The organism is Sediminibacterium sp. (assembly GCF_051860225.1).
In the GTDB taxonomy this organism is placed as follows: Bacteria; Bacteroidota; Bacteroidia; order Chitinophagales; family Chitinophagaceae; genus Sediminibacterium.
The window spans coordinates 57,672-173,014 of record NZ_JBHYEI010000004.1 but is presented as its reverse complement, the minus strand read 5'-3'; the positions used below and the strand labels follow the sequence as shown (position 1 = coordinate 173,014).

Annotated in this window: 99 protein-coding genes and 1 pseudogene (2 of these 100 cut by a window edge); 69 read left to right on the top strand and 31 right to left on the bottom strand. The window is 36.5% G+C overall.

Annotation, left to right across the window (positions count from 1 at the left end):
* The 5 genes in view from ACTIEI_RS13685 to ACTIEI_RS13665 are tightly spaced (at most 18 nt apart) and all read left to right on the top strand, a layout consistent with a single transcriptional unit that may run on beyond the window.
* A protein-coding gene (locus ACTIEI_RS13685; RefSeq protein ID WP_439506857.1) for an O-antigen ligase family protein crosses the window boundary here: on the top strand, positions 1-627 show its 3' portion. The gene continues 657 nt to the left of window position 1, outside the view; only the last 627 of its 1,284 coding nucleotides appear in the window; the start codon falls outside the window, past its left edge; its stop codon occupies positions 625-627.
* Positions 628-629: 2 nt separating this feature from the next.
* Positions 630-1,850, top strand: coding sequence for a glycosyltransferase family 4 protein (locus tag ACTIEI_RS13680; RefSeq protein WP_439506856.1), 1,221 nt, complete (start codon positions 630-632; stop codon positions 1,848-1,850).
* Positions 1,847-2,635 carry a glycosyltransferase family 25 protein gene (locus tag ACTIEI_RS13675; RefSeq protein WP_439506855.1) on the top strand — a complete coding sequence of 263 codons (789 nt, stop codon included), beginning with the start codon at positions 1,847-1,849 and terminating at the stop codon, positions 2,633-2,635. Before ACTIEI_RS13680 ends, ACTIEI_RS13675 begins: the two co-directional genes overlap by 4 nt.
* Positions 2,636-2,653: 18 nt before the next feature.
* Entirely contained in the window at positions 2,654-3,922 is a 1,269-nt protein-coding gene (locus ACTIEI_RS13670) for a lipopolysaccharide biosynthesis protein (protein WP_439506854.1), read from the top strand.
* A gap of 6 nt (positions 3,923-3,928) precedes the next feature.
* Positions 3,929-4,720 (top strand): WecB/TagA/CpsF family glycosyltransferase, encoded by a 792-nt coding sequence (locus ACTIEI_RS13665; RefSeq protein ID WP_439506853.1) that lies wholly within the window; start codon positions 3,929-3,931, stop codon positions 4,718-4,720.
* 221 nt (positions 4,721-4,941) lie between these two features.
* Here the strand turns inward: ACTIEI_RS13665 and ACTIEI_RS13660 are convergent, their stop codons facing one another.
* The 4 genes from ACTIEI_RS13660 to ACTIEI_RS13645 form a co-directional block, all read right to left on the bottom strand.
* Positions 4,942-5,277, bottom strand: a complete 336-nt coding sequence (locus tag ACTIEI_RS13660) for a hypothetical protein (protein ID WP_439506852.1) — start codon at positions 5,275-5,277, stop codon at positions 4,942-4,944.
* A gap of 137 nt (positions 5,278-5,414) precedes the next feature.
* Positions 5,415-7,055 carry a hypothetical protein gene (locus ACTIEI_RS13655; protein ID WP_439506851.1) on the bottom strand — a complete coding sequence of 547 codons (1,641 nt, stop codon included), beginning with the start codon at positions 7,053-7,055 and terminating at the stop codon, positions 5,415-5,417.
* Positions 7,045-8,439 carry an undecaprenyl-phosphate glucose phosphotransferase gene (locus ACTIEI_RS13650; protein WP_439506850.1) on the bottom strand — a complete coding sequence of 465 codons (1,395 nt, stop codon included), beginning with the start codon at positions 8,437-8,439 and terminating at the stop codon, positions 7,045-7,047. The genes ACTIEI_RS13655 and ACTIEI_RS13650 overlap by 11 nt, the downstream gene beginning before the upstream one ends.
* Before the next feature lie 44 nt (positions 8,440-8,483).
* Positions 8,484-9,152 carry a methyltransferase domain-containing protein gene (locus ACTIEI_RS13645; protein ID WP_439506849.1) on the bottom strand — a complete coding sequence of 223 codons (669 nt, stop codon included), beginning with the start codon at positions 9,150-9,152 and terminating at the stop codon, positions 8,484-8,486.
* A gap of 73 nt (positions 9,153-9,225) precedes the next feature.
* Between ACTIEI_RS13645 and dut the strand changes: the two genes are divergently transcribed.
* Positions 9,226-9,675, top strand: coding sequence for a dUTP diphosphatase (gene dut, locus ACTIEI_RS13640; protein WP_439506848.1), 450 nt, complete (start codon positions 9,226-9,228; stop codon positions 9,673-9,675).
* Positions 9,676-9,969: 294 nt separating this feature from the next.
* Positions 9,970-10,215, top strand: a complete 246-nt coding sequence (locus ACTIEI_RS13635; protein ID WP_439506847.1) for a DUF6364 family protein — start codon at positions 9,970-9,972, stop codon at positions 10,213-10,215.
* 18 nt (positions 10,216-10,233) lie between these two features.
* Here the strand turns inward: ACTIEI_RS13635 and ACTIEI_RS13630 are convergent, their stop codons facing one another.
* Positions 10,234-11,163, bottom strand: coding sequence for a hypothetical protein (locus tag ACTIEI_RS13630; protein WP_439506846.1), 930 nt, complete (start codon positions 11,161-11,163; stop codon positions 10,234-10,236).
* Positions 11,164-11,227: 64 nt separating this feature from the next.
* Between ACTIEI_RS13630 and ACTIEI_RS13625 the strand changes: the two genes are divergently transcribed.
* The 10 genes from ACTIEI_RS13625 (at position 11,228) to ACTIEI_RS13580 (ending at position 20,284) form a co-directional block, all read left to right on the top strand.
* Positions 11,228-11,578, top strand: coding sequence for a type II toxin-antitoxin system RelE/ParE family toxin (locus ACTIEI_RS13625; protein WP_439506845.1), 351 nt, complete (start codon positions 11,228-11,230; stop codon positions 11,576-11,578).
* Entirely contained in the window at positions 11,562-11,864 is a 303-nt protein-coding gene (locus ACTIEI_RS13620; RefSeq protein ID WP_439506844.1) for a helix-turn-helix domain-containing protein, read from the top strand. The genes ACTIEI_RS13625 and ACTIEI_RS13620 overlap by 17 nt, the downstream gene beginning before the upstream one ends.
* Before the next feature lie 436 nt (positions 11,865-12,300).
* Positions 12,301-13,128, top strand: coding sequence for a DUF4292 domain-containing protein (locus ACTIEI_RS13615; protein WP_439506843.1), 828 nt, complete (start codon positions 12,301-12,303; stop codon positions 13,126-13,128).
* 96 nt (positions 13,129-13,224) lie between these two features.
* Positions 13,225-14,688 carry a murein hydrolase activator EnvC family protein gene (locus tag ACTIEI_RS13610; protein ID WP_439506842.1) on the top strand — a complete coding sequence of 488 codons (1,464 nt, stop codon included), beginning with the start codon at positions 13,225-13,227 and terminating at the stop codon, positions 14,686-14,688.
* Between the two features lie 40 nt (positions 14,689-14,728).
* Positions 14,729-16,213: a glycerol kinase GlpK gene (gene glpK, locus ACTIEI_RS13605; RefSeq protein ID WP_439506841.1), complete on the top strand. Its 1,485-nt coding sequence runs from the start codon at positions 14,729-14,731 to the stop codon at positions 16,211-16,213.
* A gap of 109 nt (positions 16,214-16,322) precedes the next feature.
* Positions 16,323-16,520 (top strand): helix-turn-helix domain-containing protein, encoded by a 198-nt coding sequence (locus ACTIEI_RS13600; protein ID WP_439506840.1) that lies wholly within the window; start codon positions 16,323-16,325, stop codon positions 16,518-16,520.
* A 4-nt stretch (positions 16,521-16,524) separates the two neighbouring features.
* A complete protein-coding gene (locus tag ACTIEI_RS13595; protein WP_439506839.1) occupies positions 16,525-16,860 on the top strand; it encodes a HipA N-terminal domain-containing protein in 336 nt (111 codons plus the stop codon).
* Entirely contained in the window at positions 16,853-17,794 is a 942-nt protein-coding gene (locus ACTIEI_RS13590; protein WP_439506838.1) for a HipA domain-containing protein, read from the top strand. Before ACTIEI_RS13595 ends, ACTIEI_RS13590 begins: the two co-directional genes overlap by 8 nt.
* Before the next feature lie 210 nt (positions 17,795-18,004).
* Entirely contained in the window at positions 18,005-19,567 is a 1,563-nt protein-coding gene (locus ACTIEI_RS13585) for an FAD-dependent oxidoreductase (protein ID WP_439506837.1), read from the top strand.
* Positions 19,568-19,576: 9 nt separating this feature from the next.
* Positions 19,577-20,284, top strand: coding sequence for an MIP/aquaporin family protein (locus ACTIEI_RS13580; protein WP_439506836.1), 708 nt, complete (start codon positions 19,577-19,579; stop codon positions 20,282-20,284).
* A 39-nt stretch (positions 20,285-20,323) separates the two neighbouring features.
* Here ACTIEI_RS13580 and ACTIEI_RS13575 read toward each other — a convergent pair whose 3' ends face one another.
* On the bottom strand, positions 20,324-21,388 hold the full coding sequence (locus ACTIEI_RS13575) for an AI-2E family transporter (protein ID WP_439506835.1): 1,065 nt from the start codon (positions 21,386-21,388) through the stop codon (positions 20,324-20,326).
* A 30-nt stretch (positions 21,389-21,418) separates the two neighbouring features.
* Here ACTIEI_RS13575 and ACTIEI_RS13570 point away from each other — a divergent pair, with 30 nt between their 5' ends.
* The 10 genes from ACTIEI_RS13570 to ACTIEI_RS13525 all read left to right on the top strand — a co-directional run bounded on the left by ACTIEI_RS13570 (position 21,419) and on the right by ACTIEI_RS13525 (position 35,511).
* Positions 21,419-21,661: a YtxH domain-containing protein gene (locus ACTIEI_RS13570; RefSeq protein WP_439506834.1), complete on the top strand. Its 243-nt coding sequence runs from the start codon at positions 21,419-21,421 to the stop codon at positions 21,659-21,661.
* Between the two features lie 22 nt (positions 21,662-21,683).
* On the top strand, positions 21,684-22,022 hold the full coding sequence (locus ACTIEI_RS13565) for a hypothetical protein (protein WP_439506833.1): 339 nt from the start codon (positions 21,684-21,686) through the stop codon (positions 22,020-22,022).
* Complete coding sequence (locus ACTIEI_RS13560) at positions 22,022-22,285, top strand: hypothetical protein (protein WP_439506832.1); 264 nt, start codon at positions 22,022-22,024, stop codon at positions 22,283-22,285. The genes ACTIEI_RS13565 and ACTIEI_RS13560 overlap by 1 nt, the downstream gene beginning before the upstream one ends.
* Positions 22,286-22,339: 54 nt before the next feature.
* The gene (atpD, locus tag ACTIEI_RS13555; RefSeq protein WP_439506831.1) at positions 22,340-23,842 is read left to right on the top strand and encodes a F0F1 ATP synthase subunit beta; all 1,503 of its coding nucleotides are present in this window, start codon (positions 22,340-22,342) and stop codon (positions 23,840-23,842) included.
* Positions 23,843-23,845: 3 nt separating this feature from the next.
* Positions 23,846-24,097: an ATP synthase F1 subunit epsilon gene (atpC, locus tag ACTIEI_RS13550; protein ID WP_439506830.1), complete on the top strand. Its 252-nt coding sequence runs from the start codon at positions 23,846-23,848 to the stop codon at positions 24,095-24,097.
* A gap of 239 nt (positions 24,098-24,336) precedes the next feature.
* Complete coding sequence (locus ACTIEI_RS13545) at positions 24,337-25,764, top strand: AAA family ATPase (protein WP_439506829.1); 1,428 nt, start codon at positions 24,337-24,339, stop codon at positions 25,762-25,764.
* Between the two features lie 132 nt (positions 25,765-25,896).
* Positions 25,897-30,714: a hypothetical protein gene (locus ACTIEI_RS13540; RefSeq protein ID WP_439506828.1), complete on the top strand. Its 4,818-nt coding sequence runs from the start codon at positions 25,897-25,899 to the stop codon at positions 30,712-30,714.
* 10 nt (positions 30,715-30,724) lie between these two features.
* On the top strand, positions 30,725-32,869 hold the full coding sequence (locus ACTIEI_RS13535) for a hypothetical protein (protein ID WP_439506827.1): 2,145 nt from the start codon (positions 30,725-30,727) through the stop codon (positions 32,867-32,869).
* Entirely contained in the window at positions 32,869-34,614 is a 1,746-nt protein-coding gene (locus ACTIEI_RS13530; RefSeq protein WP_439506826.1) for a hypothetical protein, read from the top strand. The genes ACTIEI_RS13535 and ACTIEI_RS13530 overlap by 1 nt, the downstream gene beginning before the upstream one ends.
* Before the next feature lie 33 nt (positions 34,615-34,647).
* Entirely contained in the window at positions 34,648-35,511 is an 864-nt protein-coding gene (locus tag ACTIEI_RS13525; RefSeq protein WP_439506825.1) for a hypothetical protein, read from the top strand.
* Here the strand turns inward: ACTIEI_RS13525 and ACTIEI_RS13520 are convergent, their stop codons facing one another.
* Both ACTIEI_RS13520 and ACTIEI_RS13515 read right to left on the bottom strand, forming a co-directional pair.
* A complete protein-coding gene (locus ACTIEI_RS13520; protein WP_439506824.1) occupies positions 35,512-38,499 on the bottom strand; it encodes a histidine kinase in 2,988 nt (995 codons plus the stop codon). It lies immediately after the preceding gene.
* 3 nt (positions 38,500-38,502) lie between these two features.
* On the bottom strand, positions 38,503-39,255 hold the full coding sequence (locus ACTIEI_RS13515) for a LytR/AlgR family response regulator transcription factor (protein ID WP_439506823.1): 753 nt from the start codon (positions 39,253-39,255) through the stop codon (positions 38,503-38,505).
* A gap of 390 nt (positions 39,256-39,645) precedes the next feature.
* Between ACTIEI_RS13515 and ACTIEI_RS13510 the strand changes: the two genes are divergently transcribed.
* From ACTIEI_RS13510 to ACTIEI_RS13485, 6 genes are all read left to right on the top strand, one after another.
* Complete coding sequence (locus ACTIEI_RS13510) at positions 39,646-39,831, top strand: hypothetical protein (RefSeq protein ID WP_439506822.1); 186 nt, start codon at positions 39,646-39,648, stop codon at positions 39,829-39,831.
* A gap of 19 nt (positions 39,832-39,850) precedes the next feature.
* Positions 39,851-40,051 (top strand): hypothetical protein, encoded by a 201-nt coding sequence (locus tag ACTIEI_RS13505; RefSeq protein ID WP_439506821.1) that lies wholly within the window; start codon positions 39,851-39,853, stop codon positions 40,049-40,051.
* A 156-nt stretch (positions 40,052-40,207) separates the two neighbouring features.
* Positions 40,208-40,633 (top strand): CPBP family glutamic-type intramembrane protease, encoded by a 426-nt coding sequence (locus tag ACTIEI_RS13500; RefSeq protein WP_439506820.1) that lies wholly within the window; start codon positions 40,208-40,210, stop codon positions 40,631-40,633.
* A 10-nt stretch (positions 40,634-40,643) separates the two neighbouring features.
* Complete coding sequence (locus ACTIEI_RS13495) at positions 40,644-41,768, top strand: HlyD family secretion protein (RefSeq protein WP_439506819.1); 1,125 nt, start codon at positions 40,644-40,646, stop codon at positions 41,766-41,768.
* The gene (locus ACTIEI_RS13490; RefSeq protein WP_439506818.1) at positions 41,765-43,924 is read left to right on the top strand and encodes a peptidase domain-containing ABC transporter; all 2,160 of its coding nucleotides are present in this window, start codon (positions 41,765-41,767) and stop codon (positions 43,922-43,924) included. Before ACTIEI_RS13495 ends, ACTIEI_RS13490 begins: the two co-directional genes overlap by 4 nt.
* A 34-nt stretch (positions 43,925-43,958) precedes the next feature.
* Positions 43,959-44,519, top strand: coding sequence for a hypothetical protein (locus tag ACTIEI_RS13485; RefSeq protein ID WP_439506817.1), 561 nt, complete (start codon positions 43,959-43,961; stop codon positions 44,517-44,519).
* On the opposite strand, the gene ACTIEI_RS13480 is transcribed toward ACTIEI_RS13485, so the two are convergent.
* On the bottom strand, positions 44,516-45,064 hold the full coding sequence (locus tag ACTIEI_RS13480) for a YqgE/AlgH family protein (protein WP_439506816.1): 549 nt from the start codon (positions 45,062-45,064) through the stop codon (positions 44,516-44,518). The two genes, ACTIEI_RS13485 and ACTIEI_RS13480, sit on opposite strands and share 4 nt — an antisense overlap.
* A gap of 123 nt (positions 45,065-45,187) precedes the next feature.
* Between ACTIEI_RS13480 and ACTIEI_RS13475 the strand changes: the two genes are divergently transcribed.
* Complete coding sequence (locus ACTIEI_RS13475) at positions 45,188-46,513, top strand: sensor histidine kinase (RefSeq protein WP_439506815.1); 1,326 nt, start codon at positions 45,188-45,190, stop codon at positions 46,511-46,513.
* On the opposite strand, the gene ACTIEI_RS13470 is transcribed toward ACTIEI_RS13475, so the two are convergent.
* Positions 46,499-47,800, bottom strand: coding sequence for an S-adenosylmethionine:tRNA ribosyltransferase-isomerase (locus ACTIEI_RS13470; protein ID WP_439506814.1), 1,302 nt, complete (start codon positions 47,798-47,800; stop codon positions 46,499-46,501). The two genes, ACTIEI_RS13475 and ACTIEI_RS13470, sit on opposite strands and share 15 nt — an antisense overlap.
* A gap of 210 nt (positions 47,801-48,010) precedes the next feature.
* Between ACTIEI_RS13470 and mraZ the strand changes: the two genes are divergently transcribed.
* The 13 genes from mraZ to ftsZ are packed head-to-tail and all read left to right on the top strand — an operon-like array spanning position 48,011 to position 63,886.
* The gene (gene mraZ, locus ACTIEI_RS13465; protein ID WP_439506813.1) at positions 48,011-48,475 is read left to right on the top strand and encodes a division/cell wall cluster transcriptional repressor MraZ; all 465 of its coding nucleotides are present in this window, start codon (positions 48,011-48,013) and stop codon (positions 48,473-48,475) included.
* A gap of 5 nt (positions 48,476-48,480) precedes the next feature.
* Positions 48,481-49,398, top strand: coding sequence for a 16S rRNA (cytosine(1402)-N(4))-methyltransferase RsmH (gene rsmH, locus ACTIEI_RS13460; RefSeq protein WP_439506812.1), 918 nt, complete (start codon positions 48,481-48,483; stop codon positions 49,396-49,398).
* A gap of 10 nt (positions 49,399-49,408) precedes the next feature.
* Positions 49,409-49,720 (top strand): FtsL-like putative cell division protein, encoded by a 312-nt coding sequence (locus ACTIEI_RS13455; RefSeq protein WP_439506811.1) that lies wholly within the window; start codon positions 49,409-49,411, stop codon positions 49,718-49,720.
* A complete protein-coding gene (locus ACTIEI_RS13450; RefSeq protein WP_439506810.1) occupies positions 49,720-51,831 on the top strand; it encodes a penicillin-binding protein in 2,112 nt (703 codons plus the stop codon). Before ACTIEI_RS13455 ends, ACTIEI_RS13450 begins: the two co-directional genes overlap by 1 nt.
* Before the next feature lie 9 nt (positions 51,832-51,840).
* Positions 51,841-53,304, top strand: coding sequence for a UDP-N-acetylmuramoyl-L-alanyl-D-glutamate--2,6-diaminopimelate ligase (locus ACTIEI_RS13445; RefSeq protein ID WP_439506809.1), 1,464 nt, complete (start codon positions 51,841-51,843; stop codon positions 53,302-53,304).
* Positions 53,305-53,313: 9 nt separating this feature from the next.
* Entirely contained in the window at positions 53,314-54,630 is a 1,317-nt protein-coding gene (mraY, locus tag ACTIEI_RS13440) for a phospho-N-acetylmuramoyl-pentapeptide-transferase (protein ID WP_439506808.1), read from the top strand.
* Positions 54,631-54,634: 4 nt separating this feature from the next.
* Positions 54,635-55,975, top strand: coding sequence for a UDP-N-acetylmuramoyl-L-alanine--D-glutamate ligase (gene murD / locus ACTIEI_RS13435; protein WP_439506807.1), 1,341 nt, complete (start codon positions 54,635-54,637; stop codon positions 55,973-55,975).
* Positions 55,975-57,333, top strand: coding sequence for an FtsW/RodA/SpoVE family cell cycle protein (locus ACTIEI_RS13430; protein WP_439506806.1), 1,359 nt, complete (start codon positions 55,975-55,977; stop codon positions 57,331-57,333). Before murD ends, ACTIEI_RS13430 begins: the two co-directional genes overlap by 1 nt.
* Positions 57,326-58,417: an undecaprenyldiphospho-muramoylpentapeptide beta-N-acetylglucosaminyltransferase gene (murG, locus tag ACTIEI_RS13425; RefSeq protein ID WP_439506805.1), complete on the top strand. Its 1,092-nt coding sequence runs from the start codon at positions 57,326-57,328 to the stop codon at positions 58,415-58,417. Before ACTIEI_RS13430 ends, murG begins: the two co-directional genes overlap by 8 nt.
* Positions 58,414-59,784: a UDP-N-acetylmuramate--L-alanine ligase gene (gene murC, locus ACTIEI_RS13420; RefSeq protein ID WP_439506804.1), complete on the top strand. Its 1,371-nt coding sequence runs from the start codon at positions 58,414-58,416 to the stop codon at positions 59,782-59,784. The genes murG and murC overlap by 4 nt, the downstream gene beginning before the upstream one ends.
* A gap of 5 nt (positions 59,785-59,789) precedes the next feature.
* Positions 59,790-60,617, top strand: coding sequence for a cell division protein FtsQ/DivIB (locus ACTIEI_RS13415; RefSeq protein WP_439506803.1), 828 nt, complete (start codon positions 59,790-59,792; stop codon positions 60,615-60,617).
* Positions 60,614-62,014: a cell division protein FtsA gene (gene ftsA, locus ACTIEI_RS13410; protein WP_439506802.1), complete on the top strand. Its 1,401-nt coding sequence runs from the start codon at positions 60,614-60,616 to the stop codon at positions 62,012-62,014. Before ACTIEI_RS13415 ends, ftsA begins: the two co-directional genes overlap by 4 nt.
* A gap of 33 nt (positions 62,015-62,047) precedes the next feature.
* Positions 62,048-63,886: a cell division protein FtsZ gene (gene ftsZ / locus ACTIEI_RS13405; RefSeq protein WP_439506801.1), complete on the top strand. Its 1,839-nt coding sequence runs from the start codon at positions 62,048-62,050 to the stop codon at positions 63,884-63,886.
* Positions 63,887-63,929: 43 nt separating this feature from the next.
* Here the strand turns inward: ftsZ and ACTIEI_RS13400 are convergent.
* Positions 63,930-65,657 (bottom strand): annotated as a pseudogene (locus ACTIEI_RS13400) (aminotransferase class I/II-fold pyridoxal phosphate-dependent enzyme).
* A 90-nt stretch (positions 65,658-65,747) separates the two neighbouring features.
* On the opposite strand from ACTIEI_RS13400, the gene ACTIEI_RS13395 reads away from it, so the two are divergent.
* Complete coding sequence (locus tag ACTIEI_RS13395; protein WP_439506800.1) at positions 65,748-66,689, top strand: TIGR01777 family oxidoreductase; 942 nt, start codon at positions 65,748-65,750, stop codon at positions 66,687-66,689.
* Here ACTIEI_RS13395 and ACTIEI_RS13390 read toward each other — a convergent pair.
* The 3 genes from ACTIEI_RS13390 to ACTIEI_RS13380 are packed head-to-tail and all read right to left on the bottom strand — an operon-like array spanning position 66,681 to position 69,512.
* Positions 66,681-67,508, bottom strand: coding sequence for an ABC transporter permease (locus ACTIEI_RS13390; RefSeq protein WP_439506799.1), 828 nt, complete (start codon positions 67,506-67,508; stop codon positions 66,681-66,683). The genes ACTIEI_RS13395 and ACTIEI_RS13390 overlap by 9 nt on opposite strands.
* 10 nt (positions 67,509-67,518) lie before the next feature.
* Complete coding sequence (locus ACTIEI_RS13385) at positions 67,519-68,415, bottom strand: ABC transporter ATP-binding protein (protein ID WP_439506798.1); 897 nt, start codon at positions 68,413-68,415, stop codon at positions 67,519-67,521.
* 14 nt (positions 68,416-68,429) lie between these two features.
* Positions 68,430-69,512, bottom strand: a complete 1,083-nt coding sequence (locus tag ACTIEI_RS13380) for a glycoside hydrolase family 5 protein (protein WP_439506797.1) — start codon at positions 69,510-69,512, stop codon at positions 68,430-68,432.
* Positions 69,513-69,563: 51 nt separating this feature from the next.
* Between ACTIEI_RS13380 and ACTIEI_RS13375 the strand changes: the two genes are divergently transcribed.
* From ACTIEI_RS13375 to ACTIEI_RS13360, 4 genes are read left to right on the top strand one after another with little or no spacing between them, the layout of a single operon-like run.
* Positions 69,564-70,934, top strand: coding sequence for a sensor histidine kinase (locus ACTIEI_RS13375; protein WP_439506796.1), 1,371 nt, complete (start codon positions 69,564-69,566; stop codon positions 70,932-70,934).
* Positions 70,935-70,951: 17 nt separating this feature from the next.
* Positions 70,952-72,973 (top strand): cellulose biosynthesis cyclic di-GMP-binding regulatory protein BcsB, encoded by a 2,022-nt coding sequence (locus ACTIEI_RS13370; RefSeq protein ID WP_439506795.1) that lies wholly within the window; start codon positions 70,952-70,954, stop codon positions 72,971-72,973.
* Between the two features lie 27 nt (positions 72,974-73,000).
* On the top strand, positions 73,001-74,875 hold the full coding sequence (locus ACTIEI_RS13365) for a glycosyltransferase family 2 protein (RefSeq protein WP_439506794.1): 1,875 nt from the start codon (positions 73,001-73,003) through the stop codon (positions 74,873-74,875).
* Positions 74,872-76,440, top strand: coding sequence for a hypothetical protein (locus ACTIEI_RS13360; protein ID WP_439506793.1), 1,569 nt, complete (start codon positions 74,872-74,874; stop codon positions 76,438-76,440). Before ACTIEI_RS13365 ends, ACTIEI_RS13360 begins: the two co-directional genes overlap by 4 nt.
* Here the strand turns inward: ACTIEI_RS13360 and ACTIEI_RS13355 are convergent.
* A complete protein-coding gene (locus ACTIEI_RS13355; protein ID WP_439506792.1) occupies positions 76,437-78,812 on the bottom strand; it encodes a 3-hydroxyacyl-CoA dehydrogenase/enoyl-CoA hydratase family protein in 2,376 nt (791 codons plus the stop codon). The genes ACTIEI_RS13360 and ACTIEI_RS13355 overlap by 4 nt on opposite strands.
* 493 nt (positions 78,813-79,305) lie before the next feature.
* On the opposite strand from ACTIEI_RS13355, the gene gatC reads away from it, so the two are divergent.
* The 3 genes from gatC to ACTIEI_RS13340 are packed head-to-tail and all read left to right on the top strand — an operon-like array spanning position 79,306 to position 80,910.
* On the top strand, positions 79,306-79,596 hold the full coding sequence (gatC, locus tag ACTIEI_RS13350) for an Asp-tRNA(Asn)/Glu-tRNA(Gln) amidotransferase subunit GatC (protein ID WP_439506791.1): 291 nt from the start codon (positions 79,306-79,308) through the stop codon (positions 79,594-79,596).
* A gap of 6 nt (positions 79,597-79,602) precedes the next feature.
* On the top strand, positions 79,603-80,295 hold the full coding sequence (locus ACTIEI_RS13345) for an ABC transporter ATP-binding protein (RefSeq protein ID WP_439506790.1): 693 nt from the start codon (positions 79,603-79,605) through the stop codon (positions 80,293-80,295).
* A 51-nt stretch (positions 80,296-80,346) separates the two neighbouring features.
* Positions 80,347-80,910, top strand: coding sequence for a cob(I)yrinic acid a,c-diamide adenosyltransferase (locus ACTIEI_RS13340; protein WP_439506789.1), 564 nt, complete (start codon positions 80,347-80,349; stop codon positions 80,908-80,910).
* 5 nt (positions 80,911-80,915) lie between these two features.
* On the opposite strand, the gene ACTIEI_RS13335 is transcribed toward ACTIEI_RS13340, so the two are convergent.
* On the bottom strand, positions 80,916-81,566 hold the full coding sequence (locus tag ACTIEI_RS13335; RefSeq protein WP_439506788.1) for an ABC transporter ATP-binding protein: 651 nt from the start codon (positions 81,564-81,566) through the stop codon (positions 80,916-80,918).
* Positions 81,567-81,673: 107 nt separating this feature from the next.
* Here ACTIEI_RS13335 and ACTIEI_RS13330 point away from each other — a divergent pair, with 107 nt between their 5' ends.
* The gene (locus tag ACTIEI_RS13330) at positions 81,674-81,895 is read left to right on the top strand and encodes a DUF2795 domain-containing protein (RefSeq protein ID WP_026751298.1); all 222 of its coding nucleotides are present in this window, start codon (positions 81,674-81,676) and stop codon (positions 81,893-81,895) included.
* A 92-nt stretch (positions 81,896-81,987) separates the two neighbouring features.
* On the opposite strand, the gene ACTIEI_RS13325 is transcribed toward ACTIEI_RS13330, so the two are convergent.
* The 6 genes from ACTIEI_RS13325 to ACTIEI_RS13300 form a co-directional block, all read right to left on the bottom strand.
* Positions 81,988-82,251, bottom strand: a complete 264-nt coding sequence (locus ACTIEI_RS13325) for a SemiSWEET family sugar transporter (protein WP_439506787.1) — start codon at positions 82,249-82,251, stop codon at positions 81,988-81,990.
* 25 nt (positions 82,252-82,276) lie between these two features.
* A complete protein-coding gene (locus ACTIEI_RS13320; RefSeq protein ID WP_295186693.1) occupies positions 82,277-83,101 on the bottom strand; it encodes an enoyl-ACP reductase FabI in 825 nt (274 codons plus the stop codon).
* Positions 83,102-83,112: 11 nt separating this feature from the next.
* Entirely contained in the window at positions 83,113-84,789 is a 1,677-nt protein-coding gene (recN, locus tag ACTIEI_RS13315; RefSeq protein WP_439506786.1) for a DNA repair protein RecN, read from the bottom strand.
* 78 nt (positions 84,790-84,867) lie between these two features.
* Positions 84,868-86,358: a tetratricopeptide repeat protein gene (locus tag ACTIEI_RS13310; protein ID WP_439506785.1), complete on the bottom strand. Its 1,491-nt coding sequence runs from the start codon at positions 86,356-86,358 to the stop codon at positions 84,868-84,870.
* A 61-nt stretch (positions 86,359-86,419) separates the two neighbouring features.
* Positions 86,420-87,175: a zinc ribbon domain-containing protein gene (locus ACTIEI_RS13305; protein ID WP_439506784.1), complete on the bottom strand. Its 756-nt coding sequence runs from the start codon at positions 87,173-87,175 to the stop codon at positions 86,420-86,422.
* A gap of 22 nt (positions 87,176-87,197) precedes the next feature.
* Positions 87,198-88,298 (bottom strand): Nif3-like dinuclear metal center hexameric protein, encoded by a 1,101-nt coding sequence (locus tag ACTIEI_RS13300; RefSeq protein WP_439506783.1) that lies wholly within the window; start codon positions 88,296-88,298, stop codon positions 87,198-87,200.
* A gap of 33 nt (positions 88,299-88,331) precedes the next feature.
* On the opposite strand from ACTIEI_RS13300, the gene ACTIEI_RS13295 reads away from it, so the two are divergent.
* From ACTIEI_RS13295 to ACTIEI_RS13275, 5 genes are all read left to right on the top strand, one after another.
* Entirely contained in the window at positions 88,332-89,180 is an 849-nt protein-coding gene (locus ACTIEI_RS13295) for an aminotransferase class IV (RefSeq protein WP_439506782.1), read from the top strand.
* 67 nt (positions 89,181-89,247) lie between these two features.
* Positions 89,248-90,453, top strand: coding sequence for a GTP-binding protein (locus ACTIEI_RS13290; RefSeq protein WP_439506781.1), 1,206 nt, complete (start codon positions 89,248-89,250; stop codon positions 90,451-90,453).
* Between the two features lie 89 nt (positions 90,454-90,542).
* A complete protein-coding gene (locus ACTIEI_RS13285) occupies positions 90,543-91,856 on the top strand; it encodes a cryptochrome/photolyase family protein (RefSeq protein WP_439506780.1) in 1,314 nt (437 codons plus the stop codon).
* 240 nt (positions 91,857-92,096) lie between these two features.
* The gene (locus tag ACTIEI_RS13280; RefSeq protein ID WP_439506779.1) at positions 92,097-92,651 is read left to right on the top strand and encodes a DUF2911 domain-containing protein; all 555 of its coding nucleotides are present in this window, start codon (positions 92,097-92,099) and stop codon (positions 92,649-92,651) included.
* A gap of 109 nt (positions 92,652-92,760) precedes the next feature.
* On the top strand, positions 92,761-93,156 hold the full coding sequence (locus tag ACTIEI_RS13275; RefSeq protein ID WP_439506778.1) for a hypothetical protein: 396 nt from the start codon (positions 92,761-92,763) through the stop codon (positions 93,154-93,156).
* Positions 93,157-93,343: 187 nt separating this feature from the next.
* On the opposite strand, the gene ACTIEI_RS13270 is transcribed toward ACTIEI_RS13275, so the two are convergent.
* Positions 93,344-94,120: a 1,4-dihydroxy-6-naphthoate synthase gene (locus ACTIEI_RS13270; protein ID WP_439506777.1), complete on the bottom strand. Its 777-nt coding sequence runs from the start codon at positions 94,118-94,120 to the stop codon at positions 93,344-93,346.
* A 36-nt stretch (positions 94,121-94,156) separates the two neighbouring features.
* Positions 94,157-94,825: a futalosine hydrolase gene (mqnB, locus tag ACTIEI_RS13265; RefSeq protein ID WP_439506776.1), complete on the bottom strand. Its 669-nt coding sequence runs from the start codon at positions 94,823-94,825 to the stop codon at positions 94,157-94,159.
* Between the two features lie 67 nt (positions 94,826-94,892).
* On the opposite strand from mqnB, the gene ACTIEI_RS13260 reads away from it, so the two are divergent.
* The 4 genes from ACTIEI_RS13260 (at position 94,893) to fabD (ending at position 97,522) form a co-directional block, all read left to right on the top strand.
* Positions 94,893-95,309 (top strand): 6-pyruvoyl trahydropterin synthase family protein, encoded by a 417-nt coding sequence (locus ACTIEI_RS13260; RefSeq protein ID WP_439506775.1) that lies wholly within the window; start codon positions 94,893-94,895, stop codon positions 95,307-95,309.
* 181 nt (positions 95,310-95,490) lie between these two features.
* Positions 95,491-95,913, top strand: a complete 423-nt coding sequence (locus ACTIEI_RS13255; protein WP_439506774.1) for a 6-pyruvoyl trahydropterin synthase family protein — start codon at positions 95,491-95,493, stop codon at positions 95,911-95,913.
* Positions 95,870-96,592 (top strand): GTP cyclohydrolase I FolE, encoded by a 723-nt coding sequence (folE, locus tag ACTIEI_RS13250; protein WP_439506773.1) that lies wholly within the window; start codon positions 95,870-95,872, stop codon positions 96,590-96,592. Before ACTIEI_RS13255 ends, folE begins: the two co-directional genes overlap by 44 nt.
* A gap of 33 nt (positions 96,593-96,625) precedes the next feature.
* Positions 96,626-97,522 (top strand): ACP S-malonyltransferase, encoded by an 897-nt coding sequence (gene fabD, locus ACTIEI_RS13245; RefSeq protein WP_439506772.1) that lies wholly within the window; start codon positions 96,626-96,628, stop codon positions 97,520-97,522.
* Here the strand turns inward: fabD and ACTIEI_RS13240 are convergent.
* Genes ACTIEI_RS13240 through ACTIEI_RS13230 form a run of 3 tightly spaced genes read right to left on the bottom strand, consistent with a single transcriptional unit; the run spans position 97,519 to position 100,236 of the window.
* A complete protein-coding gene (locus ACTIEI_RS13240) occupies positions 97,519-97,983 on the bottom strand; it encodes a GNAT family N-acetyltransferase (protein ID WP_439506771.1) in 465 nt (154 codons plus the stop codon). The two genes, fabD and ACTIEI_RS13240, sit on opposite strands and share 4 nt — an antisense overlap.
* The gene (locus tag ACTIEI_RS13235) at positions 97,980-99,203 is read right to left on the bottom strand and encodes a trans-sulfuration enzyme family protein (protein WP_439506770.1); all 1,224 of its coding nucleotides are present in this window, start codon (positions 99,201-99,203) and stop codon (positions 97,980-97,982) included. Before ACTIEI_RS13235 ends, ACTIEI_RS13240 begins: the two co-directional genes overlap by 4 nt.
* 34 nt (positions 99,204-99,237) lie before the next feature.
* Positions 99,238-100,236: a beta-ketoacyl-ACP synthase III gene (locus tag ACTIEI_RS13230; RefSeq protein WP_439506769.1), complete on the bottom strand. Its 999-nt coding sequence runs from the start codon at positions 100,234-100,236 to the stop codon at positions 99,238-99,240.
* A gap of 71 nt (positions 100,237-100,307) precedes the next feature.
* Between ACTIEI_RS13230 and ruvA the strand changes: the two genes are divergently transcribed.
* Entirely contained in the window at positions 100,308-100,892 is a 585-nt protein-coding gene (gene ruvA, locus ACTIEI_RS13225) for a Holliday junction branch migration protein RuvA (RefSeq protein WP_439506768.1), read from the top strand.
* A 39-nt stretch (positions 100,893-100,931) separates the two neighbouring features.
* Positions 100,932-108,191 (top strand): cell surface protein SprA, encoded by a 7,260-nt coding sequence (gene sprA / locus ACTIEI_RS13220; protein WP_439506767.1) that lies wholly within the window; start codon positions 100,932-100,934, stop codon positions 108,189-108,191.
* An 18-nt stretch (positions 108,192-108,209) separates the two neighbouring features.
* On the opposite strand, the gene ACTIEI_RS13215 is transcribed toward sprA, so the two are convergent.
* A complete protein-coding gene (locus tag ACTIEI_RS13215; protein WP_439506766.1) occupies positions 108,210-109,103 on the bottom strand; it encodes a winged helix-turn-helix domain-containing protein in 894 nt (297 codons plus the stop codon).
* A gap of 117 nt (positions 109,104-109,220) precedes the next feature.
* On the opposite strand from ACTIEI_RS13215, the gene ACTIEI_RS13210 reads away from it, so the two are divergent.
* Positions 109,221-110,999, top strand: a complete 1,779-nt coding sequence (locus ACTIEI_RS13210; RefSeq protein ID WP_439506765.1) for a S41 family peptidase — start codon at positions 109,221-109,223, stop codon at positions 110,997-110,999.
* 63 nt (positions 111,000-111,062) lie between these two features.
* Here ACTIEI_RS13210 and ACTIEI_RS13205 read toward each other — a convergent pair whose 3' ends face one another.
* A complete protein-coding gene (locus ACTIEI_RS13205) occupies positions 111,063-112,406 on the bottom strand; it encodes an ABC transporter permease (RefSeq protein WP_439506764.1) in 1,344 nt (447 codons plus the stop codon).
* A gap of 4 nt (positions 112,407-112,410) precedes the next feature.
* Complete coding sequence (locus ACTIEI_RS13200; RefSeq protein ID WP_439506763.1) at positions 112,411-113,349, bottom strand: ABC transporter ATP-binding protein; 939 nt, start codon at positions 113,347-113,349, stop codon at positions 112,411-112,413.
* 113 nt (positions 113,350-113,462) lie between these two features.
* Here ACTIEI_RS13200 and ACTIEI_RS13195 point away from each other — a divergent pair, with 113 nt between their 5' ends.
* Entirely contained in the window at positions 113,463-114,446 is a 984-nt protein-coding gene (locus ACTIEI_RS13195; protein WP_439506762.1) for a zinc dependent phospholipase C family protein, read from the top strand.
* Positions 114,447-114,458: 12 nt separating this feature from the next.
* On the opposite strand, the gene ACTIEI_RS13190 is transcribed toward ACTIEI_RS13195, so the two are convergent.
* A protein-coding gene (locus tag ACTIEI_RS13190) for a serine hydrolase domain-containing protein (RefSeq protein ID WP_439506761.1) crosses the window boundary here: on the bottom strand, positions 114,459-115,343 show its 3' portion. Its footprint extends 261 nt past the window's final position; 885 of the gene's 1,146 nt are visible here — the last part of the coding sequence; its start codon lies off the right edge, out of view — the gene reads right to left on this strand; its stop codon occupies positions 114,459-114,461.

Here is a 115,343-nt window from a genome sequence, read left to right as displayed (position 1 = left end):
GAATGGTTCGATAAAATCAAAACCTATTTCAAGTATATCCCTTTAGTCATTGCGCTTGCGATTCCTTTGTATTTGTCTACTAAAATAAAAGTAGAAGACAAAGAATACGGCAGGCAAATTGGGCTTTCTCAGTTAAGGGATAATATCGTGAGTATTGTGGCCAAAGATGCTGCCAAATCGAATGCTGGCTTAGAGGGCAATGTCACTTGGCGTTTGCTCTGGTGGGGCAATATTATAGACTATACTTTTGCTGGTCCTTATTTTTGGCAAGGCAAGGGCTTGGGCGTGAACTTATCCGTAGACGATGATATCAAAGTGGAAGGAGAGGAACTGCGTTCTCCGCATAATTTTTCGATGACCATTTTAGCAAGGTATGGAGTGCCGATCTTTTTTGTCTGGCTGCTTTTTTTGTTTTTTGTTTTTCAACCCCTCCTGAAAAAAAACTTGCAGGCCAATCAACTCTTATTGGGGTGTGCATTAGCTGCCATTTTTATCAATGCCAGTTTTGATGTGTCTTTAGAAGGCCCCATGATGGCTTTTCCTTTTTGGTCCTTGATGGGCATATACTTAATGGAGCAAGCCGAAGAGCCCCAAGCCGAGGTGTTGCAAGCCGAATCAATTTCTTGACCATGAAAATTCTATTAGTTCATAATCAATATTCAACCACGGGCGGCGAGGATCAAGCCTTAGCTCGTGAAAAAGCAATGTTGATACAGTGGTTGGGAGAAGAGAATGTTTTTGAATACTCGGTGTCGGTAAATGATTATTCTAAATGGCAAATATTGCGTTCCATTTTTTATTCCCGCACACAATACTGCAATGTGTATGATTTAGTGAAGCAGCACCAAATTGATATCGTTCACGTACACAATTATTTTCCCGTACTAACTGCCAGTGTGTTTAAAGCAGCTAAAGCTGCAGGAGCCAAACTGGTGCATACGGTTCACAATTATCGCTGGTGGTGCATTTCAGGTAATTTCTATAGACCAACAGTGGGTATTTGTACATTATGTGTAGACCAAAAAAATTTCTGGAACGGCATCAAACACCGTTGTTATCGAAATTCATTCTTACAAAGTTTAGTAGCCAAATTGGCTTATGCCTATTATAAAAAAATAGGAGTCTTTGAATGGATTGATCAGTTTTGGGTGCTCACGCAGTTTCAATATCAACAGTTAATCAAATTGGGGGTGCCTGCCAACAAATTGCAGCTCAAGCCCAATATGCTTGACCCTGCTACTTTTGACGCGGCTAATTTTGACGTTGCGAATTTTGCCTCACTAGCTACAGGCGCTGCGGCGGAATATCACGCTACGCAGTCCGCAGACCAGCGCAACGGCTTCCTCTATATCGGCCGCCTTGATCCCGAAAAGGGCATTGAATATATTTTATCCGAATGGGTTAAACTATCCGAACAATACCAGTTGACCGTAATTGGTTCGGGCAGTTTAGAAGCCGCTTTAAAAAGGCAATACAATCAACCCAATATAATTTTCACAGGGGCATTGCCTTTTGAGCAAGTGAATCAATACTTGCAAAAAGCGCAATACACATTGCAACCCTCCTTATGGTACGAAACCATGGGGCTTACCATTATAGAATCGATGCAACAGGGAACACCGGTTATTGGCTTCAATATTGGTACCCGCCCAGAATTAATTGAACATGGTAAAACAGGATTTATTTGTACTCCTAATCAATTCATCAGAACCATTCAATTGGCAGCTCATTATCCCGATGAGGATTATGATGCAATGGTCATGAATGCAAGGGCTTTTGCACAAAATTTTGCGCCTGATTTAATCATGGCACAACAATTACATTTGTATGAAAATTTGCTTTCGCAATGACCCTGCAACCCACCAATGAAATTACTTCCGAACAACCAATGATTCGTGCTTGGGTGATTGCAGCAGCACACGAAACGGAAAGGGCTGCACATATTCAATTATTAGCAGCACAATTGCCTGGCCTAGAACAAATGGAAGCCATTTATCCCACTCGCCAAAAAGTTCCCTTTTTATCGCGTTTAATTGCATTAACCCAACAAAGAACAGGAACTGCTTTAAACAAAGGAGAGATTGGCGTGCTATTATCTAATCGAGCCATTTGGAAACGCATTGTAAGAGAAGCCCGCAATGAATCAGAGCATTTTTTAATTCTAGAATCGGACAGTGTGGTCAATGATCTGGTCATGCTCCATCAACAATACTCTTCAGTAGAAAAAGACTACGATTTATTCTTCTGGGGTGCTTGGTTAGGGCATGCACAAATTTTGCGCAGCACTAAAAAAAAGATTCAGTTAAGTACACAACATCCATCTCCCAAGGATACGCCCAATACTTACGCTATTGGCACGCCGTTTTATAAAACCATTTGCAGTGGATACGGGTACAGCCTTAATAAAAAAGCTGCGGCTTATTTATTAAAGCGTTCCAATAAAATAGCTTATCCCGTTGATGAGTTCAAGCGATACGCGAATCCCCATGATTTACGATGGGGAACCATCCTCCCCGAAATTATTTCTCAGGGCAAAGGCACTACTACTATTGGCCATTCCGCCAATCCACTCCTAGAAAAAATATGGATATCCTTGTTAGATATTCGTAATGCCGTAATTTGCTTTTTCAATTAAAGCAATTGTGGTAAGCCGGTGATAAAAAATTTCATTCAATTAAATGCCCGATACCTTTCTAACTTAAGCACCACCTTTATTTCTCAGGCGGTTAGTGCTTTATCCATTTTGCTATTAACGCCCATTCTATTGCAACAATTGGGTACCACCCAGTATAGTCAATATGGGGTATTGGTCAATATGATTTTGTTTTCGGCCATTTTTGATTTAGGTCTCAATATTGGGTTATTGCGTAAGTTGATTCACAATCATCCCAATAACCTCGCTTTAATCAATACCATTTTCTTCTTTTTCGTTGGGTCTTTATGCTTACTCGCTCCTTTATTTTGGATCTTGTTCTCGGTTGGATTCGTAAAAGTGGAATCCAATTTTTATTACCTCAGTTTTTTTGTTTCGATCATTGTTATCCAAAATTTCCTCGCGCTTTTTTTCGATAATATCATTCAGAGTGCCAATAAAATTTATGTTGGCAGAATTATTAGAATGATTAGAACAGGCATTGAAGCCCTTGCCCTATGGTGGGTAGCACATACGGGTTCTATCTTGTATTTGTTTATCACTACTGCTCTAATAAATACGGTGTATCTGTTCTTTTTATTTGCCTACGCTAAAAAAGAATTTGATTTCTACCTTTCCTGGGCCAATTGTAAATGGTCCTTAATAGTTGAACATATCCAATACAGTTTTTGGTATTTTCAGTCTGCATTAGCGGGGGCCATTGTATTTAATGCGCAAATTGTATTAATCAGCAGCATTGCTCCACCTACCCAAGTAACCCATTACTTATTGATTACCCGTTTTTATGATGTGATAAGAGCTGGACTCACTAATTTTGTAGGGGTTATGTTTCCTTCCTTATCTAAAAGCCAGGCCAATCAAGATTGGGCAGCAATTGCTCGTACCTATCAGAAAGTGGTGTTGCGTTTTGTAGGATTGGCTATTTTGGTAATGCTTTTTTCTATGAGTATTGGGCAATACTTTTTTAAATGGTGGAGTGATGTGAAAGATGCCGATGCACTCATGGCGTTTAATTGCTATGGTATTTTATTAGGACTATTGCTGATCGAAAATGTACCTAATGTTTTTTTAGCAGCTCTTAAAAAGAATAAGTGGCCTTCTGTGGTTTCTACCATTCAAGGGTTGATTGGACTCGCATTAACTTATTTCTTCCTGCCTATTTATGGCATTACTGGTGCAATTATTTCTTTGATTACTGCCTTTTTATTTACGAGTGGGTGGTTTAACTTTGTTTTTATGCGGCAACAATTGAAGCAGCATCTAAAATAAGCGCAATTGGTACAAGTTCTAGGTATTCCCTTTTTTGATCAAGATATTGATGCTGCGGTAAAGTTAGTGTTACAAGTGTGCGAGGATACGGGTCAAGCCGCTAGCTCACCATTCAGCGGCGCTGCGCTTCAGCCGAATCACTGCATCAGTGCTTCGGGTGCGCACGGTTTAGTAGAAGCCCACAACGATCCCGCATTCAAAAATATATTGCAAAACTACTGGCTCAATTTACCCGATGGTATGCCCATTGTTTGGATTGGTAAATGGAAGGGGGCTAAACAAATTGCCCGTTGCTATGGGCCCGATTTTTTTAAAGAGACCATGAAAGCGACGGCTACGCTCCCCATTAAACATTTTTTTTGTGGAGGGAGAGAAGGGGTAGCCAATGAATTACAACAAGCAGTTGCTACGAAGTTTGGAAATCAAAATGTGGTAGGCACTTTCTGTCCCCCGTTCAGACCCATGACCGAAGCAGAAATGGTACAATTGGGAAATGCAATTACACAATCAGGTGCCGATATGGTTTGGATTGGGATTGGTTGTCCCAAGCAAGAAAAATTAGCTTACGAGCTCAAAAAATATACGCAAACGAAATTTTTAATTGCAGTAGGTGCTGCATTCGATTTTCATACGAATCGTGTGAGGCAAGCCCCAAGCTGGGTGCAGCAAATAGGCATGGAGTGGTTCTTTCGCTTACTCATGGAGCCCAAGCGTTTATTTAAACGCTATATCACCGTAATCCCCCAATTCATTTGGTTGAACTTTAAAGAGTTTATAACTAAACTGGTAATCCGATAATAAAATTTTAGGAACCTTGTTATTGTTATATTTTTTTAAAAGATGAATTGATTTCAAAATAGACTCCTTTGCTTCAACAACAGTATCTCCGCCACCATAAATTCCAGTAACATTTTCTGCATATGCGGTGTACTGATCTTTAGTTTTTTCAATATTTATTTTAATCACTCTCATTTTGTGTAATAATATATATATATGTGATTTACAGAGTGCTGAAAAAATTAACAGGCATCAAAAGTGGTGTAAATGAGAATATCTTCACTTTGACAGTGTATTTCTTCATCAGAGTTGTAAACATCTACTCGCCATATAAAAGATAATTCTTCTTTAGACAATTGCTTGAATAAGTTGGTTACAATATATTTAATTTCTTCATTGCAAGAGGCGATTTGATGTTCGGCTTTGACATTTACAACAAATTTTTCACTTTGATATAGTCCACCAAAGTCAACATCGGAAAGCCAAATCTCTGAATATTTTCTATTTGCTTTATTTTCTGCACAGAATATATCCTTGAGCTTTTTCTTTAAGTCATTTATAGATATTGTTGTAACCATGATATCATATTTTTTATTGACAGTAAAAAAGATTCAACATCCGCCTTATTTGTTCCAGTTGAATATCTAAGATTTTCATCCCATTTACTAATAACAGACCAATCTGCACCAAAAATAAATATATTCCTTCCCACCGCTTACCTCAACCCATAACTCATTCCAATTTGGATGGTTGTGTTATTGGCTTTTGCCCCATTGGCTAGGGTCTGTTTCAAGAACTGATAAGATCCGGTGAAGTAGAGGTTATTGATCCACTCATATGATACTTGGAAAAAATAATCGGTTCTTGTTTTCTGAAAATCAGATAAAAATCTTGGCTGTGGTTCTGCGTTGTATTGATCAAAAACGGTACCTGGTCCGCCCTTGCGGATATGCTGCATTCTTAAATAAGTTCTTAATCTAGGAAGCGGGGTATATTTTGCGGTAAGCGTTAATCGATCAAAGTTATTTCCCATCCAATCACCTAATGGATAATCAAACTGGGTATAGTTTTGCGCAGGCAATAAATTGTTATACACAAATTTATTTACACGGGTATATTCTGCACCAAGTGTTAAGTAATGAACAAAGGCATCGGTTACTGATGCACCCAATGTATAACCCAATTGGTTCCTACTTTTTTGGCTATTGAATATAGAAGAGATCCTGATTTCATCAATAAAAATGGATCCATACAAATGCGTATTCTTTAAATGATTCCTTGAACTGATTTGTCCAAAAAATTGTCCATTCGATCCCGCATTGATATTGTAAACACTTCTATTGTTGTCATAAATTTTGAAAAAATTAATGGGGATTAAAAACCCGATGTCCATTTTATCGCTGTACACGATGGATTCCCCTACGGCAATATCTAATCCTTTTAATGGCGTAAAAATTAGGCTATGGGTAGCCATGTATTTTGGAATAAATTGAACCCTAAAATCACCTGCTGCACCGCCACCATTGTATCGGTAACTGGCATTGCTGTCTACTATATTCGAGTTTAACCAAGTATGCGCATAGTTAAATTGCAACCACTTGAAAGGGCTGTAATCGAAGCGGATATAGGGTTGTATGGGTGCTCTATCTGACAATACAATTCTTCCGTTTTCTCCATAGCCCCATAGCAAATGATTGTTTCCTACACTAATGCTACCATTCTTCCAGGTATAACTGATATTGGTTTTAATTACATTAAACGTTCTACTATTTACGCCTGTATTGTTTAGGAGGATAATACCTGTCTCTGGGCTTTCACTCCTAAAAGTATCCATCCCTCTGCCTTGCTCGGCAAAATCTCTGTACGAAAATTGAAAGGCAAATCGTTTGCTCTGTCCCCAAAAATTAATCCCATTTCCGATGCGTCTAAATTGTTTTCCTGAGCCACTCACTTGCATGAAACTGACAAATGGATCGGCATTTAATTGAAAGTTTTTATTGTTGATGAACAATAAGCGCGGTCGCTGATTGGGATCTTTTTTCATGAACTGAAACTTATCATCATTCCCTCCTTCTATTGGTCTAAATTCTTGTAAGTAAAATGCGAGTTCGTCTTTTTCAATCTTACTCAATTGTGCCTGCTTGCTATTTAAACTGTCTAATGCATTGCTGATTTGCATTCTACTGATAGGCCGAATAATGTCTTGAAAATTGATCAACCCTTTTTGCGCCATTCGGTATAAATAGGGATACACTTCACTGTGATGACTTTCAAAAACAGTTTGTGCTTGTGCATTTATTTGAACGAGTAAAAACAACAACACAATGCTGTTGCGGATAATTTTATTAATACGCATTTTGGTCTCCTCTTAAGATATTGATAATGGTTTGTAAAATAATTTGACAATCTAACCAGAATGTCCAGCGATGGATATAATACAAATCAAAGTTGACTCTTTGCTGCATTTCGTTAGTGGTTTTGGTTTCTCCCCTGCAGCCATTTACTTGTGCCCATCCACTGATGCCCGGTAATACAATATGTCGTAACATATAATTGTCTACTGTATGCATGCTCTCTATATTCAATGGAGTGGGATGGGGTCTTGGTCCTACTACCGACATATTTCCTAATAGCACATTTAAAAACTGTGGTAGTTCGTCTAAGTTGGTCTTTCTCAGTATTTTTCCAATCCAAGTGACCCTTGGATCATTTTTGGTGGCTTGCTGGTATTTGCCATTATGGTCTACGTCTTTGCTTTCGGCTACCATGGTCCTGAACTTATAGCAAATGATTTTTTCGTTGTTCAATCCCCATCTTTCCTGCTTAAAAAATACCGAACCTCGGCTGGTTAGTTTAATTAGGAGTGCTATTAAAGGAAAGAGTATAATCCCCACAGTTAAAAAAACCAATAAGGAAAAAGCAATATCAAAAATGCGTTTGATTAATTTATTCTGCCATTTATCTAGGGGTAATTCTATGATGCTAATAGTAGGAAGTAATCCAATATTGTCTACTGTTACCGCTGAGGAGGCAAACTGTTGTAAGTCGGGTAATATGCGCACTTTGGTTTTATGAAAATCGCATACTTCTATACAACGTTGTATTTTGGTGTATTCGGTATTGGGTAATGCAATCACCACTTCGTCTATCTGCTCTGTCTTCAATACTTGATGAAGTGCATCTATTTTACCAAAGTATTTACTGCCGTTGAGTTGGGTGGGTTTATCATCTATAATACCTGCACATTTATAGCCGTAGTAATAATATTTATTAATGGTTTCGTAATAGTTTTTGGCAGATGGAGTGGAGCCCACCAATAAGATTTTGTCGTACAACTTTCCCTCATGTAGGGCAGCATGAATATTTTTTCTCAAATAATATTTAGTGGCAGACACAAATAGGAGCATATATCCTAAGTAGATACCAAAAAAGGTTGCATTGTAGATGGAAGTGCTTTTAACAAAATAGAGCGAGGCAGAAATTAAAATGAAAAAGAGAATGATATTGTAAATGATAAATACAATTTCCTCTGAAAATTTATTAGACCTTCTATCGGCGTATAGTTTGGAAAAAGCGGAGATTAAATACCAGTAAAAAATAGAGACGCCTAAAAATAGTGGGTTGAAAAATCCTCCAATAACCCCGAATAAACTGAACAAAGTAGCCGCATAAGCTAAAAAAATAGATAATGCGTCTGCAAAATAGCGGGTTATATGAAAATAACTCAATCTCTTCTTCATAGATAATATCGGGCGTGAAGATATTGATTCTAGGGCAATACCTTTTACACGCTGAAAGAATGAGCAATAAACGATTTGTTAAAACCTGCAAATTTTTCCTCGTAAATGCGCGATTGAGGAAATAACTGCACCAGCTCATTCTTGGTTAATAATTTGATTTCATCCACTTGTTTCTTGGCCATTTCGGGGTTGTTTATTTTACCAATATGGCCCAATGACAAGTGTTGTGTCATCCAACGTTTTACAATGGGGGGAAGAAATTGAAACAGGGGGAACACCCAATGCGGCTCTATTGGGAACCAGTAATTAGGCGTTTGTATAAAATGTTGTTTACCTACTCTAAGCACTTCAGCTGCCATTTTCTGCTGGTTTTCCCAATTAAATAAGTGCTCTATTACCGAATTGGAAAAAACAATATCAATCGATTGGTCTGCAAACTGGGTTAAAGCAGTTGCATCTCCTTGTACCGATGTAAATGGATGGGGCAGTTGTTGCGCTTCCTCCAAATTTAATAAAATGATGGATACATCGGCTTCATTAAATTGCATCGATTGCCAAAAAGAGTGAGTTCCACCAATATCCAGAATAGTAATGGGCTTGGGTAATTGTTGTAAACAAGCTTTAAAAAAAGTGAAGCGCTTAGAACGCATTTGATGGGATAGCGAATTTTCAACTTGATTGTCTGCTATTTGTTGAAATATTTTACCGCTCATCCGCTCCTATTAATGTTGATTGCCTATTAGAGGAGCAAATTTAAGTAATTTGCTGATACATTACCTTTGGGATATGCCAATGAATCCAATTGACGTTAAGATCATCAACCAGTCGAATAATGAATTGCCTTCCTATGCTACACTAGGTTCTTCAGGGATGGATATTCGTGCTTTTTTGGCACAACCACTGGTTTTAGCTTCTATGGAGCGCAGTTTAGTACCAACGGGGTTATTTGTAGAAATTCCCCTCGGTTACGAAATTCAAATACGCCCCCGCAGCGGACTGGCCATTAAGCAAGGCATTACCTGTTTAAATACCCCTGGTACCATTGATGCCGATTACCGCGGGGAGATCAAAGTGATTTTAATCAATTTATCTGCTGAGCCCCAAACCATAATGCCTGGGGATCGGATTGCGCAAATGATTCTTCAAAAAGTTGAACTGATTCAGTGGGTTGAAGTCAATTCATTAGAGGAAACTTCAAGAGGTAGTGGTGGGTTTGGGAGTACTGGGAAAGAATAATAGTATAATTTTTTTCTTTGGCAGGAAAATCAAATTTTCGTTAGCTAATTTATATATGTATGGATATTCAAAAACTCGTTAGCTAATTTTTGTTTCACAAAAATTAAATGCCTCGTTTTTAAATATCCATACATATTTCTTAAACTAAATCTCTGATTATTTCAAAAAATCTATCTGCAAGTACCTTGAAATATCCCTTTCCCATTATTTAAACGCTATCTGTTATCTTGAATTTAAATTTACTTTTACACTCAGATTGCTTTATCAACCTAATTTGTTCCAACTCATATTATTATGAAAAAGAAACTGACTTTATCAATTGACAGTTCGTTAATAATACAGGGAAAGTTTTATGCCAAAGAGAATAAAACATCTTTATCTCACTTGGTTGAAGTCTATCTTAAAGAGCTTGTTGAGACTTCCGACATTTATGTAATAAGCCCAAAGGTAAAAAGCTTATCAGGGGTGGTTAAATTGCCTAAAAAATTTGATGAGAAAAAGGAATATCGAAAGTATTTAGAGAATAAATACGGTAAATAAACTTTTAATATAATGGCGTTAAGCCATTTTGTGATAGTCAATGGTAAACTTGCATTTCGATTTAAAAAGCCCCAGTACTTTTTCATAATCGTCTCCAAAATCTGAGGGGCGGAGTAAAATATCGCCGACGCCTTCGGTTTGGTAGTTGTTGAATTTTTGGCCAAATTTCACGACTTGTTGCAGTAAGGGTGCGTATGATTCTCTGTATTGTTCTGGATATTTCAGTTTGATGCCTAATACTGGCATTTGAACGGGCCCATTAGTGGTGCCTGAACCATACAAAATGGAGGTTTCCCTCACTTCGGCTATATCCTCCCACAAAATCCACCCACTTCCTATTCCTGCGGGCTCATAGTAAAATCCTTTTTCCGTGGCGATAAATAGGGGTGGCATGCCTTTGAACAATCGTTGGCCAAAAACAATTACTAAAAAATGGGCGATGATATAAAAGATGCCAAAAAAGATTTTTTCGAGGATGGTTAATTGGGTGAGTTGTGTGAGATCAAAAATGCTTTGGGGGGAGAAAAGTATAATATTCAATAATACCGAAAAGCCAATGGCAACCACCAACAAAAGAAGACTTGCCCCTACTTGTTTTGGTGCTTCAATTTTCATCAACAGCTTTGCGTTGGCTGCGTTGGACTTGTCTACAGCGTCCATTTGGTCAACTGCATTTTTTGATTTGAATAATTCTTTGGTGAAATATTGTTGCATCAGTGCCATCACCCCTATTGATACGATGACCAAAACCAATACCATCAGCCCTGTTTCAACAAACTCGATTAGTGGATTGCTTTGTTCCGTTGCCCCTAAGGGGTCGTAATGATAAAATTTCGTAAAAAATTCAATGACCATTATCACAATGATTGGATAGATAATCCACTGTAATTTTTTGATGATATGTTGTTGATTATTGGTCATGTTTGCTATTAAATTTAAGATGTTCATTCCTAATGAATGATTTATAAGTCAAAAAAGTTGTCTTATTGGGCTACTTTTGTATATTTGTATTGTGTATCAATCAAGAAAATACCGAACAATAATAACCTTTAAAAATTATTTTGAGGATTTCCTAAAGAAGCAATCACAGAAAGTTAAAGATAAAATTTTATGGACTTTTTTGCTAATTGAGGATGTCCAACAAGTTCCTGAGACATATTTAAAACATTTGGATGGAACAGATGGGCTTTATGAAATTAGAGTTCAACTTGCAAATGATATATTTAGAATTTTTTGCTTTTTTGATGAAGGTAAATTAGTTGTAATTGTAAATGGGTTCCAAAAGAAAACCCAAAAGACCCCAAAGCAAGAAATTGTCAAAGCTTTAAAAATAAAGGAGGAATATTATGAAAACAAAAAATAATACAAAGACTCTAGCGCTCTTAATTGAAGAGCAATATGGGAAAAAAGGTACTTCTAAAAGAGATAAATTTGATAAAGGTTACGAAAGCTTCAAACTAGGTGCTATGATTCAAGAAGCAAGACTAGAAAAAGGATTGACACAAGAGCAGCTAGCCGAAAAATGCGGTACCAATAAGGCATATATTTCCAAGGTTGAGAATGACATTAAAGATGTTCGTATTTCAACCCTCCAAAAAATTATAGAGGTTGGATTAGGTGGACATCTTAATTTATCAGTGACTCTTTGACTTATTTATTGAAAAATACCCTACTGCTGCATCAATTCTGTCTTTCCAAACTGCTCAAACATCCGAACAACGCTGATTTGATTTTGGTTATCTTTGCAGCCTTTAAATATGGGCATATTGCACATTAATTGCACATTAATTGCACAATGGGCTCACAATGGGCTCAAAATGGACTCATGAGTGTGCAATTGATAAAGTGGGCATGTATTTTGACTGGTAAGAAGGACATTTGAAAAATGAATTTTTAAAATAGTTGATGAGATTATAATGTGGAGGATTTGGGGAAATTGATGGAGATTTTAATTTATATGCGTGGTTTGAAAAATTTGACATTTAAGATTTTTCGAAGAAAAAGATTGCAGGCAAATTTTTCAAACCACGCATAAAGATTGCAGCTAACGAAGATTACCAAATCCCACCTCGTAAAACTGAACAAATGAAAATATTTAAAATAGTATTGCTAATTACCATTCTTGCCAGCTGCAAAACCGTCAAGAAAGTAGCCAGCATAGAAGAAGCCATTGTAAAGAAAGACACGACCCAAACCGTTGTGATCACTGAAACCCCCAAGGTAGACTCTGCCAGTATTGTGCGGGGTATTATGATGAAAGTGGTGACCAATACCATCAATTTCAAAACCTTTAATGCCAAAATTAAAATTGATTACGAGAGTGCGGAGAACAGTGAGAACTACACAGGCTATTTAAGTATTGTGAAAGATTCTTTGATTTATATCCGCATTCGAGGTTCGTTCTTGGGTATTTCTGCGGAGGGTTTACAGGTGAAGATTACCAAAGATTCCGTGGTTTTGGTCAAAAAAGTGGGGGAAAAATATGTGCAGTATCGTACGATTGACTACTTGAAGGAAGCCACTCAAATTCCCTTTGATTTTTACACTTTACAAGACCTGTTGATTGGTAATCCTATTTTCATTACACCCAATATTGTGTCTTATCGTGATGGGCCGCAAAATTTTTCCGTATTAATGGTGGGGGATATTTTCAAACACTTGATTTCTTTGTCTACCGACGATTTCAGGGTAATGCACAGTAAGTTAGATGATGTAGACATTCAGCGGAATAGAACCTGTGCCATCAGCTTTAGCAACTATCAACCCATGGGTACTTACCAGTTTGCTACCCAAAGAAAAATTGTGGTGGCCGAGAAAAGCAAATTGGATATTAACCTAGATTTTAAAGAGTTCAGCCTAAATGAACCGTTAAAATATGCTTTTGAAGTGCCTAAAAATTTCAAGCGTAAGTAATTTAGGGAAACATTTAACGTTATTAGTTCGATCTTGAGCGTGGAATGTATGTGAAGTGAGTTAACAATTAGTTCAATTTTTTATTAAAAATCTGCAATGTTTAAACGAATTCTTTCTCTTTTTATAGTGCTGCTATTGAGTAGCTTGGTGGCTAGTGCGCAAAACAGAGAAGATTTACAAAAACAAAAACAGAGTATCGAGAAAGAGTTGGCCGAGTTAAATCAATTGTATCGCGAGACCCAAAAAAACACCAAAACTTCGGTGAAACAATTGGCCATTATCAAGCGTAAAATTAATGCGCGTGAATCTTTGATTAATAGCATTAATAGAGAAGTAAAGCAATTAGATGAAACCATTTATTTAAATGAGTTGGATATTTATCGCTTGCGCAAAGAACTAGATACCCTTAAAGTAAAATATGCCAAGAGCATTGTGTTTGCTTATAAAAATAGAAGCAGCTATGCTTATCTAAATTTTTTGTTTTCTGCGGGTAGTTTTAACGATGCAATGAAGCGGGTAACTTATTTAAAAAGTTACCGTCAAAATCGGGAAACCCAGGCCAGCACCATTGTTAAGAGTGAGCAGTTATTGCAAGAAAAAATTGGTGTATTAAGCAACAATAAAAAAGAACGTTTGAGTACGCTTGAAGTGCAGAATAAACAATTGGTTGATTTAGAAGAAGACCGCAAAGAACAGGATCAGGTAGTTGCTCAATTAAAGGGTAAAGAGAAAGAATTGAATAAGCAAATTCGCGATAAAGAGAGCCAACGTCAAAAAGTTGCGGTTGCTATTAATGCGGTTATTAGAAGAGAGATTGAAGAAGCAAAGAGACGTGATGAAGCCAAGCGTTTGAAAGCTTTAGAAGATGCACGTAAATTAAAAGCAGCTCAAGATGCTGCGGCTGCTGCTGCGGCACAAGAAAAGAAAAACGCAGCGGGAACAACCACTAAGCCTGCAGCTGGATCAACCACTACAAAGCCCACTACTACTGCGGGTAACACGGTGGCTGCAAATGGGGCAGGGGCTGATAATAGCGCCAGTGTTAATCCTCCCAAACCTACTTTAAACGACCCTGCTACGGGGGTTTCTTCGGCTTCTAAAGATCGTACCTATTCACCTTTAGAATCTACGCCTGAGGGCATGGAATTATCGATCAATTTTGAAAATAATCGAGGGCGTTTGCCTTGGCCTGTGAGTAATGGTATTGTTACGGTGGGATTTGGCACGCAAAGTTATGCGGGTACCAAGTTGATGCAAAAATCGGATGGGTTAGAAATAGCTGTTCCAGTTGGTTCTCCAGTGCGTTGCGTAGCCGATGGGGAAGTGGTTTATGCGGGCGAAGTAGCAGATGAAAATATTGTGCTGGTAAAACATGGTAAATATTTTACGGGCTATAAAAATTTATCTTCTGTTGCGGTTTCTCGTGATCAAAAAGTGAAAGCGGGTACTGTGTTGGGTAAGTCGGGTACTTCTATTGATGGAGAAGGCGGCATTTTATTCATGATTATGAATGATAAAAGCGTTGCACAGAATCCTACGCCTTGGTTGAGATCTAAGTAATTCATCTTACTAATTTCATTATCTTGTTGCAAAGCAATTTATGCAGCAATATATTCTATCTTTTGATCAGGGTACTACGAGTAGTAGGGCGATTGTATTTGATAAAAACGGTGCCATTTTTTCTACTGCACAAAAAGAATTCACGCAAATATTTCCGCAGCCCGGTTGGGTTGAGCATGATGCCAATGAAATTTGGAGTACACAAATAGGGGTTGCCGCAGAAGCCATTACCAAAGCGGGTTTGAGCATTCAAAATATTGCTGCAATTGGCATTACCAATCAACGCGAAACAACTGTTGTATGGGATAAAAAAACAGGCATCCCTGTGTACAATGCCATTGTTTGGCAAGACCGTAGAACGGCTGATTATTGTGATCAATTAAAAACAGCGGGTCATGCAAAATTGATTCAAGAAAAAACAGGATTAATTGTTGATGCTTATTTTTCTGCTACCAAAGTAAAATGGATATTAGACAATGTGGCGGGCGCGCGGGAGCGTGCTGTGAAGGGTGAATTATTAATGGGCACCATTGATAGTTGGTTGGTTTGGAAATTAACGAATGGGCAAGTGCATGTAACCGATGTGTCGAATGCATCGCGTACGATGTTGTATAATATTCATGATTTACAGTGGGATCAAGATTTACTCGAACTTTTTGATATCCCGGCAGCTATGCTCCCTCTGGTAAAAAGTTCTAGTGAAATTTATGGCACTACACAAAGTATTTTGACTTCTCATCCTGTGCCAATTGCAGGTATTGCGGGTGATCAACAAGCGGCTTTATTTGGGCAACAATGTACGCAGCCTGGGATGGTGAAAAACACTTATGGTACAGGTTGTTTTATGTTGATGAACACGGGTGAAAAATCAGTTTCGTCTACCAATCAATTGCTTACTACGATTGCTTGGCAAGTGAATGGGGTTACGCATTATGCATTGGAAGGTTCGGTGTTTATTGCAGGTGCTGTGGTGCAATGGTTGCGGGATGGTTTGAAAATTATTCGGACTTCTGCAGAGATTGAAACCCTTGCTGGCGAAGTGTCTTCGGCCGATGGGGTATATGTGGTGCCTGCTTTTGCAGGATTGGGTGCGCCTTATTGGAATCAACACGCGCGTGGTACGATTGTAGGTATTACGCGTGGTACTACTAGTGCACATATTGCACGTGCTGCAGTGGAGAGTATTGCTTTTCAAACCATGGATGTACTCAAAGCCATGGAAGCAGATTCAGGTATTTCCATTAAAGAATTGCGCGTAGATGGAGGTGCAACTGTGAACAATATGCTCATGCAATTTCAAGCTGATTTATTGCAAACTTCAGTGGTGCGTCCTACTACGGTGGAGACTACTGCATTGGGTGCAGCATATTTGGCGGGATTGGCCGTTGGCTTTTGGAGCTCTGTTTCCGAGATTCAAAGCATTTGGGAAAAAGATCGTGTTTTTGAACCTTCGATGGCGTTGGCATCACGCGATGCGTTAGCAGCTGGTTGGGCCAAAGCGGTGGGGGCTGCGATGAGTTATTAGGGCGTATTTTATACTTAATTAGATATAAATCTGGTGATATTTATTTAATTGTATCTAAAAGCATATAATTTAATAAAAATAACTACTTTTATATTCAAAAGAATATAAAATGAATCCCATTGCCGATTTTGTCAAGAAAAGAAGAAAGCAATTAAAGCTGACCCAAGAAGAATTTGCCTTGAGTGCAGGGGTGGCATTGGTGGTCATTAGAAAAATTGAACAAGGGAAGGAAAATCTAAACTTATCTAGCGTAAACCAAGTATTAAAAATGTTTGGACATACTGTAGGTCCTGTTAGTGAAAAGTAAATACATGAGACAAGCGATTATTAAATACAACCATGTAGAATGCGGTATTTTGAAAGAGTTGGATAATGGTGAATACGAATTTACCTATAGTGAAATGCATGTAAAAAATCATCCTGATTTGTTTGTCAGTTTTAATATGCCTGTTCGTAAACAACCCTATGTAAGTAAAAGATTATTTCCCTTTTTTGATGGGCTCATTCCAGAGGGTTGGTTATTGAATATAGCATCGGAGAGTTGGAAGATTAATAAGTTGGATCGCATGGGACTATTATTGGCTTGCTGTCAAAATACAATTGGTGCAGTGAGTGTTCATCCAATAAAAGAATCAATTGATGCGTAAATGTCTTTATTGTTATGATGAATTAGAAGCTACAGTTGCTGCCGATTATCATGCCGCTTGTAGTAAAAAATTTTTTGGGATTACTGTTGCACCTAAGCTTCCATACCGATTAGATGAAATGGAAAAATTAGCAAAAAATATTGTTGATTTATCCATTACAGTTCCAGGGGTGCAGCCTAAACTGTCATTGGGTTGGATAAAAGAGAAGTTGCAAAATGATCAGGTAAATCGGTTGACCATTTTGAATGCGTTGGATGGAAATTATATTTTAAAGCCGCCAAATGCATTATATAGTCAGATGCCGGAGAATGAGCATCTGTCTATGAAACTGGCAGCGCTTTTTAAGATAAATGTTGTTCCTTCTAGTTTAATCCGACTGGCTTCAGGCGAATTGTGTTATATAACCAAACGCATTGATCGAAAAGCGAATGGAGTTAAAATTCATATGCTTGATTTTTTACAGATCTTAGAATTAGAACATAAATACCTTGGTACTTTGGAAATGTTGGGAAAAAAAGTAGGCGAATTATCTGTTAACACGTTAATGGATAAACTCCTTTTTTTTGAACTAGCTGTTTTTAATTTTATCATTGGTAATAACGATATGCACTTAAAAAATTTTTCCATGATTTTAGGTGATTACGGTTGGACTTTATCACCTGCATATGATTTAATCAATGTTAAAATCATTCTACCAAAAGATCAGGATGATACTGCTTTGAAATTAGGCGGTAAGAAGAAAAATTTTAATAAGGCTTATTTTGATCGATTGGGTGAAGTTTTAGAACTTAAGGAAAAACAGATTGGATCTGTTTATATAAAATTAAAACCTTGGTTAGTGAATGCAACATATCTAATTGAGAAATCCTACTTGCAGGAAGTTGCTAAGAAAGCATACATTGATTTAATTGCGAAAAGAGCTGCAATTTTTTAGGTAAGCCTTTGGTAGGTAAAATGGCTCCTGCTCTAATGGGACAAAGCATCTGAGATTGGAGCTCATTTGCTAAATAGTTCTCTGTCGAGGCGTATGAATTTATATTATTGGCGAGAAAATATACTTGAAGTAGATTTTATCATTCAATTTATCAATCATTTAAGTGCTCTTTTGATTGATAAATCATATGTTTATGAGCGATAAAATAGAATGGATAATCATACATACGACATTGTAATCATTGGCGGCGGGGCTACTGGCCTGGGTTCCGCAGTAGATGCGGCTTCGCGCGGGTACAAGACTTTACTTATTGAACAGCATGATTTTGGGAAAGGCACTTCTAGTCGTTCCACTAAATTGGTGCATGGTGGTGTGCGGTACCTGGCACAGGGGAATATTAAATTGGTGCGCGAGGCGTTAGCCGAGCGGGGTAGGTTACTCAAAAATGCGCCGCATCTTACTCGCGTACAACCCTTTATAGTACCTGTTTTTAGCCTTTGGGAAAAGTTGTATTATAGTGCTGGTTTAATGTTGTACGATGTATTATCGGGCAAATTATCATTGGGTAAAACACGTTTGCTTTCTCGCAAAAAAACCTTGGAATTATTGCCCAATATCAATCCTACAAAAGTAGTGGGTGGTATTTTATACTACGATGGGCAGTTTAATGATGCGGAACTCTGTATTGCTTTAGCAAATACTGCGGAGTGTTATGGGGCTACTGTTTTGAATTATACCAAAGCGGTTGGTTTTATTAAAGAGAACGGTGTTATTGTGGGAGTAGAGCTGGAAGATACGCTGGCAGCGGCTAAACGGACAGTTTCATGCAAATCTGTCATTAACGCAACGGGCGTTTTCACGGATGCAGTATTGCAAATGGATGATCCAAATGCAGATACATTAGTTTATCCTTCGCAGGGCATTCACTTAGTGGTTGAGTCTAAATTTTTCAGAGGGGTGAATGCCATGATGATTCCGAAGACAGATGATGGTCGTGTACTTTTTGCAGTGCCTTGGCAAGATAAAGTAGTAGTGGGTACTACTGATACGCATGTGGATCATATTGATGCCGAGCCGTTGCCTCTAGCGGAGGAAATTCATTTTATCTTAGAACATTTTAATCGTTATACGAATGAGCCCATCACTAAAGAAGATGTGCTCAGTGTTTTTGTGGGGCTTCGTCCTTTAGTTAAGTCGGCTAGTTCCAATATTTCTTCTTTGTTGTCTCGCGATCATACTTTGGTAGTATCGCAAAGCCGCATGGTTACCATTACTGGTGGCAAGTGGACCACTTATCGAAAGATGGCCGAAGACGCGGTGAATAATGCGGTGTTTGTGGCTAAGCTAGACGGGGCTCCTCGAAGCGCAAAATCGAACTCGAAATCAGAAACGACAACTGGTGCGAAAAAATGTATTACCAAAGATTTGCACATTGGCGATTTAGGGGCTGCTAGAGATTTAGCGGCGCAATTGACCATTGACGAACCGTTGTTGGGGAATTATTTAAATCATGAATATGCCGCGTTTCGCGATATTGCTTACGCCATTCGTGTAGTGGACGTGGTGGTTGCGGCGCGCTGCAAATATGTCCGAACCGTGGAAGATTTTCTTGCGCGCCGCAACAGGCTACTCTTTCTAGATGCCCGAGCCGCTATTACATTAGCGCCTTCTGTGGCTGCTATTTTACAAAAAGAATTAAATTGGACCAACGAAGAAAGAGAAGCACAATTGCAATCATTTATTCAATTAGCACAACAATACATTATTCATTAAATTCAAACCATGAATGCATTTATCGCAGAATTATTAGGAACTGCTTACATCATTGCTTTTGGTAATGGGGTAGTGGCCAATGTGGTCTTACACAAAACCAAGGGTAACAATGGTGGACTAATTGCCATTACGTTTGGTTGGAGCATGGCGGTGTTCATGGCGGTGTACATTACAGCGGGCGTTAGTGGGGCACATTTAAATTCAGCAGTTACCATTGGTTTAGCATCGATGGGTAAATTTGATTGGAGCTTGGTGCCACAATATTTATTGGCGCAATTATTAGGTGCTATGCTAGGTCAATTAGCCGTGTTTATCATATACAAAGATCATTTTAATACAACAGCTGACGGGCTTACACAGCGTGCTTGCTTTTGCACCGATCCTGCTATTCGGAATCCTATTCAAAATTTCATGACCGAATTTTTAGCTACGTTTATTTTTATGTTGGCTATTTTATTTATTACCAAATCTAATAGCAGCCTCGGTTCGCTGGATGCATTGCCTGTAGCATTAGTAGTGCTTGCAATTGGCTTGAGTTTTGGCGGACCCACAGGATATGCCATCAACCCAGCACGTGATTTGGGTCCGCGTATTATGCACTTTATTTTGCCCATGACCAATAAGTCCTCTTCCGATTGGGGCTATGCTTGGGTGCCAATAGCTGGACCAATTTTAGGCGCTTTAGCTGCGGGTTTCATCTATAATTTCATTCAGTAAAATTGCGCAACGTGTAAACAAGCACTTAGGTGCAATGCTTTATTTTAAAAACGGCAATTTAAACTGCGTTTTAATCACGCGTTTTTTCTTCATTACGGTAGGTGTATGCTGAAATTCTTGATAATAAATTTTCAACAGAATTAAGAAATAGGAAATCAATAACGGGCCAAAGATTAAACCCGTAATACCAAAATATTTTAATCCCATGATTACGCCTAAGAGGGTTACCAATGGATGTACATCGGCCATTTTTTTAGCGAGTACAAATCGAACTACATTGTCCATTACTCCCATTAATAAAGAACCCCAGGCAATTAATCCTACTCCTTCTGCAATACCCACATTTGCCATTAAATAAATACTGATAGGTACCCAAATCAATCCTGCGCCTACTATTGGAATGATAGAAGATAAGCCAGTTAGAACGGCCCAGAATCCGGGTTGGCTTAAATCTACCCATAAAAAATATACCCATGCCAAGCCACCTTGTATAATCGCAATCAATGGAACACCCACAGCATTGCTTACTGTTTGTGCATGCAATTCATTGGCAAACAACATAATTTTTTCTCGCTTAAACGGCAAGTAAAATACGATGGCTGCTTCCATTCTATTCAAGTTGGTAATCATGAAAAATAATATGAAATACATCATACCAATTGAACTGAGCAGGTTTAATCCTTGGTTTAATAAGTTGCTGATGAAATTGGTGAAATATCCTTCTAATCCAGAAAGATTTTTTTCTGACAATAATTGAAAATGATAGTCGGTTTGTAGTTTTTTATCCAAGGCTTTTAATGGCTCTAAAAACGCGTCTGTATTGCCTGCTATTAATAACGCTTTATTGTAGAGCATTCCTGCCAATAAAGAAAATGGTAATAGTATGATAAAGAAGGAGACTACAATCACCAATGCGGCTGCTGCAGATTTTTTCCATCTTTTTTTCTTCACCAATATTTCTACAGATGGTTTGCTGAGTACATAAAACAATACTGCAGCTAAAAAAGCGGTGAAAAATTGTTGCAAAGTGTAAAAAAGGAACCCTGCAAAAATGAGAATCACTCCTAAGAAGATGTAGCGGTTTATTTTATGTTCTTGATGCATTTTTCGTAACTTGTATCAAATGTATTATTTATGAGCGATAACAGTAAATTCATTTCGGGATTATTGCTGGGTGCGCTGGCCGGAACCGCACTGGCTTTATACTTGAATTCTGAAAAGGGGAAAGCACTTTTAGCCGATTTAAATATTGATGCTGATCATTTAAAAGAAGAGATGCACGAAGGCTATGATAATGCTAAAGAAGGGGTGGATGAGCTGCTGGCTAAAGCCAAAAATTTGGTAAAAGAATTAGAACAAAAAATTGCGGAGGCTTAAGCCTCTCTTAAAGAATTGGAATATGCCTGAATCGGACAATTTTTTTGGTAATGCCAAAGCGGAATTGGAAGCTTATATCGAGAATCGAATCCTCCTGGCTAAAATGCAAGTGACGCAGAAACTAAGCCACAAAATGGCTTCGGCGGTTATAATCGTCCTGCTAGCGACCATTTTTGCTTTTGTATTGGTTTTTGGGGGGATTATGGCTGCCTATTATTTAACCGATCTCACAGGTAGCTTAGTGAAGGGATTTGGGTATGTAGCTGCATTTTTTCTTGTTCTTTTATTGGTGCTGATCTTATTCCGTAAAAAACTGGCTGCCTTGGTGGTGGATTCCCTCATAAAAAATTTATTTAAATAATGCCCCGTTTTATTCAACCTCCTATTAAAAACCAAGCCGACCTGCTGCAGGCCATGGAACAACTGAAAGGGCAGGTAGCCAATCAGGAAAAAGAATTGGCTGATATGGCGGGAAAAATTCCTGGACAGTTGTTTAAACAGGCTTCTGGCGCCATTGTTCCTGCTATTTTAAATACGGCTACCCTTAGCGGTGCTTGGAATATTTTAAAACTGGTTCCGGTTGCCCAGTCCTTGTTTTCACTATTCAAGAAAAAAAAGGGCTAGTTCCCTCGCTTTTTTTGCTCCTTACCCTTACCTTTGCGGCCAAATCAACCATTTATGGCAACAACAGGGAAGATTAAACAAATTATTGGTGCGGTTGTAGACGTTCATTTTCAGGACAGCGCATTGCCTGAAATCTACAATGCTTTAGAAATAACCAAAGAAAACGGCGATAAGCTCGTTTTAGAAGTGCAACAGCACTTAGGCGAAGACAGTGTACGTACCATTGCGATGGACGGAACCGAAGGTCTAGTAAGAGGCATGGCAGTAGTGGATACTGGTATTCCAATTGCAATGCCGATTGGTGAAGGTATCAACGGTCGTTTGTTTAACGTAACTGGTGACGCTATTGATGGTCTTCCTCAATTAAGTAAAGTAAATGGTCGTCCTATTCACAATAAGCCACCATTGTTCGAAAACTTAAGTACTGCAACTGAAATCTTATTTACTGGTATTAAGGTAATCGACTTGATTGAGCCTTATGCAAAGGGTGGTAAGATTGGTTTGTTCGGTGGTGCGGGTGTAGGTAAAACCGTATTGATCCAAGAATTGATCAACAATATTGCGAAAGGTCACGGTGGTCTTTCTGTATTTGCTGGTGTGGGTGAGCGTACGCGTGAGGGTAACGACTTATTGCGTGAGATGATTGAAGCGGGTATCATGAAATATGGTGAAGACTTCAAACATAGCATGGAAGAAGGTGGATGGGATTTGTCTAAAGTAGATATGGAAGGATTAAAAGATTCTAAAGCTACTTTCGTATTTGGTCAAATGAACGAACCTCCAGGTGCACGTGCTCGTGTGGCTTTGAGTGGTTTAACTATTGCGGAATATTTCCGTGATGGAGATGGTACTGGAAAAGGTAAGGACATTTTGTTCTTTGTTGATAATATCTTCCGTTTCACACAAGCTGGTTCTGAGGTATCTGCATTATTAGGTCGTATGCCTTCTGCGGTAGGTTACCAACCAACCCTTGCTACTGAAATGGGATTGATGCAAGAGCGTATTACTTCTACTAAGAATGGTTCTATCACTTCTGTTCAGGCGGTTTACGTACCTGCGGATGACTTGACTGACCCTGCTCCTGCAACTACTTTCGCTCACTTAGATGCTACAACTGTATTAAGCCGTAAGATTGCCGACTTAGGTATCTACCCTGCGGTGGATCCATTGGATTCTACTTCTCGTATCTTAACTCCTGCTATCGTAGGTGATGCGCATTATGATACTGCTAACCGTGTAAAATTGATTTTACAGCGTTACAAGGAACTTCAAGATATCATTGCCATCCTTGGTATGGATGAATTGAGCGAAGAAGATAAAATGACTGTACAACGTGCTCGTAAAGTACAACGTTTCTTATCTCAGCCTTTCCACGTTGCTGAACAGTTCACTGGTCTTAAGGGGGTATTCGTTAGCATCGAAGATACCATTAAAGGTTTCAATGCCATTATGGACGGGGAAGTGGATGAGTATCCTGAAGCTGCATTTAACTTAGTGGGTACACTAGAAGATGCAATGGAAAAGGGTAAGAAAATGATGGAAGCTGCAAAAGGATAATTTATGATTTTAGAAATATTAACTCCTGAGAAAAAATTATACAGTGGCGAAGTGTACGGTGTACAATTGCCTGGTATAACTGGTTTATTCGAAATACTTGATAAGCACGCTCCATTGGTGAGTGCCTTGGGTAAGGGTAACCTTAAGATTTTAAAGGATAAAAAAGAAGTTGAAAGCTATTCTATTCAAAGTGGTTTTGTTGAAGTAATCAACAACAAAGCTACCGTGTTGGTAGAGGGCGCAGTGCAGCTGTAAGAATTTTTCTTAATAGTTTGAACAGTCTCGAATTTTTCGGGACTGTTTTTTTATGCGCTGGGCCCCGAGGGATGGCAAAATAAAAATGGTCGAAAAAATATACTGAAAGTATATTTCGCCAAAACCTACTTTTTTTTGTTAATTTGGCAGAATATATCTTATTCTTATCTCGCCAAATCGTATTAAATTTCATAGATTTGGCAGAATATATTCGATAGATAAAATTTTAAATTCCCAAAATGGAAAAAATAGTAGGTAGGGAACTCGAGCAAAAACAGCTGAAAAAAATAATTGAATCAAGCGATCCTGAGCTGCTTGCGATATATGGACGCCGCAGAATCGGTAAAACTTATTTAATACGAAATGCATACGAGAAACAATTACTATTTGAATTATCTGGTGTACATAATGCCACATTAAATCAACAATTAGAAGTATTTGGTAATGCAATGTCTCGGGCAACTGGTTTCCCAATTACTACACCCTCAAATTGGACTCAAGCTTTTACTTTGCTTATAGAATATATAAAGCCTCTTATAAAAAATGAAAAGAAAGTAATATTTATAGATGAATTCCCATGGCTACATACTCCAAGATCAGGTTTTATGCAAGCATTTGAAAACTTTTGGAATATGTGGGCCTCCAAGGAAAAGAATATAGTAATAGTCATTTGTGGATCGGCTGCAGCCTGGATGATTAAAAATGTGATTAATAATAAAGGCGGCTTACATAATAGAGTTACAAGAAAAATACGACTTATGCCTTTCACATTAGGTGAAGCAGAACAATTTTTAAAGGGAAGGAAAATTAAATTGGATCGATATCAATTAGTTCAACTCTATATGGTGATGGGTGGTGTGCCTCACTATTTAAAAATGGTAGAGAAGGGTGAAAGTGCTATGCAAGCGATTGACAGAGTTTGTTTTACGAAAGATGGGTTCTTGAATGATGAGTTCAAAAATTTATTTAATTCTTTATTTGATGGTGCTGTTAATCATATGAAAGTTATTAAAGCATTAGCAAAACAGCGTAATGGACTTTCAAGAAATGAGATCATTGCAACTTGTCATTTAAAATCTGGAGGTGGAACTTCTCAAATATTAGAAGAGCTTTCCGAGTCTGGATTCATTGAAATATTTATACCTTATGGTAAAATGGCTAAGGATTCTATTTATAAGTTAGTTGATGAGTACACACTTTTTTATACCAAATTTATTGAACAAGGAAAGATAAAAGGTCCTGGTAGTTGGGCGAAATTTTCTCAAAAACCATCTTGGATTAGTTGGAGTGGATATGCATTTGAAAGTATTTGTATGAAGCATATTAAACAACTAAAAATTGCATTGGGTATTGAGGGAGTTCATACTGAACAGTATATGTGGCGTTATAACCCAAAGCAAGGAGAAGTTGGCGCTCAAATTGATTTAATAATTGATAGACAAGATAGGTGTGTTAATTTATGTGAAATGAAATTTTCAATTAATGAATTTGAGATAACAAAGTCATACGCGAATGAACTTCAATCAAAAATGAATGTCTTTAGCCAAAAAAGTAAATCACGAAAAACACTTTTGTTTACTATGGTCACAACTAATGGAGTTAAAAACATTAGTAATTATGTAGGGTTAATTCAAAATGAAGTCAAAATGGATGATTTATTTAGTTAATCTTTTAAAATAATCTCCAATACCTTTAACTCATTCATATTGAACTTTTACATTCTCGGTTTGGTCGCTCACTCATTTGTTTGATTATAATTTTTGAATCTAAGTAGATTAGGGTTAATAAATGCTTTACTTATGCAGAAAGCGCCCTTACTTCTTTTACTTATTCTTCCCTTTTGCTTGCTTGCTCAGCAATATCCCATCAATAGCATCAATATTAATCTGCCTCAAAATCCTGATGCTTTTACTACCAATTGGACTAGTGGTAATTCTTTACTAAGCATTAATGTTTCTTCAAGAGCACTTGCTGGTAAACTGGATCCTATTTTAGAGGGGAGTAAAATTTTAGTTCAAATTAAAAAAGGAGGAGCTATTATTTGTGGATCATATACTCCAAGTTCGGCTCCTGCTGCGGGTTTCAGTAGCATCGTAAAAATTTGGAGCGGTAATGCTGCAGTTAGTTTATTGGGTCAAGAGTGTAAGCTTCCTCCTGGCGAATACCAAATTTGTGTTCGTTTTTATGGTGGTCCTAATAACTTGCCGCTAAGTGAAGAAAAGTGCAAGTCGTTTACGGTCAAGAATCCCGAACAGGCGTTTAATAAACCCTTAAATATTATTCCGGTTAACGAATCTATTTTTAATCAGCAAATGGCGTCTGCACCTGTTTTATTTAAGTGGTCTGCAGTTAGCCCTAATCCTGGCACAGTAGTAAAATACCTTTTAAAGGTTTGGAAGAAATCAGCTGGTCAACCTGCTGCTCAAATTATCAATTCTACAGAACCATTATTCACAAAAGAATACACAGGGTTAACCCAAGCCAATGTGCCTAATTTGATTGATCCTAGTTGTTTAACGGGTGGTTGCGAATTTGTTTGGCAGGTGCAGGCCTTGGGTAATAACGGCATTTCTTATGGAGCCAATAATGGGATCAGCGATTATACGGTTTTTAAAACCAATGCTACTAATGTGAATGCCAATACTGGTGCTTGTGCCAGTATTTCTACTAAAGTTTTTGCAATTGGGGATGAGATTAGTTTGTCCGACGATTTCAAAATGAAATTTTCTGCGGTTCCTACTGGTACCAATGATTCATTAACTGGTGAGGGTATTGTTAGAGTAAAATGGTTGGGTATTTTTAATGTTCGCTTTAAAGGAATTAAAATTAATGCACAGAATAAATTATGTGCTGGTTCAATCCATACTAAAACGGATCCTAATCTAGATTATCCTGTTCAGTTTTTAATCAACGCTACCAGTGTAAATAATTGGGGTGGTCCATGGACGCTTTCCAAATTGGGAGAAGTGGCTGATTTTGTTAAAGCCAACAAGCATTTAAAACCGCTAGTGCCTGCAGAGATTGCGCCTTTTGTAGATAGCTCTTTGGCGGTGCAACCCATTAATATGCCTGTGGGCTATTTTAAAAGTGGAGATACTTCTGATGCTTTTGGGTTTACTGAAATGATTTTTAGACCCGACTTTGCTGAGTTTGAAGCCATTGCTGCTTTGAATACAGAAAAGATTTTTAAAAATCCAAGCAATACCATGAATGGCACGGGTGTTATTGGTTTACGAGGGTATGGCATTCGGTTTACGAATACTGGAATTACTGGTATTTCGGGTTCTTTAAAATTGGTGGATGAAGTAGTGGTTTCTTATGCCAATACGGGCACCGAAAATTTAAAAATGATTTTTAATAAAGAGTCTTCTGGGCATATTGGAAATGGGATTGTGTTCAGTGCTAATGATTCTTCTTTTTGGAAATACAATTTGGATGTAGACATACAATTGCCCAAAGAATTTTTAGTTCCTGTTGATCAATCTAAAACAAATGTTGCATTTAATTTTCAGCTCAATACGGCAAAATGGTCCGACTATGTGGTGGAGGGCACACTGCCTGCTTGTGTAATTCCGAATACCAATGGATTGGGTATTAAAACTGGGGTGATTGCATATGATCATTCTTATGTGGCTAATCCTACGGGAATGGTTTTCCCTACTGGTTATGCGGGCAATACCAATGCTTTCTTCACTGGTTTTTATTTGAAAAGTTTTAGTATGACTTTGCCCGATGAACTTAGAAGTTATGCCGATACCAGTAAAAGAATTGAAGTGCTTGCACAAAATTTAATTATTGATGAATATGGTTTGTCAGGAAAAATTTCAGCCAATAATATCATCAGTTTTCCTAAAGCCAATATTGGAAATTTAGGCGCTAGTATTGATACCGTGAGTGTGAGTTTTGCGAATGGCGCTTTAATGGAGGGTAAAATGAAAGGTAAAATTACGTTGCCTTTAAGTTCTTCTAGTAGTGTGTCTAATGCGTTGAATTATTCTGCATTGTTTAATGCAGGTAACGCTTCTTTTGTTTTCATGTTAAAACCTGGTGCTGATATTACCAGTAAATTTTTGGGGGATGGGAAGCTGAAGATTAGTCCTAGCTCTAACATGAATTTGACACTCTCTAAAGTGAACAACAAACGAAAAGTAAGTTTTGCGATTGACATTAATGGAAGCCTCTATTACCCTTCTGGAAAAATGATTGACCCCGGAAGTAATATTCCATTGGATCTAGATCTCTCTTGTAAATTCCAGCACCTCGGGATGACTTACACAACGGGTACTACGGATAATTTTACTTTTAATCCTGGTCAATGGTCTTTTGCTAGTCCGCAGAAAAAGTTTTCTGGTTTTGCATTCACGATCACTGATGTGAAGCCCAAAATTGATCCTGTTGAAACCGTTGCGGAAAAACAATATTTATTCAAGGGTGGGGTAGAGTTGGTAGCTAAAATTAATATTGGTAGTGAGAACAGTAATATCGCAGTTAGTGGAGATACTAAGTTGATTTTGCGTGGGGCAATTATTTCTTCCAAATACATTCCTTCTGCATCTACTGATACTACTGGTGTTCAGACTATCGTGAATCAATTAAAGCCTTCCATTCCGAAGGGATTTAATCCTTTGCAAACAAATGAATTTGAAGCACAGACAATGATTGTTGAGCAGTATGGATTTTTAACGGAATTAAAACCCAAATACTTGGGTGTTGAAGTTAAAAGCATTCATGTTGATGTTAGTACCGCTGCTGTAAAGATTAAGGGATCCGTTGAGTTCTTTAAAAAAGATGTGAAATACGGGAATGGTTTCAAGGGCGAATTGCAGGCTAAGTTTACCACGATGAATATGGCTATTCAGGCAGGTGCTGTTTTTGGTAACACTAAATATATTCCTGGGAATAGTGGAAATGGGTTTAAATATTGGATGGTTGAAGCACAGGTTAATTTGCCTGCACCAGGTATTCCTTTTTTAGGGGGTGTTGCATTCAGGGGTTTTGGCGCTGGTGTGTATAGCAGAATGAAAATGACGCTGCCTTCTAGATTTAATCCAACATTAGCATCCGCGAGTACTTTTGGGGGGGCCATCTTTACTCCGGATGCTTCTATCAAATTTGGATTTAAAGCGAAAGTTATATTAGCCACAACTCCTAAAGAAGAAACATTTAATGGAAGTGCTTCAATTTCTACTGAGTTCAATGCCAGTGGTGGTATGAACTTCATCAAATTTGACGGACTCTTCTATTGCGGTGCTAAAATTATTGAGCCAGAAAAATCCTTTGCGAATGGATCGCTTTCAGTGGAATATGATTTTCCGCAGAAAGTATTCAATATGAATGCTTCCATTAATATTGATAAGGATCCTATTTCTACGCCTACTCCTGCGAATATGCGTTTGTATATTGATGGCAAAAACAACAAATGGTATTTTAAAAGCGGTACACCAACCGCTCCTATGTGGGTTAAAATCAATAATACCGATATTCAAGCATACTTAATGTTTGGAAATGATTTGGGTACAGATATCCCCACTGGATTTATGCAAAAAACCAAAGATGGTTTTGCCAACTTAGGGTATGCTTTACCTACTTTTAGTGAAACTGCAACGGGCGATAATAAATACCAATCAGCGAAGGGTTTTGCTGTTGGGTTGGGGGTTCATAATACCACTACCGCTAAGTTTAATATTATTGACTTTCATGGTAAAGTGTGTAATTGTAGACGTTTTGTAGATATTGACTACTCTATTCAAGCGGGTGGAGAAATTAATGCTTCATTATTACAGTACGATGGTTGTACTGGATTTGGAAAAGGGTGGAGAGCAAGAATGGCCATTGCTGTTTATGCGGGAGCTAATATAACCTATGCATATAGTTTACCTGCTTTTGGAGATAATTCAGGTTGGTTGGCTAGTGCTAAAGGAGCAGCTTACGCCATTGCGGAGTTCCCCAATCCCACATACATAGCAGGAAAAGTAGAAGGGGCTGCAAAAACAATTGGTGGTTACAATGCTACTATCAATAGAAGTTTTTCAATTGGTAATCAATGCGCGGGTACGGAACAATCGGGGGGTGCCAATACAGTATATAAACAAGAAAACGTGGTGGATTCATTGGATTATTCCTTAATCAAATTAATTGTGACACCCGGTGCTGAAAATATTTCTCGGACGACCAATTTTGCAGTGTTGTTGAATTATCCTTTTAACCAATCATTTTCGATTGATGAGCAACAGGCCAATGGTACCATTAAAACAAGAACATTTAAAGCAACTTATACTACTAGCTTAGTTCAGGATACCACGGGTATTCCAACTCCTGCGATTCCTTTGTATGCTAAAGGAGCGGATATGTTTGGTGCTAGAAAGTTTCAGCTAAGTAATACTCCAATAGTTTCTAATCCCCTTAAACCCAATACCAGCTACCGTTTCACGGTGAATGCTAAATTAGAAGAGCAGGTTAATAATGTTTGGGTTTCAGTAAAAAAGAAGGGTACTACTATTCCTGTAACGCAGCAAGAGCAAGTTTCGTTTAAAACCAATGGGGAGTCAGTAAGCGCAACTGCAACCAATCAATCGAATAATAATTCGGTTGCACCTAAAAAATTAATCATTCAATAAAGAAAAATATATGTGCAATCCTTCTGCAAGAAATCTTATTTTTCTATTGATACTACTAGTTGGTAGCCATTCTTTGTTTGCACAAGCAGTGGAAGGTCCACCCATAGTTATTACCGCTAGGTCTTATGAAGATCGCATTGTACTAAGGTATTTTGCCACTACTCCACAACTATTTAAAGTAGCCAATCAATCAGGTTATATCATCGAAAAAGCAATGGCTGTTTCGAATCAATCCAAAGAACAATTAACGTATACGCCCATAAAAAATAGCCCCTATAAAAGATGGAATGAAGATCAATGGACAGCAGGATTTAAACAAAAAACCATTGCTGATTCCAATGAAACCAATTTAGCTGGTCTTGCCATGGGCCTAACCGAAGGCAACGCGTTTATGGCAACTGGTGATATGCTCAGCGATAATTTAAAATCGTTGAATGAGATCAGAAATAAAGTGGGTAATAATTTTAGTTTTACCATCATGGCTTCCTTGCAAAGCAAGTTGGCTGCGGAAGGGTTGGGGCTATGGGCAGAAGACAAAGAAGTACAAGTAGGGAAAAATTATTGGTATAGAATTAGGGTTAATACTTCATCGGGTAATAAAAATGATTGGGTATATATTGCTGTTCAGTGCAAACCCTTTAGTCAACTGTATTTAAAAAATGATACATTGGTTAAAGTGGTGCCTGGTGATCAAACTATTCAATTTAGTTTCCCAGAGTCGCTTGATTATTTCGCTTATTTCATTTATAGAAAAGAAGGGGTGAATAAGCCCTTTAAAAAATTAACACCTACTCCATCCATGCAATTAACACCAGTTGACTATGAAGGAACTGGTCGTTATGGATACCTCGATTCAGGGTTAACCAATTATCAACGCTATCAATATAAAATTACCGTTATCACTCCTTTTGCGGACGAATTGGTGCTGGGTGAATTCACTGCAATGCCCAAAGATTTAACTCCTCCTCCCTCTCCTAATTTAACTAGCGCCAAACATGTGGCTCCTAAAGAAATCATGCTTCAATGGAATATGTTGGCTAAACTCCCTGCAGATTTCAAAGGATTTAATATTGGTAGGAGCAACAATGATAAAGATGGTTTTAAAAAAATTAATAGTCAACTGTTATCTGCAAGTTCCAATACTTTTAAGGATACAAAGTTTACTACAGACGAATCCTTGTATTATATTGTTGAGGCTGTTGATACTGCTGGTAATTCCAGTTATTCTTTTCCATTAATGGTTGCCCTGGTAGACAGTACCCCGCCCGCTGCTCCTATAATTCAATCAGCCATTATTGATTCTGTAGGTAAAATTACAATCAAGTTTAAACCCAATACTGAAAAGGATTTCCTGGGCTATCAATTAATGAAGGCAAACGCCGCGGATCATGATTTTTCTATAGTCTATCAGTCATTCAATGATAGTTCGGATGAGAAAGTATTCGTGCTCTACGACTCTACTACCTTAAATACCCTGACTAAAAAAATCTATTATAAAGCCATTGCTTTTGATAGTCATTTTAATCAATCAATTGATTCTAAAATTATTGAAGTAAAAAGACCAGATACTATTCCGCCTATTGCTCCAATGATTGTAGATTATCGAATAGCTGATACAGCTATTCAATTGACATACGTTCCTTCTGAAAGCGAAGATGTAATAACGCAGTACCTGTTTAGAAAAGATATCAGTGCCAATAAGGTAGATACTTTAATGGTATCGCCAGATCTTACTAAATCAAATTTTTCGGATAATTCGTTTAATTCTGGTAAGCAATATGAATACACCATGATTGCCAAAGATGATGCAGGTTTGTTTTCAAAGCAATCTCCCCCTATTGTTATCATGAGTCCAAAACAAACTAGGCTTCCCAAACCAGTTGTAACGGGTACTTATTCAAAAGAACAAAAAGAAATTACGTTAAACTTTTTAGTGAATAGTAATCTAAAGGAAAATAATATTTCTGTTATTATCTATGCTAAAAATAAGGTAGAGTCGAGTTGGAATAAGTTAGAAATGATCCCCTATAAAAAGAATGCCAGCCATATTGTAAAGCCCCAGTCTGATAATAAAGAAATATATTTTTCAATTGTACTGGTAGACAACCAGGGTAGATCCTCTGTATTTAGTGAAACGTTAAAACTAGTTTTATAATGTACACTTCCAATCGTTTTCCTCCTTTCATCATGTTATTTTTTCTCTTGTTGTCTAGTGTATCACTTATTGCACAAGATACCGCTAAGAAGAAGCCATTGGTCAAGATAACGGGTACCATGGGTATTACTTATGAAGGATATGGATTAAATGTAAAACCAACAGGGAGCAATATTTATACTGCTAGAAAACCTTGGAATCAGGTTCGTTTTTTATTTAATCCCACTTTGCATATCGGTAGTAAAATTTCCATTCCCTTAAGTATGAATTTTGCTTCTATGGCAACCAATTTTGCAGGTCCATATGCTGGATTAAAAAATCAAACCATTGGTCAGTTTTTAACGAATCCGGCGAATAATTTTTCTTTGAATCCCAAATATAAATGGGTAGAATTACTATTGGGGACGCAATATATAAAGTACAGTGATTTAAGTACTGGTGATATTGGCATTTTTGGTGCAGGAGTGAATTTAAGTCCTGGAAAATTTAGGATTAAATATTTTACTGGAATATCCCAACAAGGAATCAATAGCGTTGCGTTACCACCTCCTGGGATTGTAGGTGCTTTTAGAAGGAAACATTATATGTTTCAAATAGGAACAGAAGTGGAAGGGGAGCATAAAGTGGCTTTTACTGTTTCTAAAGCCAAAGACATTATTCAATCTGTTACCAGTCCACCTCTAACGGTATTACCGCAAGAAGGGTTTACGATTTCTTTTTTAGCACAAAAATATTTTAAAAGTGGATGGTTCTTCAATATGGAAATGGCACAAAGTGTCTTTACTAAAGACTTAAATATGCCTTTATTATTATTGAGTGATAATGTATCTATAAAACCATTTATTAATGCTAGAACCTCAAGTGTGAAGGATCAAGCAGGTCAATTGAGCATTGGAAAAAAGTCAACCAATTTTGATATTAGTTATGCTACAAAATATGTGGGTGCTGGCTATCAAACAACGGGTTATCCTTTTATGCAAGCTGATCATTGGGATAATACAGTCAATACTCGACTAAACCTGTTTAAAAGTAAAATGAATATCAATGCAAGTGTTGGGCAACGCGTGAATAACCTGAGTAATACTAGTTTACGTGCAACCCAGTTTCTCGGTAATATCAATTGGTTTACACAAGTGAATGATCGCTTATCTGTAAATGTCAATTATAACAATTTTGGGTTTCAAACAGTGAGCGGCCTCAATCCCTTTGGAATAAAAAATGTAAGCAACGATTTTGGTGTAAGCCCAACGTATACTTGGTCTAACGAAAATGTCACTCATTCCTTGTCGATGAATTATAACTACAGTAAGTATGATGAACGAAATGTGATTTCTGGAATAACAACTAGTAATAATACACATACCCTTGTTGTTACGTATATGCCTATTTATGTGAATAGAACTATCACGCCCGATTTTAGTTTGATGTATTTTAATAATGTAATTCCATCGGTAAAGAATCAATTGTTAACCTTGTCAACTGGGCTTGGCATGCCTTTGCTCGATAATAAATTGCAGCTAAAGGGCCAGTTGCAATATACCATGGGTAAGTTGAATCAGTTTTCTGCAAACAATAACTTTATTCTCTCTTGTAATCTTGATTATAAAGTCAATAAAAAACTTACTTGGAATAGTTTTCTGTCAACCAATTATTTCAGGTACGGCAATGAGTTAGGTTCAATACCTTTAATTGGTGCTAATTATTTAGAGTCTAATTTGAGAACGGGGTTAATGTATAAATTTTAAGCGTGCTATTTTATCAATACTAATTGGTTGGTCATGAAAAAATATTTTACTGTTTTATTGGTTTGTACTTGTTTATTAAATCAGTTAGTTGCTCAAATCAATACCACACTAACTGTTCAGTCTCAACCTCCTGCTAATTTAAGTGAATGGGCTAGCAGAAATACGGCTTTAAGTTTTGTAGTTGATTATGGTAGACCTGATCCTCAGCCGATTATTTTTAAAACTGAAATTAAGTTGTTGGATGGTACCATTGTTGCTACTACTGATGTTCAAAAACTGCGTAGTATTAATTTAAATAGAGGGGTTTCTGTTTATTTTAGTAAAGACGTGATGCCTATGGAGTACCTGATATTTACAGGCCAATATAGAAATACAATTGAACGAACTGGAAAATTACCATCAGGGCAATACCAAATTTGCGTTTCTATTTTACAGCCAGGTACATTTCAAGTTTTAGCTGCAGAAAGATGTAGAATTTTTAATTTGGTTGGCGTACAACTTCCTTTTTTAATGATGCCCGTTAATCAATCAATCATTCCAAAGTTAGTAGCTCAAAATGCCATTACATTTAGATGGACACCGGTAACACCTCAATCGGCCATTGCACCCCCAACTTATCGTTTACAAGTTTTTGAAATTTTGTCTAATCAACAACCTGTTCAGGCATTAAGAGCCAATCAACCTATTCTAGATATTTCATTAAGAGGGGTAACCCAATATATTTGGCAACCCAGATTAGCATTCCCCACTACTGATTCAACTGCCCAATTTATCTGGACTATTCAAACATTGGATGCAAATGGGGCACCTATATTAATTTCCGATGGCAATGGGGAGAGCAGGAGTGAGCCTTTTATATTTAAAGTGGATTTAAATATGGGTGTTAAAAAGAATTAATTATTGATTGAATTTATTTTGTTTTGTTAGCCAATTTTTATGAAGGTCAATGGGAATTTTAATGGTTGTCCTATTCCCAGGATTGCTGAGGCTTTCGGTAATGGGGGATTGTTCAATTGTAATTGGTAGATCACTAAAATGATTTAAAGCAGCAATACGTTTATTAATCAATTCTGTTCCTCTACTTTTATGTAATTCGGAAGGCTTTATTTGTTGACTATTTTTTATTCCAATTCCATTGTCACTTATTTCAATTATAATATAGTTAGGAGAATGGCTAAACTTAATGAGGATGCTGCCTGGTAATGAAGAAGGGACAATCCCGTGCAAAATTGCATTTTCTAATAAGGGTTGAAGCATCATAGTAGGTATCATGATATGTTCAATATCTATTGCTTCATCAACTTCTATTTTAAAATCTAACTTTTCAGTAAATCGCATTTTTTCGAGTCGTAAGTATATTTTTAAATTTTCTATTTCCTGATCTAACACAATGAAATATTGTTGAACCGCTTCAAAATTTTTTCTGATTAGAGAAGCAAAATCACTCAAATATCTATTTGCGTTTTTTCTGTCTTGCAAATTGATATAGTGTTGTATGCTATTGAGGGCATTAAATATAAAATGTGGATTCATTAAACTGCTAAACGACTGTTGCTCCAGTGCCGCTGTTTGTAAATTGGCATATTCCAAGGCGATTTTATGTTTCCTTTTCTTTATTCTCAATTTATAAATGAACAACATAAACAAACTTTGAATTACAATTGCAATCACTAGCCAAAACCAAATTGATTTCCAAACAGGGGAGTTGATATTAAATATAATACTAGAAATCTGATTGCTCTTGTAGCCATTAATATCAACTGCTCTGAATTTTAATTGGTGATTGCCATGACTAAGTTCTAATGTTAGATTGTTTTGAGATAATATTCTCCAGGTTTTAGCATTGTCTAAATTATATTCAACATGATGGTTTCGACCAGTTATATCAATGCCTGCTAGTTTAAGCTGAATGTTTCTCTGCTGATAGCCTAAGTTATAAATACTATAAATGGCAGTATCCCGTTGATTGATACTTATTTTTTGAATTCGAACGGGTATATCCATTTCAGGAACTTTAATAGTAGTCGGTATGATGGAAATGCCATCACTAGTAGCAGCATATATTGTATCTGTTTTATATGCTAGCTCATTAATAATATTATTTGCTAACCCGTCCTGTACAGTTATATTATTGATTTTGAATTGTAGTTTATCATTATGATAAGTGTAACTCAATCTGCTTATTCCATTTGAAGTGCCTATCCAAATTTGACCTGGCATTGCATCAACTAAACATCTGACTGCATTGCTGACAAGGCCATTGCGCTCATTTATTACTGCTATTACTTTGTCTTTGCGTATTACCGCAATACCACTACCCCCAGTAGAAACCCAGCCTAATTGATCTTGTGTAAAGCTGATGGACGTTATACGCTCACTAAGTAGACCATTGTTTCTATTTAAAGGGATTGTTTGATTTTTACTATAATTGTATTTGTATAATCCATCGGTTGAACCAAAATAAATTTCGTTTTTTTTGTCTTTCCCCAAGGCGGTTACCCTTTTTTTTAATCCATCTAATGACTTAACAGTCAAATCATTGATGTTAATAGCAGATAGACTTGAGGTATGGCCTGAAATAATAATGCTGTCATTAAAGTGAATAGCTGTTTTGCTAAATTGATTGGTGGTTTTTTTATCATTTTTTATTGCATATTGATAATTTTTAAAAACACCTGTTTCAGAAAAAGTGAAGACCTGTTTTTTTGTTGCTATAATTTTCCTAATTCTAGCTATTTGCCTATTATTGACTGTTTTGTGCAGTTTTATTTGGTTGGGTAATACTTCAATTATTTCACCATAAATATTTCCTGCAAGGATCGTATTCTTAGATGCCTTAGTAATGCTCATGAAATATTTGTTAGTAAAATTCGCAGGAAACTGAATGTTCTTTATTTTACTATTTCTATAAAGCAACAGGCCTTTATCTATTGAGCTTACCCAATGATTTCCATATTTGTCATCATAAATAGAATTCGGGATATAATTGCCACTAAATACAGTAGTGAATTGCAAGGTTTGTTTATTGAATACATGAATTTTTCCTGAATTACCCAATAGAGAAATGCTAGTTGGGGTAAATTGATAATTATTATAGTTTTCAGGAATGCTAATTGAATCAATCGTAAACTTTAATGGGTTTACTTGAAATCCTGAAATTTTGAACATTTTTTTACGTTGATACATGAAATAATACAAGTTTCCTTCATGAACGTTTCTAGTTACATGTTCGTTAAAGTGATACATCAATAAATTGCTGCTATCTATTTGTTTGCCGTTACGCGCTACAAAGATTTTTACTTGATTACCCTTAGACTTTGCGGTTAATGGCTCATAGCCATGAAAAAATTGATTTCCTTGATTGTCTTCAAGTATATATGATTTGCCACTTTTATTCAATTCAATAGTTTGTTTTCCGTTTTCTTCTCTAATGATAGAGGTTGCTTTTTCATTGCTAAACATCATCCCGCCATTTTTTAAAGGGAAGAAATTCATTTCAGAAGTGCCTTCAATAATTTGATTTAGAATAGGATTTTCCTTTGCATTGATGAACCTATTTTTGATTTCATCAAAATATGCTGGTTTTTGTTTAAAACAGTTTACCCAAATTCTACCATTTATTTCTTTAGCAATAGAGAGTACTTCATTATCTGGCAGGCCATTATCTGTAGTAAATACTTGAAATGATTTTCCATCATATCTTGCAATACCAGCATCTGTTGCTACCCATAAATAGCCATCATTACCTTCTAATGCTCTATAAACATAGTTGCTTGGAAGACCATCTCTTACAGTGAATGCAGTATATTCTTTATTTTGAGCACTGATTGACGATATCAATATGATTGAAGTAATTAGTGTAAAAAGGCGATAGCGTAATTGCATTTGTTATTTCATTTTCGCTAAGAAATCATCTAATTGCCTTCTGCTTATACTCCATAAATTACCATCAGACATTTTAACCATTCCACCATCAGTAGATTTATACTCTTTAACGTGGTGTAGATTGACCATATAAGATTTGTGTATTCTAGCGAATTGTTTGGGATCTAACATTTCCTCAAAATCTTTGAGCGTTTTGCTGAATACCATTTTTTGAAGATTATTTAGGTGAATGATGGTATAGTTACTATCTGCTTGTAAAGACACAATTTCATCAATATCAATATAACAAATAGAGCCCAGTTGATGCAGGGCTAATCGCTTTGAGTACTTGTTGGGCTTAATTTGGTCTAATAATATTTCAAGCGTTTCATACTCTTTTCTTTTCCAATCATCATTTATACTTAGTTGAGTTAGTTTGTTGATGGTATGATTCAATTCATCCACATTAATTGGTTTTAAAATATAGTCCAATGCATTGGCTTTAATCGCTTTTATTGCATATTCATTGTGTGCAGTAACAAATACGATTTTGTAGGAGTGTTTCCCAAGACTAGCCAAAAATTGAAATCCATCTTCATTGGGCATTTGAATATCTAAGAAAATGACATCTACATTTGTGGTAGAAAGTAACTCTCTTGCAATACTGCCTGAAGTTGCTTTGCCAATCACAGAAATACCTTCGCAATCATTTTCGATCATGAAAGCAAGGTTTTCAAGATTATTCCGTTCATCATCAACCAGTAAAGCCTTTAGCATATTGGGAATTTACTTATTAATTTACAAATTTCCTTGCGTTTAACCCACCTCATTGAGTAAACAGTAGTGACTAATGCGTGAAAGGTATCACTCGTTGATTGTAAGAAAACCGTGAAAAAACGGTAGAATTAAGTGTTTCTACGGTATTATATTTAACGATTATGCCATTTATTAGTGTGGGTAATGATTAAGTGTTTATATCACCGTTAAATAACCTATATAAATTGATACAACTGCCCTATAAGTACCTTCTACTTAATTGTTCCTTCGTACTGTTCAGAACAAAACCTTGTTGCAACAAGTAAACAAAACCCGAGTTCACGGTAGCGGGACTTCTGCGTGACGCTGAAATAACCATGGCGATAGACAGGTCTTTTAAATTTAAATAAAATGAAAAAAGTATCATTTGAACAACTAGGGTTGGTGAACCTTAGTACGGAGGATTTCCAGGAGGTTAATGGTGGAGAATTACCGAAATGGCTAAAGAGCGGTGCTGTTGGCTTGGCAATTGAAGTTGTCGACAACTGGAGCACGATTAAAAAGAGCTTTTTATCAGGATGGAACTCATTAAAGTAAATATTTAAACTTTTTAAAAATGAAAAATCAGACTATTGACCTTTCTAATTTTAAAGGTCTTCAAGAATTAAATGTTAACCAAATGCAATCAATTGATGGCGGTGGTGAATTTTGGGAAAGAGTTGCTTTTACTATCGGTGTTGCAGCTAAGGTGGTATACACTTTTGCTAAAGATGCAGTTGAATATCAGCAATCTTTACCCCCAAGTTTGAAAAAGTAAAGTAATAGGGGTTAGGTAATAATATCTAACCCCTATCCTAAAATTGTTACAAATCATACAATAGTAGTTATATAATAAATTTAATTATATACAATGGGTATATACTTTAAGAAATTGAATAGGTCTTACTATAGATTGTTATTTTTATTATCTAAAATGAAAATTTACATACTTACGTTTTTCATTCTATTTATTGATATTCTAATTACTCTTTTATTTTCTTTAGTATTATTTCCTAATCATACTGCTGGTCCAAAATTTAACACTCCACTAGAAGCTTTTATTCTAGCTGTTATCATTGCTCCAATATTTGAGACATTCTTCTTTCAAAATTGGGTTATCAATTCAGTGTTGAATAAATTTCCTAAAGCCTTTTTAATCGCTACATTGACTTCATCTCTCTTATTTGGATTATCTCATTGGTATTCGATTGAGTACATATTAATAACCTTTATTTCAGGTTTTTTATATGGTACTTTATACCTCGTAGCTTTTAAAAAAATTAGTTACCCATTTTTGCCTGTAGCAATTGCACATTCAATTTTTAATTTTATTGGTTTATGTATTGATTTTTTTTCTTAATAAAATTTTCATGTTCCATTCCGAAATAAATATCGTTTTCTTTAAATCAAAACCTTGGGTTTATTTAATGATTATTGCTTTAGTCATTTCCGCAATGGCTTCTTTGCCTTTCATTAAAACAACTATTGCCATTAGGTCTAGCGGTGTTGTAAGACCTGCGAATGAAAGAACTGAGGTTAAACCTTTACAAACTGGCTATATAGATCAACTCTATGTAAAAGAAGGAGATTCTGTAAAGCAAGGGCAGCTAATTGCATCCATAAAAGATAATCTAAGTGCTCCTAAGCTAACCCTCAATTCGGTTGAGCATCAACAACGTAATGCTTTTGTAGCTGATCTAAGAATACTTGCTGCTGCCAATGAATACAATAATTTGAAATTGCAGACTCCAATGTATAAAGAGCAGTTGAATAAATTTATTCATCAGATTGCTGATCACCAATCGGCTATTAAAAAAGTAACTAACGAGTTACAGATCTTTACTTCTTTACTAAAAGATAAAGTTATTGCGCCTAAAGAACATTTTGATAAAGAAATTGAGTTAGAGCGGTTAGAAAATAGTTTTATGGCGTTTAAGAATGAGCAACTTGCACAATGGCAAAATGATCTCCAACGGTATGAGTTAGATATTGCTCAATTTAAAATTCAGCAGAGTCAATTAACTATCGAACAAAAAAATTATTTTATTCATGCACCTGTTGCTGGAGTAATCCAGAATGTAAATTCAAAGTATGTCGGTAGTTTTTTATCTGCTGGCGAATCCTTATGTATCATTTCACCGATGAGCCAACTGTTAGCTGAATGCTATTTATCAACCAAAGATATTGGCCTGATGAAAATTGGACAAGCAACTCAATTTCAAATTGATGCTTTCGATTATAATTATTTTGGATTACTTACAGGTAGAGTTATTTCTATTGGCAATGATTTTTCAATTATTGATAATAAACCAGTATTTAAAGTGTATTGTAGTTTTGACCGTTCCCAGCTTTTTTTGAAAAATGGTTACAATGGACAATTAAAGAAAGGGTTAAGTTTTCAAGCAAGATTCGTTGTTGCGGAAAGAACCCTTTGGCAGCTATTGTTTGATAAAGTAGACGATTGGTTTAATCCCACTAAATCAATACCATCATGAGTAATAAAGTTTGTATTAAACAACGAGATATTACCGATTGTGGAGCTGCTTGTTTGGTTTCGGTGGCAATGCATTATAAATTAGAATTACCCGTTAGTAGGATTAGGCAATATGCTGGAACAGATAAGCGTGGAACTAATGTATTGGGTTTGATTGAAGCTGCTGAAAAATTAGGTTTTCAGGCTAAAGGGGCAAGAGGCACTTTAGATAGTTTGCTAAAAATTCCTTTGCCTGCCATTGCTCATGTAATATTGAAAAATGGATTACATCATTATGTGGTAATTTATAAAGTTTCTACTAAATCAATTACTTATATGGATCCAGGTAATGGCGAATTTGTAAAAATAGCTCCTGAAGATTTTCAATCTCTTTGGTCAGGTGTTATTGTATTGCTCTTGCCTGGCGATGATTTTGTAACTGGTAAACAAAAAATTAGGAATGCTACTCGCTTTTGGCAATTGATTAAGCCTCATTCTGCAATTATGTTTCAAGCTTTAGTTGGGGCGCTAATCTATACTGTTTTAGGGTTGTCTACTTCTATTTATATGCAGAAGCTTATAGACTTTGTTTTAGTTGAAGGGAATACTCGGTTGTTGAATCTGCTAAGCGTTGGTATGATCATCATTTTAGTATTTCAATTAATTATTGGTGGCTTTAAATCAGTCTTTGGCTTTCAAACAGGTCAAATGATTGATGCTAGATTAATATTAGGCTACTATAAACATTTACTCAAACTGCCCCAGCAATTTTTTGATACAATGCGGGTCGGTGAAATTATTAGCAGGGTGAACGATGCTGTTAAAATTAGAGAATTCATTAATTCTGTTGCATTAAATCTAATAGTCAATACATTGATTGTGCTTTTTAGCATATTGATTATGTTTTTTTATTATTGGAAGTTGGCTTTGATTATGCTTGCTATTATTCCAATCTATTGCTTGATTTATTGGATTAGTAATAGTGTAAATAAAAAATGGCAAAGGCGTTTAATGGAAGAAAGTGCTGAATTGGAGAGCCAATTGGTAGAAAGTTTAAATGCAGTAGGTACTATTAAAAGATTCGGTCTTGAACAATTTACTAATGATAAAACGGAAAGCCGTTTTATTCATTTGCTCAAAACCATCTATAAAACCAGTATCTATTCAATGTTCATAGGGACTGGTGCCGAATTTTTTACTCGGTTGTTTACCATCATTTTACTTTGGGTAGGATCCTATTTTGTTATCAATAGAGAATTATCTCCTGGTGAATTATTATCGTTTTACGCGCTTGTAGGATATTTTACAGGTCCTGCTACTTCATTAATTGGCACCAATCGAAATATACAAGACGCTCTAATTGCAGCTGATCGTTTATTTGAAATCATTGATTTAGAAACGGAATCTACCAGTGAAACAAAAGTTGAATTATTGCCGCATTTAGTTGGTGATATTGAACTCAATAATATTCATTTTCGTTACGGTACAAGAACAACCGTTTTTGAAGAATTGTCGCTCCGAATCGAAAAAGGAAAATCTACTGCCATTGTAGGTGAAAGCGGAAGTGGTAAATCAACTTTATTGTCGCTTTTGCAAAATCTTTATCCTTTGAATAAAGGGAATATTACAATTGGTGGTTTAGACTTGCAGCATATTAGTAATCGTAGTTTACGAGAAAGAGTTGGAGTTGTACCTCAATCTATAGATTTGTTTAATGCAACTATAATCGAAAATATTGCAATTGGGGATTATGAGCCTGATATGCAAAAGATTCTATTTCTGTCAAAGCTTTTGGGAACAGATGAATTTATTGATCAGTTGCCTAATTCTTATAATAGTGTAGTGAATGAACAAGGGGCAAATTTTTCTGGTGGACAAAAACAGCGCATAGCTATTGCCCGAGCTCTTTATAGAAATCCTGATATTTTAATTTTAGATGAAGCTACCAGTAGCCTAGATCCTTCTAGTGAACAAAAAGTCCAACATGCACTTGAATGGTTTAAACAACAAGCTAAAACCATCATCATTATCGCCCATAGATTAACCACAATTAAGAACTGCGATCAAATCTTGGTTTTGAATAAAGGTCAGTTGGTTGAACAGGGGTCACATCATCATCTATTAAATGCGAATGGGCATTATGCTAAGCTATGGGGTTATCACAGTGCAATTATTTAATCACTAACAATTTTACAAAAATCGAAATAACAAAATGAACAAGAAAGATTCAGGGGTTGCTTTTCTTTTATTTACTGGGATATGCTTTAATGCAATTATTTTTCCTTTAGGGGTATTATATTCTTATATATTTAATGTAGATTATATTACTATTGATGAATGTACTTATTCTATAATCATTAATTTGTTGGCTTGGCAGGCATTGTATTATTCTTTCAAGAATACGTTGACTTATCCTACTCCAAAATCATTAAGTGTTGAGTTAAAAAAATTCTCCTTAATTAATGTAATTGATGAATGGTTGAAAGTTAAACTGAATACACCTGAAAAAAGAAAGCAGTTTTTTAAAATAGCTTTTCAAGCTTTCGTAGTGATTAATTTTATTTTACCGCTATTATTAAAATGGATATTTAGCATTAAAATTCACTATAACTCTTGGGCTTTTGCTTTTGTTTTCGCTCAACTTTTCACCATCGTTTATTATCGTTTACAAAAACAATTTCCGGAAGACATTGAAGAAAAAGATACTCCTATGCCAAATCCTTGGATTTTACATTTGCTTTATCTCATGATTTTTAAAAAGAAATCCTTCTAATTCAACTGCGGATCAATAGGGTAGTTGGTCATTTGTGCGTATTCTCCCCCTAGCAGTTGCATACTGCGTTTCCATATTTGTTGTGGTTCTTCTGCAAAACTGATGGCTGCATCGGGTGTTGTGATTATCCAACTTTTTTCGTCTACTTCCTCTTGCAATTGCCCTGCGCTCCATCCACTATATCCCACAAAAAATTTGATCTGGGCCTCGGATATTTCTTTGTTGTGTAAGGCGGCTACAGCTATGTCAAAATCGCCTCCCCAATAAATTCCTTTGTGTATTTCTACCCCGTCTGTGATAATATCTGGTCTGCGGTGGATAAAATGCAGGGTGTGTTGTTCTACTGGACCTCCTTCATACACCGGCAGCTTTAATCCATCTGCTATCTCTACCAAATCTCCTAATACCTGATCGGTCTTCTTGTTTAGGATAAATCCTACATCGCCATCTTCATTGTGATCGCAGATTAACACTGCGGTTCTAATAAAATTGGGGTCCTTTAAAAAAGGGTCAGACAATAATAAAATTCCTTTATTTAGTTCCATATCTTTCAAAAAGATAAGAATAATATTTATTTTTCAGACGAATTCTAAAAAATCTAGTTAAAAAATGTGCTCTGATGCTTTGCTCTGGCTGGCTAGGACTAAATAAATCTATATTTGTTGCGCATGAAGAAAACTTTCCCCACTATTGTCGTATTGATTTCGCTTTCGCTGTTTGGGCTTTTCATTTTACAGGCTTCTTGGTTTGATAACTTAATGGAAGTAACCAAAAACCAACTAAGAGAGAAAATTAATGCCGTTGGGGTGAGCGTTGCCACCGATATTGGTAAAACTACCAGAAGTTCTCAACCACTTCGATTAAATAGAAGGGGCGGGTTATTACTTGGTTCCGATCTGCAGATTAAATTATTTCGCCAGCCCACAGTTGAAGAGCGTTTTACTATGGAGGAAGTGCGAGATAAAATTGATAAAGAATTTGAACGCGTTCAACTTAAAAACCTAAAGTTTGAATTTGCTATTTCCGATGTTGAAGGTGATTATGAATTTTATTCGCCGGGGTATGAACAAGAATTTTGGGATACAGTAAACAATAAGCGTAATTATTATCCTATTCTTCGTGATACGGATAATTTAGCTTTATCGGAAACCAATGAATTATTAATCATTATTGTTCCGGATGTAGAGAAGCAAGTATGGACTTCGCTTCGCTGGATTTTAGTTGGGGCGATTATTTTTATGCTCATTATTATCGCGGCTTTTTATGTTACAGTGAAAACTTTGTTGAATCAGAAAAAATTATCTCAAATTAAGAGTGATTTCATCAACAATATGACCCATGAATTCAAAACGCCTTTAGCTACCATTTCTTTAGCTGTTGATGCCTTACGTACTCCTAAAGTGCAAGCTAATCCTGAGAAGGGGGCTTACTTTACCAATATCATCAAAGAGGAAAATATTCGCATGAACAAACATGTGGAAACCATTTTACAGGCTGCATTTTTAGAAAAGCAGGAACTCAATTTAAACTTGTCTAGAATCAATGCACATGAAATGATTCAAGAAGTAGCGGGCACTTTTGAGTTGCAATTGAATGATAAAAATGGAAAAATCGATTTTTTATTAAATGCTAGTAACGATTCCATTAGTGGTGACGAAGCGCATTTCCGTAATATGATTTCTAACTTAATTGATAATGCTATCAAATATTCAAAAGATCCTGTTTATGTTAAAATTTCTACCCATAGCACTAAGAACCATCTAGTTATTCGTATTGAAGACAATGGTATTGGAATGTCTAAAGAATCTGTTAAACGGGTATTCGAAAAATTCTATCGCGCTCATACTGGTAACCTTCATAATGTAAAAGGTTTTGGGTTAGGCATGAGTTATGTTAAAACCGTAATTGATGCACATAAAGGCAAAATCAAAGTTGACAGTACTTTAGGAAAAGGAACTTCCTTTACTGTTGAAGTTCCTTTAATGCACGAATAAAATTGATCCATCACCGTATGATAAAAAACGATACTCGTTTGCCAAGGCAAACTGGTATATTTTTTTCCAATTATCTCCAACAATGGCTGATATCAATAGCAATAATGTGCTTTGTGGTTGATGAAAATTAGTCACTAATGCGCGTATGATTTTAAACTCGTATCCAGGTGCAATAATGATTTGCGTTTTAGTGATTATTCTTTCTGCTTTGTTGCGTTGCATCCATTGCAATAAAGATTCTAGCGACGCTTTTGCAGTATATTCTTTCGGTATATTTTCATAAGGCTCCCATTGTGTTACTTGTAAATCTGCATTTGCAATAGCAGGGTTTTTAATTGTCTTCAAGCCAATCCAGTAAAGGCTTTCCAGTGTACGCAGCGAGGTTGTTCCCACCGCAATAATCCCTTTTTCTACATGCGCTAATAATTGTTCAATTGCTTCAAATGATACATCAATAAATTCTGCATGCATTTCGTGGTCTTTCATTTGCGCCGCTTTCACGGGCTTGAATGTGCCTGCTCCTACATGCAATGTGATATATGTTTTGGGTATATTTTTTTCAGACAATTTTGAAAACACCTGTTCGGTAAAATGCAATCCTGCGGTTGGTGCTGCTACCGATCCATCGTGTTTGGCATAAATGGTTTGGTATCTTTCTTTGTCTGTTTCTTCTGTTGCTCTATTTAAATAGGGGGGGAGCGGAATATCCCCTGCTAAGTGCAAGACTTCTGCAAAGCTAAGACCCGCTGGTTCCCAACTAAATTCAATTAAAAAACAATCGGGTAAGGTCTCGATTTTTATTGCTTCCACGCGCAAGCCCGCGCCACTGCTCGACACACTGAAGCCCGCCGCGCCATCGCCTGAAGGCGCTGACACGCTCAGCTGTACCGATCCCTCCTTCCATTTTTTGGCGCCCCCTACCAGACATTTCCATTGCACTTTTCCTTTTTGTAGCATGGCTGATGTGATATCGCCATAGTGATCCGCTGGCTCTAAGCAGAAAAGCTCAATTAGTCCACCTGTTGGTTTTTGAAAATGCAACCGGGCTTCTACTACTTTAGTGTTGTTGAATACCAGTAAGCTTCCGGCTGGTAATTCGTCAGCAATATTTGCATATATATTTTCTCTAATTGGATTGAACGGCTCCCCCGAAACTGCCATTTCATCCTCAGTGTCCCATATAAGCAACTTGCTTTGATCCCGCTGTTCAAGCGGATAACGGGCTATTTTTTCTTCTGGCAGCTCATAATTAAAATCTTCAATATGCAGTAAGGACGGGTGTTTCATGGTTTTTCTTTAGTAATTCACGGCTTATCCACAGCTATTCACAGGTTATACAGTACCATAAGCCTCGATTTGTCTGAAACGCAAGATAGTAAAGGATTACAGCCCACCAAATCTTGTGGATAAATACAAGACCCCCATTTTTGGGTTAAAAGTGGGAAAAAGTGTTATTTTGTGTCAACAAGTGGTAATCTTGGAAATATTTATTCACTTATGATCGGATTTCACGGAGAATATGAAGCAACGGTAGACGCCAAAGGGCGCTTCCTTCTTCCGGGCGGACTGAGAAAACAGTTGCCTGAAGGAGAGAGTCGCTTTATTCTGGGTCGTGGCTTCGAAAAATGTCTCACGTTGTATCCAATGAAAAGTTGGGAACTCATTGTTTCTAAGATTAGCCAATTGAATGATTTTGATCCAAAAGTACGTCAATTCAGACGTCAGTTTTTAGGCGGTGCTACCGAGATTGAATTAGACGCTGCGGGTAGAATGTTGCTTCCTGCTTCTCTAAAAGAATTCGCTGGCCTTTCTAAAGACATAGTACTAGCTGCTGCCTTAGATCGTTTTGAAATTTGGGATGCAGCCAAGTACAAACAGCTCTTTGAGGATTTCTCTTCGGAGGCTTTCAGTAGCCTTGCGCAGGAAGTAATGCAGGAAGCAGATAAAAAACAAGATAAATAAGCTGTATGGAAAATCAACCCGCCAGCGATTATCATGTTCCCGTTCTGTACCATGAAACAATTGATGCACTCAATATTCAACCCGATGGGGTTTATGTAGACTGCACTTTTGGTGGAGGTGGTCATAGCAAAGGTATTTTGGAAAAATTAGGTCCCAATGGAAAGTTGGTGGCTTTTGATCAAGATGCAGATGCTCAACAGAATATTCAAAATGAGTCTAGGCTTTTATTTGTTCCGCAAAACTTTCGCCATTTACATCGCTTTCTTCGCTTGCATGGCATTATGCAAGTAGATGGAGTGTTGGCCGATTTAGGAGTGAGCTCTCATCAGTTTAATGAAGGGGAGCGTGGTTTCTCTATTCGTTTTGAAGGTCCAATGGATATGCGCATGGATAGAAGGCAAGGGGTAACTGCTGCTGATGTCATTAAAAATTTCAGCGAATTGCAATTACACAAATTGTTTGAGCAGTATGGTGAAGTAACCAATGCAAAAACATTGGCCGCGCATATTGTTCAACAAAGATCGCGTTTGCCTTATGCTACTATTGATCAGTTTAAAGCAATGATTAGCTCCGTTGTAAAGGGAAATCCAAATAAATATTTAGCACAGGTTTTTCAGGCATTGAGAATGGAAGTAAATGATGAGATGGGGGCTCTGAAAGAAATGTTGCAGCAATTGCCTACGGTGTTAAAACCTGGTGGCAGAGCGGCTATCATCACTTTTCATTCTATTGAAGATAGGATGGTAAAGAACTTTTTTAAGCAAGGAAGTTTTGATGAAGTGGTTGATAATCCATTTGTTTCTGTTGAAAAAGTGGAAGTGTTTAAGCTAGTGAATAAGAAGCCGATTACGGCTAGTGAAGTTGAATTGAAAAGGAATACAAGAAGTAGGAGCGCAAAGCTACGTGTAGCAGCGCGCGTTTAATATATATACCGTGCCCGAAAACAAAACAAATCCCAAGAACCCTCTTAGAGGGTTGCTCAACTATGAGTGGATAGTGAAGAATATTAGTTTCTTCCTTTTCCTTTCTGTTTTGGCAGTACTGTATATAGCCAACGGACATATGGCAGACAAAACCATACGTCGTATAAACGCAATCAATAACGAATTAAAAGAGTTACAGTTTAAATACAAAACGCTCAAGAGTGAGTTGATGTATAAAACAGAGGAATCTCAAATTGTTCAGTTAGTAGAACCAATGGGTTTAAAAATAAGTAAAGAAATGCCTGAGCGCATCAAACAATAATGGAAGTAAAACGCGACATATTATGGAGGGTCTATTTCAGTTTTATACTGATTGTGATTGCTTGCATAGCTATTTTTAGCAAGGCGGTTTACATTCAACAAGTGGAGGGTGCCAAGTGGAGAAGCATGAGCGACAGCTTGCATCAGCGTATTGATGAAATTGAAGCTGAGCGCGGTACTATCTATAGTGAAGATGGTCAGATGTTGAGCACATCTATTCCGCAGTTTGATATTTTTATTGATTTCCGCGTAGCGGGATTGAGAGAGAAAAATGGTTTGCGCTTTAGAGAAAATGTAGACTCACTGAGTTTTCATTTATCTCAATTATTTAAAGACATGAGTCCTATTGAGTACAAGCGTATTCTTCAACAAGCGTATAAATCGCAGGAATCTTACTTTCCATTAAAAAGAAAAATCAGCTTTACGCAATATGATTCTTTGCGCAAATTCCCATTATTCAAATTGGGGCGTTACAAAAGTGGAATGATTGCAAACGAAAGAACCATTCGGCTGAACCCCTATCAGATGTTGGCTTTCCGAACAATTGGCTTAGCGCGTGATTCTAATAAAGTAGGTTTAGAAAAAACATACGATGCAATTTTAAAAGGGCGTAATGGTAAACAAACTGTTCGTTCTATTGCCGGTGGGATTGGAGTTCCCGTGGATGATACTTACCTAATTGAGCCTGAAACTGGAAAAGATATTGTGAGTACCATCGATGTATTCATTCAAGATATTGCAGAGTCTGCACTCATGAAAATGATGGTTCAGAATGAAGCGGAAAATGGATGTGCAATTGTATTAGAAACTAAGACAGGTAAAATAAAAGCAATTGCCAATTTGGGCAGAATGGCTAACGGGTCTTATTGGGAAAATTTGAATTATGCCATCACGCCAAGTGAACCCGGTTCTACGTTTAAGTTGGCTACTTTAATGGCTTTGTTAGAAGACAAAAAAGTAGGCCTTAATCAAACCATTAATTTGGAAAACGGTGTTTGGCGTGTTGCGGGTCAAACCGTGTATGATTCTGAAAGACATGCTGAAAATATTGTAACCGTTAAGCAAGCTTTTGAATTGAGTTCAAATGTGGCGATGGCTAAAATGGCCGTTGCGCATTATGCTAATAATCCAAATCTATATCTAAAGCATTTGCGCAAAATGCGCATGGATACTATTACGGGTATTGATTTAGTTGGTGAACGTAAGCCGGTGATTCATCGTCCTGGTTCTAAGTTGTATGGTCCTACTACTATTCCTTGGATGAGCTTTGGGTACAATTTAGCCATCAGTCCTTTGCATACTGCTATGTTGTACAATGCTATTGCTAATAATGGGATAATGATGCGTCCTTATTTAGTAAGCAGTATTAAAGAAGAAGGCGTCTTATTAAAAGAAATTCCCCCGACTATACTTGATACGCAAATTTGTAGCCCTTCTACTTTAGCTATGCTAAAAGCCAGTTTAGAGGGCGTTTGTATAGCAGGTACTGCAAAATCTTTATTTGCAGGTACCCCTTATAAAGTTGCGGGAAAAACCGGTACCGCTTTAGTTGCAGATGGAAATAGAGGTTACACAAATAAAATTTACCAAAGTTCTTTTGCTGGTTATTTTCCTGCAGATAATCCACAATATACCTGTGTGGTGGTGATCAAGAATAAGCCTTTTGCAGCTAATTTTTATGGGGCTTCTGTTGCAGGTCCGGTGTTTAAAGAAATTGCGGATCGCTTATATGGCACTTATATCAAAACCAATAAAACATTGATTGCTGGGGCTAATAAAAAAGACAGTACTTATTTTAAATACAATGGCTACAAGGCAGACCTGGCTTATTTGTCGGAAAAATTACAATTGAAAATTTCTGATTCTACTGGTAGGGCAGACGAATGGACTAGCTTAAATAAAAATAGTGCTGCAGCAGTAATGCAGAAAATGACTATTAATAAAAATTCAATGCCTCCTTTAAAAGGATTGGGTTTAAAAGATGCTATTTATCTCTGTGAGGAAATGGGATTGATGGTACAGATTAAAGGAAGAGGAAGAGTGTTAGATCAATCCATATTGCCTGGTCAGCCCATTGCTAAGGGACAATTGATTCAAATAAACTTAAACTAAACGCATACCATGAAAACACTTCATCAACTACTCGTTCAACTCAAGCCACTGCAAACTGCAGGTTCGCTTGAATTGGGTATTGGTGCAATTGAGATTGATTCACGTAAAGTGAAATCGGGTACTGCATTTATTGCCATCACTGGTGTGCAAAGTGATGGTCACCAGTTTATTCAAAAAGCAATTGAGTTAGGTGCGGTTGCAATTGTTTGCGAAACAATGCCTGCTGATTTAGTTGAAGGGGTTGCTTATGTTAAAGTAGCAAGCACTCAAGAAGCTGCAGCGCGCATGGCTGTTGCGTTTTATGATCATCCTTCTTCGCAGATAAAATTAGTTGGGGTAACTGGTACCAATGGTAAAACAACTATTGCTACATTACTATTTAAATTGTTTCGTCAGTTAGGATATAAATGTGGTTTAATTAGCACGGTTCAAAATCAAATTGATGATGTCATCATTCCTGCAACACATACTACGCCTGATGCCATTAGCTTGAATGCATTGTTGCAGCAAATGGTGAACGAAGGCTGCAGTTATGTTTTTATGGAGTGCAGCAGTCATGCCGTTCATCAACATCGTATCACTGGATTGCATTTTGCTGGGGCATTATTTAGCAATATCACCCACGATCATTTAGACTATCATAAAACTTTTGACGAATACATTCGTGTTAAGAAAAAATTCTTTGATGATTTGCCTGCAACTGCATTTGCTATTTCTAATGCAGATGACAAGCGTGGCGAAGTAATGTTACAAAATACAGCAGCTACTAAATACTTGTACAGCCTTAAAACAATGGCTGCCTTCAAGGGTAAAATATTAGAAAATGCATTGACCGGCTTAGTGATGACCATTAACGACCAGGAAGTGCATTTTCGTCTAATTGGAACTTTTAATGCCTATAACTTATTGGCTGTTTATGGTGCAGCTATTTGTTTAGGTAAAGAAAGTCAGGAAGTACTAACTGCACTCAGTATGATTACTGGTGCAGAAGGTCGCTTCGATTATATCATCAGTGCCAATCATATAATTGGGATTGTTGATTATGCACATACGCCCGATGCATTAGAGAATGTATTATCAACTATTAAAAAATTGCGCAAGGGGTATGAGCAAATTATTACTGTGGTGGGTTGTGGTGGTGATAGAGATAAAACCAAACGTCCTATCATGGCCCAATCTGCTTGTGATTTGAGTGACCGAGTGATATTAACCAGTGATAATCCCCGTACGGAAGACCCAGAAGCCATTTTGCGTGATATGGAAGCTGGATTATCTAGTTCAGCAAAAAGAAAATACATCACCATCGTAGATAGGAAGCAAGCTATTGAAGAAGCAGTTAAAATAGCTAAGCCCGAAGACATCATTTTAGTGGCAGGAAAGGGACATGAAAAATACCAAGACATTAATGGGGTGAAGCATCCCTTTGATGATAAACAAATTTTACAACAAGCTTTTAACCAAGTTACCCCCTAAAACAACCATATGTTATACCAATTATTTAACTGGCTAAAACAAAGCTTCGATATCCCTGGAGCAGGACTCTTTCAGTTCCTGACTTTTAGGATTGCTATGGCAATTGTATTGAGCTTAGTAATTGCAACAGTTTATGGTAAGCGCATCATTTTATTCCTTCAGAAAAAACAAATTGGCGAATCAGTTAGAGACTTGGGCTTAGCTGGTCAAGAACAAAAGAAAGGAACCCCTACCATGGGTGGCATCATCATCTTGCTGAGCATTTTAATTCCTACTTTATTGTTTGCCAATCTAGATAAAGTATATGTGCGTTTGATGATTTTGTGTACTGTTTGGTTAGGGTTGATTGGATTTTTAGACGACTTATTTAAAATTCGTGCTAGAAAAGCAGCTCAACAAAAAGGAGAAACTTATAAGAAAAAGGATTCTGATGGCTTAGCTGGTATTTCTAAGATTATCGGTCAAATAGGATTGGGTATTATCATTGGTACTACACTTTACTTTAGCAATGCTGTTACAGTAGAAAGAGAGATCATTGGCTCCGATAGAAAAATTTCTGTTTTGCAAGAAGGGGATCAGTTTGCAAAAGATTCTTCCATCATTGTTCGTCAAATGAATGGTATCGAGAGAAAATTCGTAAAAGTAAAAACACCTATTACTACTATTCCGTTTGTGAAGAACCATGAGTTCAATTACAGTAAGTTAATTAGTTGGATGGGTGATGGTGCAGAAAAGTATACTTGGATTGTGTATATTCTCATTGTAACCTTAATCATTACTGCAGTAAGTAATGGCGCCAATTTAACAGATGGATTAGATGGATTGGCTGCAGGCGTGAGTGCTATTATTGGTGCAGGTTTGCTGGTATTTATTTATGTAAGTTCTAACTACGTTTTTGCAGACTACTTAAATATTATGTACATCCCTAATCTAGGTGAGCTAACCATTTTTGTAGGTGCATTTGTGGGGGCTTGTATTGGATTTCTTTGGTACAACGCTTTCCCTGCTCAGGTTTTCATGGGCGATACGGGTAGTCTTGCATTAGGTGGGATCATAGCCTCCTTGGCAATCATAGTTCGAAAAGAATGGTTGATTCCTATTTTCTGCGGAGTGTTCTTAGTAGAAAATTTAAGCGTGATGATTCAGGTAGGCTATTTTAAATACACCAAGAAAAAATACGGAGAAGGTAAAAGGGTTTTCTTAATGAGTCCTTTGCACCATCACTACCAAAAGAAGGGTTTTCATGAAAGTAAGATTGCAGTAAGATTTTGGATCATCACCATCATGTTGGTTGTAATGAGTGTAGTATCATTAAAAATTAGATAAGAAATTGAAAAGTAATATCATCATATTAGGTGGGGGCGAAAGCGGTGTTGGTGCTGCTGTGCTTGCAAAACATAAGGGCCATCCCGTGTTCTTATCGGACGGTGGTATGCTCAAAGAAATTTATAAGGCAGAATTGCGTGCCAATGAAATTGATTTTGAAGAAGGTGGTCATAGTATAGAAAGAATTTTAGCTGCTGATGAAGTGGTAAAGAGTCCGGGTATTCCAGAAAAGAATGAAATGGTAAAAGCCATTCGTGCAAAAGGTATTCCTGTGATCAGTGAAATTGAATTGGCCTATCGTTACAAAGGAGAGAGTACTATAGTTGCCATTACTGGTAGCAATGGTAAGAGCACTACCACTGCACTTTTATACCATATCTGTAAAACAGCGGAACTAGACTGTGCTATGGTAGGAAATATTGGGTATTCATTTGCACGTCAAGTAGCAGAAGATCCAAAGCCTTTATACATCATTGAAGTAAGTTCTTTTCAATTAGATGATATCAAAACTTTTAGACCCAACGTAAGTATTCTTTTGAATATTACTGAAGATCATTTAGATCGGTATAACTACCAATTTGAAAACTATATCAATAGCAAATTTAGAATCATCGAAAACCAAACCATGGAGGACTATTTCATCTATTGTTTAGACGATGAAACGATCATGCAAAAATTCCCATTAATAACTATCCATACTAACCCACTACCATTCTCTATGAAACAAGAAGTAAAAAAAGGCGGCTACATCAAGGGCGACCAAATGATGCTGCGCATCCAAGAAGAAAGAGTAAGCATGAGTATCTACGATTTTGCCCTAAAAGGGAAACACAACAATTACAACACCATGGCAGCGGGTATTGCAGCATCTACGATTGGTATTCGAAAGGAAAAAATTCGTGATGCAGTTAAAAATTTCCATAGCCTTGAGCATCGCATGGAATTTGTTGCAATGGTTCGCGGCGTTGAATTCATCAACGATAGTAAAGCTACCAATGTAAACAGTACCTGGTATGCTTTAGAGAGCATGAATAAGCCTACTGTGTTAATCTTGGGTGGTGTTGATAAAGGAAACGATTATTCTTTAATTGCCGACTTAGTAAAAGAAAAAGTAAAAGCCATTGTTTGTATGGGAACAGACAACAGCAAAATTATTGCTGCATTTAAAGATATGGTACCCATGATTGTTGAAACGGATAGTGCAAAGAAGGCCGTGAATGCTGCTTTTAAAGTTGCGGGCAAAGATGATGTGGTTTTACTAAGTCCTGCATGCGCCAGTTTTGATTTGTTCAAAAATTATGAAGACAGAGGAACTCAATTTAAGGAAGCTGTTAAGGAATTATAATGTCTGAAATAAAAGATACCCTATTTGCTCAAATACCCTCTGTAGATGGTGTGCGCAGGCAACTGCTTACCCGTACCAGGGGCGATAAATACATTTGGGGTATTGTATTGATTTTGTCCTTGGTGTCTATTTTGGTAGTATATAGCGCTACTGGTTCATTAGCATATAAAATGTACAAAGGCAATACCAATATTTATTTGTTCAAACAGTTGTCTTTTACCGTTTTGGGATTAATCATTATGTACTTCTTGCATAGGGTTAATTATACATTTTTCTCGCGGGTGGCTACCATTTTATTCTTGGTGTCTATTCCTTTATTACTTTATACGTTGTTCTTTGGTGCAAGAATTAATGAGGGCAGTCGATGGATTAAACTACCCATTATCAATTTAACCATTCAAACAAGTGACTTTGCCAAGTTGGCTCTGTTTATGTACATCTCTAAAATGTTGAGTAAAAAACAGGAAGGCATTAAAGATTTTCATAAGGGCTTCATCCCTGTGGTAACCCCTGTGATTATTATTTGTGCATTAATTATGCCTGCCAACTTATCGAACGCATTACTTACGGGTGCTACCTCTCTTTTACTGATGTTTATTGGCAGGGTAAGTTTTAAGCATATTTTTCTAACTATTGTGATTGCAATGATTCCTGTTGCTTTTATTGTTTCTGTTGCAGTATTAACCTACGATGGAAAAAAAACAGAGGATATTGCTAAGCCAGTTGCTGCAGAGAAATTAAAATCGGTTGGCCGTTTTGGTACTTGGGTGAAGCGAGTGCAAGATTTTATGTATGCCAAAGACAGCGAAGTGCCATATCAGGTGCAGCAAGCTAAAATTGCTATTTCGAATGGGGGTATGTTAATTGGATTAGGACCAGGCAATAGCCAACAAAGAAATTTTTTACCACAGGCTTATAACGACTTTATTTATTCTATCATCATAGAAGAGTATGGGCTCTTAGGTGGTGCATTCATGATATTTATTTATTTGGTGTTCTTGTTTAGGTGCATCAGTATTTTCCGGCGATGCCCTTATGCATTCGGTGCATTCTTGGCACTCGGATTGAGTTTTACTTTAGTAATCCAGGCTGTTGCAAATATGGCTGTGAATGTAAATCTTGTTCCTGTTACTGGGGTTACCCTTCCATTGGTTAGTATGGGTGGATCTTCTTTCTTGTTTACTTGTGCTGCCATTGGAATAGTTTTAAGTGTGGCGCGTAACGTTGAACAAATAGAAGGTAAAGCGCCTTTAGAAACTGGGGTGAACCCTGTGGATGAGGTTGGTGGCGCGACCGCTGGCGCTTCGGCTGCAGGTGCAAATATTTCTTCATTTAAAAATGCTCGTCCAAATGCCTAAACGTTTTATCATAGCAGGTGGCGGTACGGGAGGTCATATCTTCCCTGCAATTGCAATTGCCAATGCCATTAAAGATAAAGTGCCAACCGCTGAAATTTTATTTATTGGCGCGAAGGGAAAAATGGAAATGGAAAAAGTACCTCAAGCAGGGTACGAGATCAAAGGATTGGATATTGCAGGATTTAATCGATCTTCTTTATTAAAAAATATTTCACTTCCTTGGAAGCTCATCAAAAGTTTCATTCAGGTAAGAACTATTTTCTCCTCTTTTAAACCAACTGCAGTCATTGGTGTGGGTGGTTATTCTACTTTTCCAGTTTTGCGTTATGCACAAAGCAAGGGTATTCCCACTTTTATTCATGAAGCCAATTCTTTTGCGGGTAAGAGCAATATTTTATTGGGTAAAAAAGCCACTAAGATTTTTGTTGCAACACCTGGTATGGAACGATTTTTTCCAAAAGAAAATCTATTGGTTTCTGGTAATCCAGTTAGGGCTGCCATCGAAAACAATTATCTCTCTCGCAAACAAGCCTTGGCTTATTTTAAGTTAGATGATAGCAAAACTACTATTCTTGCAGTGGGTGGTAGCCTAGGTGCTGCTAGCATTAACAATGCTTTAATGGAGCATTTAGGCGAGTTCGAAAAAAATAATTTGCAATTGATTTGGCAAACGGGTAAAACCAATGCCGATTTATATAAAAACGCTGCTGCTTCGTATAAAAATATTTGGATTGATTCGTTTATTACCCAAATGGAATATGGTTATGCTGCTGCTGATATAATCATTAGTAGAGCTGGCGCCATGGCTGTTACTGAATTATGTGTGTTGGGTAAAGCTGCTGTGTTGGTTCCGTTTCCTTATGCTGCAGAAGACCATCAAACGGCCAATGCTATGCTATTGGTGAATAATGGTGCTGCAAAAATCATTAAAGATTCAGATGCGCAAACTGAATTAGTAAAAACCATTATTGAACTATCTGATAATCCGATGGAACAAGAAAATATGAAAGGTCAAATTAGAAAAATGGCTTTGCGTAATGCAGCTGAATTTATTGCCAAACAAATTTTAGCCTCTTTATCATGAATAAGTTAACTACAATTAATACTATTTATTTTATTGGTGTTGGCGGTATTGGTATGAGTGCCATTGCCCGTTACTTTTTAGCGAAGGGGGCTATTGTGAGTGGATACGATAAAACGCCAACTGTTTTAACGAATCAATTAGAGAAAGAGGGTATTTCAATTCATTACACCGACGATATTAGTTTGGCGCCTCAACATCCTGATGTAGTTGTGTATACGCCTGCCATTCCGAAGGATCATGCAGAATTAAATCATTTTATTAACAACGGCTTTACGGTAATGAAACGCAGCGATATCCTGCAGTGGATTACCGAAAATAGTTTCAATATATGCATTGCAGGTACGCATGGTAAAACCACCGTAACTTCAATGGTTGCGCATTTGTTGCGTCATACTGGTTATGGTTGCAACGCTTTCCTTGGTGGAATTTCTGCTAATTATCATACTAATTTTTGGAGTCATGAGCGCAATGTGGTGGTGGTAGAAGCAGATGAATATGATCGTAGTTTTTTAAAGTTATCTCCCAATATTGAAGTCATTACTTCTATGGATCCAGATCATCTAGATATTTATGGTACGGCTGAAGAAGTTGAAAATGCTTTTGTTCAATTCTCACAAAAATTAAAACCTGGCGGAACAATCGTTGCCAAGTATGGGTTGAGCAGAGCCGCCGAATTACGAGCGGATAACTTGTTATTTTATGATCATCAAAATGAGGCGGCGGATGTGCATATAAATTCGTTGCAGGTAATTGATGGATCCTACCATTTTGCTGTTCAAGGTCCTAATTGGATCATTCCGAATTTGGTTTTGCATATGGGGGGCTTGCATAATATTGACAATATGATTGCTGCCATTGCTGTTGCCAAGCAATTGGGTATTGAAGATGATAAAATTGTGGCTGCTGTTGCAGATTATAAGGGGGTTCGTAGAAGATTTGAATATGCATTAAAAAATTCGGAGCATGTTTTAATAGATGATTACGCTCATCATCCTGATGAATTGAAAGCCTTATTATCTGGTGTTAGAAGTATTTTTCCTGATCAAAAACTCACGTTAGTCTTTCAACCACATTTGTTCAGCAGAACCAAAGACCAGGCTGCTGGTTTTTCTGCTACGCTTGATTTAGCAGACGAAGTGATTTTATTGCCAATATATCCTGCGAGAGAATTGCCGATGGAAGGGGTAAACAGTGAAATGCTGTTGAAGGAGATGCAATTAGCGAATAAACAAGTATTAGAAAAGACTCAATTGTTAGATTGGATCAAAGTAAATAAACCTGGTTTATTGGTAATGGCAGGCGCAGGAGATATAGATACTTTAGTTCAACCTGCTAAAGAATTATTACTGAATCATCCGCTTTTATAAGTACAATGAAAAAGTTAAACTGGAAAAAAATATTAATTAATACCGCCTGGGTGCTTAGCCTTGTAGGGGTATTGGTTTTATTGGGTGCATCCATCCGCCAGAAAAACCATAAAAGAATCCAAGGAGTAATCGTTGAAATTAGCGGTGCTGAAAAACATATGTTTATTGATGAGCAAGATGTATTGCATATTATCAATGATCCAGCACCTGTAACTGGTAGACCCATGCGCGGTGTAAAACTTCGAAAATTGGAAAACTTAGTAGAGAAAAATCCTTGGGTTCATAATGCTGAAATGTTTTTTGATAATCAATTTTTATTACAGGTAAATATTGTAGAAAAGGAACCCATTGCTCGTATTTTTGAAACCAATGGTCAATCTTACTATATTGATTCGGCCATGAGCAAATTACCTTTGAGTAATAAGTTATCTGCCAGAGTTCCTGTGTTTACTGGATTTCCCTCAACTAAAAAAGTAGACACTGCATTAGTTCAATCTGTTATACAACTTGCAACACTAATTAGCCTTGATTCTTTCTTGACTGCTCAAATTGCACAGATTGATATTGTAGGTAATCATGAATTCGAAATGATTCCTGTAATTGGAGATCATTTAATTGCTTTTGGTGATTCAGCTAATGCGGCGGATAAGCTCAACCGTTTAAAAGCATTCTACCAAGCTGCATGGCTTCAGCATGGTTTAAATACGTATAAAGTTATTAGTTTAAAATTCAAGGGTCAGGTTGTTGGCATTAAAGAAAATGCAAAAATTGTTGATCCTCAAAGCAATATCCCAACTCAAAATCCGTTAACAAGTAAAAGAAATACTCTATGAATCACAATGACGCACCTATCATTGTAGGACTTGACATTGGTACTACCAAAATTGCAGCAATCGCTGGCCGTAAAAATGAATTTGGAAAATTAGAAATTCTTGGATTTGGTCGCGCAAATAGCAATGGGGTATCTCATGGTCAAGTACTCAATATAGATCAAACCATTAGAGCAATTCAGGCTGCGTTAGAAAATTGTGCACTCAGTAACCCAGATCTTGAAATTAATGAAGTATATGTAGGTATTGCTGGGCACCATATCAAAAGCTTACAAACACGTGGTGACATCGTGCGTCAAGATGCTGATATCGAAATTAGCAGAGCAGAAGTAGAACAGTTGATCAATAACCAACGCAAAACATTTATTCCTGCCGGAGATCAGATTATTGATGTGATTGCACAAGATTTTCATGTAGATAGTAATCAAAATATTAAAGATCCAATTGGTTATAACGGAGTTAAAGTAGGGGCTAATTTTCATATTATCACTGGAGATAGAAATGCCATTCGCAATATCAATCGTGCAGTTACTAGAAGTGGTTTGCAAACCAAAGATTTGGTTTTACAACCATTGGCTTCTGCAAGTGCTGTGATGAGTGAAATTGACATGGAAGCAGGTGTTGCTATTTTAGATATTGGCGGAGGTACTTCTGATTTGGCTGTATTTTATGAAGGTATTTTAAAGCATACTGCTGTAATTCCTTTTGGTGGTGAAAATATTACCAACGACATCCGTTTGGGATTGGGTGTGTTAAAAACACAAGCCGAAGCTATGAAAGTGCAGTTTGGATCTGCATTAGCCGACGAAACTAAAACCAATGCATTTATTACTATTCCTGGATTAAAAGGGATGCCTGCAAAAGAGATTAGCGTAAAAAGTTTAGCGCAAATTATTCAGGCAAGAATGAGTGAAATCCTAGATTTTGTAACCTATCATTTAAAACAAGTTGGTTTAGATCATCGCTATTTAAATGGGGGCATTATCTTAACCGGGGGTGGATCACAACTAAAGCACTTGATTCAGTTGACAGAGTATGCAACTGGTTTAAATGCTAGAATTGGCTTGCCGAATGAGCATTTAGCAGCTAATCATATTGATGAATTAAAGAAACCTATGTATGCTACTTGTATAGGTTTAATCTTGAAAGGCTACAACGACTACGATCATCAGTACAAAGAATTTAAAGAGCAATTTATAAAGATGGAAGTGCCATCTGCATTAAAGAAGCAGGCTACTGCACCTGAAGCTCCTGTTGCTGTTGCGCCTAGTCCTGTAACACCTATTTCTGATAGTGAAAAAGCTGGTGTGAATATTGCTCCAAGAATTAAATTCTGGGATAAATTCAAAAATAATTTGATTGATTTATTTAAAGAAGAAGAAGACCAAGTTATCCGATAAACCCATTAATCCTACTAACTCAAACCGTCCACTATGATTCATTTTGATCTTCCTAAGCAAAAATCATCCATTATCAAAGTATTGGGTGTTGGCGGAGGTGGAAGCAACGCTGTAAACTTCATGTTCGAACAAGATATTGAAGGTGTTGACTTTATCATCTGTAATACCGACGCAAAAGCAATTGAACAAAGTAAAGTTCCGAATAAAATTCAGTTAGGACCACACTTAACGCAAGGCTTGGGTGCTGGTGCAAATCCTGAAGTGGGTAAGCGCGCAACCGAAGAGTCATTAGATGAAATTAAACGCATACTAGAAGTGAATACCAAAATGGCATTCATTACAGTTGGTATGGGTGGTGGAACTGGAACCGGTGGTGCTCCTATCATTGCTCAAATCTGTAAAGACTTAGGAATTTTAACCGTTGGGATTGTAACCACTCCTTTTGGTTTTGAAGGTCCGCGCAGACAGTTGCAAGCAGAAGAAGGTATTAAGGCTTTAGAGCCATATGTAGATACTTTATTGGTTATAAGCAATGATAAGTTGCGTATGCAATACGGTAATCTTAAAATGAGAGAAGCCTTTGCAAAAGCGGATAATGTATTGGCTACTGCTGCAAAATGTATTACTGATGTAATTAATAGTCGTGGTCATATTATTGTAGACTTTGCCGATGTATGTACCGTAATGAAAAACGGTGGTGTAGCAATTTTAGGTAAGGCAGAAGTAGAAGGTGAGAATAGAGCACAAATAGCTATTGAAGAAGCTTTGTCTTCTCCATTATTGAATGATAGTGATATCAAAGGAGCTAAGTGGATTTTAATCAATATTAATAGTGCGGAAGGTGAACACGAGTGTACAATGGATGAATTGGAAATCATCAATAATCATTTGCGTTTACAAGCAGGTGATGACGCAGATGTAATTGTTGGTATGGGTTATGATGCTTCTTTAGATAAAAAAATCGGTATTACTTTAGTTGCTACTGGTTTTGAACATAAAGACCCATTTGCCAAACCAGTTGCTGAAAAAAAGCAAGAAGCAAAGCCTGAAAAAATTGTAATGACTTTAAAAGTTGAGCATCCTGCAATTAATTCAAGTGTTATTACCGCAACCACCGAATCGCCAGCAGCATCCGCATCAAACGCAGCACCTGCAACACAAGCAGCACCTCAAACAATTGTGTTTGATATTGCTCCTCCTAGCCAACAAGATGAAGTGCCTGTTATTGCTGAATTAGAGCCAATAGTAGAAGCTACTCCACCAATGGGGGTATATATGGAAACTCCTGCTATTACAGAGGCAGAACTAGAATTGATGCCAACTTTACAAGGTCCTCCTGAAGTTCATTTGTTTGACGAGCAAGAAGAAATTGAACCAATTCCTACGGCTATTCATTCAAGTATTTCTGCAAGTGTTTTAAATAAACCAACTAATATTTACGCAAGTGGCGCTGTTTCTGAAACACCAAAAGAATCAGTGCAGCCCGAACCGATTGCTGAAGAAGAAAATATATTCGACATGCAATTAGTTGAAAAGCCAGAAGGCTACAATACGCCTGTTTCATCAGTACCTACTTCACCTGAATTAAATGGTGCAGGAGATTATATGGATGATGTAGAAGATCAAAAAAGAAGGGCAGCAGAACGTATTCAGAAGTTGCGCAATCTGTCTTTTAATGTAAATAACACTGCTGATATGAATGGAGAATTTGATGCTGTTCCAGCTTATGTTAGACGAAATATGGAATTGTTTGGAAATACCCTTACATCGGTAGAAAACTTTTATAGTAAATACACTGTGGGTAAAGATGAAAACAACCAAACGCAAATAAATACATTGAATACTTTCTTAGATGGAAAGAAACCCGATTAAATTTTTGTAGACTAACTCAACCATTATATTTCGGATGCCCCGCTCAAAAGAGTGGGGCTTTTTTATGCAATGATTCTTTAATAATTGATAACATACGTTCATTACTTGCCTGATCTTTAACTGCAATTCTTATTGCATTTTGCTGAATATTTTTTCCCATATTACTTACGTCTCTTAGATATAATCCTTTGCTTTTACATACTTCAATGAGTTCCGATGTTGATAAAGTATTGGTTGGCAAATAAAATAAGATAAAGTTGGCAACTCCATCAATAATTTGTGTGATACCTAATTGTTCTAAACCTTTTTTTAATGATTCTCTTAGTTCATTTGTTTCTAGGTATTTCTGTTGATAATAGGTAGTGTCTTGTAGCGCAGCAATTGCAGCTGCTTGCGCTGGTAAGCTAACAGCCCATGGTGGAGCGTATTATTGAATATTCTCTATAATTGGGGATGCGCAGCATAAATAGGCAGCTCTTACTCCGCTCAGTGCATAGGTCTTGCTCATAGATTTACAAATAATTACATTATTTGTTTTACAGGCAAATTGTTCGAGGGATTCGTTTTGTCCTACATACTCAATGTATGTTTCATCTATCCATACAAATGTTTGTGCTGAAACTTGTGAAAGCATTGCTTCCATTTTGTGTTTGGAGCAATACACTCCTGTGGGGCTATTGGGGTTTACCAAAATCACCATATCATACCCATTGTTTATCTCATTCAATAATGCATGGGTGTTAATAATAAATCCTTCTTCTCGGTAAAGGTTAAATCTATTTACTTCACATTGTATTACTTTTTCTAGCACATGAATATACTCTCCATAACAGGGATCAATAATAAGTACTTTAGACTCTTTTGTCAATAAACCTGTGAGGGCAAGGAAAATCAAATCAGATGATCCCGCACCAGGTAAAATTTGTGTTGATTGAACCCCCCTCGTCTCTGCAATAACTTTTTTTAATCCTTCTGCATGCGTAGGCGGGGAAGTTTGAAGCAAAAATGGTAGCTGTGATTGTAGGGCTTGTAACATTTTTGGGGAAGGCGTAAACCATGCATCTAAAACATCTGCATTAATAATTTCTTTGGCTTTTTCTATACTTTGTAAATCTTCTCCAATAGCTTCAAAAAAAGAACCTCCATGATAACAGGGAGATGGAGCAAAAAATAGATAAGGTAGTTTCCAATTTATTTTTTTTTGCAAAGTGGTATAAATGCTTTTTTGGGTATTTATTTTTTCTTGTAAAAAAGCGATAGTTGCGACTGATAAAACATAAGTTACTTTACCTGATAAAACTTTTTCTTGCAATGGTTGTAAACCTGCTTTTTGATACATTGCTAAAAGGTCTTCCCTACAAATAGCAACAATATATTTGCCTCCATGCGATTGAACCCATCTGAATGCTGCATACATTAATGCTAAAGCAATTGGCGCATATCGTTTTTGTTTAATCACCGACAATAATCGAATTTCATACAGGTATTCATCAAATGAAAATGGGACTGCTGTTCGTGGAAAGTATTTGTCTACTGAATAATTTGTTGAACTCGGTGTGGTGATACTAATAAATCCTACTATTTGTTCATGGTCTTTTGCAACTATATAAAAATTCTCTTTGTCTAGAAAGTCGCATAATTGTTGTTGGTGATTACCACTATGTTGATTCAGTTCATTCGCATAAATTTCATGCCGAATTTGATAAATCTTTTCTCTATCTGATTCATTAGCTATGCTAAGCGTAATTGGTAATAGATTGGTTGTAGACATTGCCTAATTTAACTAATTTATATATTATATAGGTTCTTTTAGTGGTGCAACTTTTAGCCATTACATTTGTTATTATATAAAGCATATACTATGGCAACAATACTGATTACAGGTGGTACAGGTACAGTGGGAAGGCGTTTAACAACATTGTTATTAGAGAAAGGGTACTCAGTTATTGTTATGGGAAGGGGAGGAGCCTCCAATCGGACATCGGTTACAAAAAATCAAGCAAAGCTTAGTTACGCAAAATGGGATATTGATGCGCAAACCATTGATGAGTCAGCCATTAAAGCTGCTGATTATATCATTCATTTGGCTGGAGCAGGTGTGGCAGATCAGCGTTGGTCTGCTGAACGAAAAAAAGAAATAGCCAATAGTAGAATTAATAGTTGTGCCCTTATTGTAAAAGCCTTGTCGTCTATACCTAATCAAGTTAAAGCTGTAGTTAGTGCCTCTGCCATTGGGTGGTATGGGCCAGATGAGAGTGCAGATTTGCCTTCTCATGGATTTACTGAAGAGGCCAATCCTTTCCCTGATTTTTTAGGAAATACTTGTAAATCTTGGGAAGAAAGTATAGCTCCTGTTGCTTCATTAGGTAAGCGATTGGTTATTTTAAGGACAGGGATTGTATTAAGTAATGCAGGCGGAGCCCTAGTAGAATTTAAAAAGCCTTTACTTTTTAAAACAGCGGCCATTTTGGGTTCGGGCAATCAAATGATTAGTTGGATTCATGAAGACGACTTGTGCAACCAATACATTTATGCCATTGAAAATGAAAACATGAATGGCGTATACAACGCAGTTGCTCCTAATCCTGTAAGTAATAAAACACTTACAATTGCATTGGCTAAAAAGTTAAGTGGCTCTTTTTATATACCATTTTATGTTCCTGCCTTTGTATTAAAAATCGTTTTAGGCGAGATGAGTATTGAAGTACTTAAAAGTGCTACCGTTAGCAGTAATAAGATTATGCAGGCGGGATATAACTTTCAATATCCCACCATTGATGCAGCGCTTGAACAATTATGCTAAATCTCTTTTGCTGTGAACTTTAAAGCAAATAACCCAGATGATGATGGTGTAAATGCAAGTGTAAATTACTTGCTCTCCTACCAATGTTAGCGCTAATTCATATCCTTCTTTTGCATCTTTTCCAAAGTTGCCAGTAAATGCTGGTGTAACTAAAATATTATCTGAGACTTCAAATGGTAAAAATCGGGTAATCGGAATTTTTTTATATTTTAAATAAGCCACCAATATATTTTCTACCACTAAATAATAAAATAAGAATATTCCTAATGCTATGAAGGCTTTTTTAACTAAATAGCCTAACAAAAAGGCAATTGATAATTGGGCAAATGTTTGTAAAAAAAACATGGGTATATAGTGTAACTGTTCCCCTATTCTACCAATATTATCTGGATCGGCATATATACCAAATGAAAGCGCTACAAGCATATATACTGTCATTACCACAAACGAAATAATTGCCACATCAATGAGTTTGCTGCCCATGAATTCTTTTCTGCTCCAACCATCAATTATATTTTGTTTGTGGGTACGGTAATTGTACTCATTCGTAATAAGCATTATGACCAGTATGGCAGGTAGTAATACAAAAAAGGAAGAAAAATAAGCAACGGTATGAAATGTTTCTGGAAAAGCGAATGGATTGCCTAATAGCATTTTCGCAATATTATTAGTCATTTCCTTTCCTTTTGTAAAATTAGTGTACACATTATAAAACATGTAGTTGATGCTAGGGTAGGTTAGCATTACGATAACCAGCATCCACCAAAATGCTGGATACTTTTTTATTTTCAACCATTCTATTTTTAAAAGCAAACCCATATAATTTAGTTTAGTCGTTGGTTAATTCAAAAAACTTAGATTCTAGTCGCTGTTTTTTATTCAATAATAAATTCAATGTTATCCCTCTATTAAAACAGAATTGATTGACTGCTTCCATATTGGCACTACCTGCAGGAAAATGAATCTGCATCCGTTGGTTTTCTTCTTTTATAGCCGATATATTGGGCATATCTCCAATACAATCCCTTAGTGCTTGCATATCTGCTGCAGCTATTTCAACAATGTCTTCGTTACTTAATACTTCATCAACTGGCCCACTAGTTAATAAATCCCCTTTCTTTAAGATGGCAACATGCGTACAAATTTTTTCAACCTCATCTAATAAGTGGCTAGCAATTATTATGGTAATACCTCTCCCCGCCAGCTTTTTGATTAACTCTCTAATTTCTAGTATGCCAACGGGATCTAATCCATTGGTGGGCTCGTCTAATAATAACACTTCTGGATTACCTAAAAGGGCACCTGCAATGGCTAATCTTTGCTTCATCCCTAAACTATAGGTGCTAAACTTACTCTTTTTGCGTTCGGTTAATTTCACTATTTCTAGGACTTCATCAATCGCTTGATTATTTCCTCTGCCACTAATTGCAGAAGTAATTTTTAAGTTGTCAACTGCTGATAAATAATGATAAAAATTTGGGGTTTCCAATAATGACCCTATTCTTTTTCTTGCTTCTGCATTGGGGGGTTGATTAAACCAGCTATAGGTTCCAGTATCTGCACTTAGTACATCAAGTACAATACTCATCATGGTGGTTTTGCCACTTCCATTAGGTCCAAGAATACCAAATACGCTTCCTTTAGGTATAGAGAGCGAAACTTGTTTTAAAGCTTTTACCTTACCGTAAGTTTTACTTACCCCATCTAATTGCAAAACTGTTTCCATATTGCTTTTTTAAATTAATCTTTTAACCAGCCATTCAACTGTTTTATCACTTTACCATTTTTTAGAATACTGAACTTGTCATTATAGTCCCATAACATAACTGGGATGTCAAATGAATTCATTATATCTGTAATATCACTAAGGTACTTGCTTTTTGCTTTATCTGCTGCCAAATTGATAACGCCCGTTTCTGTACAGATAAGCGGTATTTTTAGCTTATCAGCTTCTCCTTTTATTCTTTTAATCCGATTGTACAAGTAGGCAAAATTGGCTTCTCTTGGAAAACGTTCAAACTCTTTTTTTACTATAGCGTCTGGGGCTACCCCTTTTAGTTTGGGCATTTTTCTTTTTTTATACGGATAGGGAATTCCTACCATATACGTTTTCTCTGGAGTCCAATCGGCCCCTTGGTGCGTAAAGATATATGGTTCGTAAAAGTGGAAAGTATAGAGCAATTTGCCATCATCAGTACTCAGTTTTCCCATATTTAGTAATTCATTAATCCCGTTGTAATTAGCTCCCCCAATGATAAAAATTCGATCTGGGTCCTCTTTTCTTAATTCCCTAACCAATGTAGTGGCAGTCGATTTCCAGATATCCATATCGGTAGTAGGCTCGTTATATAATTCAAGAAACAGGTTCTCAGTAGAAAAATGCCTAGTATCAGCTATTACCTGCTTCCAAAATTTGATTATTTTTTCTGTTTCTGCAGTATAGTTTTCATTCGTTAGTTTACCATAATGGTATACAATTACCATTTTTAGGTTGAGTTGATTGGCACTCAAATACGTTTCATGCAATTTTTGTAATATTTCTTCGTTTAATTGATTGGATCCCTCTTTCACGAAGTGATCAAAGGCCACTGGCAGCCTAACGGTTTCAAATCCTGCCTTGGCAATTGTTGTTAACAAGGGAAGAATATCAGTATTTAATAGTTGGCTTGGACTGTTCCAATGCTGTTCTAATAAAGAGATATTTACCCCTTGACCCAGTGATTGAGCGATTTTGCGGATTGACTGATTGGTTTGAGTATGGGCTTTGTTAATACCAAAACCCAATACCAAGAGTAAAATGAGTGGTTTAATGTTGATTCGCAAGATGTTTTTATTTAAATTAAACAATTTTTTACCAGTTCTATATAAGTACCCATGAACGATTACCATCGGATTCCTTATGTAAATATAGACCGCACAAAACTATCTTACGAATTAGTTAAGCGGGGCGCTTACTATTCTAATGTAGCGGTATGGACGCTGATGTTTTCGCTTCCTTTATTTATGCTATTAGACGTTCTTTTTATGAAGGACGATTGGGTCTTTTTATTATTGGTAAGGTTGATTTTTTTTAGCATTTCTTATTTTTTCTACATTTTTGGAACCAAGCGCAGGTGGAATTATGAGCTAATTTTAAACTTGGTTGTTGGGGTTAATATCGTTTTAGTCTCTGTTATTTCTGGCATTATACCAATTTACAGGGCTTTACCCTATTTCTTGCTTTCTTCTGTTATGGTACTCCTTTTAAATACCATTTTATTCTGGAGACCCTTATTTGCTCAGTTGCATGCTGCCATTTCCTTTACGATTATTATATTTCTGTATTCTGTCAATAATCAGTCGGGAGGGTATACTAGTTTAATATCTAATGGGGGTGGGGTTTACTTCTTAGTTTCTGTTTTTTCTATTTTAATAGCCTACAATCGTTACCAGATAGTATCTAGGGAAACAGAAAAAAACCTCATTATTGAAGAATCTAACAGAAGAATGTTAGAGCAAAATGAAAAGATTAACGACCAGCACCACGTAATTGAAGCGGCAAATAGGAGATTAAAAGAGCTGAACGACTATAGACAAAATACCATTAATATCATGATTCATGACCTCAAAAACTTTGTTGGGGCGAATCAGATTTCTTTAGATCTAATCAATCGCAAAAGCAGTAATCTTACCAATGACCAAAAAGATATCCTTAATTATATATCGATGGGTAATGAAAAATTACATTACCTAAGTCATAAATTGGCCGAATCTGCAGAAGATGAAACAGGTAAAATCACCTATTTCATGGAGCAATTTGATATTATTCCAGAGGTAGAAAAAGCAGCTATTGCTTTAGTAGATGCTGCCAGCATTAAACAAGTAAGCATACAAGTTCACCTTTCTCCATCCGAAATATTAGTAAATATTGATAAAATATTTTTACGTCATATATTATTTAAGCTACTTTCTAACGTTATTAGATTTATCCAAAAGGGTTCATCTATTAGTATTCACGCAAATGACCTAGATGGGGCGTGTATTATTGAAGTAATCAATAAAACAAAAAACCCTATCGGAATGGAAAAATTGGATGATTATTTTAATAGGTTAACCAATCCTGATCAGTCCGATGAGGCGATAAACCAATCTGGACTGGGATTTGCCATTGCAAAACAGCTGACCGAAGATATGGGCGGCAGTTTAACTTATGAAAGCAATGTCACTATTGGAAACTATTTTAAACTCAAATTCAAACTGGCTTAGTTTAAATACCCGAAATCATGAAAACAAAATCTACCCTGCTTGTACTCTTCTTGCTAATAGCTGGAAGTATTATTGCCCAGGATTTTAAAACCCGCTCGCTGGAAGCAATGGGGTACAGAAATGAGTCTATTATGGGAATTAATGGAGCCATTTCTTACTTTATTAGACTACAACCTAGAGATGATGTAGATCGTACTAATTTGATTCTGCAAGTTAGACCTTCTCAGGTTTTAAGGGAAGATATGTCTACAATAACAGTTTCTTTGAAAGATGAGCCTGTTTATACTACCCGTTTAGTAGCGGACGCAATTGATTCGGTTATGACAATTGTAATCCCTTTAAATAAAAGATATGTTCAGGAAGATGGACGTTTCATTAAGTTAAGGGTTGATGCTAAAATGGCTATGTCTGATGAGTATTGTAAAGACGTGGATAATCCAGCAATTTGGGTGACTGTAAGAAATTCCTCTTATTTAGAAGTAGTTAAACAGGATAGGGCTACATATAACCATAGTTTAAAAGAAACTATTTCCGAATACAATACCGTAGCAACTCCTGTCAATGCAGATTTAGATGATTTAACCAGTGGGGGTATTCTTTTTGCTTTATTAAAAGAGAAAGGAAGTTTAGAAGAAATTATTACGACCAACTTTAGGGATTCTGATTCTTCTATGGGTAATATGATTATCACTGGAACTTACAATAAGCTACCAGGATATATAAAAAGCAGACTACCTGATTTTAAAAACGGTCAGGGGTTAATTAAAAATGTTTTATTAGACAATGGGCAAGAAGTTTTAGTCATTACGGGTAAGGACCAGGAAGGGTATAGAAAAGCCATTTATACTTTAACCAATTATAAGATTATCAATGCCAGTTTCTCCTATACCATGTTAGTGGATGCTGGTGCTCCTTCTTATTTTGATAAAAATCAGTTGCCAGTTGTGTTCTCTTTAGAAGAATTAGGTGGTACACCTAAGCTCATGGAGGGTATCGGAGCACTTAAAACCAACTATGCATTTTCTTTGGCAGATTATAATGCGATCCCTAAGAAATTGACTTTTCACTTAGAAGCCATGTTGTCTTTGCTAAAAGAGGGAGATCGCGGATTTCTAAACGTTTATTTGAATGACAACTTAGTATTTAGTACCGATTTACATGATAAAACTAGTTTTAGTGGTGATATAGAATTGAAACCTTATTTGCTTACTAAGAACAACTCATTAGTGGTTGAAATGCGTTTTCATGGTGCGGGTGGAATTTGTAAGGAAGGGTTTTCTAATTTCTTTGGATTCATTGATACCAAAACTTCTAATTTAGTTTTCTCTGGTGAAAAGGTAAATGAGTTTTATAACTTCTTTAATTATCCAGGGGAATTTAGAAAGAAGGCATTGCGTTGTATTGTTACTCCTTCTTTAGTTCCTTATTTAGCGTCCTCTTTTGGAGAATTAATTTATCAATTGAATACAGCTACTTTAGCAGCAAACTATTTATTTATTCCACAAGTAGTATCTTCTGATAAGGCTAATTTGAGCGATATGACCAATATGAATGGTATTGCCTTATTGCATAGAAATGATCCATTGATTAAAAGTTTTGAGAAAAACTTGCCCGTACAATTCAATAGAGATTTCCAATTATATAAAGATATAAGTGGGGAAACTTCGTATTCTATTAATGATTTTTCTAACTCAGGAATAGCGCAAATATTTCGACAGGGGTCTTCCACTTTTTTACTTATCAGTGCATTGGGAGACTCTAGTATCAGTGATGCATTTGAAGGGGTAATTAAAAGTTTTGGATCCCAATATTCAGCCATTGAGAGTAATGTTTGTATAGCTAATAGTAAAGGTAAAAGTAACTTCTTCTTTAAGCTTCCAGACAACGCCGGATTGGTTACCTATAAAGGGGATAAGAATAATATGGCATTGCTTTGGAATAAATATAAATACTTCCTATTAGCTGGATTAGCTGTATTGTTGGTATTAGGATTCTTCTTTGTAAGAAAGCGTGTTAAACAATCTCAGGAGATCATTTAATTGATGCTTTAACCCAACGTAGTAATTATGCCTGTTTGTGTATTGAATAATATGATTAGTGTAGGCTTATTTACTACGGCCAAACTCACGGAAATTGAAACGATTGCCGATGAGTTTGGGTATGCACCTATAAAAGCAGCACTCAACTTTGGGTACTTAACCAGAAAATCGTACGTGGCATTTTTAGAACGGTCTGGATTTCCATTGGTTGATGTTCGTAACGAAGTGATTGATGAAGTTTTTGTAGAGCAATGTGATTTGTTGCATTTAAATGCTTTCTTGTATTTACCCATGCGCCGAGATGGTCGAGGTAATTTATTAGTAGCTGTAGCAGATCCAATGGATGAACAATTGCAGGGAATTCTAGAAAACAAATTCAATACTAAAATTCAACTAGTAGCTGCATCAGACTTAGATATTACCTGGATGGTGCATAAATTAAGGGGAGAGTTTTACGTTAAAGAGGCGGTATTTAGTTTGATGCGTAAAGATCCTGAAAGCTCTGGACTAACCACTTTCACCGATTATCAACTGCTATTTATTTTTATTGCAATTGGATTGTCTTTCTTTTTTCTAACATTTAGCTTTGTAAACAGCTTCATTTTCATCAATCTTACCTTTAGTTTTATCTTTTTGTTCGCGATTGTATTTAAGTTATCCATTGCATTAAAAGGGTCCAAATTTGAATTGACGGAAGTAGTGACGAAAGCAGAAGTAAAAGCAGTTCAAAATAATACCTTACCTGTATACACTATCTTACTTCCAGTATATAAGGAAGATAAGCTGATTCGTAAATTGATATGGAATCTAAGAAGTTTAGATTATCCACGGGGTAAGCTTGATGTTAAATTGTTAATTGAGGAAGACGATGATAAAACCTTAAATGCAGTTAAAGACCTTGATTTTCCTGCCAATTTTGAAACAATCGTTGTTCCGTTTCATATGCCAAAAACCAAGCCCAAAGCTTGTAATTACGGCCTATTCTTTTGTAAGGGTGTGTATCTAACTATTTATGATGCAGAAGACGTGCCCGATTCTGATCAGCTTAAAAAAGTAGTTTGCTTGTTTAGAAAACTACCAAAAGATTATGTAGTACTCCAAGGGGCTTTAAATTATTTCAATAAGAATGAGAACCTGTTAACAAGAATGTTCACATTAGAATATTCATATTGGTTCGATTATATGTTACCAGGTTTGCAATCACTAGATGTGCCTATTCCATTGGGTGGAACATCCAATCATTTTAAATTAGCCAAGTTGCTTGAGTTAGGTGGATGGGATCCATTTAATGTTACAGAGGATGCCGATTTGGGTGTACGTGTTTTTGAAAAAAGATATAAAGTAGGGGTGGTGAACAGTACCACATTAGAAGAAGCCAATAATGAACCTTTCAATTGGATTAGACAACGTTCTCGTTGGATTAAAGGGTATATGCAAACAGTGCTGGTACATATGCGTAACCCTCCTCGTTTGATTAAGAAAATTGGATGGAGAGGTTTTTTTGGATTTAATTTCTTTGTTGGGTTTACGCCGATCACTTTTTTATTGTATCCATTATTATTGGGTTTTTATATAGTCTATTTAGTTTTTGATTTACAAACAGTTCGAGTACTCTTTCCAGATTGGGTCTTGTATATCTCTATTTTCAATTTCATAGCAGGAAATACACTCATGATTTATGTGAATATGCTTGCGGTGTTTAAAAGAAGATTCTATGAATTGATTTTATTTGCATTGATGAATCCTTTTTATTGGTTAATGCATTCAATTGCAGCATACAAAGGGTTATGGCAGTTAATTTATAAACCATTTTATTGGGAAAAGACCAATCATGGATTAACTAAAGTATCTCATTCCGCAGCAGCAGCTACAGCAGCGGGCAAAGTAAATGAACCACGATGAAGTTAACTGTTCAGCGAATAAGATTTTTGTCATTACTATTGGTAATTTATTACCTGGTATTGGCATGGATTTTTAATAGGGCTGGGTTTGAGCATTCAGAGCGGTTGTTTTATGCAGAAAAAATTATGCTGTTGTTTGAAAACAGTGAAAATACTTTATTGACTTTAGGGACTACTTTCCCAACCACTTCCTATTTAATCAATATTCTTTTTACTCCATTTGGATATTTATTTGCGCCGATTGCAGGTTCTATTGTATTAATGGTGGCACTATTTTTCTTTATGTTGAAAGACATCAATGATTCTGAATTGCCTTTTAGAACCCTATTTTTTAGTGTACTCGTGCTATTCTTTTTTCATCCGCAATTTGTTTATGCTGCAATAAGTGGTAGAAATATTGCTGCTATTGTTTTATTTACTTATTTATTATTCAGAAGCTTATTTTTTTATTATCAAAATCAAACGACTTATTATTTGTCGCTTGCCAGCGTTTATTTAGGCGCATTAATTTTTTCTGAAATCAAATTTTTATGGTTGATTTTAGGGTTCTTGCCCTTTGTAGTATTGGTATCATTAGAGGGGATTAAAACCGCTAAAGGAGAGCCGGTGGCTTTACAGTACTATCAGGCACTAAACAATCGCTCCTTGCGTCGTAAATTGGTAAACAGAACTGTTTCATTATATTTTATCTTATATCTGCTTCCTTTAGCTGCCATCTTTTTATTTAGAACATTGAATCAGTCGCATGCAGGAGATCCCACTTATTTCTTAAGTAGTCAGTATTCTAATTGGCGCGTAACTGGTGTTTCCTCTATAGCGAATATAATGGAGCGTGGATCGGGAAATAACTTGAATAAACAAACACAAATTATTTTTCCCATTTTCACGCTGTTTCTAGCACCTATCTTCTTTTCTGCACTTTTTTTATTTAAAGGCAAATTGTATAAATTATTGACTCTATTAACACCACTTATTTTTATATCTATTTCCTTAATTGATATTCAGTACTACTTAACAACTGAGTATTATATTATCATACCAGTTATTGCTTTTGTTGGTTTATGTTTCTCTTCTACGATAAAGCTGAATAGATTCATGACTTCTGTTATATTGCTTGCAGGCACTGGGCTAACATTGGTTGGCGGGTTTTATTATTTTTCTCAAACTGCAGATTTTGAAGAGCAACATTTTGTGAAAATGGTAACTGAGAATAAGTTAATGCCAGCAGAAAAAGTGGTGACAGAGGATAAAATTTTAGCAGAGTATCTTACAAGCATCAAATCAGAAGATAGACCAGTTTTGATAGATGACGCTGCAGCTTATGGTATTATTGCGCACTTACCTAATCTCAATCATTTGGTAATGCCTTTACAAAAGAATTTCATTACGGTTATTGAAAACCCGTCTTTATCTGTGCAGTATATTTTAATTGCCAAAATAAATAACCTTCGGCATAATTTCACTGCAATGAATGCTTACAATATGGTACAAATGCAAAACCGGTTGAACCTGAAGTCCAACCGGGTTTTTGAGACACAAAACTGGATTGTTTATTCAATTCGTTAGTTACGAATTGGTCTTCCACTTTTTAGTACACTTTGTATTCTTTCTAAGGATTTCTTTTCGCCGCATAAGCTAAGAAAAGCTTCTCTTTCTAAATCTAAAAGGTATTGTTCACTTACCAAAGTTTGTTCACTTAGATCTCCACCACACATTACATAAGCCAGTTTGCGTGCAACTAAAGCATCATGATCTGTTGCATAACCACCTCTCCACATTCCATTAATTCCAGCTAGCATTGCTCCTAGCCCAGAACGACCTAATACTTTTATGTCTGTTCTTTGAATAGGTGTGTTGTATCCTGCTTCATGTAATTCTAAAACAGATTTCTTCGCTTCTGCTATTCTTCTACCAATATTCATAACTACTTCATCTTGTCCAGCTCTTAAGATACCCATATCAAAAGCTTCGTGTGCAGAAGTAGCAACTTTAGCGGTTGCTATTGCAAAAAATCTTTTCTTAAGGGTATTGGTTTCTGGTTCGTCTTCGTGCAATTCATCTGAGGCACGTAAGGCAAATTCTTTGGTTCCACCACCACCTGGAATTAATCCAACGCCCAATTCAACTAGACCAATATAGGTTTCAGCTGCTGCACAAACTTTGTCTGCATGTAAATTCATTTCGCATCCTCCTCCTAGTGTTAAACCATGTGGTGCAGTTACAACTGGAACACTAGAATAACGTAACCGCATCATGCTGTTTTGGAACATGCGAATGGCCATATCCAATTCGTCGTATTCTTGCTCTATCGCAAGCATAAAGATCATACCCACATTAGCACCTGCACTAAAATTAGGTCCTTCATTGGCTATAACTAATCCTTTGAAACTTTCTTCTGCTTTAGTAATGGCTTTATTTACACCTTCTAAAACCTCACCACCCATGCTGTTCATTTTAGTGCTCCATTCTAATCCTGCAACGCCATCTCCAATATCATACATTCTACATGCACTGTTTTTCCAAACTAAATTATCGCTATGATTTTTCAATATCAAGAAAGATTCTCCACCAGGAATAGCTTTATATGATTTTGAAACAATATCATAATACATTCTTTTGCCATTCTCCACTTTGTAAAAATGGGTAGCTCCTGTTGCTATCATTTCTGTTACCCAAGGTGCAACTGCATATCCTGCCGCCTGCATGGCTTCCACTGTTTTGGCAACACCAACAGTATCCCATGATTCAAATGCGCCAATTTCCCATCCAAAGCCCGCCATCATTGCATCATCTACACGGTAAACCTCATCACTAATTTCTGGAATTCTAAATGATATGTATGAAAATAAAGAGAAATGAAACGCTCTGTAAAATTCACCCGCTTTATCTGGGGCTGCACTCAGCATTTTTATTCTTTGCTTTAAATCTTCAATTGGTTTTGCTGCTTCGAGGCTGGCAAATTTTGGCTTAACCCTTGCTCCATATTCCATGGTTTGCAAATTCAAGGTTAAAATTTCTTTACCTGCAGCAGTCTTTATTTTTTTGAAGAATCCCTGACCTGTTTTATCACCTAGCCAGTTATTTGCTGTGATGGTATCTAACCATGTTGGAATGGTAAATATCGTTTTAGCTTCATCGGTAGGACAATTATCTGCCACTCCTTTGGCAACTTTAACTAATGTATCAATACCTACCACATCTGCTGTTCTAAATGTTGCTGATTTTGGTCTTCCAATGATTGGACCAGTAAGTGCGTCTATTTCGTCTACACTTAATTGTTGTTTGTCCATTATATGGAAAATACTCATGATGCTAAATACCCCAATTCTATTGGCAATAAATGCAGGTGTGTCTTTACAAAGTACTGTTGTTTTACCCAAATGCACATCTCCATAATGCATTAAAAAATCTACTACAGCGGGATCGGTAAATGGGGTAGGAATAATTTCTAATAAACGCAAATAGCGTGGGGGATTAAAAAAGTGAGTACCACAGAAATGCTTTTTAAAATCATCACTTCTACCTTCTGCCATCATATGAATAGGTATTCCTGAAGTATTTGAAGTGATTAATGTACCAGGCTTTCTAAATTTTTCTACTTTCTCATAAATCAATTGTTTAATATCTAAGCGTTCTACTACCACTTCAATGATCCAATCGCAACCAGCAATATCTTTCATATTGTCGTCAAAGTTTCCCGTCTTGATTCTGTTAATGACAGATTTAGTAAATACAGGAGAGGGATTGCTTTTAACTGCTGCAGTTAATGCATCATTTACTAGCTTATTGCGTTCCGCAGGTTTGGTACTTTCTGCTGCTGCAGCAGGAACCATGTCTAATAATAGAACGGGTAACCCAATGCCTGCAAAATGACAAGCAATTCTAGAACCCATTACACCGCTTCCTAATACCGCAACTTTTTTAATTGAACGTTTCATTATTGAATTATTTATGGTCAAGTATCGCCAAGCATGGCTTGGCAAAATTAGTTAGTTATGCAACTATTTTCCGAAGATAAGCTAAATTTTTTCCGGTGACTCCCTTATGGACAAAAAAAATATCAAATCTTTCTAGGGGAAAAATTTGATATTGAATGCATTGGTTTTTCGGGGGAATCTTACTCCTCTGACACTGCAGCGCCCTTGTAAGCAAAATACAAGCAAACAAGGTAAACTGCTAATAATACATATACTAGCATATTCGGGGGGATTTAGTTTTACTAATTTAAGTAGAAAATTAATCTAGCCTAATATTTTTATGTTAACATTTGTGAATAATCCAAAATTTAATATTTTATGACAAATATTTTACGGCTAGATGTAAAAAAGATTAAACAAAAATCTACAAACGATATTTTAACCGCTGTTTTGAAATAATTGCCACTCAAAATTTAGCACATCGCTTTAAAGTGGTTAAGCTTATTTTTGGAATATGGAAATTAGTGTAAAAACGATTCAGCACTTAGCACATTTGAGTCGGCTCGAAATTTCAGATGAGCAGGTTGCCAATTATCAAGCAGATATGCAACGAATGGTGACGTTTATTCAGCAGTTACAAGCGCTAGATACCAATGGGGTAGCTCCTTTGCGTATAATGGCAGATTCAAATAACGCATTCAGAGCCGACCAAATAACAAACAGCCTTACGGCAAAGGACGCACTCAAAAATGCACCGTCACACGACCAACATTACTTTAAAGTACCTACGGTTATCAAAAAATAAAGGATTATGTCTACAGAAGCAATTATACATTTAGAAGGAATTGAGAAAAGTTATTTCATGGGTAACCAGGCTATTCCTGTATTAAAAGGGATTAACCTAGATATTTTTAAGAACGAATATGTTGCTTTGATGGGGCCCTCCGGTAGTGGTAAAAGTACTTTAATGAATATCTTAGGTTGCTTAGATTCTCCAACAGGTGGCCGATATATTTTGAATGGCAAAGATGTGAGTAAGATGCTAGATGATGATTTAGCAGAAGTAAGAAATACAGAAATAGGATTTGTATTCCAACAATTTAATTTGCTTCCTAGATTAAGTGCAGCAGAAAACGTAGCACTTCCGTTGATTTATGCAGGGGTTTCTAAAAAAGAGCGACTAGAGAGAGCCCTTGCAGCATTAGATAAGGTAGGTCTTGCAGAAAGATCACACCATAAATCAAATGAGCTGAGTGGTGGTCAAATCCAAAGGGTGGCAATTGCGCGTGCCTTGGTAAATAATCCCTCCATATTATTAGCCGATGAACCTACTGGTAATTTAGATTCTAAAACTTCAGTAGAAGTCATGCAGATTTTTGGAAAATTACAAGAAGCCGGAAATACGGTGGTTTTAGTTACCCATGAAGAAGATATTGCAGCTTATGCACATCGTGTGGTAAGATTGCGTGACGGTTTAGTTGAAAGCGATACTACAAAATCTTAATTTGCCGAACATTTGAGCAATTGCTTTGTAATCATTGCTCAGTTATAGACTATGGCTATTAAGATTTACACAAAAACAGGTGATTTAGGAAAGACTTCATTAATTGGTGGAACGAAAGTTCCCAAAAGTCATATTAGGATTGATACTTATGGTACCGTAGATGAATTGAATTCATGGATTGGCGTAGTGAGTGATTATACCCCTGATGAGCATATAAAAGCGGTGTTGAAAGAAATTCAAGATCGTTTATTTACAGTTGGATCATCCTTAGCTTGCGATCCTGATAAAGAACCTTTGATGAAGATTCCTGATTTAAAAGAGTCGGATATAGTATTTTTAGAAAAGGAGATGGATGCAATGAATGAGGAGTTGCCAGCGATGAAATTTTTTGTATTACCTGGTGGACATTTGGCTATTTCTCAATGCCATGTTGCTCGTTGTGTATGTAGAAGGGCAGAGCGTTGCTGTGTAAATATGCAAGAACAAGAAATTTTTGTAGAGCCCTTAGTAATTAAATATTTGAACCGTCTCAGCGATTATTTATTTGTGCTCTCTCGTTATTTAGGGCATCAAATGGGGATTGATGAAATTCCTTGGAAGCCAAGAGTTAGCTAGGTTTTTTAAGCAAATAATCCGTCACGCATATGTAATACCCTGCTACTTAATGCAGCCAGCTCTTCATTGTGGGTTACAATCAAAAAGGTAGTTCCTAAATCTTCATTTATCTTGGTAAACAACTCATGCAATGATCTTGCATTAGTGCTATCCAAATTGCCGGTAGGTTCGTCTGCAAATACGATTAGGGGGTCATTAATTAATGCCCTAGCAACAGCCACACGCTGCTGTTCTCCTCCGGAGAGTTCATTGGGTTTGTGGTGTATACGATCGCCAAGGCCTAATAAATTTAATAATTCAATTGCTTTTTGTTTGACTTGATCTCTGGAACGATTAGCAATCCAACCCGGAATACATACATTTTCTAGGGCATCAAATTCTGGCAGAAGGTGGTGAAATTGAAAAATAAATCCAATATGCTTGTTTCTGAACTGCGCCAACTCACTGCTTGATAAACTGTTTAACAAATGCCCGGCTATTTCAATTTGACCGCTATCTGGTCTATCTAGTGTACCTAAAATATGTAATAAAGTGCTTTTGCCTGCACCAGATGAACCAACAATACTAATGATTTCCCCCTTTTCAATTGAAATATCTACCCCTTTTAAAACAGATAGAGGGCCAAATTTTTTGGTGATTGATGTTGCTTTTAGCATGAAAAGGGAGTATTTATTGAGCAAATTAACCATTTCTTTAGAGATGGGTAAAACTCACATTTGGATATATCATTTATACGGTTACTTTTGCAAAAATAATCGAGACTATGTTTTGGACATTAGAATTAGCAAGTTATTTAGAAGAAGCTCCCTGGCCTGCTACCAAGGATGAGTTGATCGATTATTCTATCCGCAGTGGTGCGCCATTGGAAGTGGTAGAAAATCTTCAAGAATTAGAGGACGAGGGGGAAGTGTATGAGAGCATCGAAGACATTTGGCCTGATTATCCAAGTCAGGAAGACTTTATGTTTAACGAAGACGAATACTAAAATAAAAATGGCTAACTGAGTTTTAGTTAGCCATTCTTTACTTCTTCCAATTTTATCTGCAGCACTTACGGACTAAATTCGTAAGCGCCTCTTTATTTCTTAGGGGGAAAGGTCATCTTAAAGTAAAAGAGTAGTAGTGCTAATGCCAGTACAATTAAATTGGCTGCCAACACAGGTCCACTCTTGACATTAACGGCGTATATCAACCAAACTATACAGCTTGTAATTACAATCAATATCATCCATATACTTAAGTCTCCTACACTTTTAGATTTCCATGCCAACCATACTTGTGGCATAAAAGTAATAGCGCTTAAGAATGCTCCAAAGTAACCTAAAAGGTCTACTAAATTCATAATGCTGTTTTAAGATTGAGTTGAATTATTCTTGATTGGCAATGCCTAGTTTTTCCATAACATCCATACTTACTCCTGTAGTTGAATAACCACCATCATGGAATAAATTTTGCATGGTAACCATTTTTGTAAGGTCAGAGAACAAGGTAATGCAATAATTAGCACAATCTTCTGCACTTGCATTCCCCAATGGGGCAACTGCATTGGCAAAATCGTAGAAGTCTCCAAAACCTTTAATGCCAGTACCTGCAGTAGTTTTAGTAGGAGACTGAGAGACCGTATTGATCCTTACTTTTTTCTCTAATCCATAATGGTATCCAAAACTTCTTGCGATGGATTCTAACATTGCTTTAATGTCGGCCATATCTGTATAGAACGGGAAAGTTCTCTGAGCGGCCATATAGGTTAGTGCAACAACCGAACCCCATTCGTTAATAGCATCCAATTTTTTGGCAACTGCTAACATTTTATGAAAAGACATTGCTGAAACATCAATGCCTTTCATGAAATAATCGTAATTCGATTCTGTATAGGGAATCTTTTTGCGAATATTTACACTCATTCCAATTGAATGTAAAACAAAATCAATTTTCCCTCCTAAGATTTCCTGTGATTGGGTAAATAGATTCGTTAATTCTTCTGTGCTGGTTGCATCAGCTGGAATTATTTGAGATCCTGTTTTTTCAGCAAGTTTATTAATCTCACCCATACGCATTGCAATGGGTGCATTAGTTAAAACAAATGTGGCGCCTTCTTCGTGTGCTTTTTCTGCTACTTTCCAAGCGATAGAGTTTTCATCAAGTGCGCCTGTTATTATACCACGTTTTCCTTTTAATAAATTATAAGCCATAAAGGGTTGATTTAGGTGCCGAATATACGAATCATTTCTTTCGCATTCTCTAATGCTGCTGCAGTAGGTTTTTCCCCACTAAGCATTTGGGCAATGACAGTGATTCTTTCGTCGTTTGTTAATATTTTGATATTGGTCTTTATCTGTTCTCCTTTTTGTTCTTTGTACACAAAGTAATGTGCATTTGCTTTCCCAGCTATTTGCGGTTGATGGGTAATACAGATAATCTGTCTTTTAGCTGCCATCTCTTGCATGATAATGCCTACTTGTTTGGCAGCTTCACCTGATATGCCGGTATCTATTTCGTCAAAAATAAGGGTTGGTAAGTCAATCGATTCTGCCACCAAAGATTTGATGCAAAGCATTAATCTGCTTAATTCTCCTCCACTGGCAACTTTACGAATAGGTTCGAATCTATTGCTTCTATTTGCATCAAATAAGAACTCAATTTGTTCTACGCCATATGCGTTTAATGCAACTGTTTGCATATTCACTTTTATTTGTGCATTGGGCATACCCACTTGCTTTAAAAGTGAATTAACCGATTCTTCAAATGGAGCAATCACTTTGTTTCGTGCAGCGGTAATTTGTTTTGCAGTTTGTTTTAACTGATGCATTAAATCGTTCGCCTGTACTTGCTTGGCTAATATGGCTTCGTCTATTGTGATTACTGCAAATAATTTACTCGATAATTCAGCCTGAATGGACAGTAATTCAGCAGTAGTGGTAACCCCATGTTTTTTGGTGAGTTTATATCCATCACTTAATCGCTGATTGACCCATTCAATTCTTTGTGCATCAAAATGAATGCTATTGTTGATTCGTTCTAATTCATCGGCAATATCTTGTAGCTCAATTTGACTGGCTTTGAGTCTATCAGATAAAATAGAAGCGTCACTTACTATTCCTTGAACAGATTGCAAACTATTATTGAGTTGTTTTATTCTTGCAACAATTGGTTCATCTGCACTAGCTAATTCAAAAGCTACTTTTTCTATTACCGTTTTAATTTCTTCGGCGTTCGAAAGCAATTTTAATTCTTCTTCTAATTGCTCTAATTCGTTTTCTTTTAAGTCTAATGCTTCTAATTCGTTACAGAGGTATTGATTATAATCTGCTTCTTTTTGTAAAGCCGCTTTTTGTGCTTGTAAATCGTTAAAATTGGCTAAAACAGTAGACCATTCTTTATAATACTGTTGGTGTGTTGCCAATAAATTTTCATTATTCGCCAAGGCATCAATAACCATTCTTTGAAAATCGGCATCGCCTAATTCGAGGGTATCAAACTGTTGGTGTAAGTCTACCAATAGACCCGCCAACTCTTTTAATTGTTGAAGGGTTGCAGGAGTATCATTGATAAATGCCCTTGATTTTCCATTACTTCCTATTTCTCTTCTGATTACTACACTCTCATCTGATAGTGAAGGTTCTTCAAAATCATTTAATTGTAAAAAAGAACGAACTGCCTGTTTTTTACCTGCTGTAAAATGACCTTCTATAATACATTTTCGGTCTTTGTTTACCAATACATTGGTATCTGCCCGTTCCCCTAAAATCAAACTTAAAGCACCCATCAAAATACTTTTCCCAGCACCTGTTTCGCCGGTAATAATATTGAGTCTGTCATCAAACTCAATACTCAATTCATCAATGATGGCATAATTCTGTATGGTTAGCTGACGCAACAACGGATTTGTTTTTAATAGAGCAGCAAGTTAACAAAGCTTACTCAATTTGGTACTAGACTTTTATCTAAAAATGACTACTTAATTACCAGTGCATCGTGCAATGCCCGATTTGGCCCGTTGATCTAATGAATCTTTGTACTCATGGTCTTCCATATTAATACATTTTTGGTAGTATTCTATCGCTAAAGCTTTTTCTCCTCTCTCTTCATATATTTGACCGATCTGTAATGCGGCTCTAGCTGCGTAATATTCCCTTCTGTTTTCGCCTAATCTTATCGCAATTAAATAGTTTTTAATGGCATCCTCTTTTTTCCCGAGGTCATCATATATTCTCGCAAGCCGATAGGCAAATTCTAATCTTTCTTCTTCTTTATTAAAATCGTTGGAAGATTTTCCCGCAAATTGTTTTAAAGCATCCAAATGATATCCTCCGTCATTTAATAACCTTGCTTTTAATAATATATTGTTGGGCCAATTCTTTGATTTAGCATCTTTTAAGGCTTTTTTATCTGCATCTGAGAAAGTAGATCCCTTTGAAATGGCCAACTGTTTGTGTGCATTTGCTTCTTTTAAGTTGCCTTGTAAATAATATGCCCAACTCATTTTCTGGTATACATCTTTCAAATAAAATTTTCCTTTAAATTGACTGGTATATTCACTAAAATATTGGATTGCTTCGGTAGTTTCTAAATGATATAAATGGGCATAACCCAATTGAAAATCCCAAACACTCAATTTTAAATATTCTGGGGATTTATTTAAATGATGTATGATTGATTTGGTTCGTTCTGCATCCTTATTATTTAGCGCAAGATTGGCTGCCATAAATGCATGTAAATGATTATTAACTAAGTCTAGTTTTTTTTGAATAATATAACCAAGAGATTCTTCTTTCTTATTTTCGAAATAGTATAGCAAATAGGTATATACAAAAGCAGATTCATTAAAGAATTGCTTTGCCGTAGCATCATTGCTATTGGCGAAATTGCGTACTTTCCTCATTCCTTCTGTGAGCGATCCTTTCATTCCAAACAAATTGGTAATCCATTTAAACCCTTTTGGAACGGTTCCAATTACTGCTTCTAAAGCCCCAAACCATAAATCGTTCAAGCTAAATTGTGGAAACTTTTTCCTGTTTTCTTTCAGCAATAAAAAAGCTCTTCTGCATTCCCAACCAGCATCCCAAAAATTTCCAAATTTAACTTGTACCATCGCACGCTGCATGCGAATAACTGCTTGGGAATATAAATAAAAAGGGGAGTTGGAGTTGCCTGCTTCTACTCGATCTAGTCGTTCTTGAAATTGAGGGAAAAGCCTGGTATAATCGGAGGGGTCTTCATTTAAAAATAGGGTGTAAAAGTCAATATAGTTTTCTAATAAAACAGGAATCAAGTTGTCGGGTTGCTGTAACTGCAGTTTTTGAATTTGCAGTTGTCCTGTTTTAGTTTTTAGTTTGGTGATATCTTGATAAGCCTGAAAGCAGGCTGCATTAAAATCAAATTTTGTTTGAGCCCATCCAGTAAAAGAGATACACAATAAGATAACTGAAGCGAATAGATTTTTCTTCACAACCTAAAAATAAGAAAGGGCAGCCAATTGACTGCCCTTGAGTATGTTAAATGCTGCTAATTTATTTTACATCCACACTATCATTCAAATCTGCATCTACTAAAATACGTCCGCAGTTTTCGCAAACGATAATTTTTTTATGCAAACGAATTTCACTTTGACGTTGAGGTGGAATAGAATTGAAGCAACCGCCACAAGCATCACGCTCAACAGCAACAACTGCTAAACCGTTTCTGTAGCTGGTTCTGATTCTATCGTAGCTGTAAATTAAACGCTCATCAATATGTGCTCTTGCGTCTGCACTGTATCCGTTTAATTCTGTTTCTTCTTTTACTGTATCAGCAATGATTTTTTCTAATTCACCTTTCTTGTGGTTTAAAACCCCTTCTTTCACTGCCACCATTTTCTTGGCATTCTCCAATTGCTTTACTTTTTCGGCTAATTCTTCGTTTGCATCACGAATATGCTTTTCGCAGAGTTTAACCTCAAGCTGTTGCATTTCTACCTCTTTATTGATGGCTTCGAATTCACGATTGTTTTTTACGTTCTCGCTTTGCTTTTCGTATTTAGCAATTAATGCTTCGCTTTCTTTAATAGCGTTTTTCTTTCCTTCAATGAATTCGCCAATACCATTAATTTCTTCTTCAATGCGGGTCTGACGAGCAGATAACCCTAGTATTTCATCTTCTAGGTCGCTCACTTCCATTGGAAGTTCTCCCTTTAAAACTTGAATTTCGTCTAGTTTGCTGTCAATCTTTTGTAAACGCAACAGGTTTACTAATTTTTCTTCAACGGAGAAATCTTTTGCAGATGCCATATCGTGTTGGTAATTATAGAGTTTATCCTAAAAAATAACGTACAGGATTTGTCTGAACGCTTGTTTTTAGGACGGCAAAGTTAGGGAATTTGCTGGTTATTAGCGAAAAAAGCAAGTCAATCGTGTATTGTTCACTTTCCCAGTGACCAATATCAGCTACAACCAGCTGGTTATTAGCATCAAAAAACTCATGGTATTTAATGTCTGCAGTCACAAAAAAGTCTGCACCTGCAACTATAGCTTCTTTAATTAGGAAACTGCCTGCTCCACCACAAAGGGCCACTTTTTCTACTTTTTTACCTAATAATGGGGTGTGTTTAATCAATTTTAGGTCAAATTGAGTCCTTAATAAGCTTAAAAAGGCATTTTCTTCCATGGGGGATTGCAACTGTCCAATCACTCCAGACCCTACTTTTTGGTTCAAATTGTTCAGGGGAATTAAATCATACGCCACTTCTTCGTATGGGTGGGCCGCTATTAGTGCTGCTACCACTGAATGTTCCAAATAATTAGGTAATATTACTTCGAGTCGGCTTTCTGCTACTAGTTCCCGCACTCCTTGGGTGCCAATGGTAGGATTTGACAGTGCTGATCCGCGAAAGCTTCCAATCCCCCCAGAACTAAAACTGGTTTCACTATACTCTCCAATATTGCCTGCACCCGCAGCAAATAATGCTTCTTGTACTTGCGCTAATTGTGGGGTGGGTACAAAAGTTACCAGTTTGGTTAATATGGATTGCTTGGGTTGCAAAATTTGGCAATGCGTTAATCCTAATTTTTGAGCAATGACACTGTTAACCCCGCCCCATACATTGTCTAAATTAGTATGGATTGCATAAATAGCTATATCATGTTTGATTGCATAAATCAAGGCCTCTTCCACATAGTTTTTTCCTGTGATTTTGGTAATGCCTTTAAATAAAATTGGATGATGGGCTACTACCAAATTAGCCCCCGAAGCTTTGGCTTCTTGCAATACTGCAAGGGTGGCATCTAGGGTGCAAACGACACCATTACATTCCCAATTGGCTGATCCTGTAATTAGGCCTGCATTGTCGTAAGACTCCTGATACGCAAGTGGGGCAAAGTTTTCTAGTGCTTTGGTTATCTCGGAGATTTTCATACTACGAATTTAGCTTCAATCTATCTTTGTTCTATGGTAGTTCCGCAATTTCTTTTTAGTGATGGCAAATATTTAAAGCAAGATAAACTGCTTATTTCACCGAATAATCGGTCATTTAGGTATGGGGACGGCTTTTTTGAAACGATGAAATGGCACAAGGGAAAGATTTTACTTGAGCAGTTGCATATGGAGCGTTTATTTGCTACTTTAAATACCCTGCATTTTAAACCGCCGGCTTATTTTACCACCGATTATATTGTGGATGCTGTTCAACAATTAGTTGCTAAAAATCAACATCATCAATTAGCTCGGGTTCGAGTTACTATTTATAGAGGGGATGGTGGAATTTATGATGAACAAAATCATTTTCCACACTTACTCATACAAACATGGGCATTGAACCCAATGAATAATCGATTAAACGAAAACGGTTTAGAGATTGATATTTATGCTGCTGCGGTAAAACATGCTGATCATTTCTCTTTATTGAAATCGAATAATTATTTAGGCTATGCGATGGCTGCAATATGGGCTAAAGAACATCATTTAAATGATGCGATTTTATTAAATCCACAAGGCAATATTGCTGATGCAACCATTGCAAATATTTTTCTAATTACCAATGGAACTATTTTAACGCCCACTTTATCTGAAGGTCCAGTAGCAGGGGTGATGCGTCGATTTGTTTTAAAGCAATTAAACGCTAAAGGCTATGAAGTAAAAGAGGGGATAGTTACTGTAGCTGATTTGGCCAATGCGTCTGAAGTATTTTTAACCAATGCCATTTATGGAATGCGTTGGGTTAAGCAATGCGGCAAGCGTTCCTATGCACATCAGTTAGTGCCGCATTTGTATAAAGAAATTATTGCAGGTATGTTTTAGTTTGAAATTACTTGCAACATTGTTGCATTATTGAAACAATTGCTTTATTTTGCAACAAAGTTGCATAATGAATAAACGTAAATTACCTGTTACACTATTAAGTGGATTTTTAGGTTCTGGAAAAACAACGCTGCTCAATCATATTCTGCATAACAAAGTGGGTTTGAAGGTAGCTGTTATTGTAAATGATATGAGTGAAGTGAACGTAGATGCTAATTTGGTTAAGAACCAAAATGTATTGTCACGAACAGAGGAGAAGTTAGTTGAAATGAGTAATGGATGTATTTGTTGCACATTGAGAGAAGACTTGATGGTGGAAGTTGAAAAATTAGCGAACGAAAATCGATTTGATTACTTGCTCATTGAGAACACTGGTATTGGAGAGCCAGTTCCGGTTGCACAAACCTTTAGTTTTGTAAGTGAGGATGGAAAAATTGATCTCTCTCAATTTAGTTATATTGATACATTGGTTACAGTGGTTGATTGCTTTAATTTCTTTAAAGATTTTGGTACCAATGAATTGTTGATAGATCGAAAATTAACAGATATCGATGGAGATTACAGGACTATTGTAAACTTACTTACCGATCAAATTGAATTTGCTAATGTAATTGTATTGAATAAAACTGATTTAATTGATGCACCAACCCTTGGCTTATTAAATGCGGCAATCAAAAAACTAAATCCAACTGCTAAGCTCATTGCTACTTCATTTTCAAAAGTGGATCCCAATGAATTGCTGAATACGGGTCTTTTTGATTTTGAAGAAGCCCAACATGCTGCTGGTTGGCAAAAAGAATTAGAAGGGGGAGTGCACACCCCAGAAACGGAAGAATACGGCATAAGCTCTTTCGTTTTCAGAAATCAAAAACCATTTCATCCTTTGCGATTTTGGCAGTATTTAAATAATGAATACCCAATGGGTGTCATACGTGCAAAGGGGTTATTTTGGTTGGCATCTAGACCTAATGAAGCCATTAATTTTAGTCAAGCTGGGGGATCTTCAAGATTAGAAACAGCGGGTGTTTGGTGGATGAGCATGCCTTATGCGGAACGAATCAAGTATCCCTCTTTTGTTGAAAATCAAACCTATATTGAATCAAAGTGGCATAAAGTCTGGGGCGATCGTATGAATGAATTAGTATTTATTGGACAAGATATTGATCAAGCAACTGTGACTGCAGCACTAGAAAAATGTTTATTGCTAGAAGATGAACTGCGTTTTATGAATGACTCAATAGGTTTTGCAGATCCTTTTCCTAAGAATATATAGGTTCATTTGCATGTTTACTGTTGCAATTGATTTACAACCTTCCTTTTAAACTTTTTAGATTCTCTATTGTTTAAGATAAAATAGTTGTAATGAAACCTATAGTAAACATAATTTGGTTTAGAAGAGACCTGAGATTAAAAGACAATGCTGCTTTGTATCATGCATTGAAATCGGGAGTTCCTGTTTTGCCTATATTCATTTTTGATACCACTATTTTGGATCAATTGCAAGATAAGTCAGACAAGCGCGTGGCATTTATACATTCCGCCTTGACTGAAATGCAAACCGAACTAGTTGGAATGGGAAGCACTTTGCAAGTATTCCATGGAAAGCCATTGGATATTTTCGCGCAGTTGGTTCAGTTGTATACCATAAAAACTGTATTTGCTAATCACGATTATGAGCCTTATGCCTTAGAGCGAGATAAGTCCATTGCTGATCTGCTTACTCAGGCTGGTGTTGGGTTTGAAACATATAAGGACCAAGTGATTTTTGAAAAAGATGAAGTAACTAAAGATGATGGTAAACCCTACACCGTATTTACACCTTATTCAAAAAAATGGAAGGCAAAACTTAATGCTGATTATTTGAAGCCTTATTTAACCGAACAATATTTTACTGCTTTTTACAAGCAATCGCCTATTCATATTCCGTCTCTTGCTTCCATGAATTTTCAAGAAGTACCAATTGAATTTCCTTCGAAAAAATTAGATGAGGAAATCGTTCGTAAATACAGTCAAAACAGAGATTTTCCTGCATTGGAAAAAGGGACTTCTAAAATGGGCGTGCACTTGCGTTTTGGCACAGTAAGCGTTCGTGCTTTAGCTACTATTGCCGCTGGATTAAACGAAACTTATTTGAATGAATTAATCTGGAGAGATTTTTATCAAATGATTCTATGGCATTTTCCTAAAGTAGGTAAGGGGCATGCTTTCAAAGCAGAATACGAAAAAATTAAATGGCGCAATAATGAAGCCGAGTTTCAAAAGTGGTGCGAAGGAAAAACAGGTTATCCTATTGTGGATGCTGGAATGCGTGAATTAAATGCTACAGGTTTTATGCACAATCGTGTGAGAATGATTGTGGCTTCTTTCTTGACCAAGCATTTACTCATCGATTGGCGTTGGGGGGAAGCTTATTTTGCGAATAAATTATTAGACTTCGATTTGTCGGCAAATAATGGTAGTTGGCAATGGGCGGCCAGTAGTGGTTGCGATGCAGCACCTTACTTCAGGGTGTTTAATCCTTACTTACAAACGGAAAAATTTGATAAAGATCTAAAGTATATTAAGCAATGGGTACCTGAGTTTCAAGAGTTCAATTATCCGCAGCCTATTGTAGTGCATGAAGTTGCGCGGAAGCGTGTTCTTGAAACCTATGCTGCTGCGTTGAAGCCTGTTTAAATTTTATTTGGTTCTCTGGGGTTGAAAAATTCTTCACTACAATCCCTTTTCAAGGTCTTAAATGTGAAGAATTTTTCCCCAGAGAACCAATTGAATCTATACTTCAACGTAGCGCATATAGAAGTCTTAAATGCGCAGTGAAAATTTTCCCACAGTCAACCATATATAATTAGGCTTCAAAGCGGCAGCATGCCTTAACTTTAAATGTTACTTTTAGTGTTGAATATTAAATGATTTTTTATGCGTAGTGCTTTTCTGTTTTTTATTGCTTTATTTTTTTCATTGGTGGGTATTGCTCAGCATGAAAACCATACCATGCCTAAGGATACTGTTGTGAAAGCTAAAAGTCCTAGAACTTCTGTGATGGAAATGGTTGGAGATAATCATGTACATATAGATTATGGTTCTCCAAGTGTTAGAGGAAGGAGTATTTGGAACGGATTAGTTGCTTATGGTCAAGTTTGGGCAACTGGTGCACATAAAGCCACATGGATTGAGTTTTCTGCTGATGTTCTAATCAACAATAAATTGATTCCAAAGGGTAAATATGGTTTTTTTACTATTCCCGATAAAAATCAATGGACACTAATATTGAGTAAAGATTGGGATATGCATTTGGCGGACGCGTATAACCAAGAAAATGATTTGATCCGGATTGTAACTAGGCCAAAGAAAAATAAAAGCTTAACCGAAGCGCTTGAATATAAAATTATTCCAACTGGAAATGATAAAGCTAAAGTGGAGCTAAGTTGGGAATACTTAACTGTTTCCTTTGATTTTCAAAATGCAAAATGATAATTATTAACAGTTTGTGTTGTGGTTACATGCATTATTAGTTGTAGCTTACTGTATGATTTAGATATTTTCTGATTACAGCAAATCACATTTATCTAAAATCTTATTTATGAAATTGTTCAATTACTTCTTTGTATTGACATCGTTTGTTGCCTTTGCATCTTGTGCTACCACCGCCAAATTTCCTATTTCTTCTGTAGTTCCTGCTGCTGAAATTACCGCGAAAAAAAAGACGGATGACAATAAAAACAATACGCTTGAGATTACGGCACGTAATCTGGCAAGTCCTGATCGTTTAGTTCCTGCTGGAACCAATTACAGTATTTGGGTAGTATCAAAAGGGCAGGGTACCAAGAATGTTGGTCAGCTATTAGTGACCAACGGAGATAAAGCTAGTTTCAAGACTACTACTGCTTTTGACTTTGATGAAGTGTTTATTACCGTAGAAAATCAAAGTGACTTAAGTTATCCTACTGGAGTTGAAATTTCTCGTACCAAGTTTTAAATGAGTGCATGCATCAGCAAACATTTTTTCTTCGCTGCAATCCTTCTTCGAAGTCTTAAATGCTCAGAAAAAATTTTCCTGACGCATGCTTTAGTGATTACTTGTGTCTGGAAAATTCATGCCGAGCATTTAATACGTGTTAACGGATTGTAGCGAAGGCATGAAAATTTCCAGACATATTAAGACCTTAAATGCGTGTAAGTTTTTCAACTGCTTGTAAGCCTTCGATGCCGAGATCGAGCGAAAAATTATTTACATAGAGGTTAATATGCTGCCGCATTACTTCTTCGCTCATTTCTTGCGCATGCTCAATTACATAAGGTGCAACTGTTGGATAGTTTGCAAATGCATATTCAATACTTTGCTTAATTAAAGCGTCTACTTGTTGTATGATTATGGGGTCAATTGTTTTCTTAGCAATGATTCCGCCTAAAGGAATGGGCAATTGTTGCGTCTCTTCCCAATATGCACCGAGGTCAATTATTTTTTCTAATCCCTTGGCTTCATAAGTGAATCGGTTCTCGTGTATGATTACACCGGCATCTACTTCTCCATTCAGAACCGCATTTTCTATTTCATGAAATACCTTGAATACTTTTTTTGTTGCGTTGGGATATGCCAAACTAAATAACAAATGTGCGGTGGTATTTTCGCCTGGTATGGCAATAGTCATGTCATCTACTGAATTGAATTTGCCTGGTTGGGTAATCAATAAAGGTCCTACACCTTTACCTAAAGCACCTCCGCTATTCAATAAGTTATACTGATGGTGCACTTTATTCCATACCCCATAACTGATTTTTGAAAAATCCATCTTGCCTTGTAACGCCCACTCATTAAGGGTTTGAACGTCTTCTAAATACACATCAAATGAAATGCCATGCGTATTTATTTTTTGATTTACCAGCGCATCAAAAATAAATGTATCGTTGGGGCAGGGGGAAAATGCCAGACTAAATTTCATAATTACAGATTGTTTGAAAAGCCATTCTTTTCAGATTTATTTCACATTATACAATCTATCAACATATTGGATCAATGCTTTGTTGAGTCCTTCAATGCTCTCTTTCAACAACCATTTACTTTTATCTCTTTCGCCAACATAATTAGAAATGGCTCTTATTTGTATAAAAGGAATTCCAGTTTCTCTACCGACATAATGTAGTGATGCTCCTTCCATGCTTTCTATGGCAGCTCCATATTTCTTCTTTAATTGTATAATTCGATCTGGCTGTGTTGTTACTTGATTGACTGTTATACCGTCCACTACTGGCAAATTCAATAAATTGTATTGCTTGAGCCAAGGATTGGGGAGTTTTCTTTTCTCGAAAGGATGATAGCTGCTTTTTTCTAGCTTCATGTCGAATAGGTCTTTCCAGTAGCCTTTTTCTTCTACTCCGGTATCTCCTAACATTTCATTGTTAATCACTACCACTTGGCCGGGTGCCCATTTTTTACTGAAACTTCCCGCTATTCCAGCTTGTATAATTAAATCGGGTCGTTCTTCTAAGGCTAGGCGAGTGATCGAAACAGCTGAGGCCAATATTCCCACACCAGATTGATAAAACTGCAACTTTAATCGCTGGCTTTTACCTGTGTACAGCTCGTTGATGTCTACAAATGTAGGCATCCATTCTGTTGTTGTGGCTGATGTAATGACGATCCTCATATTGTAAAGTTGACGAAAAACACGCAACTTTCTCCAATTTTGTACCTTTGCAAAAATTTTTAACGGAATGGTGTACCTGACCAGACAAGAACATTTTAATGCAGCTCATAAATTATTCAACCCTGCTTGGTCTAAAGAACGAAATGAACAGGTTTTTGGAGTTTGTGCCAATGAAAACTGGCATGGGCATAATTATGATCTGTATATTACTATTAAAGGTATACCTGACCCGGAAACTGGATTCTTATTTGACGTTAAATCACTCAGTAAACTCATTAAGATTCATGTTATTGACCACTTAGATCATAAGAATTTGAATATGGATGTGCCTTTTATGGCAGGTAAAATGTGTAGTACAGAAAATTTAGCTTTGGCCATTTGGAACCAATTGGCTCCTCATTTACCTAGCCCCGTGAAGCTGCATTGTGTAAAGTTGTATGAAACACCCCGCATTTATGTGGAATATTTTGGGGAGCAACTTTAAACAATATCCTTTTTCTTGCGTTATAGTTATATAAAATCTGCCAAATAAGCTCTTTTTAGGTTTCTGGTACGTATTTGGATAGATTTATAGAACAATTGGTTTGGACACTTGATCAGCACACTTCTGAAACAGTACCAAATAATCAACGTTCTCTTGGCATTTGACTTTAGATTATAAAAAAATGAATAATAAAAGAATCACTGTATTCCGCAAGGAGCATTTTAATGCAGCACACCGACTGAATAACCCAGCTTGGTCTGCCGAGCGCAATAAAGCGGTTTTTGGATTATGTAATAATGAAAACTTTCATGGCCATAACTATGAATTGATTGTTCAGGTTTCAGGTGAAATTGATCCTGATACAGGCTATTTGATTGATTTGAAAATATTGAGCGATATTATTAAGGAACAGGTGTTAAACCGGTTTGATCATAAAAATTTGAATCTAGATACGCAGGAATTTAAAGACTTGAATCCGACTGCTGAAAATATTGCAGTAGTTATTTACGACTTAATAAGGGCTAAACTAGAAGAGAAGTTTACTTTAAAAATTAGATTGTATGAAACAGAACGAAATTTTGTCGAATATCCGACTGAATGGTGATAAGATTATTTTCACAGATGAAGACCTTGTAGACGAAATGGGAGACAACCATATTAGTACTTCTGTGGATACCCCAATGGTAGCTGGTGCTTTTGATAAATCGGATGAAGAGAAAATCGCGATTATTCAAGACCATTTTAGAGCTATCATGGAAACCCTAGGACTTGATCTTACGGATGATAGTTTGAAGGGAACACCAAAGCGTGTGGCTAAAATGTATGTTAAAGAAATTTTTAGTGGGCTTAATCCTGCTAATAAACCCGCAGTTGCTTTATTTGACAACAAATACAAGTACAATGAAATGCTGGTTGAAAAGAATATTTCTTTTTACAGTAATTGTGAACACCATTTTGTTCCAATCATTGGTAAAGCACACTTGGCTTACATTAGCAATGGCAGGGTAATTGGCTTAAGCAAATTGAACCGTTTAGTTGAGTTTTATGCTAAACGTCCTCAAGTGCAAGAGCGTTTGACTATGCAAATTGCTAAAGAATTACAGCGCGAATTAGGGACCGAAGATGTAGCTATTGTAATTGATGCAAAACACCTTTGTGTAGCAAGTAGAGGTGTTGAAGACGATACTTCGTCTACAATCACTTCATTCTATGGAGGTAAGTTTAAAGAAGAAAAACGCAAGGAAGAATTCCTTAGATACTTAGAATTAAAAACTGAGTTTTAAAAAATCATTTACTTTGCCATAAATTAAATATTTATGGCAAAGCATGCTTTTGTTTTTCCTGGTCAGGGTGCTCAGTTTACTGGCATGGGAAAAAATTTATACGATGCGCATTCCTCTGTAAAAGAATTGTTTGAGCAAGCCAATGATATCCTTGGTTTCCGTATCAGCGACACCATGTTTACTGGAACGGATGAAGCGCTCAAGCAAACCAATATTACTCAGCCCGCTATTTTTATTCATTCTGTTGCTGCTTTTAAAACAATTGAAGGAGCAAAACCAGATATGGTTGCAGGACATTCTTTGGGTGAGTTTTCTGCCCTTGTTGCCAATGGTGTGTTGGCTTTTGATAAAGCTTTAGAGCTGGTTAGCATTCGTGCAAAAGCAATGCAAAAAGCCTGCGAATTAAATCCTTCAACTATGGCTGCTGTGTTAAATTTAGCCGATGAAAAAGTAGAAGAAATTTGCGCAGCTATTCAAGCTGAGACTGGTGAAGTGGTAGTGGCAGCTAATTACAATTGTCCGGGCCAACTCGTTATAAGTGGCTCTGTTAAGGCAATTGAAATAGCTTGTATAAAAATGAAAGAAGCTGGTGCTAAGCGTGCTTTGGTATTACCTGTCGGTGGCGCTTTCCATTCCCCTTTAATGGCTCCAGCCAAAACTGAATTGGCTGCTGCAATTGAAGCAGCTGTTTTTAACACACCTTCTTGTCCTGTTTATCAAAATACGGTTGCAAAAGCAGTTGCTGATCCACAAGAAATAAAACAAAACTTAATTAATCAATTAACGGGTGCAGTAAAATGGACGCAATCTGTTCAAGCAATGGTTGCAGACGGTGCAACTGAATTTACCGAATGTGGTCCTGGTAAAGTATTACAAGGATTGGTTGGTAAAATTGCAGGTACTGCTGTTGTCGTAAATGGAGTTAACTAATTATTCAAGCTGCAATTAATCCATTCTGGGTCAAAATCGGCATTGTATTTTTTATAGAATCGTATGGCAGGTTCATTCCATTCCAATACCTGCCATACCATTCCTTTGAATCCTTTTTCCTTACATTCTTCTATGAGTTGGTCAAATAATAATTTACCAATTTTTTGTCCCCTCATTTGTTCAGTTACCAGTATATCTTCTAAGTACATTCTTTGTCCTTTCCAAGTGCTATATCGAATATAGTATAAAGCAAAACCATGTATTTCAGTACTCCCATCTGTTTTGGTTTCTTCCGCTACAAATGCCCACCATACGGGTTTTTCGCCAAATCCACTTTCAATAAAATGGTCTAAGGTTACCGTCACTTCGTTGGGTGCTTTTTCGTATAAAGCCAACTCTTTTATTAATTCGAGTAATCGTGCACAATCTTTGCTTTCTGCTCTTCTGATTTGAATATTCATAGTGTATTTAGCGCTTGTTCAAAGTCTGCAATAATGTCTTCAATATTTTCTATTCCTACACTTAATCTAATTAATCCATCGGTGATATCAAATTGCAAACGTTCTTCTTTTGATAATCCCATATGACTCATGCTTGCAGGGTGTGATAACAAAGTATCTGGTGTTCCAAATGAAATGGCTCTAATGCCAATTTGCAATGCATCAATGAATTTTTTCCCTGCTTCAATGCCGCCTTTTAGTTCAAAGCTCATTAGTGCGCCTGCATGCTTCATTTGTTTTTTAGCAATGGTATAATCAGGGTGAGTGGGTAGTCCGCAATAATTTACTTTTTCTACTGCTGTATGGTTTAATAAATATTCGGCTACCTGCATTGCATTGCTGCAGTGTCGCTCCATCCTTAATTCTAGTGTTTTTAATCCATTCGTTAATAAAAAGGAATCGAATGCATTGCTATTGCCTCCCAATAAAACATGCCATTTCCAAATGGGGCCATTCATTAAAGCAAGGTCTTTTCCTAATAAGATTCCACCAATTGCCGTACCATGTCCATTTAAAAATTTAGTGGTACTATGCATCACAAAATCTGCACCCCACTTAAATGGTTGTTGCAAATATGGAGTTGCTGCAGTGTTGTCAACTGAAACTAAAATGCCTTTGCTTTTTGCAATGATGCATACCTTTTCTATATCTATACAACGTAATGTAGGATTAGAGGGCGTTTCAATATGAATCAATTTTATAGAAGGATATTGAACAAGTGCTGCTTCAATAGCAGCTTCATTATTTAGGTTGATCATCACTGTCTCTACACCTGTATCCGCTAATACTTTGTGCAAGAGCTCGTGTGTGCCACCATACAATGCTTGATGCGTTAATACAGTGTCTCCTTTGCTTAAAGTGCCTAAAAATAAGGTACTTAAAGCGGCTTGACCACTAGCATGCAATAGGGCTTTGACTTTCAGCGGCTCACCTTCTTCGTTGGTAAGTCCAAATGTTTCTAGTGCTGCAATAATTTCTTCCGCAACAGTAAAACTTGGATTGCCCCATCTGCTGTATATTTTGGTTTTATCTGCACCTGCAAATCGTTCACTGCCTTCTGTTGCTGTATCAAAGGTAAATGTTGAACTGGCATAGATGGGTGTTAGGTGTGCATGCTCTGCATTACTATGACCAGATGCATGTATGGCAGTGGTTCCAATTCCTTTGAACTTTTTATTCATACCCTTCTTTTCTTTTTTAAAATAGTGTCGGCAATTATTCACTGTCGTATGCCCACTTAATCCAAGTGGCACCCCAAGTGAATCCTCCCCCAAATGCTGCTAAAACAATATTATCTCCTTTCTTTAATTGCTTTTCCCAATCCCACAAACAAAGAGGTAATGTTGCTGCTGTTGTGTTACCATATTTTTGAATATTGATCATGACTTTTTCTTTGGGAAGCCCCATTCTATTAGCCGTTGCATCAATGATTCTTAAGTTGGCCTGATGTGGCACCAACCAAGCGATATCCTCTGCAGTTAAATTATTTCGCTCTAATAATTCTGCACTCACATCGGCCATTCCTTTTACCGCAAATTTGAAAACAGCTTGGCCTTCTTGATATGCATAGTGTTCCTTAGCCATTACTGTTTCTACACTTGCTGGCTTTAAGGACCCTCCAGCTTTCATATGTAAATATTGTCTGCCACTTCCATCGCTACGTAAGATGCTGTCTTTAATACCTTCTTCCTCTTCGGTAGGCTGTAATAAAATGGCTCCAGCTCCATCTCCAAAAATGATGCAAGTTGCTCTATCTGTATAATCAATAATGGAACTCATTTTATCTACCCCTACTACAATTACATTTTTGTAACGTCCACTTTCTATGAACATAGCGCCGGTTGTAACTGCATATAAGAATCCACTACAGGCAGCACTCATATCAAATCCCCAAGCATTGGTTGCCCCCAATTTGTCGGCTATGATATTGGCTGTTGCCGGAAATACCATGTCTGGTGTTACCGTTGCACAAATAATGCAATCAATATCTGTAGGGGCTAGGTTTTTTTTACGAAGTATTTCTAGTATTGCAGGAACTGCCATATCGCTGCTGGCTTTGCCTGGTTCTTTGAGTATTCTTCTTTCTTCAATACCAGTTCTGGTTCTAATCCACTCGTCGTTGGTATCTACCATTTTTTCTAAATCAAAATTGGTCAACTTTGTTTCTGGAACAAAGCCTCCAACTGCCGTAATAGCTGCGCTTCTTTTATTCATTTATTATCTAGATTATATAAAAGGTTGAAGGTACGCCTTATTGCTTTCTTTTTGCTATTTTCGTATCATTTATGATAGCATTCGTTCGTGGTCAATTTGCCGTTAAAACGCCTGCCCGAGTGGTAGTAGATGTGAATGGAGTAGGGTATGATCTTCAAATTAGCCTGAATACCTTTTCTGCAATTAGCAATAAAGAAAGCGGGCAATTGTTTACTTATTTGCATATTACAGAGAATGCACATACTTTATTTGGCTTTGCTGAACTATCCGAAAAAGACCTGTTTCTACAATTAATCAGCGTTTCTGGGGTGGGAGCATCCACTGCTAGGATGATGTTGTCGGGTATGAAACCTGAAGAAATTACTCGTGCAATCGTGCAGGGTAATACCAAACAGTTAGAGGGTATAAAGGGAATAGGGAAAAAATCGGCCGAAAGATTGATTGTTGAATTAAGGGATAAACTGGCCAAACAGCATAATGAAAACATTTTACCCGGATTTGTTACCCCGCAAATGGATTCGGATGCCATAAATGCATTAATTTCATTAGGTATTGGTAGAGCAATGGCTGAACAAGCTGTTAAGAAAACCATGCAAAACACCCCCGAAAACAGTTCATTAGAAGACATTATTAAACAAGCACTCAAAAACCTCTGACCATCGAATTGAGCTTTACTTAACCAAGCGGGACTGTTCTTGAAGTATACCGGTACATTGCTACTTTTTATTTTAACCATTTTGTGGTGTGATATTGCTATTGCACAACAGAAAGACAGCTTGCGTTTCCCAATACAAGATAGAAGGGGTGATGCATATAGTGCACCCAATAAAAATCCATTTGATATTAAAGACACCGGTTTAGTTAAACGCAGAACAGAATACGATCCTAAATCCAATTCTTATTTTGTTTCTGAAAAAATTGGATCTACCTGGTACCGCAAACCCGCCTCAATTAGTTTTGCCGATTTTTGGAAATTGGAATCAAAAAAATCCGAAAACGATTATTTTAAAAAAAGAGCCGATGCACTCTTTTTATTAAACCAAAAAAGCAAACGTCCTCCTTTACAAACCTATCCTAAATTATTTGATCGCATTTTTGGATTAACAGGACAAAACTTAAAAGTAGATATTCGTCCTTCTGGTGAAGTGAATGTGATGGCTGGATACCAGGGCCAAAATATTAAGAATCCTACATTGCCAGAGCGTGCAAGAAAAAATGGGGGCTTCGATTTTGATATGAATGCTAACTTAAACTTGAACGCCAATATTGGTGACAAGCTTAAATTTCCCATCAATTATAATACCCTTACTAACCTCGGTTTTGATAACCAATTGAAATTAGATTACAAGGGAATGGATGATGAAATCATTAAAAATATTGAGGCAGGTAATATCTCCTTTCAATCGAAGGGTACATTAATTCCGAGTGCGCAAAACTTATTTGGCGTTAAAGCGCAATTGCAATTTGGAAAATTATTTGTAACTGGAGCATTAGCTAATCAACGTTCTTCTAGGCAAAGTTTAAATTTACAAGGAGGCGCTGCTACCCAAACTTTTCAAAAGCGTTTAGATGAGTACGAAGAAAATCGGCACTTTTTATTAGGAAAATATTTCAGGGATAATTTTAATAAGACCATGCGCAATTTACCTGTTGTAAATTCTCAGGTCCAAATTCAGCGGATGGAAGTTTGGGTGACAAATAGAACAGGTGCTACTACGGATGCAAGAGATGTAGTAGGCTTGATGGATTTAGGAGAACCCGCACCTTTTAATCCTTCTATTCAATCTTTAACGAACAATCCATTACCCGCAAACGGTGCCAATAATTTATTCGCTTCTTTAGCGGGTGATCCCAATGCAAGAAATCCTGCATTAGTAAACAGTTTATTATTAGGAAAAGGCTTAAGACCGGTAGATGATTTTGAAAAAACATTCGCTAGAAAACTTTCTACAAACGAATATTATTTTAATCCTCAAGCAGGCTTTATTTCAATTAATACACAGCTACAAGCAGACGAAGTATTAGCGGTTGCATTTCAATATACCTATAATGGAAGGGTATTTCAAGTAGGTGAATTTTCTCAAGATATTTCTTTAGACTCCAATAAGGGAGTGCAAAAAGTATTGTTCTTAAAATTATTAAAAGCCACTTCACAAAGAACCAATTTGCCTATTTGGAGTTGGATGATGAAGAATGTTTATTCACTAGATTTATTTGGAGGCATTGAAAGAACCGATTTTAAATTAAATGTATTATATGAAGAGCCAAGTGGTGGATTAAAAAGATTTTTACCTGAAACAGCTCCTGTTGTTGATGGACAGCCCCTTCTGCGTATTTTAAATTTAGATCGACTCAACAATCGAAACGATCCTCAACCAGATGGGGTATTCGATTACATTGAAGGCTTTACCATTTTACCGCAAATGGGTAGGGTGGTATTTCCTGTATTGGAACCTTTTGGTAAAGACCTTGATACGCTTGCATTTACGGGTTTGCCACAAGCAACTAAGGATAAATATGTTTACTATCAATTGTATGATTCCATTAAAGCGATTGCACAAACCTATGCCAATGTGAATCGGTTTGTTATGCAAGGCCAAGTAAAAGGTGCAGGAGGTAGCTCTGAAATTTATTTAAATACTTTTAATATTCCACAAGGGTCTGTTTCTGTTACTGCAGGAGGGCAAATTTTACGAGAAGGAGCAGACTTTATTGTAGATTATAATTTGGGTACTGTTAAAATATTAAATCAAGGAATTTTAAGTGCCAATATTCCTATAAAAGTAAACTTTGAAAATAATATTGGTTTTGGCATGCAGCAAAGAGGATTTGCCGGATTAAGGGTAGATTATTTAGCTAGTAAAAAATTATCTGTAGGTGCATCAATGGTTAGATTAGGTGAGCGTCCCTTCTTTACTAAAATGGGTTACGGGGATGATCCAATAAGAAATACCATGTATGGGATAGATTTTAGTTATCGTTCAGAATTACCAGGACTAACACGTTTATTGGACAAACTTCCTTTTTATACTACCAAAGCAAAGTCTTCTATTAATGCATATGGAGAAGCGGCTGTATTAAAACCAGGGCATCCACCACAAATAGGAAGAGGCGATCAAGGGCTTATTTTTATTGATGATTTTGAAGGTACACGGGCATCCATCGATTTGCGTTTCCCATTTGTTGCATGGGCACTAGCTTCTACACCACAAGGAAATCCACGCTTTCCTGAATCTACTTTAACCGACTCAATTAATTATAATTTTAATAGAGCCAAACTAGCTTGGTACAATATTGAACCGAATTTACAAGACAAGAATAGTCCGAACAATCCTTTGCGCAGAAATTTAGCTGAGTTAAGTGATCCAAGGGTTCGTCAGGTTTTTACCAATGAATTGTTTCCACAACGTACCACTAATATTACGGATGTTCAAGCACCCACTTTTGATTTGGCTTTTTATCCAACTGAGAAAGGCCCCTACAATTTTGAAACTAGAAACGGACAAATTAATTCGAATGGCCGTTTGAGTAATCCATCCACCAGATGGGGAGGAATTATGCGAGCGATAGATCAAACTGATTTTGAAACCAATAATATTGAGTTTGTTGAATTTTGGATGCAAAATCCATTTATCACTAATCCAAATAGTAGAGGTGGTAAACTATTTTTGAATTTTGGAAATATCAGCGAAGACATTTTAAAAGATGGACGACGTTTTTATGAAAATGGAATGAACACGCCTACTGTTCCTGCTTCAGTGGATAGCAGTAATACCTGGGGTAAGACACCCGTGAACCCTATCCAGATTACACAAGCATTCAGTAACGATCCCAATGATCGAGTTTTTCAAGATGTAGGTTTTGATGGGATAGATGATATAGCAGAACGTAGAAAGAAAAGTTATATCCTAGATCAGTTGGCCAATAATTTTGGTCCTGCTTCTGCAGTGTATCAACGCGCTTTTCAAGATCCTTCAAATGACAACTATCAATGGTATAGAGACCCAGCTTTCGATGCAGTTGGTACTGGTATTTTGGGGAGGTATAAAAATTTTAATAATCCGCAAGGTAATTCGCCCGTTGCAACAACAGGTGGTCAGTTTACTTCTGCAGCCACTTTATTTCCAGATAATGAAGATTTAAACAGAGACAATACCCTCAATGAAACAGAGTCTTATTACGAATACGAAGTTCCATTGGTTCCTGGGATGGATGTGGGTAGAACCCCCTATATTACTGATAAAAAGCGAGTGGCGGTTAATTCTGCTGATGGTGTAACTAGAACAGAAGATTGGTATTTATTTAGGGTGCCAATCAAAAATTTTACCCGCAAAGTGGGGAATATTCCAGACTTTAAATCGATACGTTTTGTTCGCTTGTACATGACCGATTTTGACGATTCAGTTGTAGTAAGATTGGCCAGATTAGATTTGGTTAGGAATCAATGGCGTCAGTTCATTTATAATTTAGACACTACGGGTTCATACACGCCTATTAATACTACCACTGGCACTCAGTTTAATACCCTAGCGGTCAACTTAGAAGAGAATAGCAGTAGAACTCCAGTTAATTATTTGATGCCTCCGAATGTAGAGCGGGTGCAATTATTGAGTAATAACGGTGTTAATCTTCAGCAAAACGAACAAGCCATTTCTATGCGTGTCAATAATCTCCAACCGGGCGATGCAAGAGGTATATTTAAAACACTCAACTTAGATATTAGGCGTTACACAAAGTTATCGATGTATTTACACGCAGAATCAATTACTGGTTTAAGACCAGTGGTAGATAATGAGATTAGAGCAGTGATTAGAATTGGTCAAGACTTTTTGAATAACTATTATGAAGTTAAAGTGCCATTAAAAATTACCCCTCCCGGTATATATCCGCGAGGACAAGAGGCAAGGGTTTGGCCTGAAGAAAACAATATTGATTTCTTGTTGCGCGATTTAATTGATTTAAAATTAGAGCGAAATAATTCAGGTGCCTCTTTAAGTAATATCTATAGAAAAATAATTGGCAATAAAACCTTTTCTATTATGGGTAATCCCAATTTAGGTGAGGTTCGTGGATTTTTGGTTGCAGTAGAAAACCCCGCAAGACCCAATGGTGTTGCAATAAATGCAGAAGTATGGGCCAACGAATTAAGGCTTTCAGGTTTAGATGAAAAAGGTGGTGCTGCTGCATTGGGAAGAGTTGATTTGGTATTGGCAGATCTAGGAACATTATCGGTTTCTGCTAATACCTATACCCAAGGATTTGGAACCATTGAGCAAAGAGTTAATGAAAGAGCAAGAGACAATTTAATGCAGTTTGATGTTGCAGCCAATATTGATGCAGGAAAATTAGTTCCTAAAAAAGCAAGACTATCTGTACCTATATATGCAAGTATTAATCGATCTACCTTAACACCAGAATTCGATCCTTATGATATGGATGTGAATTATAAAGAAAAACTAAATGCGGCTGCTCCAAATAAACGTGATTCAATCAAGCGAGCAGCTGCAGATATAACTACGATTAAAACCCTAAACTTTACTAATGTGCGAATAATGCCAGGGCAGGGGAGAGCAGGTTTGTTTAGTTTAAGCAATTTTGATTTCAGTTATTCTTTCACTCAATCAGAACATACCAGTCCGGTAATTACACAAAACAAAGTGACCCGTCATAGAGGTGGATTAGGTTATACCTATATTGGTCAAAATAAATTTATAGAACCATTAAAAAAATTAATTAAAGGTAAGAGTCCTTGGCTAGCATTTGTAAGAGATGCGAACGTCAATTTGAAGCCTTCCTTTTTAAGTTTTAGAGCAGATATCAATCGGCAGTTTGGAGAGTTTATTCCACGAATTGTAAATACCATTAATAGTAAAGTTGACAGAGTAGATACTACCTATGATAAGTATTTTACGTTTGATCGATTTTATAATTTACGGTGGGATTTAACCCGCTCAGTTAATGTAGACTTTAATGCTACCAACAACGCTCGAGTAGATGAGCCATTTGGTAGAATTGACACGAAAATAGAGAAAGACTCTGTCAGGAATAATTTCTTTAAAGGGGGGCGTAATACCTTGTATCAGCAAAAGGCCATAATGAATTATAATATTCCTTTAAATAAATTTCCGTTTGCAGATTGGATTACAGCAAGGTATAGTTATGGAACTTCTTATAGTTGGATTGGCGCTAGCAGAATTGCTGTTGACTTAGGGAATACTATTGAAAATTCTCAAGAGAATAATTTAAACGCACAATTTAATTTTGGAAATTTATATGCCAAGTCTCGGTGGATGAGGGCCCTAGACAATATTCCACCCCCGCGCGCTAAGAATGATCCAAAAGTTGCTAAGAATGCCCCGCCTTCATTGAATCCATTGGGTTCTGCATTTCCTAGTAAAGAAGAAGTGATTGCTGGTCTTACCGGACAAAAAAGAACTGATGCATTAAAACGTTGGAGGCAACAAAGAAGAGATATTCGGAATGCAGAAAAAATGTTGCGCGAAGGAACGGTACCTGAATTGGGGGGACTAGAAAGATCTGCAGGAAAGTTGCTGACTATGTTCAAAAATATCTCCATTAATTATAGTGAGAATTTTAGAAGTCGATTACCTGGTTATATGGATAGCACCAATTTTATTGGTCAGAATTTTAAGAGTATGGCGCCAGGTTTAGATTATGTTTTTGGAAAGCAGCCCGATGCCAATTGGATTAATCAAAAAATATCAAAAGGGTTATTAAGTAAGGATAGCACATTCAACTTTTTATACAGACAAAGCTTTGAACAAAGGCTTAGTATTACTGCACAAGTAGAGCCAATAAGAGAATTATTAATTGATATTAATTTGGATAAATCTTTTACCAAAGACTATTCTGCACTGATAAAAGATACTACTGGAACAGGGAATAATTTTGGACAATTAAATCCATTGTTCAATGGTGGGTTTAGTGTTTCTTATATCGCATTTAATACTTTATTTGGAAGCAGTAATCCTAATGAATTGTCTGCTACATTTAAAGAATTTGAAGCCAATCGATTGATTGTTTCTAAGAGAGTTGCTGCCTTAAATCCTTATTGGCAGCAATTACCTAATAACCAAAAATTTACTTCAGATGGTTATGCAACAGGTTATGGCAGATATGCGCAAGATGTATTGATACCTTCTTTCTTAGCTGCTTATACAGGTAAGGATCCGAATACCATTGCACTTTTGAGAGAAGGCGCAAGTAGAATAAGCGCAAACCCGTTTAGTGGAATCATTCCAAAACCCAATTGGAAATTGACTTACACAGGGCTTACTAAAATTCCTGCACTAGCTTCTGTATTTAGTAATTTCACTATTAGTCATGGGTATAATGGTCAATTAAGTATGAATAGTTTTAGTAGTGCATTATTATACCAAGATCCATTTAGATTGAGTGCGCCAGGATTTATTGATACCACTAGTGGAAATTTCATACCATTCTTTTTAGTACCTAATATCAGTATGGCTGAACGTTTTGAACCGTTGTTAAAAATTGATTTTACAACTATCAGTCAGTTCAATTTCAATTTAGAATATAGAAAGAGCCGACAATTGAGCTTAAGTTTAATTGATTATCAATTGAGTGAAAGCCGAAGCTCAGAATGGATTGTTGGAATGAACTGGAGGAAAAGAGGATTTAAATTACCGTTTAATATCACCGGTAAAGGATTGCAAAATGATTTGAATCTAAAATTAGATATTTCCGTAAGAGACGTTTCTATCAGTAATAGCAGATTAGATCAAACCAATGCCTATGGTACTGGAGGACAAAAAGAAATCACGATATCACCTGCTATTGATTATGTAATCAATAGCAGGATCAATCTGAAATTTTTCTTTGATCAACGTAGGGTAACGCCTTATATTTCTACCTCAGCGCCAATTACCAATACAAGAGCTGGGGTTAATGTGCGGATTTCACTTGCTCAGTAAAATATTTTAAGTGGTGATTTATGTTACTTCTAACTTATATCCAATCCCTCTGATGACAACAATCTTCACCTGCTCATCCTGCTCTAACTTCTTCCTTAGTTTTGAAATAAACATATCTAAACTCCTTCCAACAATCACGCCCTCATCTTCCCAAATCTCTTTCTGAATTCTATTTCGTTCAATTACCTTATTTGGTGACACAGCAAAAATCCTTAACACCTTCGATTCAGTTCCTGTCAGATCTATAGTATTATCATTAAGTATCAACTTTCTATTCTTATAATCAAATAAAAATGCTCCTAAATAAAATAGGTCATTATTTTGAGTGGGTAATTTCTGCAAAGTCTTCGCAGGTTTACGAGATTTAAAAAACAATAACCCAGCAAAAGCTAAAACTGGCAGACCGCCTAGAAGGTAAATTCTTTTTGAGTCAATGAATGATGAAGATTTAAATTGAATAGTAAGGGTATAGCAGTCAGTTGGCAGCTTTCTTCCTATACAAGCTACTATATCATCTCTTTGATTATTGGTAATTGCATAACCATAAACCATACTAGAATTGCTGCAATTCAATACTTTAATCAAGTAATTAGCTAATTGCTGATCTTTTCCAAATAAACGTTGGGTAATATTTATTAAAGAGTCAGGTAGAAAACTAAACTCATGCTCAAAATTTATCTGGTATTCATTTACTGAAATTTTATTCACTGGAAGTACCCTTGATACACTGTCACCCGATCGCAAAAGGAGTTCATGTCCAACTTTACGAATCAATATTTCAACTCTGGCTTTTTCAAAATCATCATCACCATCAATACTAAATGCCACAAATGCTACAGAAGCCAATACTAACGATAGTATCCCAAGTAGGTTTTTACCATTGCTATTTAGCAATTTTTGGTATGTAGACATATTATTTACTGATTATTTACAAAGGTTACAATTTTATTTACAATACAAACTAACATTGATGAAAGGTAGTGGTATACTTTAGCCGAATCAATTTTGAAAAGATAAAAAATGTTAAAAATGAATTACCTACCTAAATTTTATACCATTTGTTTGACGCTGTTTTGTCAGTTTTTACTTCACGCCTGTAGCAACAAACCATTCGCTTCCACATCAATTCATCAATTGCAAACGAATGAAGCGCAAACTAAAAAGACTTCTATTGTAGCTAAGCTTAAAGAAAACGCTCAACTACCAATTGAGGAGAGGATTGCATTATATCATCAACTCAAAAATAAAAATTTTGAATTATACGATTTTGCGAATGAGACCGAATTAACCTTATATGGGTACTCATTTTTATGGGAAAATAATTTGAAGGATGCAATCTCCATTTTTGGGCTCATTATTGCTGAATTTCCCAATTCGGCTAATGCATATGACAGTATGGGGGAAGCCTATCTTCAGGCAAAAGATAGCACTAAAGCACTTCAGTTTTATGCAAAATCATTACAGATGAACCCAGATAATTTTTATGCAGAAGATGTGATTCAGAAAATTAAATTTCCAAATAATAAACCTTTAACTGCAAAAGAAAAATTTTCAAAAGTCTACGACAAAAACGGATATCTAGCAGATTTAGACCAATTGGGTCAAAAACTAATGACTGTTCATCCTCATGCCCTGAAATTTATTTCTAAAGACCAATTTCTTAAAAATATTGAAAATAAAAAATCATTGATTACTGATAAAACCACCTATGCTGAATTTGCTTGGCATTGCAATGAAATTATTGCAAGCATTGGTTGTTCTCATACAACTTCTTCTACTATGCAAAATGATTATAATGAGTTTTCAATATTGCCTATAGAGAACAGTTTCCCATTGCAAGTAAGATTGATAAATAAGCAATTATTTGTGGTAAATCCAATGAATAATACCGATAAGGTAAAAGTAAAAGACGAAATTTTGAGTATCAATGGTATTGAAACCCCAAAACTCCTCTCAACTATTTTTGACCACACTGTATCGCAAGCTAATATACAAACTACTAAAATACAGCGGTTCAACACCTTTTTTGCTGCACAAATACCCTACGCATTAGGGTTGCCAAAAAAATTTGAAATTGTTGTTAAAGAAAAGAATGGTTCTATTCGATTACACAAAGCCACAAAAATGGCAACTGAACTATATAATCCTTCTATTAATAGTTGTAACAATGATTTGTGTTTAGAAATTGTAGAAAGCAATACAGCTATTTTAACAATCGCTTCCTTCAATTATTATGAGTGGAACAATTATGCAGTTTTTAAATCTTTTCTTGATAGCAGTATGAAGGTGATCAACAATAGAGAAATTAAAAATTTAATAATTGATGTGAGGTATAACGGTGGTGGTTCTCAACATCCAAGTATTTACTTGCTACAATACCTAATGGATAAACCATTTGTATATTACTCTAAGGCTGAATCTGAAGGAAAAAAAGATATAAGTTACGGGGTAGAATTATTTAATCCTGTTAAAAATCGTTTTAAGGGAAAAGTCTATTTTCTGATGGATGGAAATGGACAATCTACCACGGGGCATTTTATGAGTTTAGTTAAAGTACACAACTTAGGTATCATCATCGGGGAAGAATTAGGATCTAATCAGTTCTGTACCGCTGGGCTAACGATGTTTCGCTTGCGTAATACAAAATTTGTAGTCTCTTCGGCAAATAATACACATATATCTACAGCCACAAAGTTGCCTGATAATGTAGGTATTCTACCTGATTATTTTGTATCACAAAGTATAGATGACTATTTAAACAAAGTGGATGCTGTAAAGAATTTTACACTTAAGCTTATTAGAAAATAAAATGAAAAGGGTCGACAGTGTTGAACTGCTGACCCTTTTGTTTTTTGAGCTAATCTAAATGAGTTAATTTTTCCTAAATGCCCATTTGCCTATTTCTTTCCAACCTACTTTCTTTCCGTACATTAATATGCCTGTTCTATAAACTTTTCCGCTTAACCAAGTAGTTAATAAGAAACTACCTACTAAGGTGAGCATGCTTGCAGCCAATTGCCAATAAGGCACTGTGCCGGGAACACCATAGGCAATTCTAGCCATCATTACCATCGGAGAACTAAACGGAATGATACTAGCCCAAGTTGCCATAGAAGTGCTTGGATCTTCCACTGCTCTACTCATGATAATAAATGAGAAGATAATAGGCATAGTAATGGGCAACATTAAACTTTGTGCATCTTGTGGGTCTTCGTTTACAACAGATCCTACTGCTGCAAATAAAGAAGCATAGAATAAGTAGCCGCCCAAGAAGTAGAATATAAAGCAACTAATAATCAAAGGCCAGTTGGCAGTACTCATGGTGTTTTGAAACTTATATAAATTTTGTGCGGTTTCACCTGCTTGTGCCATTGATGCTACACCACCTGGTCCCATTTGTGCATTGGCTTTCTGTAATTCTGCTACTTGCTGTAACACATCTTGAGGAATGAAAAATTGAGAAGCAGCAATAATTCCAAATATCAAGAGTATCCAAACAAAAAACTGGGTTAAACCAACTGCTCCAATTCCGATTATTTTTCCCATCATTAATTGAAAAGGCTTCGCACTACTGATCATCACTTCGGCAATACGATTGGTTTTCTCTTCCATCACCCCACGCATCACCATGGCGCCATAAATAAACATAGTTATATAGATGAGCATTCCTGATCCAAATCCAATTCCATAAGAGAGTGCTGCACTACTTTCTTTTACTGAATCTCCAGACTCTTCTAATGACTTCATTTCTGCAAACTGAGAAGATGATTTAATTGAATCTAACTGCGCTCTATCAATACCTGCTTGTTGCAACATTTGGTCTTCTATTGCATCGTTGATACGATCTTCAATTTTAGATTCAAGACTTAAGCCAATTCTTTTTTTAGAACGTATAATATATTCTGCTTTGGCTGTTCCTTCAAATTTTGGAATGATAATAATATCTGTATAGCCTTTTTTAGAATAGTTGGATGTGTCTACATCTGTTGGAAACTCAAATTTGATATCACTGGCATCTCTTAGATTTCCTTTGAAAAATCCATTCTGGTCTATCACTGCTATTTTATGTAATTCTTTGTCTGTGGCGGCAAGAAATGCTGCTCCTGCAATAAAGCCAACCATGATTAATGGCGTAAGAATGGTAGTCAGTAGAAAGCGCTTGTTCATTACTCTACTGAGGTATTCGCGTTGTATAATGATGAATATCTTGTTCATATAATTAATTGTCTATTTTTTGAAATGCTCTTGCTGTTGCGTGTGTTCCTTCTACTTGACTAATGAAAATTTCATTGAGTGTTGGTAGAATTTCATGAAAAGATTCAATGGTGCATTGATTGTTTAAGAAATGAGTTAAGATATCATTGCTTTTATAGCCCTCATTAATTTGTAATACCAATTCGTTGTTGTTTACATTTACAATGTTGAATGCTGGGGCACTTAATGTACTAGGCAACTCACTTAATTTAATGCTGAATTTATTTTCCTTAAACTGTTGTTTAATATTATGAACCGTTCCATCCAATATCTTTTTTCCTAAGTTTACCAATACAATATGGTCGCAAATTTCTTCAACCTGTTCCATTCTATGGGTACTGAATATGACGGTACTTCCTCTTTTGGCCAAGCCATAAATTTCTTCTTTAATCAAATTGGCGTTCAATGGGTCTAATCCGCTAAAAGGTTCGTCAAGAATGATGAGTTTGGGTTCGTGGAGCACCGTCGTTACAAATTGTAATTTTTGACTCATTCCTTTACTGAGGTCTTCCACTTTTTTATTCCACCAAGTTTCCATTTCTAGTTTTTTAAACCAGAATTTGATTTTTTGCATAGCTTCTGCTTTGCTCAAGCCCTTTAGCTGTGCTAAGTACATGGCTTGTTCCCCAATTTTCATTTTTTTATACAAGCCCCTTTCTTCTGGCATGTATCCAATTTTGATAATGTCGTTGAGCGGATCAAAGGTTTTGCCGTCAAATTGAATATGACCACTATCCGGATAAAAAATTCCTGTAATCATCCTTAACAAAGTGGTTTTTCCCGCTCCGTTAGGCCCTAGTAATCCAAAAATACTTCCTTGCTCAATGGAGAAACTAATATCATCCACCGCTTTTTGGGTGGCATAATGTTTTCTCAAATTGGTTAATTCTAAAATTGCACTCATATGATGGTTTATATATGAACTAAATGTAATGATTAGTACACCCTTTCATCAAAATATTACAGCAACGGCTTACAATTTGGCTAATTTTGTTGCTGAATTATAAATTATCTGTAATGAAGGGTATTTCTAAGGGTGTTGTTGTAGTATTATTAAGTGTTTTTTTAGTGGGATTAAGTAGTTGGGGTTTTCTAGTGCATAGAACAATTCACCAATTAGCCGTTTATCAACTTCCTGCAGAAATGGCTGGTTTTTTTCACAGTAATATGCCTAAGTTGGTATACGACGCACCAAGACCTGATACCAGAAGGAATACAGATAGTACCGAAGCTCCCAAGCATTTTATAGACCTTGAACCATTTAATGAGAAACCAGCCTATCATTTGCCGCACGATTTTGATAAGGCAATTGCAAAATATAGTTTGGATACCTTAACTAAATATGGCTATGTCCCTTATCAAATAATTGTTCTGAAAAATCAATTGACCAATGCGTTTAAAATGCAAAACAAAGATTCCATTTTGTTTTATGCAGCAGATTTGGGACATTATATAGGCGACGCAAATGTTCCTTTGCATACTACCGTTAACTACGATGGACAATTAACCAATCAACAAGGCTTGCATAGTTTATGGGAATCAATGATTCCTGAATTAGAAATTGAACAATACAATTTATATAGTGGACATAAAGTGCGTTATCTCCGTAATCCAATTAAAGACGTTTTTCGAGCGATAAAACGTGCGCATGAATTACTACCTTCTATGTTTGCTAAAGAAGTTGAAACCACTTTAGCATTTACCGACTCTACCAAGTATCGCTATCAAATGCGCAATGGCAAACAGTCTAGGTCTTACACCGCTGCTTTTGCAAAAGCTTATTCCGAAAAATTAAGGCCTACTATTAATCAACAGTTGTTGCATTCTGCAGATATGATTGCCAATTTTTGGTACACTGCTTGGATTGATGCTGGCAAACCTGATTTAAGCGGTATTACCAATTGGTCTGATGAAAAGCAAGCCCAGTACGCTTCTGAACTTGAAGCTTATAATGCCAATGAGTTGATCAAACGTAATTTGTTAGAAGCGAGGAAAAAATAAATAATTGGTTAATTACTTTGTTTCAATTTCAATTATTTTACTTGCGTATTTGGGTAAATATTGAGTTAATAATTTTTCATAAATTTTGTAACCATCATCCACATTTGTAAAAATGACTAGGCCTTCTTTTGTTTTAGGGAGAATAAAGAAAATGGTATTGCATCCCATATCTGAGCCTCCATGTGAAATAGCATATTCTTTGTTGCCCATATCATAAATTTCAAAGCCAAGTCCAAAGAATTTGTCCTTTTTTGTTTTTACTTGAAAAGAAACCATCTCATCCATTAATTGCTTAGTTAAATGGTTGCCTTTTAGAATGCTGACCAAAAAATTACCATAATCTTCAATAGTAGTTAATAAGTCGTCTGCTCCATTGGCCGTTTTATTCTTGATGGTTTTATAAGGACTTCCTTGAGTATTATAGCCAATAGCAAACCTTGAGCTATCTGTGTGATTATCCCAATAATATTTGGTATCACTCATACCTAGTTTTGTGAAAACTAAGTCAGTAGCTAATTGATTTAGTGGTTGTTTAAATTTTTGCTCTAAAGCTTTTCTTAAATATTCAAAACCCTCTCCCGAATATTGATATTTGGTGCCAGGTGCAAACTCGAAATGAAGTTTCCCGTCTTTGCTATTACCTCTCCAATTGGTAAATCCTGTTTGATGGGTTAATATATGTCTAGTCGTTAGTTTTTTTAAATTTGAATCGATGGCTATATCTGGATCTATCCAATATTTGTAAATTGGATCATCTAAATTCCATTTACCTTGACTAACTAATATTAATGCAACCGTAGCAGTTATTGGTTTGGTAAGAGAAGCTACATTGAATAGTGTATTATAAGGTGCAACTATCCCTTTTTTTAGTTCGCCATATACTTTTACTTCTTGCAG

Coding starts and splice junctions, on each gene's coding strand:
- ACTIEI_RS13675 (WP_439506855.1), top strand. CDS start 1,847: ATGACCCTGCAACCCACCAATGAAATTACTTCCGAACAACCAATGATT.
- ACTIEI_RS13290 (WP_439506781.1), top strand. CDS start 89,248: ATGAATAAACGTAAATTACCTGTTACACTATTAAGTGGATTTTTAGGT.
- folE (WP_439506773.1), top strand. CDS start 95,870: ATGAAACAGAACGAAATTTTGTCGAATATCCGACTGAATGGTGATAAG.
- ACTIEI_RS13565 (WP_439506833.1), top strand. CDS start 21,684: ATGCCTGAATCGGACAATTTTTTTGGTAATGCCAAAGCGGAATTGGAA.
- ACTIEI_RS13285 (WP_439506780.1), top strand. CDS start 90,543: ATGAAACCTATAGTAAACATAATTTGGTTTAGAAGAGACCTGAGATTA.
- atpC (WP_439506830.1), top strand. CDS start 23,846: ATGATTTTAGAAATATTAACTCCTGAGAAAAAATTATACAGTGGCGAA.
- ACTIEI_RS13545 (WP_439506829.1), top strand. CDS start 24,337: ATGGAAAAAATAGTAGGTAGGGAACTCGAGCAAAAACAGCTGAAAAAA.
- murG (WP_439506805.1), top strand. CDS start 57,326: ATGCCTAAACGTTTTATCATAGCAGGTGGCGGTACGGGAGGTCATATC.
- ACTIEI_RS13320 (WP_295186693.1), bottom strand. CDS start 83,101: ATGGCTTATAATTTATTAAAAGGAAAACGTGGTATAATAACAGGCGCA.
- ACTIEI_RS13275 (WP_439506778.1), top strand. CDS start 92,761: ATGAAATTGTTCAATTACTTCTTTGTATTGACATCGTTTGTTGCCTTT.
- mraZ (WP_439506813.1), top strand. CDS start 48,011: ATGATCGGATTTCACGGAGAATATGAAGCAACGGTAGACGCCAAAGGG.
- ACTIEI_RS13520 (WP_439506824.1), bottom strand. CDS start 38,499: ATGCAATTACGCTATCGCCTTTTTACACTAATTACTTCAATCATATTG.
- atpD (WP_439506831.1), top strand. CDS start 22,340: ATGGCAACAACAGGGAAGATTAAACAAATTATTGGTGCGGTTGTAGAC.
- murC (WP_439506804.1), top strand. CDS start 58,414: ATGAATAAGTTAACTACAATTAATACTATTTATTTTATTGGTGTTGGC.
- ftsA (WP_439506802.1), top strand. CDS start 60,614: ATGAATCACAATGACGCACCTATCATTGTAGGACTTGACATTGGTACT.
- ACTIEI_RS13445 (WP_439506809.1), top strand. CDS start 51,841: ATGAAAACACTTCATCAACTACTCGTTCAACTCAAGCCACTGCAAACT.
- ACTIEI_RS13340 (WP_439506789.1), top strand. CDS start 80,347: ATGGCTATTAAGATTTACACAAAAACAGGTGATTTAGGAAAGACTTCA.
- fabD (WP_439506772.1), top strand. CDS start 96,626: ATGGCAAAGCATGCTTTTGTTTTTCCTGGTCAGGGTGCTCAGTTTACT.
- ACTIEI_RS13570 (WP_439506834.1), top strand. CDS start 21,419: ATGAGCGATAACAGTAAATTCATTTCGGGATTATTGCTGGGTGCGCTG.
- ACTIEI_RS13600 (WP_439506840.1), top strand. CDS start 16,323: ATGAATCCCATTGCCGATTTTGTCAAGAAAAGAAGAAAGCAATTAAAG.
- ACTIEI_RS13210 (WP_439506765.1), top strand. CDS start 109,221: ATGAATTACCTACCTAAATTTTATACCATTTGTTTGACGCTGTTTTGT.
- ACTIEI_RS13215 (WP_439506766.1), bottom strand. CDS start 109,103: ATGTCTACATACCAAAAATTGCTAAATAGCAATGGTAAAAACCTACTT.
- ACTIEI_RS13325 (WP_439506787.1), bottom strand. CDS start 82,251: ATGAATTTAGTAGACCTTTTAGGTTACTTTGGAGCATTCTTAAGCGCT.
- ACTIEI_RS13645 (WP_439506849.1), bottom strand. CDS start 9,152: ATGAGCGGTAAAATATTTCAACAAATAGCAGACAATCAAGTTGAAAAT.
- ACTIEI_RS13385 (WP_439506798.1), bottom strand. CDS start 68,415: ATGGAAACAGTTTTGCAATTAGATGGGGTAAGTAAAACTTACGGTAAG.
- ACTIEI_RS13590 (WP_439506838.1), top strand. CDS start 16,853: ATGCGTAAATGTCTTTATTGTTATGATGAATTAGAAGCTACAGTTGCT.
- ACTIEI_RS13450 (WP_439506810.1), top strand. CDS start 49,720: ATGGAAGTAAAACGCGACATATTATGGAGGGTCTATTTCAGTTTTATA.
- ACTIEI_RS13660 (WP_439506852.1), bottom strand. CDS start 5,277: ATGGTTACAACAATATCTATAAATGACTTAAAGAAAAAGCTCAAGGAT.
- mqnB (WP_439506776.1), bottom strand. CDS start 94,825: ATGAGGATCGTCATTACATCAGCCACAACAACAGAATGGATGCCTACA.
- ACTIEI_RS13365 (WP_439506794.1), top strand. CDS start 73,001: ATGCCTGTTTGTGTATTGAATAATATGATTAGTGTAGGCTTATTTACT.
- ACTIEI_RS13240 (WP_439506771.1), bottom strand. CDS start 97,983: ATGAATATTCAAATCAGAAGAGCAGAAAGCAAAGATTGTGCACGATTA.
- ACTIEI_RS13560 (WP_439506832.1), top strand. CDS start 22,022: ATGCCCCGTTTTATTCAACCTCCTATTAAAAACCAAGCCGACCTGCTG.
- ACTIEI_RS13430 (WP_439506806.1), top strand. CDS start 55,975: ATGTCTGAAATAAAAGATACCCTATTTGCTCAAATACCCTCTGTAGAT.
- ACTIEI_RS13505 (WP_439506821.1), top strand. CDS start 39,851: ATGAAAAATCAGACTATTGACCTTTCTAATTTTAAAGGTCTTCAAGAA.
- ACTIEI_RS13270 (WP_439506777.1), bottom strand. CDS start 94,120: ATGAAATTTAGTCTGGCATTTTCCCCCTGCCCCAACGATACATTTATT.
- ACTIEI_RS13580 (WP_439506836.1), top strand. CDS start 19,577: ATGAATGCATTTATCGCAGAATTATTAGGAACTGCTTACATCATTGCT.
- gatC (WP_439506791.1), top strand. CDS start 79,306: ATGGAAATTAGTGTAAAAACGATTCAGCACTTAGCACATTTGAGTCGG.
- ACTIEI_RS13630 (WP_439506846.1), bottom strand. CDS start 11,163: ATGAACATCTTAAATTTAATAGCAAACATGACCAATAATCAACAACAT.
- ACTIEI_RS13345 (WP_439506790.1), top strand. CDS start 79,603: ATGTCTACAGAAGCAATTATACATTTAGAAGGAATTGAGAAAAGTTAT.
- dut (WP_439506848.1), top strand. CDS start 9,226: ATGCCAATGAATCCAATTGACGTTAAGATCATCAACCAGTCGAATAAT.
- ACTIEI_RS13575 (WP_439506835.1), bottom strand. CDS start 21,388: ATGCATCAAGAACATAAAATAAACCGCTACATCTTCTTAGGAGTGATT.
- ACTIEI_RS13540 (WP_439506828.1), top strand. CDS start 25,897: ATGCAGAAAGCGCCCTTACTTCTTTTACTTATTCTTCCCTTTTGCTTG.
- ACTIEI_RS13620 (WP_439506844.1), top strand. CDS start 11,562: ATGAAAACAAAAAATAATACAAAGACTCTAGCGCTCTTAATTGAAGAG.
- ACTIEI_RS13475 (WP_439506815.1), top strand. CDS start 45,188: ATGAAGAAAACTTTCCCCACTATTGTCGTATTGATTTCGCTTTCGCTG.
- ACTIEI_RS13395 (WP_439506800.1), top strand. CDS start 65,748: ATGGCAACAATACTGATTACAGGTGGTACAGGTACAGTGGGAAGGCGT.
- ACTIEI_RS13335 (WP_439506788.1), bottom strand. CDS start 81,566: ATGCTAAAAGCAACATCAATCACCAAAAAATTTGGCCCTCTATCTGTT.
- ACTIEI_RS13195 (WP_439506762.1), top strand. CDS start 113,463: ATGAAGGGTATTTCTAAGGGTGTTGTTGTAGTATTATTAAGTGTTTTT.
- ACTIEI_RS13300 (WP_439506783.1), bottom strand. CDS start 88,298: ATGAAAATCTCCGAGATAACCAAAGCACTAGAAAACTTTGCCCCACTT.
- ACTIEI_RS13515 (WP_439506823.1), bottom strand. CDS start 39,255: ATGCTAAAGGCTTTACTGGTTGATGATGAACGGAATAATCTTGAAAAC.
- ACTIEI_RS13610 (WP_439506842.1), top strand. CDS start 13,225: ATGTTTAAACGAATTCTTTCTCTTTTTATAGTGCTGCTATTGAGTAGC.
- ACTIEI_RS13525 (WP_439506825.1), top strand. CDS start 34,648: ATGAAAAAATATTTTACTGTTTTATTGGTTTGTACTTGTTTATTAAAT.
- ACTIEI_RS13495 (WP_439506819.1), top strand. CDS start 40,644: ATGTTCCATTCCGAAATAAATATCGTTTTCTTTAAATCAAAACCTTGG.
- ACTIEI_RS13390 (WP_439506799.1), bottom strand. CDS start 67,508: ATGGGTTTGCTTTTAAAAATAGAATGGTTGAAAATAAAAAAGTATCCA.
- ftsZ (WP_439506801.1), top strand. CDS start 62,048: ATGATTCATTTTGATCTTCCTAAGCAAAAATCATCCATTATCAAAGTA.
- ACTIEI_RS13260 (WP_439506775.1), top strand. CDS start 94,893: ATGGTGTACCTGACCAGACAAGAACATTTTAATGCAGCTCATAAATTA.
- ACTIEI_RS13510 (WP_439506822.1), top strand. CDS start 39,646: ATGAAAAAAGTATCATTTGAACAACTAGGGTTGGTGAACCTTAGTACG.
- ACTIEI_RS13680 (WP_439506856.1), top strand. CDS start 630: ATGAAAATTCTATTAGTTCATAATCAATATTCAACCACGGGCGGCGAG.
- ACTIEI_RS13280 (WP_439506779.1), top strand. CDS start 92,097: ATGCGTAGTGCTTTTCTGTTTTTTATTGCTTTATTTTTTTCATTGGTG.
- ACTIEI_RS13305 (WP_439506784.1), bottom strand. CDS start 87,175: ATGGCATCTGCAAAAGATTTCTCCGTTGAAGAAAAATTAGTAAACCTG.
- ACTIEI_RS13650 (WP_439506850.1), bottom strand. CDS start 8,439: ATGAAGAAGAGATTGAGTTATTTTCATATAACCCGCTATTTTGCAGAC.
- ACTIEI_RS13595 (WP_439506839.1), top strand. CDS start 16,525: ATGAGACAAGCGATTATTAAATACAACCATGTAGAATGCGGTATTTTG.
- ACTIEI_RS13200 (WP_439506763.1), bottom strand. CDS start 113,349: ATGAGTGCAATTTTAGAATTAACCAATTTGAGAAAACATTATGCCACC.
- ACTIEI_RS13360 (WP_439506793.1), top strand. CDS start 74,872: ATGAAGTTAACTGTTCAGCGAATAAGATTTTTGTCATTACTATTGGTA.
- ACTIEI_RS13330 (WP_026751298.1), top strand. CDS start 81,674: ATGTTTTGGACATTAGAATTAGCAAGTTATTTAGAAGAAGCTCCCTGG.
- ACTIEI_RS13205 (WP_439506764.1), bottom strand. CDS start 112,406: ATGAACAAGATATTCATCATTATACAACGCGAATACCTCAGTAGAGTA.
- ACTIEI_RS13480 (WP_439506816.1), bottom strand. CDS start 45,064: ATGGAACTAAATAAAGGAATTTTATTATTGTCTGACCCTTTTTTAAAG.
- ACTIEI_RS13635 (WP_439506847.1), top strand. CDS start 9,970: ATGAAAAAGAAACTGACTTTATCAATTGACAGTTCGTTAATAATACAG.
- ACTIEI_RS13415 (WP_439506803.1), top strand. CDS start 59,790: ATGAAAAAGTTAAACTGGAAAAAAATATTAATTAATACCGCCTGGGTG.
- ACTIEI_RS13470 (WP_439506814.1), bottom strand. CDS start 47,800: ATGAAACACCCGTCCTTACTGCATATTGAAGATTTTAATTATGAGCTG.
- ACTIEI_RS13255 (WP_439506774.1), top strand. CDS start 95,491: ATGAATAATAAAAGAATCACTGTATTCCGCAAGGAGCATTTTAATGCA.
- ACTIEI_RS13295 (WP_439506782.1), top strand. CDS start 88,332: ATGGTAGTTCCGCAATTTCTTTTTAGTGATGGCAAATATTTAAAGCAA.
- ACTIEI_RS13615 (WP_439506843.1), top strand. CDS start 12,301: ATGAAAATATTTAAAATAGTATTGCTAATTACCATTCTTGCCAGCTGC.
- ACTIEI_RS13500 (WP_439506820.1), top strand. CDS start 40,208: ATGAAAATTTACATACTTACGTTTTTCATTCTATTTATTGATATTCTA.
- ACTIEI_RS13585 (WP_439506837.1), top strand. CDS start 18,005: ATGGATAATCATACATACGACATTGTAATCATTGGCGGCGGGGCTACT.
- ACTIEI_RS13530 (WP_439506826.1), top strand. CDS start 32,869: ATGTACACTTCCAATCGTTTTCCTCCTTTCATCATGTTATTTTTTCTC.
- ACTIEI_RS13235 (WP_439506770.1), bottom strand. CDS start 99,203: ATGAATAAAAAGTTCAAAGGAATTGGAACCACTGCCATACATGCATCT.
- ACTIEI_RS13485 (WP_439506817.1), top strand. CDS start 43,959: ATGAACAAGAAAGATTCAGGGGTTGCTTTTCTTTTATTTACTGGGATA.
- mraY (WP_439506808.1), top strand. CDS start 53,314: ATGTTATACCAATTATTTAACTGGCTAAAACAAAGCTTCGATATCCCT.
- ACTIEI_RS13375 (WP_439506796.1), top strand. CDS start 69,564: ATGAACGATTACCATCGGATTCCTTATGTAAATATAGACCGCACAAAA.
- ACTIEI_RS13370 (WP_439506795.1), top strand. CDS start 70,952: ATGAAAACAAAATCTACCCTGCTTGTACTCTTCTTGCTAATAGCTGGA.
- ACTIEI_RS13535 (WP_439506827.1), top strand. CDS start 30,725: ATGTGCAATCCTTCTGCAAGAAATCTTATTTTTCTATTGATACTACTA.
- rsmH (WP_439506812.1), top strand. CDS start 48,481: ATGGAAAATCAACCCGCCAGCGATTATCATGTTCCCGTTCTGTACCAT.
- ACTIEI_RS13655 (WP_439506851.1), bottom strand. CDS start 7,055: ATGCGTATTAATAAAATTATCCGCAACAGCATTGTGTTGTTGTTTTTA.
- ruvA (WP_439506768.1), top strand. CDS start 100,308: ATGATAGCATTCGTTCGTGGTCAATTTGCCGTTAAAACGCCTGCCCGA.
- ACTIEI_RS13355 (WP_439506792.1), bottom strand. CDS start 78,812: ATGAAACGTTCAATTAAAAAAGTTGCGGTATTAGGAAGCGGTGTAATG.
- ACTIEI_RS13490 (WP_439506818.1), top strand. CDS start 41,765: ATGAGTAATAAAGTTTGTATTAAACAACGAGATATTACCGATTGTGGA.
- glpK (WP_439506841.1), top strand. CDS start 14,729: ATGCAGCAATATATTCTATCTTTTGATCAGGGTACTACGAGTAGTAGG.
- ACTIEI_RS13230 (WP_439506769.1), bottom strand. CDS start 100,236: ATGAATAAAAGAAGCGCAGCTATTACGGCAGTTGGAGGCTTTGTTCCA.